The 114,528-nt window shown below is 53.6% G+C and carries 113 protein-coding genes, 2 tRNA genes, 1 other RNA gene and 2 pseudogenes (2 of these 118 only partly in view); 51 read left to right on the forward strand and 67 right to left on the reverse strand.

Annotation, left to right across the window (positions count from 1 at the left end; all coding sequences use genetic code 11):
* On the reverse strand, window positions 1-604 hold the 5' portion of the coding sequence (locus OGX75_RS11890) for an acetyl-CoA C-acetyltransferase (RefSeq protein ID WP_104868233.1). 575 nt of this gene lie to the left of the window's left edge; the window shows 604 of its 1,179 coding nt (coding positions 1-604); it begins with the start codon at window positions 602-604; its stop codon lies beyond the left edge, outside the window.
* 111 nt (window positions 605-715) lie between these two features.
* Window positions 716-1,591, reverse strand: a complete 876-nt coding sequence (locus OGX75_RS11895) for a LysR family transcriptional regulator (protein ID WP_286451141.1) — start codon at window positions 1,589-1,591, stop codon at window positions 716-718.
* Between the two features lie 104 nt (window positions 1,592-1,695).
* Here OGX75_RS11895 and OGX75_RS11900 point away from each other — a divergent pair, with 104 nt between their 5' ends.
* Window positions 1,696-2,151 carry a multidrug/biocide efflux PACE transporter gene (locus tag OGX75_RS11900; RefSeq protein WP_024130912.1) on the forward strand — a complete coding sequence of 152 codons (456 nt, stop codon included), beginning with the start codon at window positions 1,696-1,698 and terminating at the stop codon, window positions 2,149-2,151.
* Window positions 2,152-2,292: 141 nt separating this feature from the next.
* Entirely contained in the window at window positions 2,293-3,522 is a 1,230-nt protein-coding gene (locus tag OGX75_RS11905) for an amino acid permease (protein WP_047461483.1), read from the forward strand.
* 61 nt (window positions 3,523-3,583) lie between these two features.
* Here OGX75_RS11905 and OGX75_RS11910 read toward each other — a convergent pair whose 3' ends face one another.
* On the reverse strand, window positions 3,584-4,045 hold the full coding sequence (locus OGX75_RS11910; protein WP_071257892.1) for a YqeJ family protein: 462 nt from the start codon (window positions 4,043-4,045) through the stop codon (window positions 3,584-3,586).
* The gene (locus OGX75_RS11915; RefSeq protein ID WP_286451140.1) at window positions 4,032-4,733 is read right to left on the reverse strand and encodes a winged helix-turn-helix domain-containing protein; all 702 of its coding nucleotides are present in this window, start codon (window positions 4,731-4,733) and stop codon (window positions 4,032-4,034) included. Before OGX75_RS11915 ends, OGX75_RS11910 begins: the two co-directional genes overlap by 14 nt.
* 689 nt (window positions 4,734-5,422) lie before the next feature.
* On the opposite strand from OGX75_RS11915, the gene OGX75_RS11920 reads away from it, so the two are divergent.
* Complete coding sequence (locus OGX75_RS11920) at window positions 5,423-6,124, forward strand: helix-turn-helix transcriptional regulator (protein ID WP_024130913.1); 702 nt, start codon at window positions 5,423-5,425, stop codon at window positions 6,122-6,124.
* Window positions 6,125-6,156: 32 nt separating this feature from the next.
* Here the strand turns inward: OGX75_RS11920 and rcnR are convergent, their stop codons facing one another.
* Window positions 6,157-6,429: a Ni(II)/Co(II)-binding transcriptional repressor RcnR gene (gene rcnR / locus OGX75_RS11925; RefSeq protein WP_012134972.1), complete on the reverse strand. Its 273-nt coding sequence runs from the start codon at window positions 6,427-6,429 to the stop codon at window positions 6,157-6,159.
* 120 nt (window positions 6,430-6,549) lie between these two features.
* On the opposite strand from rcnR, the gene OGX75_RS11930 reads away from it, so the two are divergent.
* The 6 genes from OGX75_RS11930 (at window position 6,550) to OGX75_RS11955 (ending at window position 14,368) form a co-directional block, all read left to right on the forward strand.
* Entirely contained in the window at window positions 6,550-7,413 is an 864-nt protein-coding gene (locus OGX75_RS11930; protein ID WP_286451139.1) for a nickel/cobalt efflux protein RcnA, read from the forward strand.
* A gap of 982 nt (window positions 7,414-8,395) precedes the next feature.
* Window positions 8,396-8,929: a fimbrial protein gene (locus tag OGX75_RS11935; RefSeq protein ID WP_012134978.1), complete on the forward strand. Its 534-nt coding sequence runs from the start codon at window positions 8,396-8,398 to the stop codon at window positions 8,927-8,929.
* Between the two features lie 52 nt (window positions 8,930-8,981).
* Window positions 8,982-9,731: a fimbria/pilus periplasmic chaperone gene (locus tag OGX75_RS11940; RefSeq protein ID WP_286451138.1), complete on the forward strand. Its 750-nt coding sequence runs from the start codon at window positions 8,982-8,984 to the stop codon at window positions 9,729-9,731.
* On the forward strand, window positions 9,712-12,279 hold the full coding sequence (locus tag OGX75_RS11945; RefSeq protein WP_286451137.1) for a fimbrial outer membrane usher protein: 2,568 nt from the start codon (window positions 9,712-9,714) through the stop codon (window positions 12,277-12,279). The genes OGX75_RS11940 and OGX75_RS11945 overlap by 20 nt, the downstream gene beginning before the upstream one ends.
* 3 nt (window positions 12,280-12,282) lie before the next feature.
* Window positions 12,283-13,620 (forward strand): fimbrial usher protein StbD, encoded by a 1,338-nt coding sequence (gene stbD / locus OGX75_RS11950; RefSeq protein WP_286451136.1) that lies wholly within the window; start codon window positions 12,283-12,285, stop codon window positions 13,618-13,620.
* Complete coding sequence (locus tag OGX75_RS11955) at window positions 13,586-14,368, forward strand: fimbria/pilus periplasmic chaperone (protein ID WP_071257889.1); 783 nt, start codon at window positions 13,586-13,588, stop codon at window positions 14,366-14,368. The genes stbD and OGX75_RS11955 overlap by 35 nt, the downstream gene beginning before the upstream one ends.
* Before the next feature lie 13 nt (window positions 14,369-14,381).
* Here the strand turns inward: OGX75_RS11955 and OGX75_RS11960 are convergent, their stop codons facing one another.
* The 3 genes from OGX75_RS11960 to OGX75_RS11970 all read right to left on the reverse strand — a co-directional run bounded on the left by OGX75_RS11960 (window position 14,382) and on the right by OGX75_RS11970 (window position 16,571).
* Entirely contained in the window at window positions 14,382-14,654 is a 273-nt protein-coding gene (locus tag OGX75_RS11960; RefSeq protein WP_047463941.1) for a GNAT family N-acetyltransferase, read from the reverse strand.
* Window positions 14,655-14,665: 11 nt separating this feature from the next.
* The gene (gene yjdI, locus OGX75_RS11965; RefSeq protein ID WP_071257888.1) at window positions 14,666-14,896 is read right to left on the reverse strand and encodes a 4Fe-4S mono-cluster protein YjdI; all 231 of its coding nucleotides are present in this window, start codon (window positions 14,894-14,896) and stop codon (window positions 14,666-14,668) included.
* A 121-nt stretch (window positions 14,897-15,017) separates the two neighbouring features.
* Window positions 15,018-16,571: an L-lactate permease gene (locus OGX75_RS11970; RefSeq protein ID WP_058668056.1), complete on the reverse strand. Its 1,554-nt coding sequence runs from the start codon at window positions 16,569-16,571 to the stop codon at window positions 15,018-15,020.
* A 492-nt stretch (window positions 16,572-17,063) separates the two neighbouring features.
* On the opposite strand from OGX75_RS11970, the gene OGX75_RS11975 reads away from it, so the two are divergent.
* Genes OGX75_RS11975 through OGX75_RS11985 form a run of 3 tightly spaced genes read left to right on the forward strand, consistent with a single transcriptional unit; the run spans window position 17,064 to window position 19,909 of the window.
* Complete coding sequence (locus tag OGX75_RS11975; RefSeq protein ID WP_024130919.1) at window positions 17,064-17,783, forward strand: (Fe-S)-binding protein; 720 nt, start codon at window positions 17,064-17,066, stop codon at window positions 17,781-17,783.
* A gap of 10 nt (window positions 17,784-17,793) precedes the next feature.
* Window positions 17,794-19,221, forward strand: coding sequence for a LutB/LldF family L-lactate oxidation iron-sulfur protein (locus tag OGX75_RS11980; RefSeq protein WP_047461453.1), 1,428 nt, complete (start codon window positions 17,794-17,796; stop codon window positions 19,219-19,221).
* Window positions 19,214-19,909, forward strand: a complete 696-nt coding sequence (locus tag OGX75_RS11985; RefSeq protein ID WP_115181190.1) for a LutC/YkgG family protein — start codon at window positions 19,214-19,216, stop codon at window positions 19,907-19,909. Before OGX75_RS11980 ends, OGX75_RS11985 begins: the two co-directional genes overlap by 8 nt.
* Window positions 19,910-20,005: 96 nt before the next feature.
* Here the strand turns inward: OGX75_RS11985 and OGX75_RS11990 are convergent.
* Window positions 20,006-20,079: transfer RNA gene (locus OGX75_RS11990), tRNA-Gly, on the reverse strand.
* A gap of 79 nt (window positions 20,080-20,158) precedes the next feature.
* Window positions 20,159-20,905: an amidase activator ActS gene (actS, locus tag OGX75_RS11995; RefSeq protein WP_058668057.1), complete on the reverse strand. Its 747-nt coding sequence runs from the start codon at window positions 20,903-20,905 to the stop codon at window positions 20,159-20,161.
* Between the two features lie 200 nt (window positions 20,906-21,105).
* On the opposite strand from actS, the gene idi reads away from it, so the two are divergent.
* A complete protein-coding gene (gene idi / locus OGX75_RS12000; RefSeq protein WP_071257878.1) occupies window positions 21,106-21,651 on the forward strand; it encodes an isopentenyl-diphosphate Delta-isomerase in 546 nt (181 codons plus the stop codon).
* Window positions 21,652-21,910: 259 nt separating this feature from the next.
* Here the strand turns inward: idi and lysS are convergent, their stop codons facing one another.
* The 5 genes from lysS to xerD all read right to left on the reverse strand — a co-directional run bounded on the left by lysS (window position 21,911) and on the right by xerD (window position 27,995).
* Window positions 21,911-23,428 carry a lysine--tRNA ligase gene (gene lysS / locus OGX75_RS12005; protein ID WP_230010024.1) on the reverse strand — a complete coding sequence of 506 codons (1,518 nt, stop codon included), beginning with the start codon at window positions 23,426-23,428 and terminating at the stop codon, window positions 21,911-21,913.
* A gap of 9 nt (window positions 23,429-23,437) precedes the next feature.
* Window positions 23,438-24,536 (reverse strand): peptide chain release factor 2 gene (gene prfB / locus OGX75_RS12010; RefSeq protein ID WP_096753903.1). Its coding sequence is split into 2 segments (ribosomal slippage): window positions 23,438-24,460 and window positions 24,462-24,536, totalling 1,098 coding nucleotides; the frame shifts between segments, so codons are not numbered across the junction.
* Between the two features lie 86 nt (window positions 24,537-24,622).
* A complete protein-coding gene (gene recJ / locus OGX75_RS12015) occupies window positions 24,623-26,356 on the reverse strand; it encodes a single-stranded-DNA-specific exonuclease RecJ (RefSeq protein WP_286451135.1) in 1,734 nt (577 codons plus the stop codon).
* A 5-nt stretch (window positions 26,357-26,361) separates the two neighbouring features.
* Complete coding sequence (dsbC, locus tag OGX75_RS12020; protein ID WP_115614443.1) at window positions 26,362-27,075, reverse strand: bifunctional protein-disulfide isomerase/oxidoreductase DsbC; 714 nt, start codon at window positions 27,073-27,075, stop codon at window positions 26,362-26,364.
* 23 nt (window positions 27,076-27,098) lie between these two features.
* A complete protein-coding gene (xerD, locus tag OGX75_RS12025) occupies window positions 27,099-27,995 on the reverse strand; it encodes a site-specific tyrosine recombinase XerD (protein ID WP_012134998.1) in 897 nt (298 codons plus the stop codon).
* Between the two features lie 103 nt (window positions 27,996-28,098).
* On the opposite strand from xerD, the gene fldB reads away from it, so the two are divergent.
* A complete protein-coding gene (fldB, locus tag OGX75_RS12030; protein ID WP_012134999.1) occupies window positions 28,099-28,623 on the forward strand; it encodes a flavodoxin FldB in 525 nt (174 codons plus the stop codon).
* Between the two features lie 97 nt (window positions 28,624-28,720).
* Here the strand turns inward: fldB and OGX75_RS12035 are convergent, their stop codons facing one another.
* Both OGX75_RS12035 and sdhE read right to left on the reverse strand, forming a co-directional pair.
* Entirely contained in the window at window positions 28,721-29,128 is a 408-nt protein-coding gene (locus OGX75_RS12035; protein WP_024130921.1) for a protein YgfX, read from the reverse strand.
* A complete protein-coding gene (gene sdhE, locus OGX75_RS12040; protein ID WP_024130922.1) occupies window positions 29,109-29,375 on the reverse strand; it encodes an FAD assembly factor SdhE in 267 nt (88 codons plus the stop codon). The genes OGX75_RS12035 and sdhE overlap by 20 nt, the downstream gene beginning before the upstream one ends.
* A gap of 256 nt (window positions 29,376-29,631) precedes the next feature.
* Between sdhE and ygfZ the strand changes: the two genes are divergently transcribed.
* Window positions 29,632-30,612 (forward strand): tRNA-modifying protein YgfZ, encoded by a 981-nt coding sequence (gene ygfZ / locus OGX75_RS12045; RefSeq protein WP_104868221.1) that lies wholly within the window; start codon window positions 29,632-29,634, stop codon window positions 30,610-30,612.
* Window positions 30,613-30,766: 154 nt separating this feature from the next.
* Here ygfZ and trhA read toward each other — a convergent pair whose 3' ends face one another.
* Window positions 30,767-31,426 (reverse strand): PAQR family membrane homeostasis protein TrhA, encoded by a 660-nt coding sequence (trhA, locus tag OGX75_RS12050; protein ID WP_012135004.1) that lies wholly within the window; start codon window positions 31,424-31,426, stop codon window positions 30,767-30,769.
* A 161-nt stretch (window positions 31,427-31,587) separates the two neighbouring features.
* Window positions 31,588-31,899, reverse strand: a complete 312-nt coding sequence (gene yqfB / locus OGX75_RS12055) for a N(4)-acetylcytidine aminohydrolase (protein ID WP_047461422.1) — start codon at window positions 31,897-31,899, stop codon at window positions 31,588-31,590.
* Window positions 31,900-31,951: 52 nt separating this feature from the next.
* On the opposite strand from yqfB, the gene OGX75_RS12060 reads away from it, so the two are divergent.
* Window positions 31,952-32,680 (forward strand): MurR/RpiR family transcriptional regulator, encoded by a 729-nt coding sequence (locus tag OGX75_RS12060; RefSeq protein ID WP_286451166.1) that lies wholly within the window; start codon window positions 31,952-31,954, stop codon window positions 32,678-32,680.
* 120 nt (window positions 32,681-32,800) lie between these two features.
* A complete protein-coding gene (locus tag OGX75_RS12065; protein WP_286451134.1) occupies window positions 32,801-34,234 on the forward strand; it encodes a 6-phospho-beta-glucosidase in 1,434 nt (477 codons plus the stop codon).
* Between the two features lie 109 nt (window positions 34,235-34,343).
* Here the strand turns inward: OGX75_RS12065 and gcvP are convergent, their stop codons facing one another.
* From gcvP to ygfB, 7 genes are all read right to left on the reverse strand, one after another.
* Complete coding sequence (gcvP, locus tag OGX75_RS12070) at window positions 34,344-37,217, reverse strand: aminomethyl-transferring glycine dehydrogenase (protein ID WP_286451133.1); 2,874 nt, start codon at window positions 37,215-37,217, stop codon at window positions 34,344-34,346.
* 221 nt (window positions 37,218-37,438) lie between these two features.
* Window positions 37,439-37,828, reverse strand: a complete 390-nt coding sequence (gcvH, locus tag OGX75_RS12075) for a glycine cleavage system protein GcvH (RefSeq protein ID WP_012135010.1) — start codon at window positions 37,826-37,828, stop codon at window positions 37,439-37,441.
* Window positions 37,829-37,853: 25 nt separating this feature from the next.
* Window positions 37,854-38,948: a glycine cleavage system aminomethyltransferase GcvT gene (gene gcvT / locus OGX75_RS12080; protein ID WP_110493846.1), complete on the reverse strand. Its 1,095-nt coding sequence runs from the start codon at window positions 38,946-38,948 to the stop codon at window positions 37,854-37,856.
* A gap of 451 nt (window positions 38,949-39,399) precedes the next feature.
* Entirely contained in the window at window positions 39,400-40,602 is a 1,203-nt protein-coding gene (ubiI, locus tag OGX75_RS12085) for an FAD-dependent 2-octaprenylphenol hydroxylase (RefSeq protein ID WP_047461414.1), read from the reverse strand.
* 142 nt (window positions 40,603-40,744) lie between these two features.
* On the reverse strand, window positions 40,745-41,923 hold the full coding sequence (gene ubiH / locus OGX75_RS12090) for a 2-octaprenyl-6-methoxyphenyl hydroxylase (protein WP_286451132.1): 1,179 nt from the start codon (window positions 41,921-41,923) through the stop codon (window positions 40,745-40,747).
* Window positions 41,920-43,245: a Xaa-Pro aminopeptidase gene (gene pepP / locus OGX75_RS12095; RefSeq protein ID WP_049008277.1), complete on the reverse strand. Its 1,326-nt coding sequence runs from the start codon at window positions 43,243-43,245 to the stop codon at window positions 41,920-41,922. The genes ubiH and pepP overlap by 4 nt, the downstream gene beginning before the upstream one ends.
* A gap of 25 nt (window positions 43,246-43,270) precedes the next feature.
* A complete protein-coding gene (ygfB, locus tag OGX75_RS12100; RefSeq protein ID WP_286451131.1) occupies window positions 43,271-43,849 on the reverse strand; it encodes a UPF0149 family protein YgfB in 579 nt (192 codons plus the stop codon).
* 166 nt (window positions 43,850-44,015) lie between these two features.
* On the opposite strand from ygfB, the gene zapA reads away from it, so the two are divergent.
* The 3 genes from zapA to OGX75_RS12115 all read left to right on the forward strand — a co-directional run bounded on the left by zapA (window position 44,016) and on the right by OGX75_RS12115 (window position 45,193).
* Window positions 44,016-44,345, forward strand: coding sequence for a cell division protein ZapA (gene zapA, locus OGX75_RS12105; protein ID WP_006686880.1), 330 nt, complete (start codon window positions 44,016-44,018; stop codon window positions 44,343-44,345).
* 41 nt (window positions 44,346-44,386) lie between these two features.
* Window positions 44,387-44,570: non-coding RNA, 6S RNA (ssrS, locus tag OGX75_RS12110), on the forward strand.
* Window positions 44,571-44,590: 20 nt separating this feature from the next.
* Window positions 44,591-45,193, forward strand: coding sequence for a 5-formyltetrahydrofolate cyclo-ligase (locus OGX75_RS12115; RefSeq protein ID WP_047461402.1), 603 nt, complete (start codon window positions 44,591-44,593; stop codon window positions 45,191-45,193).
* Between the two features lie 88 nt (window positions 45,194-45,281).
* Here OGX75_RS12115 and serA read toward each other — a convergent pair whose 3' ends face one another.
* A complete protein-coding gene (gene serA, locus OGX75_RS12120; protein ID WP_115608880.1) occupies window positions 45,282-46,514 on the reverse strand; it encodes a phosphoglycerate dehydrogenase in 1,233 nt (410 codons plus the stop codon).
* 268 nt (window positions 46,515-46,782) lie between these two features.
* A complete protein-coding gene (gene rpiA / locus OGX75_RS12125; RefSeq protein WP_024130929.1) occupies window positions 46,783-47,442 on the reverse strand; it encodes a ribose-5-phosphate isomerase RpiA in 660 nt (219 codons plus the stop codon).
* Between the two features lie 158 nt (window positions 47,443-47,600).
* On the opposite strand from rpiA, the gene argP reads away from it, so the two are divergent.
* The gene (argP, locus tag OGX75_RS12130; protein WP_012135021.1) at window positions 47,601-48,494 is read left to right on the forward strand and encodes a DNA-binding transcriptional regulator ArgP; all 894 of its coding nucleotides are present in this window, start codon (window positions 47,601-47,603) and stop codon (window positions 48,492-48,494) included.
* Between the two features lie 77 nt (window positions 48,495-48,571).
* On the opposite strand, the gene OGX75_RS12135 is transcribed toward argP, so the two are convergent.
* The 8 genes from OGX75_RS12135 to OGX75_RS12170 all read right to left on the reverse strand — a co-directional run bounded on the left by OGX75_RS12135 (window position 48,572) and on the right by OGX75_RS12170 (window position 57,213).
* A complete protein-coding gene (locus tag OGX75_RS12135) occupies window positions 48,572-49,300 on the reverse strand; it encodes an oxidative stress defense protein (protein ID WP_012135022.1) in 729 nt (242 codons plus the stop codon).
* Between the two features lie 93 nt (window positions 49,301-49,393).
* Window positions 49,394-50,029 (reverse strand): arginine exporter ArgO, encoded by a 636-nt coding sequence (gene argO / locus OGX75_RS12140; RefSeq protein WP_071257872.1) that lies wholly within the window; start codon window positions 50,027-50,029, stop codon window positions 49,394-49,396.
* A gap of 202 nt (window positions 50,030-50,231) precedes the next feature.
* Window positions 50,232-51,089 carry a small-conductance mechanosensitive channel MscS gene (locus OGX75_RS12145; RefSeq protein WP_012135025.1) on the reverse strand — a complete coding sequence of 286 codons (858 nt, stop codon included), beginning with the start codon at window positions 51,087-51,089 and terminating at the stop codon, window positions 50,232-50,234.
* A gap of 129 nt (window positions 51,090-51,218) precedes the next feature.
* Window positions 51,219-52,151, reverse strand: coding sequence for an HTH-type transcriptional activator AllS (allS, locus tag OGX75_RS12150; RefSeq protein WP_047461391.1), 933 nt, complete (start codon window positions 52,149-52,151; stop codon window positions 51,219-51,221).
* Window positions 52,069-52,941 (reverse strand): oxamate carbamoyltransferase subunit AllH family protein, encoded by an 873-nt coding sequence (locus OGX75_RS12155; RefSeq protein ID WP_286451130.1) that lies wholly within the window; start codon window positions 52,939-52,941, stop codon window positions 52,069-52,071. The genes allS and OGX75_RS12155 overlap by 83 nt, the downstream gene beginning before the upstream one ends.
* 94 nt (window positions 52,942-53,035) lie before the next feature.
* A complete protein-coding gene (locus OGX75_RS12160; protein WP_071257870.1) occupies window positions 53,036-54,298 on the reverse strand; it encodes a YlbE family protein in 1,263 nt (420 codons plus the stop codon).
* 16 nt (window positions 54,299-54,314) lie between these two features.
* Complete coding sequence (locus tag OGX75_RS12165; RefSeq protein ID WP_286451129.1) at window positions 54,315-55,976, reverse strand: acyl-CoA synthetase FdrA; 1,662 nt, start codon at window positions 55,974-55,976, stop codon at window positions 54,315-54,317.
* 13 nt (window positions 55,977-55,989) lie between these two features.
* On the reverse strand, window positions 55,990-57,213 hold the full coding sequence (locus tag OGX75_RS12170; RefSeq protein ID WP_012135031.1) for an MFS transporter: 1,224 nt from the start codon (window positions 57,211-57,213) through the stop codon (window positions 55,990-55,992).
* Window positions 57,214-57,550: 337 nt separating this feature from the next.
* Here OGX75_RS12170 and OGX75_RS12175 point away from each other — a divergent pair, with 337 nt between their 5' ends.
* The gene (locus OGX75_RS12175; protein ID WP_115181176.1) at window positions 57,551-58,456 is read left to right on the forward strand and encodes a carbamate kinase; all 906 of its coding nucleotides are present in this window, start codon (window positions 57,551-57,553) and stop codon (window positions 58,454-58,456) included.
* Window positions 58,457-58,588: 132 nt separating this feature from the next.
* On the opposite strand, the gene fbaA is transcribed toward OGX75_RS12175, so the two are convergent.
* The 3 genes from fbaA to epd form a co-directional block, all read right to left on the reverse strand.
* A complete protein-coding gene (gene fbaA / locus OGX75_RS12180; protein ID WP_130028522.1) occupies window positions 58,589-59,668 on the reverse strand; it encodes a class II fructose-bisphosphate aldolase in 1,080 nt (359 codons plus the stop codon).
* Window positions 59,669-59,768: 100 nt separating this feature from the next.
* The gene (gene pgk, locus OGX75_RS12185; RefSeq protein WP_024130932.1) at window positions 59,769-60,932 is read right to left on the reverse strand and encodes a phosphoglycerate kinase; all 1,164 of its coding nucleotides are present in this window, start codon (window positions 60,930-60,932) and stop codon (window positions 59,769-59,771) included.
* A gap of 81 nt (window positions 60,933-61,013) precedes the next feature.
* Window positions 61,014-62,033 carry an erythrose-4-phosphate dehydrogenase gene (epd, locus tag OGX75_RS12190; protein WP_012135037.1) on the reverse strand — a complete coding sequence of 340 codons (1,020 nt, stop codon included), beginning with the start codon at window positions 62,031-62,033 and terminating at the stop codon, window positions 61,014-61,016.
* Window positions 62,034-62,407: 374 nt separating this feature from the next.
* Between epd and OGX75_RS12195 the strand changes: the two genes are divergently transcribed.
* Genes OGX75_RS12195 through OGX75_RS12215 form a run of 5 tightly spaced genes read left to right on the forward strand, consistent with a single transcriptional unit; the run spans window position 62,408 to window position 65,510 of the window.
* The gene (locus OGX75_RS12195) at window positions 62,408-62,833 is read left to right on the forward strand and encodes a PPC domain-containing DNA-binding protein (protein ID WP_012135038.1); all 426 of its coding nucleotides are present in this window, start codon (window positions 62,408-62,410) and stop codon (window positions 62,831-62,833) included.
* 25 nt (window positions 62,834-62,858) lie between these two features.
* Window positions 62,859-63,437 (forward strand): ECF transporter S component, encoded by a 579-nt coding sequence (locus OGX75_RS12200; protein ID WP_012135039.1) that lies wholly within the window; start codon window positions 62,859-62,861, stop codon window positions 63,435-63,437.
* Window positions 63,437-64,144 carry an energy-coupling factor transporter transmembrane component T gene (locus OGX75_RS12205; RefSeq protein ID WP_012135040.1) on the forward strand — a complete coding sequence of 236 codons (708 nt, stop codon included), beginning with the start codon at window positions 63,437-63,439 and terminating at the stop codon, window positions 64,142-64,144. Before OGX75_RS12200 ends, OGX75_RS12205 begins: the two co-directional genes overlap by 1 nt.
* Window positions 64,132-64,809, forward strand: a complete 678-nt coding sequence (locus OGX75_RS12210; protein WP_114848314.1) for an energy-coupling factor ABC transporter ATP-binding protein — start codon at window positions 64,132-64,134, stop codon at window positions 64,807-64,809. The genes OGX75_RS12205 and OGX75_RS12210 overlap by 13 nt, the downstream gene beginning before the upstream one ends.
* Window positions 64,803-65,510, forward strand: a complete 708-nt coding sequence (locus tag OGX75_RS12215; protein WP_153259023.1) for an ABC transporter ATP-binding protein — start codon at window positions 64,803-64,805, stop codon at window positions 65,508-65,510. The genes OGX75_RS12210 and OGX75_RS12215 overlap by 7 nt, the downstream gene beginning before the upstream one ends.
* Here the strand turns inward: OGX75_RS12215 and OGX75_RS12220 are convergent.
* The 7 genes from OGX75_RS12220 to tkt form a co-directional block, all read right to left on the reverse strand.
* A complete protein-coding gene (locus OGX75_RS12220; RefSeq protein ID WP_047461376.1) occupies window positions 65,443-66,177 on the reverse strand; it encodes a nucleoside/nucleotide kinase family protein in 735 nt (244 codons plus the stop codon). The two genes, OGX75_RS12215 and OGX75_RS12220, sit on opposite strands and share 68 nt — an antisense overlap.
* Window positions 66,174-66,683, reverse strand: coding sequence for an MltR family transcriptional regulator (locus tag OGX75_RS12225; RefSeq protein ID WP_047461374.1), 510 nt, complete (start codon window positions 66,681-66,683; stop codon window positions 66,174-66,176). Before OGX75_RS12225 ends, OGX75_RS12220 begins: the two co-directional genes overlap by 4 nt.
* Window positions 66,684-66,698: 15 nt before the next feature.
* The gene (gene glpX / locus OGX75_RS12230) at window positions 66,699-67,670 is read right to left on the reverse strand and encodes a class II fructose-bisphosphatase (protein WP_012135045.1); all 972 of its coding nucleotides are present in this window, start codon (window positions 67,668-67,670) and stop codon (window positions 66,699-66,701) included.
* A complete protein-coding gene (locus OGX75_RS12235; protein WP_012135046.1) occupies window positions 67,667-68,944 on the reverse strand; it encodes a zinc-binding dehydrogenase in 1,278 nt (425 codons plus the stop codon). Before OGX75_RS12235 ends, glpX begins: the two co-directional genes overlap by 4 nt.
* A 24-nt stretch (window positions 68,945-68,968) precedes the next feature.
* Window positions 68,969-70,351, reverse strand: coding sequence for a PTS mannitol transporter subunit IIBC (locus OGX75_RS12240; RefSeq protein ID WP_101744087.1), 1,383 nt, complete (start codon window positions 70,349-70,351; stop codon window positions 68,969-68,971).
* A gap of 27 nt (window positions 70,352-70,378) precedes the next feature.
* Entirely contained in the window at window positions 70,379-70,819 is a 441-nt protein-coding gene (cmtB, locus tag OGX75_RS12245; protein WP_286451128.1) for a PTS mannitol transporter subunit IIA, read from the reverse strand.
* Window positions 70,820-71,132: 313 nt separating this feature from the next.
* Window positions 71,133-73,124 (reverse strand): transketolase, encoded by a 1,992-nt coding sequence (tkt, locus tag OGX75_RS12250; protein ID WP_024130933.1) that lies wholly within the window; start codon window positions 73,122-73,124, stop codon window positions 71,133-71,135.
* Between the two features lie 277 nt (window positions 73,125-73,401).
* Between tkt and loiP the strand changes: the two genes are divergently transcribed.
* The gene (gene loiP, locus OGX75_RS12255) at window positions 73,402-74,160 is read left to right on the forward strand and encodes a metalloprotease LoiP (RefSeq protein ID WP_049010274.1); all 759 of its coding nucleotides are present in this window, start codon (window positions 73,402-73,404) and stop codon (window positions 74,158-74,160) included.
* 992 nt (window positions 74,161-75,152) lie between these two features.
* Window positions 75,153-76,421: an OprD family outer membrane porin gene (locus tag OGX75_RS12260; RefSeq protein WP_012135053.1), complete on the forward strand. Its 1,269-nt coding sequence runs from the start codon at window positions 75,153-75,155 to the stop codon at window positions 76,419-76,421.
* A gap of 39 nt (window positions 76,422-76,460) precedes the next feature.
* Here the strand turns inward: OGX75_RS12260 and speB are convergent, their stop codons facing one another.
* The 4 genes from speB to yqgG form a co-directional block, all read right to left on the reverse strand.
* Window positions 76,461-77,381 (reverse strand): agmatinase, encoded by a 921-nt coding sequence (speB, locus tag OGX75_RS12265; protein ID WP_012135054.1) that lies wholly within the window; start codon window positions 77,379-77,381, stop codon window positions 76,461-76,463.
* A 230-nt stretch (window positions 77,382-77,611) separates the two neighbouring features.
* Entirely contained in the window at window positions 77,612-79,588 is a 1,977-nt protein-coding gene (gene speA, locus OGX75_RS12270) for a biosynthetic arginine decarboxylase (RefSeq protein ID WP_024130934.1), read from the reverse strand.
* Window positions 79,589-79,596: 8 nt separating this feature from the next.
* A complete protein-coding gene (gene yqgB, locus OGX75_RS12275) occupies window positions 79,597-79,728 on the reverse strand; it encodes an acid stress response protein YqgB (protein WP_047463939.1) in 132 nt (43 codons plus the stop codon).
* 97 nt (window positions 79,729-79,825) lie between these two features.
* On the reverse strand, window positions 79,826-79,963 hold the full coding sequence (yqgG, locus tag OGX75_RS12280) for a small protein YqgG (protein WP_269475138.1): 138 nt from the start codon (window positions 79,961-79,963) through the stop codon (window positions 79,826-79,828).
* A 415-nt stretch (window positions 79,964-80,378) separates the two neighbouring features.
* Between yqgG and metK the strand changes: the two genes are divergently transcribed.
* The 8 genes from metK to ruvX all read left to right on the forward strand — a co-directional run bounded on the left by metK (window position 80,379) and on the right by ruvX (window position 87,727).
* Window positions 80,379-81,533, forward strand: a complete 1,155-nt coding sequence (metK, locus tag OGX75_RS12285; protein WP_012135057.1) for a methionine adenosyltransferase — start codon at window positions 80,379-80,381, stop codon at window positions 81,531-81,533.
* A gap of 416 nt (window positions 81,534-81,949) precedes the next feature.
* Window positions 81,950-83,344 carry a galactose/proton symporter gene (gene galP, locus OGX75_RS12290; protein ID WP_060815922.1) on the forward strand — a complete coding sequence of 465 codons (1,395 nt, stop codon included), beginning with the start codon at window positions 81,950-81,952 and terminating at the stop codon, window positions 83,342-83,344.
* A gap of 158 nt (window positions 83,345-83,502) precedes the next feature.
* A complete protein-coding gene (locus OGX75_RS12295; protein WP_024130936.1) occupies window positions 83,503-84,000 on the forward strand; it encodes a SprT family zinc-dependent metalloprotease in 498 nt (165 codons plus the stop codon).
* Window positions 84,001-84,094: 94 nt separating this feature from the next.
* Window positions 84,095-84,802, forward strand: a complete 708-nt coding sequence (gene endA / locus OGX75_RS12300; protein ID WP_286451127.1) for a deoxyribonuclease I — start codon at window positions 84,095-84,097, stop codon at window positions 84,800-84,802.
* Window positions 84,803-84,879: 77 nt separating this feature from the next.
* Window positions 84,880-85,611, forward strand: coding sequence for a 16S rRNA (uracil(1498)-N(3))-methyltransferase (gene rsmE, locus OGX75_RS12305; protein ID WP_286451126.1), 732 nt, complete (start codon window positions 84,880-84,882; stop codon window positions 85,609-85,611).
* 12 nt (window positions 85,612-85,623) lie between these two features.
* Window positions 85,624-86,571 (forward strand): glutathione synthase, encoded by a 948-nt coding sequence (gshB, locus tag OGX75_RS12310; protein WP_012135062.1) that lies wholly within the window; start codon window positions 85,624-85,626, stop codon window positions 86,569-86,571.
* 176 nt (window positions 86,572-86,747) lie between these two features.
* Window positions 86,748-87,311 carry a YqgE/AlgH family protein gene (locus tag OGX75_RS12315; protein WP_012135063.1) on the forward strand — a complete coding sequence of 188 codons (564 nt, stop codon included), beginning with the start codon at window positions 86,748-86,750 and terminating at the stop codon, window positions 87,309-87,311.
* Window positions 87,311-87,727 carry a Holliday junction resolvase RuvX gene (ruvX, locus tag OGX75_RS12320; RefSeq protein ID WP_047461351.1) on the forward strand — a complete coding sequence of 139 codons (417 nt, stop codon included), beginning with the start codon at window positions 87,311-87,313 and terminating at the stop codon, window positions 87,725-87,727. The genes OGX75_RS12315 and ruvX overlap by 1 nt, the downstream gene beginning before the upstream one ends.
* A 100-nt stretch (window positions 87,728-87,827) precedes the next feature.
* On the opposite strand, the gene OGX75_RS12325 is transcribed toward ruvX, so the two are convergent.
* Window positions 87,828-88,808 (reverse strand): type IV pilus twitching motility protein PilT, encoded by a 981-nt coding sequence (locus OGX75_RS12325; protein WP_071257863.1) that lies wholly within the window; start codon window positions 88,806-88,808, stop codon window positions 87,828-87,830.
* A gap of 17 nt (window positions 88,809-88,825) precedes the next feature.
* On the opposite strand from OGX75_RS12325, the gene OGX75_RS12330 reads away from it, so the two are divergent.
* The 5 genes from OGX75_RS12330 to hemW are packed head-to-tail and all read left to right on the forward strand — an operon-like array spanning window position 88,826 to window position 92,132.
* Complete coding sequence (locus tag OGX75_RS12330; RefSeq protein ID WP_115625896.1) at window positions 88,826-89,530, forward strand: YggS family pyridoxal phosphate-dependent enzyme; 705 nt, start codon at window positions 88,826-88,828, stop codon at window positions 89,528-89,530.
* An 18-nt stretch (window positions 89,531-89,548) separates the two neighbouring features.
* The gene (locus OGX75_RS12335) at window positions 89,549-90,115 is read left to right on the forward strand and encodes a YggT family protein (RefSeq protein ID WP_012135068.1); all 567 of its coding nucleotides are present in this window, start codon (window positions 89,549-89,551) and stop codon (window positions 90,113-90,115) included.
* Window positions 90,112-90,402, forward strand: coding sequence for a DUF167 family protein YggU (gene yggU / locus OGX75_RS12340; protein ID WP_012135069.1), 291 nt, complete (start codon window positions 90,112-90,114; stop codon window positions 90,400-90,402). The genes OGX75_RS12335 and yggU overlap by 4 nt, the downstream gene beginning before the upstream one ends.
* 7 nt (window positions 90,403-90,409) lie before the next feature.
* Window positions 90,410-91,003: an XTP/dITP diphosphatase gene (locus OGX75_RS12345; protein ID WP_012135070.1), complete on the forward strand. Its 594-nt coding sequence runs from the start codon at window positions 90,410-90,412 to the stop codon at window positions 91,001-91,003.
* Entirely contained in the window at window positions 90,996-92,132 is a 1,137-nt protein-coding gene (gene hemW, locus OGX75_RS12350; protein WP_012135071.1) for a radical SAM family heme chaperone HemW, read from the forward strand. The genes OGX75_RS12345 and hemW overlap by 8 nt, the downstream gene beginning before the upstream one ends.
* 118 nt (window positions 92,133-92,250) lie before the next feature.
* Here the strand turns inward: hemW and ansB are convergent, their stop codons facing one another.
* The 4 genes from ansB to trmB all read right to left on the reverse strand — a co-directional run bounded on the left by ansB (window position 92,251) and on the right by trmB (window position 95,297).
* Window positions 92,251-93,297, reverse strand: a complete 1,047-nt coding sequence (gene ansB, locus OGX75_RS12355) for an L-asparaginase 2 (protein WP_049010789.1) — start codon at window positions 93,295-93,297, stop codon at window positions 92,251-92,253.
* A gap of 182 nt (window positions 93,298-93,479) precedes the next feature.
* Complete coding sequence (locus tag OGX75_RS12360; RefSeq protein ID WP_047461341.1) at window positions 93,480-94,199, reverse strand: YggN family protein; 720 nt, start codon at window positions 94,197-94,199, stop codon at window positions 93,480-93,482.
* Between the two features lie 52 nt (window positions 94,200-94,251).
* Window positions 94,252-94,578 carry a YggL family protein gene (locus OGX75_RS12365; RefSeq protein WP_012135074.1) on the reverse strand — a complete coding sequence of 109 codons (327 nt, stop codon included), beginning with the start codon at window positions 94,576-94,578 and terminating at the stop codon, window positions 94,252-94,254.
* Entirely contained in the window at window positions 94,578-95,297 is a 720-nt protein-coding gene (gene trmB / locus OGX75_RS12370; RefSeq protein ID WP_024130937.1) for a tRNA (guanosine(46)-N7)-methyltransferase TrmB, read from the reverse strand. Before trmB ends, OGX75_RS12365 begins: the two co-directional genes overlap by 1 nt.
* 161 nt (window positions 95,298-95,458) lie before the next feature.
* Here trmB and mutY point away from each other — a divergent pair, with 161 nt between their 5' ends.
* From mutY to OGX75_RS12390, 4 genes are all read left to right on the forward strand, one after another.
* The gene (mutY, locus tag OGX75_RS12375) at window positions 95,459-96,511 is read left to right on the forward strand and encodes an A/G-specific adenine glycosylase (protein WP_286451125.1); all 1,053 of its coding nucleotides are present in this window, start codon (window positions 95,459-95,461) and stop codon (window positions 96,509-96,511) included.
* A gap of 28 nt (window positions 96,512-96,539) precedes the next feature.
* Window positions 96,540-96,815, forward strand: a complete 276-nt coding sequence (locus tag OGX75_RS12380; RefSeq protein WP_012135077.1) for an oxidative damage protection protein — start codon at window positions 96,540-96,542, stop codon at window positions 96,813-96,815.
* 97 nt (window positions 96,816-96,912) lie between these two features.
* A complete protein-coding gene (gene mltC, locus OGX75_RS12385; protein ID WP_024130939.1) occupies window positions 96,913-97,995 on the forward strand; it encodes a membrane-bound lytic murein transglycosylase MltC in 1,083 nt (360 codons plus the stop codon).
* A gap of 211 nt (window positions 97,996-98,206) precedes the next feature.
* The gene (locus tag OGX75_RS12390) at window positions 98,207-99,463 is read left to right on the forward strand and encodes a nucleoside permease (RefSeq protein ID WP_049010794.1); all 1,257 of its coding nucleotides are present in this window, start codon (window positions 98,207-98,209) and stop codon (window positions 99,461-99,463) included.
* Between the two features lie 72 nt (window positions 99,464-99,535).
* On the opposite strand, the gene OGX75_RS12395 is transcribed toward OGX75_RS12390, so the two are convergent.
* Window positions 99,536-101,671 carry an ornithine decarboxylase gene (locus OGX75_RS12395; RefSeq protein ID WP_286450534.1) on the reverse strand — a complete coding sequence of 712 codons (2,136 nt, stop codon included), beginning with the start codon at window positions 101,669-101,671 and terminating at the stop codon, window positions 99,536-99,538.
* Between the two features lie 427 nt (window positions 101,672-102,098).
* Between OGX75_RS12395 and OGX75_RS12400 the strand changes: the two genes are divergently transcribed.
* The 4 genes and pseudogenes from OGX75_RS12400 to OGX75_RS12415 form a co-directional block, all read left to right on the forward strand.
* Window positions 102,099-102,806 carry a DUF554 domain-containing protein gene (locus OGX75_RS12400; protein WP_012135082.1) on the forward strand — a complete coding sequence of 236 codons (708 nt, stop codon included), beginning with the start codon at window positions 102,099-102,101 and terminating at the stop codon, window positions 102,804-102,806.
* A gap of 105 nt (window positions 102,807-102,911) precedes the next feature.
* Window positions 102,912-102,987: transfer RNA gene (locus tag OGX75_RS12405), tRNA-Phe, on the forward strand.
* Between the two features lie 151 nt (window positions 102,988-103,138).
* Window positions 103,139-103,477, forward strand: a complete 339-nt coding sequence (locus OGX75_RS12410; protein WP_024130940.1) for an Arm DNA-binding domain-containing protein — start codon at window positions 103,139-103,141, stop codon at window positions 103,475-103,477.
* Between the two features lie 58 nt (window positions 103,478-103,535).
* Window positions 103,536-104,227: pseudogene (locus OGX75_RS12415) on the forward strand (transposase); the annotation flags it as partial.
* On the opposite strand, the gene OGX75_RS12420 reads toward OGX75_RS12415, so the two are convergent.
* From OGX75_RS12420 to OGX75_RS12430, 3 genes are all read right to left on the reverse strand, one after another.
* On the reverse strand, window positions 104,131-104,502 hold the full coding sequence (locus OGX75_RS12420; RefSeq protein WP_012135084.1) for a hypothetical protein: 372 nt from the start codon (window positions 104,500-104,502) through the stop codon (window positions 104,131-104,133). The pseudogene OGX75_RS12415 and the gene OGX75_RS12420 overlap by 97 nt on opposite strands.
* Window positions 104,503-104,530: 28 nt before the next feature.
* Complete coding sequence (locus tag OGX75_RS12425) at window positions 104,531-104,752, reverse strand: hypothetical protein (RefSeq protein ID WP_012135085.1); 222 nt, start codon at window positions 104,750-104,752, stop codon at window positions 104,531-104,533.
* 65 nt (window positions 104,753-104,817) lie between these two features.
* Complete coding sequence (locus OGX75_RS12430) at window positions 104,818-104,976, reverse strand: AlpA family phage regulatory protein (RefSeq protein ID WP_012135086.1); 159 nt, start codon at window positions 104,974-104,976, stop codon at window positions 104,818-104,820.
* A 156-nt stretch (window positions 104,977-105,132) separates the two neighbouring features.
* On the opposite strand from OGX75_RS12430, the gene OGX75_RS12435 reads away from it, so the two are divergent.
* A complete protein-coding gene (locus tag OGX75_RS12435) occupies window positions 105,133-105,894 on the forward strand; it encodes a lipoprotein YafT (protein WP_200053336.1) in 762 nt (253 codons plus the stop codon).
* A gap of 152 nt (window positions 105,895-106,046) precedes the next feature.
* Here the strand turns inward: OGX75_RS12435 and OGX75_RS12440 are convergent, their stop codons facing one another.
* The 8 genes and pseudogenes from OGX75_RS12440 to tssA form a co-directional block, all read right to left on the reverse strand.
* A complete protein-coding gene (locus tag OGX75_RS12440; RefSeq protein WP_200053337.1) occupies window positions 106,047-106,562 on the reverse strand; it encodes a hypothetical protein in 516 nt (171 codons plus the stop codon).
* A 115-nt stretch (window positions 106,563-106,677) separates the two neighbouring features.
* On the reverse strand, window positions 106,678-107,016 hold the full coding sequence (locus tag OGX75_RS12445) for a hypothetical protein (protein WP_134769071.1): 339 nt from the start codon (window positions 107,014-107,016) through the stop codon (window positions 106,678-106,680).
* Window positions 107,017-107,018: 2 nt separating this feature from the next.
* Window positions 107,019-107,309, reverse strand: a complete 291-nt coding sequence (locus tag OGX75_RS21225; RefSeq protein ID WP_353622030.1) for a glucosaminidase domain-containing protein — start codon at window positions 107,307-107,309, stop codon at window positions 107,019-107,021.
* Window positions 107,310-107,311: 2 nt separating this feature from the next.
* Window positions 107,312-107,782, reverse strand: coding sequence for a glucosaminidase domain-containing protein (locus tag OGX75_RS12450; RefSeq protein ID WP_233594046.1), 471 nt, complete (start codon window positions 107,780-107,782; stop codon window positions 107,312-107,314).
* Between the two features lie 140 nt (window positions 107,783-107,922).
* On the reverse strand, window positions 107,923-108,402 hold the full coding sequence (locus tag OGX75_RS12455) for an Hcp family type VI secretion system effector (protein WP_058668084.1): 480 nt from the start codon (window positions 108,400-108,402) through the stop codon (window positions 107,923-107,925).
* Window positions 108,386-109,766: pseudogene (locus OGX75_RS12460) on the reverse strand (VasL domain-containing protein); the annotation flags it as partial. The pseudogene OGX75_RS12460 and the gene OGX75_RS12455, both read right to left, overlap by 17 nt.
* Window positions 109,767-109,775: 9 nt before the next feature.
* Window positions 109,776-113,264, reverse strand: coding sequence for a type VI secretion system membrane subunit TssM (gene tssM, locus OGX75_RS12465; RefSeq protein WP_502873186.1), 3,489 nt, complete (start codon window positions 113,262-113,264; stop codon window positions 109,776-109,778).
* Window positions 113,265-113,315: 51 nt separating this feature from the next.
* Window positions 113,316-114,528: the 3' portion of a type VI secretion system protein TssA gene (gene tssA / locus OGX75_RS12470; protein ID WP_286451124.1), read on the reverse strand. 161 nt of this gene lie beyond the right edge of the window; the window shows 1,213 of its 1,374 coding nt (coding positions 162-1,374); its start codon lies beyond the right edge, outside the window; the stop codon is at window positions 113,316-113,318.

Here is a 114,528-nt window from a genome sequence, read left to right on the forward strand (position 1 = left end):
CCGGGACAATCTCAGCTTTAAAACGCCCGGCATCAATGGCCGCCCGCGCTTTTTGCTGGGAGCTGAGGGCATAGGCGTCCTGCAATTCGCGGCTGATGCCGTATTCCCGCGCCAGATTTTCAGCGGTAACGCCCATGTGGTAATCGTTAAACGCATCCCACAAGCCGTCGTGAACCAGGCTGTCCACCAGTTGGCTGTTACCGAGCTGCGCTCCTGTGCGGCTGTCGGTAAGAACGTGCGGCGCCCGGCTCATGTTCTCCTGCCCGCCGGCAATGACAATATCCGCCTCGCCGCACTGAATCGCCTGCGTAGCCAGGTGCAGCGCTTTCAGGCCGGAGCCGCAGACATCGTTGATGGTGATAGCGGAAACGGTGTTGGGCAGCCCACCTTTGATGGCTGACTGCCGCGCCGGGTTTTGTCCTGCGCCCGCCGTGAGCACCTGACCGAGGATAACTTCATCGATAGCATGTACATCAACGCCGGTACGCTCCATCAACGCTTTTACCACCATGCTGCCCAGTTCAACGGCAGAATGGCGGGACAGCGTTCCCTGGAAGCATCCGATCGGCGTACGTAAAGCCCCAACTATCACAACCTCTTTCATCACCACCTCAGCGCAAAATAACACCGCAATAGTAGAGGATTGTTAAAGATAATTATCCTGCTTGTTTAAAAATGGTGAGTTTTATCACAAAGGAAATTGCAGCTATTTTAATCAGCCCGGTATACGCCCCTGCTGTAAATGATCGCGGAGCCAGCTTCCCGCCGCACCCGGCGGCGACTTCTTGTTCCAGAGAAGATCAATCGAGATCGCCTTTGGCCAGCCGGGCACATCCAGTTGCACCAGCGGTTTTTCAGCCGCGAACTCTTCCACCAGCGCGCAAGGCAATGCGCACCAGCCAAATCCCTGCACCGCCATACTCAGTAATAACAAATAGTTAGGCGCAGACCAGGCCGGGCCGCGCGCCACGCTGGCGCCACTTTCCAGATAGGTATTCAGCCGCAGTTCACGCCAGGTATGCAGTTGATCCCATTGCAGGGTTTTCTGCACGGCCAGAGGATGTGAGGCCGCCACGTAGAGTCCCATCCAGGTTTGCATGGGCAGGCGCGTCACCCCCATCTCGGTAGGGTAATGATTGCGCGCTTCAATCAGCCCAACCTGCGCGCGTCCCTTTTGCAGGAGATCGATGACATCTTCATCTTCGCCGATCAGACATTCAAATTCCGTATGGGGAAACTGGCGGTCGAACTGCACCATTAATTCTTCCAGAACGTCTGGATGCAGGGTGTCGGATAGCACGAATGTCAGACGGGTTTCCGTTTCGCCAGACAGGGATAACGCCACCTCATCCAGACGATCGCTTGCTGACAGAATAGCCTGCACATAGCTGAGCACCCGCTTGCCCTCTTCCGTCAGCACTGGCTGTCGTGAAGAGCGATCAAACAGTGAAAACCCCAGATCGGCTTCCAGGTGGGCAATCGCCGTACTGACGGTGGACTGACTTTTCCGTAACCGGCGCGCCGCAGCGGAAAACGAGCCGCAGGAGACCGTCTCAACAAATGCGATCAATGCTTCGGGAGAGTAGCGCATGAACTATCTACTTTATCGATGGATTCTATCTTTTAGATATCATATTAAACGATAAAATGCCTGACATTCCGTTTTCCCGGAGATGAAAAAAAAGGTTTGATCCTATGCAACATGATTTAGTCCAACGCCGTTCGCTACTCGAACGCATTTTCCATGCGGTCTGCTTCGAAGGCATTGCCACCGCCATTCTGGCCCCGACTACCGCCTGGCTGATGCAGCGCTCAGTGCTGGAAATGGGAGGCTTAACCATTCTGCTGGCAACCACGGCGATGATCTGGAATATCATCTATAACGCGCTGTTTGACCGCTTCTGGCCGTCACACGTAGTGACGCGCACCGCTAAAGTTCGCGCACTGCACGCGCTGGGATTTGAAAGCGGCTTTATCGTTATTGGTGTAAGTATTGTCGCCTGGGCGCTGAACGTCAGCCTGTTGCAGGCCTTCACGCTGGAAATCGGTTTCTTCCTTTTCTTCCTGCCATACACCATGTTCTACAACTGGGCCTATGACACGTTGCGTCTTCGCGTAGTAAGACGCCGCCAGCAGCGCGTTACTGCCTGATAATGCTCTGTTTAGCCGGAACATTCCCCGTTCCGGCGCTTCCTGCCTGCCCTCGCACACCGCTTTAGTTTCCCCAGCCCCATGCCATTTATGGTAAATTGCGCTTCTTTTTGTTTATTTTATAGTTGATACGTTCAAATAATGTCGAAAATTTGGTCAAAAGAAGAAACTCTCTGGAGTTTTGCACTATATGGGACTGCGGTCGGCGCAGGCACCCTTTTCCTCCCCATTCAGTTGGGTTCCGCGGGGGCTATCGTGCTGTTTATTACCGCACTGGTTGCCTGGCCTCTGACTTACTGGCCTCATAAAGCGCTGTGCCAGTTTATCCTCTCTTCGAAAACCTCCGCTGGCGAAGGGATCACCGGTGCGGTAACGCATTATTACGGCAAGAAGATCGGCAGTCTCATCACCTCGCTATACTTTATTGCGTTTTTCGTGGTGGTCCTGATTTACGCCGTGGCGATAACCAATTCCCTGACGGAACAGCTGGCAAAGCAGATGACGGTAGACCTGCGGGTGCGTGTTCTGGTCAGCCTGGGCGTCGTATTGATTCTGAATCTGATTTTCCTGATGGGACGACATGCGACTATCCGCGTGATGGGCTTTTTAGTGTTTCCGCTTATCGCCTATTTCTTATTTCTGTCACTTTATTTGACCGGAAGCTGGCAGCCCGCGTTATTGACCAGCCAGATGTCTTTCGATCGGCACACACTTCATCAGGTATGGATATCCATTCCGGTGATGGTTTTCGCTTTTAGCCATACGCCCATTATCTCCACGTTTGCTATCGACAGACGTGAAAGATACGGCGAGCAGGCCATGGGTAAATGCAAAAAAATCATGAAGGTGGCTTATCTGATCATTTGCCTGAGCGTGCTGTTTTTCGTTTTCAGCTGTCTGCTCTCCATTCCGCCATCCTATATTGAAGCCGCGAAACATGAAGGCGTGACCATCCTGTCAGCGCTGTCTATGATGCCAGCCGCACCGGCATGGCTCTCCATTTCAGGGATTATTGTCGCCGTTGTCGCGATGTCAAAATCGTTTCTGGGCACCTATTTTGGAGTGATTGAAGGGGCAACAGAGATAGTACGAACGGCGTTACTTCAGACTGGCGTGAAGAAAAGCCGGGCATTTAATCGCGCCCTGTCTATCATGCTGGTCTCGCTGATTACCTTTGTCGTTTGCTGCATTAATCCCAACGCCATTTCGATGATTTATGCGATCAGCGGCCCGCTTATCGCCATGATTTTGTTTATCATGCCGACGCTGTCGACCTATCTGATCCCCGCGCTCAAACCATACCGCTCTCTGGGAAATCTGCTTACCCTGATTGTGGGTCTGCTTTGCGTGTCCGTGATGTTTTTTGGCTAATCTCAATACAAAACGGCTCATCCACCTGAAGAGGGGCGAGCCGTTTTACTCAGTCTTTAATCTATCGGCATAATAGTGAGGGCGACCCGACTGTCGTAAACGTCCAGCCTTCCCGCCAGGGTTGTATCAAAAACGAGAACGTCGCGTCCTTTGATAAATAAATAAGCGGCATGGCCTTGCGTTCATGACTGCCCTGCAATTCGTCAGACGGATATCGGACCAGATTATGCGTCGTAATAATATAGTTTTGCTGCAACTTCTGGTACGTAAAATAAATAATCCGGCTAATTTTATAAGAATGAGCGTCGGGCGTATTCAACACGCCGGTTAATGTCACGATCCCCTGATGATTATGCATCTGGTAGGTAATATCACCAGCAAAAAGTTCATGATCAATATCCCAGACGGCATAACCACTGCAATCAATTTTCGGGTTAATGCTGTGCGCATACCAGAATCCTCCGCCACCCACAATGAAGATCGTGATAATAATAGCCGCTGCCAGTATTTTAATTTTCATCATTTATCGAATAGTAGGTTATACACTTTACGGACGGATTTTCTCTGGCATCCTCCGGGCATATAATCGCCGTGATATTTTTTGCGCTGCTCATTCCTGAGAGAAACACATAGTTATTGTTATCGCAAATCTCGCGATGTTTGTGCATAAAGCGAATATAATTTAGCTCCAGCACATCATTCCCTTTTTGCAGGACGGTACAGGATGAAAAAGTCTCGGAGTCCAGAACCTCATAAGACGACAGCAGCGACTCTGGAGACATATAAAACAGGCTGGCGGCAATACTTATCATCACCACCAGAAGCGCCAGTCCGCAAAGCGCCGCAGGCAACGAGAGATGGCGCTTTTTTATTGGCGTGTCTCCCTTCGGCTCCATTTGGGGTGCAACAATCTGCACCGGCGCTTCGGTCGCTGATGCTTTTGTGGTTATCTCATCCGTCTGAATATTCGCTGAAATCATCATACCGCGACGGGCAATGGTTTTTATAAGATCGCGCGGTAACCCAATATCACTTAACGCATTTCTTAGAATGAGAATCGTCTGATAAAAAGTATTCGCCGAGGTAACATGATTCTTCTCTCCCCAACCCGCTGTAATCAGCTGGTTTTGAGAAACCACCGTGTTGTTATGCTGAATAAGATATAAAAGGATAAGGCTTGCAGGACTTTGTAACGTTACGGTCTTCTGCATTGCGCTATTCGATAACGCCCGATTTCCAGGGTGAAAGTCAACCAGGTTATTAATTGTGTAACATCTGGCGTGTTTTAACAAATCCGACACAGTATTCCTTCTGGCATTCACATGATGAATGCCATGCTACAAAATTCTTATATCGAGATCACTATAAATATTTGATTATGCGATTACTGTCAAACGCCAGCGGTAAAATTACTTATAAATCAAAAACCTTAAGTCAAAAAAGATCATTTGTTCTTAATTAAGACTATTTTTAAAGCATTTTCATGCTCTCCTGATATTATTACGATAAGCTTAAAAAGCACACAAATACATAATTTATTAATTATGAAAAACAATAGCGATTTTACAATTAAGATACAGCAATTAACATTAATGCAACTTTTGTCCATAAATGCCATTTAACAAAATATCTTAAACATTTTTGCAATATAACTATTCCTGGATTTTGCTATAAAAGTCCTGGATGCTAAATTGTTTCTGTCTCTGACGAGACACTGCCCCAGGAAAATAAGTAGCATGTAAATAGCCACTATTATAAATGCATCGCAAGGCTTTAAGAAAAATAGCAATAAGTGATATACATCGATTTTTTACGCACGCTAATTGCCGTCTGGCAAAGTATTGACATATTTAAAAACGGATGAAATTATGAAATTATCTACGGATAGGGAGGTTCCTGTATGGAGCTGGATGTTAAATTAAAAAACCTTACGTGCAGTAGTTGTTCTTTACATTGTAAAATAATGCCAGAAAAATCACCTCGTTTACAATATTGTGCTAACGCATGTTTTTGTATGTGGCCGGAAGAAAGTATCTACTTTAACAGAGGTGTTATTGAGGGCATTTTAAATAATAATCATAATGCACGATTAAATGGTTATATTTTTGTCGATTTCTCTATCAGCTTTTTGCGGCTGTTTCTCGACAAACAGTGGATTGATTATCTCGCCAGCACACGTATGGGTATTGTACTGGTGAGCGATCGGAACATGCAGTCGTTAGCCAACTACTGGCGTAAACATCATCCGGCGGTTTCTGTCGTCATTTATCACGATGATGGACTGGCGGTTGCGAATGAAAAAATCAGACAAGTATTTATTGGGCGACATCTGTCTTTTACAAAAGGGAATACCCTGACCCAGACGGAGTTCATCATTATGGGTAACATGGTTGCAGGGAAAAATCCGCATCAAATCGCCGAGTTACTGAGTATGGATATCCGCAGCGTCTATGCTTATAAACAGAGGATCGAGAAAAGAATGGGCGGGAAGATAAACACGCTGTTTATTCATTCGCATCCACTTTCCAATGAAAAAGCCGCATTCCCAATGATCACAAAGGAATGCAAAGGCTCGCTTATTCATCTGCAAAGACGGCGTTAACATTGAAGACAACAGTCGGGCATCGGTCCCGGCTATTTTATATAGGAATCCAGCACCTTCAGGATCACTTCCAGATCGTCTTCGCGCTTCACTTCATCGCTCTGGTGAACAATGTGTTCGGTCAGATGCCCTTTGATCACCTCACGCATTAATCCGTTCACCGCGCCGCGTATCGCCGCGATTTGCTGCAATACCGCGGCACACTCGTGAGGTTCATCCAGCATTTTTTTCAGTGCGACAACCTGCCCCTGGATTTTACTGGCGCGAGCTTTAAGTTTTTGTTTATCCCGGATCGTATGTGACATAACAACGCCTTATTAACATAAATCATTATGGATTATAGCATTGTGACGCTACTGGGGGGTAGTATTTGGTACTGGGGGGGAGTAGAATGCGGGGAAATAAGACAACTAAGAATCATTCTCATGGGCGAATTTTCAACATTACTTCAGCAAGGAAACGCCTGGTTCTTCATTCCCAGCGCCATTCTGTTGGGCGTATTACATGGGCTGGAACCCGGGCACTCCAAAACGATGATGGCGGCGTTTATCATCGCCATCAAAGGGACGATTAAGCAGGCTGTGATGCTGGGGCTGGCAGCCACGCTTTCACATACCACCGTTGTGTGGCTTATCGCCCTGGGCGGCATGTACATCAGCAGAGCGTTTACCGCAGAATCCGTGGAACCCTGGCTACAGCTGGTTTCCGCCATCATTATTCTGAGCACGGCGTTCTGGATGTTCTGGCGTACCTGGAAAGGAGAGCGGGACGGGTTGGCTAACCGGCTTCCTGCCCACACTCACCACCATCACGACCATGAGCACCACCATCACCACGACCACGACCATCACCACGACCACCAGCATGTTCATATTTCCCTGAAGGGGCTAACGGACGGATCGCACGCCTGGCAGGATGCCCATGAACGGGCACATGCGACCGATATTCAGCGCCGCTTTCACGACCGGGAAGTGACAAACGGACAGATTTTACTGTTTGGCCTGACGGGCGGCCTGATCCCTTGCCCGGCAGCCATCACCGTATTGCTGATCTGCATCCAGCTTAAAGCCTTCACGCTGGGAGCCACGATGGTACTGTGCTTCAGCATTGGTCTGGCGTTAACGCTGGTAGCCGTTGGCGTGGGCGCAGCCATCAGCGTGCAACAGGCCGCAAAACGCTGGAGCGGATTTAATACCCTGGCGAGAAAAGCCCCCTATTTCTCCAGCATACTGATCGGTCTGGTGGGGCTTTATATGGGAATGCATGGTTATCTGGGCATTATCCACTAATTGTTCCCCGCCTTTTTCCACAAACGTGCAGCGACCCGGGCGCTGCACGTCCGTTCATATCAATTTTTCGCAAGCCATGAGCAGACCGTAGACGGGCGGTAAGCCGCTCTGATGAGTGAAGCGCATTAACAAATCTTTCCAGAAAGTCGCCTGGCCGTATAATTCGATGCTATTACCCGACGCGTATTGCAGTTCCGCGCTTTTGCGACAAGCGCGCAGGCATTGCGGATTTATTGCGGAAAAATTGTTCTCTCCCACGCTCAACATCAGCATAATTCCGCGCAGAAAACACGCTTCATGCGAACAAAACGCACTATATCAACTGGCAAATTAAATACGATTGCATCAATTGTTGATCTTAATCAAATGGGGTTTATTGGAAACTAAACCTTTTAAGCTCCAAAAGATCCAACAAAATAAAATAAAATTCCTAAAGTAAAGAGTACGCACCTAATAGTCAGCAACAGAAACAGTATAGTGATGCTGATGATTATTATAAAACCGGTATCTATTTACATCACACATTCAATTAATTAACACACCGACATGGAACGACTTTACGGCTAAATCATTAATACCAATAAAGCGAATATCTAATTATCTTAATATCGACGCAACCGATCTATTTCCAGTTTTTAATAGCCACCACCTATTACAAAAGATTTATTCGGATGTTTTAAACGATTTTCATATTTAAGATTACTGTCGTTAAAATTCCGGCATAAGAAAAAAGATATATTTTCAGATGGGCTATTTGTCGCCTGGGACGCATTGTTGAATAAAAACGGAGAAGGCGCGTTCAGCAGCACATTTTTCTATTTCAACGCCTCAACACCAGGATTAATACCAATATTTTCGCCAACACTGACTTAATACAGCAACATTCCAGCACAGTGCCATTTTTATGAATGTCCCTGAGCATTGGGAACACCCTGAATTCTCAGGGTAAATCAACACGACTGAATGAAAATGGAGTTTAGTTATGAAACTGAATCGTGCCCTAATTCCGGCGCTGGTGATCTCCGCGATCTATTCTGCGGGCGCGCTGGCTTCTGATAATACCATTACATTTATGGGAGAAGTTTCTGATGAAACCTGTTCCGTATCGGTAAATGGTTCTGAGGCTTCACCTGTCGTCTTACTGCCTACCGTCACGGTAAACACCTTGAACACCAATCAGGTTGCAGGACAAACGACCTTCGACATCGGCGTCAGCGGATGCACCGGCTCAGCCTCCGGGATCAATATTTCAACCGTCTTCGTCGGAAATAACATCAGCGCCACGACCGGAAACCTGGCCAGCAATGGCTCGGCGAGCGATGTTGAAATTCAGATCCTCGACACCAGTGATACAGAGATCGATTTTCGCAACGCGTTTAATGGCGGCGGAGATTTAGCGCTGGCGGCAAATGAAACATCAGCCACGGCAACCTACAAGGCCCAATATTACTCAGGGGGCGCAGCAACCACCGGTACGGTGCAGGCCTCCATGCAATACGCGGTTTCTTACCAGTAATTTAACCCAGGCGGGAATTTCGTCCCGCCCTCTTTCGACCAGGGAGTAATAAATGAACCCCATTCGCGACGCCCTGTATTCTCTCGCGGGGTTTCTGTTTATCTTTTTTACACTCTGGAGTGAACACGTCACCGCCAGTATTACCATGACCGGGACGCGAATTATTTATAATGGTTCAGCCAACTCTGTCGATGTTCATTTAAAGAATAAAGATTCCTTCCCTTATGTGGTCTCAACCTGGTTCGATAACGGCAATATGGCAGACGGGCCGGAGAAATCAGCTCAACTTCCCTTTATCGCCACGCCGCCGGTATTTCGTATTCAACCCGGCGAAGGGCAAATTATTCGGATTGTTTTTACGGCGGCCCAGTCCCTGCCACAAGACAGGGAATCTCTGTTCTATTTTAATTTTATGCAGGTTCCGCCCGCGAATGTGGGCCAACGTAGCCCGGATCAGGGCAATCAAAACAGCCTGCTGATCATGCTACGCAACCGGGTGAAGTTATTTTATCGTCCGGCTGAATTAAACGGTAATCCACAAAAAATGCTGGCGAACCTTCAGGTCACGCGAACGGGTCAAACCGGCATCACCATTAAAAATAATCAGCCTTATTACATCACCATTGCCGGGCTACAGTTGATCAATGCCTCAGAAACCCGCGCCCAAAAAGCAGGCATGATTGCCCCTTTCAGCAGTGAGCGTTATGTCTTTACCGACGCCCGATCGGCTGCAAATCAGCGTGTTCGCATCACGTTGATTAACGATCAGGGAGCCAGAATCAGTGAAGATTTTCCTCTTTAATCGCCCGGCGGGTTTCGGCCTGATGGTATGCGTTACGGCATTTTCCGCTGCGGCCAGGGCTGATTACTATTTTGATCCCGCGCTGCTCCAGGGGTCCGCATACGGTCATGGTCTGGATCTCCAGCGCTTTAATCATACCCAAGACAGCGTGCCTGCGGGTGAATACGTGCTGGATATTTATCTTAATAACCAGTTGATTCGCCAGCAGGAAAAGATCGAACTTATCGCATCCGCCACGCCGGATAACGCCGTCGAACCCTGTCTGCCGTTTGAGGTGGTTCGCGCCAGCGCGATTCGCACGCGCTCCTCTGCGGCGTCTTCAACGCCGCACTGTCTGCGCATCAGCGAGACCGGGCAAAAAATCAGTTGGCAAGTGGATATAGCGAAGCTGCGCCTGAATATGATGATTCCTCAGGCCGGGCTTTACCACGCTCCCCGGGGGTATATTCCCGTTTCCGAATGGGACGCCGGAGAGACCGCGCTGTTTTTGCGCCACAATACCAATTTTTATCATACGGAAAATACAGACTCACACCTGCGCTACGACTACCTGTGGAGCAATATCAATGGCGGTTTCAACATCGGGCTGTGGCAATTTCGCCATCAGGGGAACCTCCGCTATGCCGATGACAACCAGACGGGTAGCCACTACAAATACAATGCGGTAGCGACTGCGATTCAGCGCCCTCTTCCTCAGTTTGAGAGCGTGATAGCGTTTGGGGACAATTACACCAACAGCAGCCTGTTCGGCAGCCTCTCATTCAACGGCATAAAACTGAACACCGATCAACGGATGTGGCCGCAGGGCAAACGCGGTTATGCGCCGGAAGTGCGCGGCGTGGCGACCACAACCGCCCGCGTGGTGGTACGCCAGCAGGGTAAAGTGATTTACGAAACCACCGTCACGCCCGGCGCTTTTGTTATTAACGATCTCTACAATACCCGTGGCCAGGGCGATCTGGCCGTCGATGTCATCGAAGCGAACGGGCAAATCTCAAGTTTTACCGTTCCCTACTCGGCGGTTCCTGATTCCGTTCGGCCGGGAAACTGGAACTATGAGCTGGCAATGGGCTACGTTCGCCACTACTACAGCGTGGAGAATAAATTTGTCGAAGGCGTTTTGCAGCGCGGGATGAGCAACACGCTAACCGCCAATTTGGGTTCACGGCTGGCCGATGATTATCAGGCGTTTCTGCTGGGCGGGGTAATGGCAACATCCGTCGGGGCATTCGGCCTCAATACCGTTTACTCAAACGCCAGAGTCGAAAACGACGATAACGAGCAGGGCTGGCGCATTGAGGCCAGCTACAGCAAAACGTTTACCACCGGCACAAATCTGGTGCTGGCGGCCTATCGTTACTCCACCAGCGGTTATCGTGATTTACAGGATGTGCTGGGCGTGCGCCGTCAGCAGAAAAACAGCGTGGCGTATTATTCGGATACGCTGCACCAGCGTAATAACTTTTCCGCTACGCTCAGCCAGCCGATGGGCGACTGGGGCATGGTTAGCTTCACCGGCAGTACGTCAGATTACTACAGCGACGCGTCGCGCATCACCCAACTCCAGTTTGGCTACAGCAACAGCTGGCGCAACATCACCTTTAATCTTAGCGCCGCCAGGCAGCGCAGCAGTTATGCCAGCCGCTACGACACCAGCGTAAACGACCGGGATTTTGACCGCGAAAACCAGCGTAAATACACCGAAAACACGCTTTCACTGGGGATCTCCATCCCCTTCGATGTTGGCGCCAGCCGCACGCAGCTAAATCTGGATATGAATCGCAGCCGCGACGTTCGCACCGCCACGGTGGGGATAAGCGGCGCCACGGGCGAGAACAGCGCCACATCCTGGGCCGTTTATAGCGGCCTGGAGCGAGATAAGCACGACGGCAGCAGCGCAACCTGGGGCGGCAACGTGGAGCAACGAACCGCCGTCGGCGCGTTTCGCGGCTTTGCCTCCCGCGGCAGCGATTACCAGCAATATGGTCTGGGGATGTCCGGCACGCTGGTTGCGCACCGCGGCGGGATCACCGCTGGCCCCTACACCAGCGATACATTTGCGCTTATCGAAGCGCCAGGCGCACGCGGCGCGGCGGTACGTAACGGGCAAGGCGCAACGGTCGATTATTTCGGCTATGCCCTGCTCCCTTCCATGACCCCCTATCGCTATAACACCGTAAGCCTGGACAGCGGAAACATGAATGCCGAAGTAGAGCTACAGAGCGGCAGCAAGCGCATCGTGCCCTACGCCGGCGCGATTTCCCGCGTGAAATTCATGACCACCAGCGGTAAAGCGGCACTCATCAACACAACGCTTCCCGATGGCGACCAGCCGCCGATGGGCGCTGACGTGACGGACGGCCACGGCGAATCCGTGGGAATGGTCGGCCAGGGCGGGCAAATTTACGCCCGACTGGCGGAACAGTCCGGCGTGCTGTTCGTACAGTGGGGGCAAAAATCCACGCAGCGATGCCAGGTCTGGTATCAACTACCGGCTAAAACGCATACGCCGCTGTACCAGCTCACACTACCTTGTCGTCAGGAATAACGTATGAAAATCAGACAGCTCTTTTACGGCCTGTTATTCAGCGGCATGGTTGCGCATCCTGCCCTGTCCGCCTGCATCAAGGTCACGTCAGCCAGCCCCCTTTCTCAGGCGGCGAAAGACGCAGGCTATGTGGGCGCCAGTTGGGGCGGCGTGGGGGATGGCGATGTAAAAGGGAAACTGGGCTTGCCCGGCGTCATTACCTTAAGCAACGGGACGGGATTTCAGAGCGAAGGCACGTTGCTGGGCAGCGCCGCTGCCAGTTTCGTCCCCAATGGACGAACGCAGGGCGTCACGGCCAATCAGATTATGTTTCGCTGTACCATTTCCGAAATCGGCCAGGTATATGAATACTATGCCACCAACGGCGACGATTACTGGGGAGGCATGGTCGACGTACCGGGAATCGACGGCGCTTACTACACCTACGTTAAAAACGTGGCGGTCAGGCTGACCAATCTAAAAACCGGAGAATATTACTCCCGTTACTGGAAAGCGCGCGCAATCCCGGAAAGTGAAATGTTCAATGACGGCACCTATATCTACATTCCTGCCAGCGCCTTTAGCGACGTATTTGTTGAACTGTTTCGGGTTGATGACAGCGCCAGAGGCGTTGATGGTTCCAACCGTTATACCTATCCCTACGCGGGACCGGCAGGCTATATCGCTTTCCACGGTGGCGGCATGAGTTCAGGGCTTTTCGAGGGCGCTGACAGCCGAACCAACTATAGCGGCTGGGGCGCGGCGCAGTGGCCCGGCGGCTGGACGTTAACCAGCCAGACCGTGTTCGTGCGCGGCGCCGCCTGCCGGGTCAACGACTACCCCGCCATTGTCAGGTTACCGCCTACCAGCGTTGGCGAACTCATCAGCGGCGGCAGCAGTCAGGCTCCTTTTAGCATTAGCGTCGAATGCGAAACCGGGGCGTTGTCCGGCACGACGGCGTCCACCAGCTTAAGAGCATATGTAGCGATGGGATTCCTGGTCAGCAATCCCACCGCAGCCAATGCGGCCTCTCAGTTGGGCCTCAAGACCGGTTCCGGCGCCTATACATGGCTACTCGACAATCATTATGGCGTAAACGGCGTTGCATCAGGCGTTGGCATTCGCCTCTACAGCGACAAGCAAAATGGCAATGCGCTGAATCTTCTGCCCAACCAAATAGCCACAGCCACGGGCAACGCGGGCGGCTGGTACGGCTATCAGGATCTGACCACGCAAACCGCCAGCGGCTCAACCAGCCTCTACAGCGGTGACTTTACCGCCTCTCTGGAAGCGATTCCGGGGGAAAACGTGACAGCAGGAACGGTCTATGCACAGCTCCAGGTGGTGGTCAGTTTTCAGTAACTGGCCCACATACACGCTTCTTATCGTCTGGACAGGATGGACGGCGACTCCCGCACGGGCCGTGGTCAATACGGAAGTGACCCGCGTTATTTTTAACGCCGGGGAGAGCCATTATTCGCTGGCGCTGGCAAATTCAGCGCAGCACCCTGCCCTGGTTCAAATCTGGACGGATGAAGGCGATCCGCTGAGTCAGCCTGCTGAGACCATCACGCCCATCGTCGCGATACCGCCCGTATTCAAAATGCAGCCAACGGAAATTCGGACGGTAAAGTTACAGCTCGCAGAGAAGCCTGGGTTAGCGCGCGAGCGGGAGTCGCTTTACTGGCTGAATATCTACCAGATCCCGCCGATGACCGATCAGGACGCGAAAACGCGGCAAAAACTCGTTCTGCCGCTGCGCATCCGCATGAAAGTGTTTATTCGTCCACAGGGCGTTGGGCCATTGAGAGAGCAGGATGGCGAACGGCTGACCTTCACATTCCAGCCGCAGGAGGCGCAGCTTTATGTTAATAACCCGACGCCGTGGTACATCACGCTGGCAGCGCTGGCGTGCGACAACACCAGCGCAACGCCGCTGATGATCGCTCCGCTGTCTTCACAACCGCTAGCGTTACCCGGGAAAGTGGGACATTGTCGTACCGTCAGGTACGAGCTTATCAACGACCACGGTAATCGCTGGGTTTATGAGAAACCGATAATAAACAGCGGGGCGCCGGAAAAGACCGTGGGCAGAAACCCACGGCGATGACCGGTAAAACGCATCAGGCGCGGATATCGTCATACTCGCGCGTTTTATCAAACTCATGTTTGGCGAAAGGACAAAGCGGAATAACCTTGCGGTTCTCCTGGCGCATCTTTTCAACCACCTTCGCGACAAGCTGTTTACCGACGCCCTGCCCCTTCAGGCTGGGATCGACATCCGTATGCTCAATAATGCTCAGATGTTCGCCCGTCGGTACAAATACGATTTCGGCGACCTGATTACCCGCAGCATCATTCACATAAAATTTGTTGTGGCCTTCGAGTATCTCCATCATTTCCTCACTTATTTCTGGCGGTATTTCAGCGCGCCGCTCGGACAGGTATCAATAACATGCACAACCGTTGCCACATCCACTTCATCCGGGATGATCCACGGCTTACGTTTCAGATTAAATAGCTTCGCGCTACCGCGCACGCAATTACCCGAGTGCTGACAAATGGCCGTATTGAAATAGACATCGATTTTCTCGCCGGTATAGGCCCGGTAACCCGCATCCAGTAGTTCCTGATCCATGACATTGCCTCTGTAATTGTTATGTTTTCGCTAGTAAGCATAGCCCCGTCAAAGTGGCGTGGCTACAGGAAAACAGAAGCATTTGCCAGTTGATGAGCAGTCGTCGTTGCGCAAAATAACGTTAAGTCATAAACCAGTAATAAAAGAGACCAACTTTTAATCCAAGGATCACAATATAGGCACAGCAGTACTTCATAGTGCCGGACATTATCTGATTCGCCTGTCCCTCCATTTTGGTTGCCGAAACCGCAATGGCGATACTTTGCGGTGAAATCATTTTCCCGCCTGTTGCGCCGGAGGTATTTGCCGCAGCCAGCCAGTTTGGATCAATATTTAATTTACTGGCGGCAATGGTTTGTAGTTTGCCAAACAGAATATTCGAGTTGGTGTCGCTGCCGGTAACAAACGTTCCCAGCGCACCAATCACCGGAGCGAGAAAAACGTACGAGCTTCCGGTCAGATCGACAATCGACTGGGCCAGCGTGGAGATAATACCGCTGAGATCCATTACCGTTGCCAGAGCGACGATCGCCATAATCGCGACAATGGAATTTTTAAGCTGGAATACGGTTTTGACAAACACTTCCAGCATACCGCGTGCCGATGCCCCCTGAATAAAACCGCCAATAATGGTCGCAAAGATAATCAACATTCCGGGCGTGGTGACCCATTCGACTTTCAGCGCCAGCGTTTTGCCATCGGCCAGCGTAAAATGCAGCACCGAAGCCAACTGAGAAGCCGCCGCTTTTATCGTTGGAAATAACGGCGAGCACAGCAGAATAAAGACAAAAATAAACAGATAGATAGAACCCACCCGGAACAGCACTTTCGCCGAGCGCGGCGTCGTTTCACGGGTGTGGCTGACTTCAATGCGCCACTCGGGATCTGTTTTCCCTTTGCGCAGGCGGCTGGCAATTGCGACGGCAAAAAGACTGACCAGGCTGCCGGCAAAGGCGGGTAATTCTGCCCCGAGATGTATGGCGACAAAATACTGCGGAACAAGCGTTGTGATACCGCAAAGCAGCGTAATAAGGAACACGCCGCGAATGGCTTTCAGGCCACCGCCAATAATGCAAATTATGACAAACGGCAGCAGGATATTAAAAAGGGCTAATTGCAGAATAATCGTTCCGCCTAAGGTGTAAACCGGCAGATTAACCTGTTCAGCCAGGATAGAGACCGGAATACCAACCGCCCCGAACGCCGTGGGGACGGTGTTGGCCACAAGTGAAGCAATTGCTGCCTTCAGTGGGTTAAATCCCAGCGCGATGAGAATACCGATAGGTATCGCGACCGCCGTACCGTACCCGGCAGCCGCTTCAAGGAATCCACCGAAACACCACGAAATCAGCAGTACCTGAATACGCTTATCTTCGCTAATACTGGCGAGAATATCGCGGAGAATATCCAGCGCTTTGGTCGCCTGCATGACGTTATAACTGAATATAGCGCCGAGGATCACAATCACGATCGGCCATAATCCTTTCAGTGCGCCATAACCCATCGAGGCTTTAAGATTTTGTACTGGCATGTCCCAGAATATTGCAGACAGCGCGGCAGTGAATGCCAGCGAAATCAAAACTGAATAATGGATGGGCATTTTCAATTTCAGAATTAAAAATACCATAAGCAGCAAAGGAGAGAGTGCCAGGGCAAACATAAAATATTCGTTCATTACTATTCCTGATTGGTTCATTAAACCTGATTTATATTTATGGTGGGGAGGCTACATTGCCGGTCAAATGAAATATGTAAACTGAATCGCTTCAGTGAATAAAGTAATTATGATTTGTAGTTTTGTAACTATTGTAATCTTTTAATTAAAATTCAATGCCAGGAAAATATACTTAAGAGCAAGGCAGATACCTATAAATAGTTATTTAACAACCTGTTTAATAATGATATTGACGAAATTAGTAATCACTTGAAACTATTTTTCGGACGTTCACATCGCTGTGGTTTTCATTATAAAAATGTGAGCGATGCCGAAATAAATAAACCCGGGTATTGCATATGGGTATTGATTGGTGGATTATTCTATTTTGTCATACAAATGAACGTAGAGTAGGATAAACCGAAAAACAATGGTCGTTTTTATTATTGATTTATGACCCGGTGGCCGGTTGTCATCGGGGCTAAATAGAAGTGAAGCAATGGAGCATTGATTGTGAATGTAAATTTCTTTGTTACCTGTATTGGTGACGCGCTGAAATCACGGATGGCACGAGACTCCGTATTGCTGCTGGAAAAACTGGGCTGCCGCGTTAATTTCCCCGAGAAGCAAGGGTGTTGCGGCCAGCCAGCCATCAACAGCGGCTACATCAAAGAAGCGATCCCTGGGATGAAAAACCTGATCGCAGCGCTGGAAGACAACGACGACCCGATTATCTCTCCTGCTGGCTCCTGTACCTACGCGGTAAAAAGCTACCCGACATATCTGGTCGATGAACCTGAATGGGCGTTACGTGCGGAAAAGGTCGCCGCGCGCATGCAGGATCTCACCTCCTTTATCGTTAATAAACTGGGTGTGGTGGATGTGGGGGCCAGCCTTCAGGGCAGAGCCGTCTATCACCCATCCTGTAGCCTGACCCGCAAGCTGGGAGTGAAGGAAGAGCCGCTCACGCTACTGAAAAATGTGCGCGGGCTGGAGCTGTTGACGTTTGCCGATCAGGATACCTGCTGCGGATTTGGCGGGACGTTCTCGGTCAAAATGGCCGAAATATCCGGCGAGATGGTGAAAGAGAAAGTCTTACACCTGATGGATGCCCGACCTGAATATTTGATTGGCGCAGACGTCAGCTGCCTGCTGAACATTGGCGGTCGACTGCAACGGGAAGGCCAGCCGGTCAAAGTGATGCATATTGCTGAAGTGCTGATGAGCCGCTGAGGGGAAAGAGATGTCGATAAAAACCAGCGATGTAGAATTTAAACTGCGCATTCGTCAGCAAATTGAAGATCCGATCATGCGCAAAGCCGTGGCCAATGCGCAGGAGCGAATCGGCGCGAATCGGCAAAAAATGGTCGATGAGTTAGGGCACTGGGACGAATGGCGTGACCGTGCCAGCCAGATCCGCGATCACGTTCTGAGTAATCTCGACGCTTACCTGTATCAACTCACCGAGAAAGTGACGGAAAACGGCGGGCACGTCTACTTCGCCAAAACCAAAGAAGAAGCCACCCGCTACATTTTACAGGTCGCCCAAAGTAAAAACGCGCGCAAGGTAGTGAAGTCCAAGTCGATGGTGACCGAAGAGATTGGCGTCAATCATGTGTTGCAGGATGCCGGAATTCAGGTGATCGAAACCGATCTGGGCGAGTATATTCTCCAGTTGGATCAGGACCCGCCTTCACACGTTGTGGTTCCGGCAATCCATAAGGATCGCTATCAGATCCGCCGCGTGCTGCATGAACGTCTGGGCTATGACGGCCCGGAAACGCCAGAAGCGATGACCTTATTCATCCGCCAGAAGATCCGCGAGGATTTCCTCAGCGCTGAAATCGGTATTACCGGCTGTAATTTCGCCGTGGCGGAAACCGGATCGGTGTGCCTGGTGACCAACGAAGGCAATGCGCGGATGTGTACCACGCTGCCGAAAACACACATTGCGGTGATGGGGATGGAGCGTATCGCCCCCACCTTTGCCGAGGTGGACGTACTGATCACCATGCTGGCGCGCAGCGCCGTTGGCGCACGTTTGACGGGTTACAACACCTGGCTGACCGGCCCACGCGAGGCAGGCCACGTTGACGGGCCGGAAGAGTTCCATCTGGTTATCGTGGATAACGGGCGTTCCCAGGTACTCGGTTCTGAATTTCGCGACGTGCTGCGCTGCATTCGCTGCGGAGCCTGTATGAACACCTGCCCGGCATACCGCCACATTGGTGGACACGGCTATGGCTCAATCTATCCCGGCCCTATCGGCGCGGTGATTTCCCCGCTGCTCGGCGGTTATAAGGATTTTAAAGATCTGCCGTATGCCTGTTCATTATGCACGGCCTGCGACAGTGTCTGCCCGGTGCGCATTCCGCTGTCAAAACTGATCCTGCGCCATCGCAGAGTGATGGCCGAAGAGGGCATTACCCCGAAAGCCGAGCGACGGGCGATCAAAATGTTCGCTTATGCCAATAGCCATCCTGGGCTGTGGAAAGTCGGGATGATGGCGGGCGCTCATGCGGCAAGCTGGTTTATTAATGGCGGTAAAACGCCGCTTAAAGTCGGCGCTATTGGTGACTGGATGGAGGCGCGAGATCTCCCTGATGCTGACGGAGAGAGTTTCCGTAGCTGGTTTAAGAAACATCAGGCAGAGGAGAAAAAGAATGGATAACCGTAGCGCGTTTTTAAACACCATCGCCCAGGCGCTGGGCCGCCCGCTGCGATTCGAACCGCAGGCAGATACGCTGCCGGTTAACAACTATGCGAACGAGCGACTGACCGAACTTAGCCAGCAGCAGCGCTGCGACGCGTTTATCCAGTTTGCGAGCGATGTCATGCTGGTACGCTGCGAACTGACCAGCGAAGCGCAGGCGCCGGAAGCGGCGTTACGCTTGTGTGAAGAACTGGGACATAAATCGGTGGTGCTCAGCGGCGATAGCCGACTGGTTGAACTGGGGATCACCGAACGCTTGCAGCAGGAATGCAACGCCGTGGTCTGGGACCCGGCCCGAGGAGCAGAGAATGTTACCCAGGCCGAGCAAGCGAAAGTCGGCGTAGTGTATGCCGAATATGGCTTAACGGAATCGGGCGGTGTGGTGCTGTTTTCCGCGCCGGAGCGCGGGCGTTCATTAAGCCTGCTGCCGGAATCCTCGATTTTCGTGCTGCGCAAGAGCACTATCCTGCCACGCGTGGCGCAACTGGCGGAAAAACTGCATCAGAAAGCGCAGGCCGGTGAACGCATGCCATCGTGTATTAACATCATCAGTGGCCCCAGCTCAACGGCAGATATCGAACTGATCAAGGTGGTCGGCGTGCATGGCCCGGTTAAGGCGGTATATCTGATTATTGAAGATTGTTGATACGACTGTTAATGACCGCACTACTGGCACGGACGCCATAATAGCGGGCAGTTAATCCTGTTGGGCGTTGAATGCGGAGTTCAGGAAACTTGAAGCTGGAGCGGGCGAAGGGAATCGAACCCTCGTATAGAGCTTGGGAAGCTCTCGTTCTACCATTGAACTACGCCCGCTTCGAGATGCGTAAGGCATTATAAACCTTACGCTCTTATTGACAAGGTACTTGCTCACTGACTGGCGATTAATTCACCGTCAGCATTTTGGTTTGCTCCCCTGCGGCGGTAAATAACGCAGAGGATCAATCGCTGTTGCGCGGTAGCGAATCTGGAAGTGCAAGCGAACGGAATCCGCATCAGTGCTCCCCATTGTGGCGATTTTCTGCCCGGCTTTCACGCTCTGCCCGTTGTTAACTAACAGCGTGTCGTTGTGGGCATAAGCGGTGATGTAATCCTCATTATGTTTAATCATGATGAGGTTCCCGTAACCGCGTAACTGGTTGCCGACATAGACCACCTTCCCTGCCCCTGCCGCATAAATCGGCGTACCGCGCGCGGCGGAAATATCAATGCCTTTGTTGCCGCCTTCCGCCGTTGAATAAGGCAAAATGACTTTGCCGCTGGCAGGCCAGCGCCAGCAACGTTGCCCTACCGGAGGCCAGGAAGATTGCGGCACAGAAGAGGACGGTCTGACTGCCGCCGTTTTCGTAGAGGATTTCGCCGTGGTCGCACGCGATGAACCGGAACGCTTTGCCCCTCCGCCCAGTTTCAGTTTTTGCCCTACCTCAATGGTGTAAGGCGGGGAAATACCGTTCAGGCGGGCAAGTTCTTTCACGCTGGTTCCCGTCGTGCGCGAAATGCGGTAGAGCGTATCTCCCCGCTTAACGGTATAGACGGAACCCGAATCAGAAGATTGATTGCTGGAGCAGCCCGCTAAAAGCAAGCCTGCACAAAGCAGCATCACAATACTCAGGCTCTTGTTGTTCAGGCGTCCTGCACTCAAAACTATTCCTCGCAACATTTCAAACGCCTTATCATAGCAGCCAAAAGCCAGATGCCCAATGTATTGCCATCGGTGTCACGATATCTCCTTCTTTCCACCGCTACTTTTGGTAATGCCTTTCCACCCTATATAGACTACGCTAGTTGCCAGAGTATATGGCTTGCAGCAGTATGCGGCTATTTTCATATTCAGGAGTTTTTATGACCGGGGAACATGTCATATTGCTGGATGAGCAGGGTAATCCTGACGGCATACTGGAGAAATATGCGGCTCATACCTCTGATACCCTTTTACATCTCGCCTTCTCATGCTGGTTGTTTAACGCGCAGGGGCAATTGCTGGTCACTCGCCGCTCGCTCAGTAAAAAAGCGTGGCCGGGAGTCTGGACCAACTCAGTATGCGGACACCCACAGCAGGGAGAAAGCACTGAAGCGGCAATTATCCGACGCAGCCGTTATGAGCTTGGCGTCGAAATTACCAACCTGACGCCCGTCTATCCAGATTTTCGCTATCGGGCAACTGACCCGAATGGCATCGTGGAAAATGAGGTCTGTCCGGTATACGCCGCGCAGGTGACCAGCGCGCTACAGGTAAACCCGGATGAAGTGATGGACTACCAGTGGAGCGGCCTGGAAACCGTACTGCAAGCATTGAGCGCGGCGCCGTGGGCGTTCAGTCCGTGGATGGTGTTGCAGGCGTCTGACGACCAAGCGCGTGAGTTGTTGCGGGAGTATAACCAGGGGTAATTTACTGGCTTTGTGCCCGGTGGCGCTACGCTTACCGGGCCTACAGAGGTGCAAAACGTAGGCCGGATAAGGCAAAGCCGCCATCCGGCTTTGTGCCCGGTGGCGCTACGCTTACCGGGCCTACAGAGGTGCAAAACATAGGCCGGATAAGGCGAAGCCGCCATCCGGCTTTGTGCCCGGTGGCGCTACGCTTACCGGGCCTACAGAGGTGCAAAACGTAGGCCGGATAAGGCGAAGCCGCCATCCGGCATCTCACGTCTTATTTTACCGGACGCATCGCCGGGAACAGAATCACGTCGCGGATGGTGTGGCTGTTGGTGAACAGCATTACCATGCGGTCGATACCAATTCCCAGACCCGCTGTCGGCGGCAGACCGTGCTCCAGAGCGGTAACGTAGTCTTCGTCGTAGAACATCGCTTCGTCGTCACCGGCTTCTTTCGCGTTAACCTGATCCTGGAAACGCTGCGCCTGATCTTCTGCATCGTTCAGCTCGCTAAAGCCGTTACCGATTTCACGGCCGCCGATGAAGAATTCAAAGCGGTCGGTGATTTCTGGGTTCACGTCGTTACGGCGCGCCAGCGGAGAAACCTCTGCCGGATATTCAGTGATGAAGGTCGGCTGAATCAGGTGCGCTTCCGCCACTTCTTCGAAGATCTCAGTTACGATGCGGCCCAGGCCCCAGCTTTTCTCAACCTTGATGCCGATAGATTCAGCGATCGCTTTGGCGGAGTCGAAGTTATCCAGATCGGCCATATCCGTTTCAGGACGGTATTTCTTGATAGCCTCGCGCATGGTCAGTTTTTCGAACGGCTTGCCGAAGTCGAACACTTCATCGCCGTAAGGCACTTCAGTTTTGCCCAGGATATCCTGCGCCAGCGTACGGAACAGCGATTCGGTCAGTTCGATCAGGTCTTTATAGTCCGCATACGCCATATAGAGTTCCATCATGGTGAACTCTGGGTTATGACGAACGGAGATCCCTTCGTTACGGAAGTTACGGTTGATTTCGAACACACGCTCGAAGCCGCCAACCACCAGACGCTTCAGGTACAGTTCCGGCGCGATACGCAGGTACATGTCCAGATCCAGCGCGTTGTGATGGGTGATAAACGGACGAGCTGCCGCACCGCCAGGAATCACCTGCATCATCGGAGTTTCCACTTCCATAAAGCCGCGGCCCACCATGAATTGACGAATACCCGCCATAATCTGTGAACGGACTTTAAAGGTGTTACGGGATTCATCGTTAGAGATGAGATCCAGGTAACGCTGGCGATAGCGCGCTTCCTGATCCTGCAAGCCGTGGAATTTATCCGGCAGCGGACGCAGCGCTTTGGTCAGCAGCCGCAGTTCGGTGCAGTGGATGGACAGCTCACCGGTTTTGGTCTTGAACAGCTTCCCTTTCGCGCCGAGGATATCGCCCAGATCCCATTTTTTGAACTGCTCGTTGTAAACGCCTTCCGGCAGATCGTCACGGGCAACGTACAGCTGAATACGGCCGCCGACATCCTGCAACGTAACGAAAGACGCTTTACCCATAATACGACGGGTCATCATACGGCCCGCAACGGACACTTCGATGTTCAGCGCTTCCAGTTCTTCATTCTCTTTCGCGTCGAAGTCAGCGTGCAGTTGGTCTGAGGTGTGATCGCGACGAAAATCATTCGGGAACGGAATACCCTGCTCGCGCAGGCTAGCCAGCTTCTCGCGGCGCGTTTTCAGTTCATTGTTAAGATCGGTTACCGCGTCAGCGCTCTGTGCGTGTTGTTCAGACATGTTGGTTCCTCATAACCCTGCTTTCAAACTTGCTTCGATAAATTGATCCAGGCTGCCATCCAGCACCGCCTGCGTGTTGCGGGTCTCAACCCCGGTACGCAAGTCTTTAATGCGGGAGTCATCAAGGACATAAGAACGAATCTGGCTGCCCCAGCCGATGTCGGATTTGTTATCTTCCATCGCCTGTTTCTCGGCATTTTTCTTCTGCATCTCCAGTTCATAAAGCTTCGCTTTCATCTGCTTCATGGCCTGGTCTTTGTTTTTGTGCTGGGAACGGTCGTTCTGGCACTGCGTCACAATCCCGGTCGGGATGTGCGTAATACGTACCGCAGATTCTGTACGGTTAACGTGCTGACCGCCCGCGCCGGATGCGCGATAAACGTCGATACGCAGGTCTGCCGGGTTGATTTCGATATCAATATCATCGTCAACTTCCGGGTAGACGAACGCGGAGCTGAACGAGGTATGACGACGACCGCCGGAATCGAACGGGCTCTTACGCACCAGGCGATGAACGCCGGTTTCGGTACGCAGCCAGCCATAGGCGTATTCGCCGGAAATCTTGATGGTGACGGATTTGATCCCCGCGACTTCACCTTCAGACTCTTCAATAATTTCGGTTTTAAAGCCGCGCGCTTCTGCCCAGCGCAGATACATACGCTCCAGCATGCTTGCCCAGTCCTGCGCTTCAGTACCGCCGGAACCTGCCTGAATATCGAGGTAGCAATCCGCGCTGTCATACTCACCGGAGAACATACGACGGAATTCCAGCTGCGCCAGCTTTTCTTCCAGCGTATCGAGTTCAGCTACGGCTTCGTTAAAGGTTTCTTCGTCGTCGGCTTCTACAGCCAGCTCCAGCAGCCCGGAAACATCTTCCAGACCCTGAGTCATTTGGTCGAGGGTGTCGACAATCGCTTCAAGGGAGGAACGCTCTTTGCCCAGCGCCTGCGCGCGTTCGGGTTCGTTCCAGACATCCGGCTGTTCCAGCTCGGCGTTTACTTCTTCCAGACGCTCTTTCTTGGCATCGTAGTCAAAGATACCCCCTAAGAACGTCAGAGCGTTCCGTGAGGTCCTGAATGCGGTTATTTACCGGGTTAATTTCAAACATGGTCTGATTTCTTTTATTGGACGAGTCAAAATGCAGTGATAAGAGCGGAATTCTACCGGATTCGCGCTCTCATTAATATACTGTTGTCAATTTGGCCAGAGGTGATCAATGATCAGCTGTAGGCTACGGTTGCCGCGAAACTCGTTGATATCCAGCTTATAGGCAAGCTGAACTTCGCGTACGCCGTTATCCGGCCAGCAGGCGGTATCAACGTTAAACGCAATGCCGTCCAGCAGCGGGCCGCCGCCAACCGGTTCGACCATCACTTTCAGGTGGCGTTCGCCGACCAACCGCTGCTGCAACAAGCGAAAACGTCCGTCAAACAGCGGTTCCGGGAACATCTGCCCCCACGGCCCTGCGTCACGCAGCAGTTGCGCCACTTCCATCGTCATCTCAGCCACGCTCAGCGGGCCATCAGAAACCACTTCGCCCTGTAGCAGCGATGGGTCGAGCCACTCGGTCACCAGCTCGCCAAAACGCAGCTGGAAATGTTCAAACTGCGCCTCTTCCAGTGACAATCCTGCCGCCATCGCATGGCCGCCGAATTTGAGCATCATCCCCGGATACAGCGTATCCAGACGCTCCAGCGCATCGCGCATATGCAGCCCCTGAATGGAACGACCGGAACCTTTCAGCGTACCGTCACCGGCGGGCGCAAAGGCAATCACCGGGCGATGGAAGCGCTCTTTAATGCGCGAAGCCAGAATGCCGACCACGCCCTGATGCCATTCTGGATGATACATCGCCAGGCCGCCAGGCAGCGTTTCACGGCTGCGTTCCAGTTTCTCGCACAGGGTCAGCGCTTCCGCCTGCATCCCCTGTTCGATTTCTTTACGCGTCTGGTTCAGCGCATCCAGTTCATTCGCCAGCACCCGCGCTTCGCCGATGTTATCGCACAGCAGCAACGCCACGCCGACGGACATATCATCCAACCGCCCTGCGGCATTCAGACGCGGCCCCAGCGCAAAGCCTAAATCGCTGGCCGCCAGCTTCTGCGGATCGCGGTTCGACACCTCAAGCAGCGCCTTAATGCCTGGGCGACATTTTCCGGCGCGGATACGGCTCAACCCCTGCCACGTCAGGATGCGGTTATTGGCGTCCAGCGGCACCACGTCCGCCACCGTGCCTAACGCGACCAGGTCGAGCAATTCCGCCAGATTCGGAGGCGTAATGCCACGCTCATCAAACCAGCCTTTATCACGCAGGAAAGTGCGCAGCGCCAGCATCAGATAGAACGCCACGCCAACGCCTGCCAGCGACTTCGACGGGAAATCGCAATCTCGCAGATTCGGGTTAATGATGGCTTCTGCGTCAGGTAGCGTATCGCCCGGCAGGTGGTGATCGGTCACTACCACCGGAATCCCCAGCGCTCTGGCATGTTCCACACCGGCATGAGAAGAGATGCCGTTATCCACCGTCACAATCAGCTGCGCGCCGCGAGCATGCGCCTGATCGACCACTTCCGGGCTTAATCCGTAGCCGTCTTCAAAACGGTTTGGCACCAGGTAGCTGATATTGTTACAGCCCAGCGAACGCATACCGAGGACGCTAAGCGCCGTACTGGTGGCGCCATCCGCGTCAAAATCGCCCACGACGACGATGCGAGCCCCCTCGCGAAACGCGTTATAGAGGATCTCAACCGCCTTTTCGACGCCGCTAAGCTGCTGCCACGGCAGCATCCCTTTTACGCTGCGCTCCAGCTCCTGCGCGCTGCGTACGCCCCGGCTGGCGTATAAACGGCGCAGCAGCGGCGGCAGGTCAGCAGGCAGCTCAGCTGTCTCGTCGGCCTCACGCCGACGAAGTTGTATCTGTTGTTTCACGCGAATTATTTACCGCTGGTCTGTTTCTGGTGCGCGTCAAGGAACGCCTTCATCTCTTTCGGCCCCTGATAGCCAGGCACCACATAGCCGTTGCTCAGCACAATCGCTGGCGTGCCGCTCACGCCGAACTGCACACCCAGCGCATAATGATTGGCGATATCGATATCGCAGGTGGCGGCTTTCACGCCTTTGCCCGCCATCGCCTCATCAAAGGCTTTGTTTCGGTCTTTCGCGCACCAGATGGACTTCATATCCTGCTCGGCCTGGCTTTCCAGCCCCTGGCGCGGGAAGGCCAGATAACGCACGGTAATCCCCAGCGCGTTATAGTCTTTCATCTCTTCATGCAGCTTGTGACAGTATCCGCAGGTGATGTCGGTAAAGATGGTGATGACGTGTTTTTCCTGCGGCGCTTTGTAAACAATCATCTCTTTTTCCAGCGCATTCAGGTGTTTCATCAGCAACTGATTGGTGACATTTACCGGCGACGCGCCGCTGACGTCATACATCGGCCCCTGAATAATATGCTTACCATCGTCGGTGACGTACAGCACGCCGCTGTTGGTCAGCACGGTTTTCATGCCTGCAACCGGCGCGGGCTGAATTTCCGTGCTCTGCACGCCCAGCTTAGTCAGCGACTGGCTAATGGCTGCATCGTCCGCATGAACCATTCCCGAAAATGCCGCCGCCAGCAGGGTGAACATCATAAAACGTTTTTTCATAACCTATCCTTTCCTGTCAGCACTCACGCTCGCGGGTGATGCTGTTGATGAAGTTGACGCAAGCGCTCCGTTGCGACATGAGTATAAATTTGTGTGGTCGAGAGATCGCTATGCCCAAGCAGCATCTGTACAACGCGTAAGTCAGCGCCATGATTCAGCAAATGGGTGGCGAAAGCGTGACGCAAAACGTGCGGCGACAGCTTTTCGCTGTCGATTCCCGCCAGCACGGCATAGTGTTTAATGCGGTGCCAGAAGGTCTGACGCGTCATTTGTTGCGCCCGCTGGCTGGGAAATAAAACGTCAATCGACACGCCGTTCAACAGCCACGGGCGCCCGTGCTCCAGATACGTCTCCAGCCAATACACCGCCTCTTCGCCCAACGGCACCAGACGTTCTTTATTGCCTTTACCGATAACCCGCACAACGCCCTGGCGCAGGCTGATATCGCTCATGGTCAGCCCGACCAGCTCAGAAACGCGCAGGCCCGTCGCATACAGCACTTCCAGCATTGCTTTGTCGCGTAATTCCAGCGGTTGGTCAACAACTGGCGACTGTAATAATCTCTCAACTTGTGCTTCGCTGAGATCTTTTGGCAAACGCTGCGGAAGTTTGGGCGACGCGAGCTGCGCGCTCGGATCGTCCTCACGAAATTTTTCACGGTACAGATGCTGAAAGAAGCGCCGCGTGGCGCTCAACAACCGTGCGGAACTGGTGGCTTTATACCCGCCATCCATACGTTCCGCCAGCAGCGTTTGTAAATCATCGCTCTGCACCGTCGCCAGCGTTTTTCCACGATGATGCAACCATTCGACCACCATCGACAAGTCGCGCCGATACGCGCTCAGCGTATTTTCCGCCAGATTACGCTCCAGCCACAGGGCATCGAGAAACTGCTCGATACGCGCCAGATCCTTATCCATCTCGGGCCCCTCTGCGTGTTAAATCAACGCCATTATGCCTGAAGCCGACGCCTTTCTGGTACACTAGCCGCATCGTCATCGCAAGAATCGAGAGCAGTACGTCATGAATATCGGCCTTTTTTATGGTTCCAGCACCTGCTATACCGAAATGGCAGCGGAAAAAATTCGCGACATTATTGGCCCGGAACTGGTCACATTACACAACCTCAAGGATGACTCTCCGACCTTAATGGAGCAGTACGATGTGCTCATTTTAGGCATTCCGACCTGGGATTTTGGTGAAATACAGGAAGACTGGGAAGCCGTCTGGAATCAACTGGACGATCTCAAGCTGGAAGGCAAAATTGTCGCGCTCTACGGCATGGGCGACCAGTTAGGCTACGGCGAGTGGTTCCTGGATGCGCTGGGTATGCTGCATGACAAACTTGTCACCAAAGGCGTTAAATTTGTCGGCTACTGGCCTACCGAAGGCTATGAGTTCACCAGCCCGAAACCGGTCATTGCCGATGGGCAACTTTTTGTCGGCCTGGCGCTGGATGAAACCAACCAGTACGATCTCAGCGATGAGCGCATCCAGGCCTGGTGCGAGCAAATTCTCGGTGAGATGGCAGAGCACTATTCCTGCTGACCGTTTTGCCGGATGGCGGCGTGAACGCCCTGTCCGGCCTGCATGGCGCACCGAACCGTAGGCCTTAAAGCTGCGCGCCATCAGGCCTTCGTTGGCGTTACCCCTGCGTCGCCTGTTGCAACATTAACCGCCGTAAATCCCGCCACTCGGCGTCATCCATGCTGTCCGCCGCCAGCCACAAGTGCTGACGCTTCCCGCTGTCGGCGCGCAAACGCAGCATCATGCCAGTTTTAAGCATCCAGGGCGGCCCCTGAATCGTCCAGTCTTGCCCTTGCCAACGTAAACGCCCATCCATCAGCAGTTTAATTTCGCCCTGCCGGGTATTAATCCGCCGCTGACTGCGCACACAGTCGAACACCACCAGCGAAAGCAATATCAGCCAGAGCGGCGTGTAGCTCAATGGCCAGGGCATCAATAAAACCAATGCGGCGACAAGCCCATGAATGAGCAAAGAGAGCCATTGTGCGCGCCAGGAGACGCGTAAATCAGATTGCCACAGGACCACGTTCCCGATTCCGTGTCTGGATGAGTTTCACCATTTGTTCCAGCTCTGCATCACCCGGTTTACCGTGGTTCATCAACCAGTTAAATAAATCAGGATCGTCGCATTCCAGCAAACGAACAAAGATGCATTTTTCTTCATCGCTTAAGTTATCGTACTCATGTTCGAAAAACGGCATGATAGAAATGTCGAGCTCACGCATACCGCGACGGCATGCCCAATGAATACGTGCTTTGTTATTAATATCCATGTTCTTCTTCCTGTCTCGCGAAAATGAAGTACCCGGCTATTGTAACGTGTTTTTCATGTTCTTTTACGGGAATCTCCATAAACGGAAGCATGATCGGCAAATAAAACCACATTAAGTCAAAGGGTTCATCGATTTTGCATCGCGCCTCGCAAAGCGGGCGATAAGGCACAAATGGGATGTTTAAACCGCTTGCAATGGGCTATAGCTCTTTTACCATTAGTCACTATTACTGCGTTAAGCAAATCAGGACATTATTATGGCTTTTACACCTTTTCCTCCTCGTCAACCGTCCGCGTCAGCCCGTTTGCCTCTGACGCTGATCACTCTCGATGACTGGGCGCTGGCCTCGATCACCGGCGCCGACAGCGAGAAGTATATGCAAGGTCAGGTCACTGCGGACGTCAACCAGCTTACCGAACAGCAACACTTACTGGTCGCCCATTGCGATGCAAAAGGGAAGATGTGGAGCAACCTGCGTCTGTTCCGCGACGGCGACGGTTTTGCCTGGATTGAACGCCGCAGTCTGCGAGAGGCCCAACTGACCGAGCTGAAAAAATACGCCGTGTTCTCTAAAGTCGCGATCGCGCCTGACGATGAGCGCGTTCTGCTCGGTATCGCTGGTTTTCAGGCTCGCGCAGCGCTGGCGAATATCTTTAGCGAGTTACCGAACAGCGAAAAACAGGTCGTGAGCGAAGGGGCGTCCACCCTGCTTTGGTTTGAACATCCGGCGGAACGTTTTCTGCTGATTACGGATGTCGCCACGGCTGAATCCCTGACTGAAAAACTGCGTGGCGAAGCGGCGCTGAACAACAGCCAGCAGTGGCTGGCGCTGGATATTGAAGCGGGCATTCCGGTCATTGACTCCGCGAACAGCGGGCAATTTATACCGCAGGCAACCAACCTACAGGCGCTGGGCGGCATCAGCTTTAAGAAAGGCTGCTACAGCGGGCAGGAGATGGTCGCCCGGGCAAAATTCCGCGGTGCGAACAAACGCGCGCTCTGGTCTCTGGCGGGTAAAGCCAGCCGCGTACCGGAAACCGGAGAAGATCTGGAGTTGCAGATGGGTGAGAACTGGCGTCGTACCGGCACCGTTCTTGCGGCAGTGCAACTGGATGACGGCCAGATTCTGGTGCAGGTGGTCATGAACAACGATATGGAAGCTGACAGCGTATTTCGCGTACGCGATGATGCGAATACTCTGCACATCGTACCGCTGCCCTATTCGCTGGAAGAGTGAAAAGAATAACGCCTGATGGCGCTGCGCTTATCAGGCCTACGGTTCAGTGCGCCATGCAGGCCGGATAAGGTATTAGCCGCCATCCGGCAGTTGGGTTTCAGGCCCCATCCCTCGTAGGCCGGATAAGGCGTAGCCGCCATCCGGCAACAGTGTGTCAGACCTGCCCTACATACAGATAGATCGCCAGAAAGTGGCACACGCTGCCGCCCAGCACAAACCCGTGCCAGATTGCATGGTTATAGGGAATGCGTTTGCAGACGTAGAAAATCACGCCTAGCGAATAGACCACGCCGCCGACCGCCAGCAGCGTCACGCCTCCCGCCGCCAGTTTGATCGCCAGTTGATAAACCACAATCAGCGACAGCCACCCCATCGTTAAATACGTTACCAGCGAGAGAACCTTAAACCGGTGGGCAATAGTCAGCTTGAATAAAATACCGAGCAGCGCCAGGCTCCAGATGACAATCATCAGCCCACGCGCCAGCGGCGAATCCAGCCCCACCAGCAAAAACGGCGTATAGGTTCCGGCAATCAGCAGATAGATAGCGCAGTGGTCGAATTTTTTCAGCCAGATCTTCGCCCGCTGATGCGGAATCGCGTGGTAGAGGGTTGAAGCAAGAAACAGCAGGATCATGCTGCCGCCGTACAGGCTGTAGCTGGTAATGGCCGTTGCACTGGCATTCGCGTCTACCGCCTGAACCAGTAACAGCACCAGACCGACAATACCAAACACCAACCCAATACCGTGGCTGATGCTATTGGCAATTTCCTCTGCCAGCGAATATCCCTGTGCGATTAATGGTTTCTGCACCATAGCTTACTCCAAAGAACGTTCACAATCGTGATAGCGTTCCTAGCGTAACTGAGAATGGTTCCAGTGAACACCTGTTAGCTAAAATAAATATCAACTTAAGATTAATCTTTGTAAATCATGATGTTGAAACTTATTTTTCAACTAACAGTTGTTCATTAAAATCAAAGGCATTTAAAATCAATCACATAAAATTGCGTCTGATCCGGGTAAATCCCGGCAATCACATGTTTAAGCTCTTCAAGCGTCATGTTTTCCTGCCGGGCATGTTTTTCCGTTAGCGTGTCCAGCGTGACGGTTGAAGTGCCAACAACCTCAATTGTGCAGAAGTAACCCTCATCTTCGAAGCGTCCAACCCGTAGAATATCCCCGGCTTTGAAGTGTGATTCGGACTCGTCACGAATGGTGATAGTTTTGCGTCCGGCCAGAATGTCATCCTGGAAACGCTGAAAAAAAGTGATGTCATTTGGCTGCATGTTATTATTCCCTGTAGATGAAGTCTGATGAGTGAGTTTTGCCATTGTGAGTATGTTCTCCCACGCTGCCATCGCCAGTCTCAACAATCTTGAGATGCTGGTCTACAACTATGTCATCAAAAACCGTGACAAAGTCATGTACATGACCATTCGCGAACTGGCTGATGCCGTGGGCGTTTCCACCACCACCGTGCTGCGCTTTTGTCGCAAACTTCACTGTGACGGCTACTCTGAATTCCGCGTGCGCTTTAAATTATATTTAGAGCAGGATGAGCCGCAACAGGCTAATTTTGGCGCCAGCGAAATTATCAGTTTCTTTAAAAGCGTCAATAACGATGAGTTTGATAAATTACTCGATCAGGCTGTCGATATCATTTTATCTTCCGAACGTATTATATTTGTCGGCGCAGGAACTTCCGGCGCGCTGGCAAAATATGGCGCACGTTTTTTCTCTAACGTCGGGAAATTCAGTAATCATATTGATGATCCTTATTTTCCGGTCACCAACGATATGGCAAAAAACGCGCTGGCGATTGTGCTTTCAGTATCGGGAGAGACTGCGGAGATCCTGCGCTTTTCCAGCCAGTTCAGCCTGCACAACTGCAAAGTGCTGTCGATTACCAGCCATGAACATTCGGCTCTGGCAAAGCTGGCCGATTTTAATCTCTCCTGGCATGTACCACAAACCCGTATTGCTGGCGTTTATGATATTACAACGCAGATCCCCGTTATCTATATTCTTGAATCATTAGGCCGTAAGCTGGCGAAAAAATTAGCGTAAAAAAACAAATTGTTTTTTGGGCGTAACAAATTACACCGGCGCTATTTTGTTATATCGTGACTTTTTGCCTTCCTTTGTTAGACTCAAAACCAGATTGTATTAATTTGAGATTGAGCAACAATGAAAAAACTCACCTTACCAAAAGATTTCTTATGGGGCGGCGCAGTTGCCGCTCATCAGGTTGAAGGCGGCTGGAACAAAGGCGGCAAAGGGCCGAGCATCTGTGATGTGCTGACCGGCGGAGCGCATGGCGTACCGCGTGAAATCACCCGACAAGTCGTAGCGGGTAAATATTATCCAAACCATGAAGCGGTCGATTTTTACGGTCACTACAAAGAAGACATTAAGCTGTTCGCCGAGATGGGTTTTAAATGCTTTCGCACCTCCATCGCCTGGACCCGCATTTTCCCGCAGGGTGACGAGACGCAACCGAACGAAGAAGGGCTGAAATTCTACGATGATATGTTCGATGAGTTGCTCAGATACAACATCGAACCGGTCATCACCCTCTCCCACTTTGAAATGCCGCTGCATCTGGTACAGCAATACGGCGGCTGGACCAACCGTAAAGTGGTGGATTTCTTCGTCCGCTTCGCGGAGGTGGTATTTGAGCGCTACAAGCACAAAGTCAAATACTGGATGACCTTCAACGAGATCAACAACCAGCGCAACTGGCGCGCGCCGCTGTTTGGCTACTGCTGTTCCGGCGTGGTGTATACCGAGCATGAAAACCCGGAAGAAACCATGTATCAGGTGCTGCACCACCAGTTCGTCGCCAGCGCGCTGGCGGTAAAGGCGGCACGCCGCATCAACCCGGAGATGAAGGTCGGCTGTATGCTGGCGATGGTCGCGCTCTATCCGTTTTCCTGTAAGCCGGAAGATGTCATGTTCGCGCAAGAATCCATGCGTGAGCGCTATGTGTTTACCGACATTCAGCTACGCGGCTACTACCCGTCTTACGTGCTGAACGAATGGGAACGTCGCGGCTTTAACATCAACATGGACGCTGGCGACGCGGAGATTCTGCGCGAAGGCACCTGTGATTATCTTGGCTTCAGCTATTACATGACTAACGCAGTAAAAGCGGAAGGCGGCAGCGGCGATGCCATTTCCGGCTTCGAGGGCAGCGTGCCGAATCCGCACGTCAAAGCTTCCGACTGGGGCTGGCAGATTGACCCGGTCGGCCTGCGTTATTCCCTGTGCGAGCTGTATGAACGCTATCAGAAGCCGCTGTTTATTGTGGAAAATGGGTTTGGCGCCTACGACAAAGTGGAAGAAGACGGCAGCATCAACGACGATTACCGCATCGACTATCTGCGTGCTCACGTAGAAGAGATGATGAAAGCGGTGACGTATGATGGCGTGGATCTGATGGGCTATACGCCGTGGGGCTGCATCGACTGCGTGTCATTCACGACCGGACAATACAGCAAACGTTACGGTTTTATTTACGTGAACAAGCATGACGACGGCAGCGGCGATATGGCGCGCTCGCGGAAGAAAAGTTTTACCTGGTATAAAGAGGTTATCTCCAGCAACGGCGAGAAGCTGTAATTTTTTGCCGGGTGGCGGCTAATACCTTATCCGGCCGACAAGTTCTGTCTCCGAATAAAAAAAGCCGGGTAGCGCTTGCGCTTACCCGGCCTACAGCATGGCAGAGAGATTACTGATATTCGCTCATCGGTACGCAGGAGCAGAACAGGTTACGGTCGCCGTAAACGTCATCAAGGCGTTTCACGGTCGGCCAGTACTTGTTCGCTACCCCCGCCGGGAACACCGCGACTTCACGGCTGTATCCGTGGTTCCACTCCGCGACCAGCTCATTCTGCGTGTGCGGCGCGTTAACCAGCGGGTTATCCTCCAGCGGCCACTCACCAGCTTTCACGCGATCGATTTCCGCACGAATCGCCAGCATCGCATTGATAAAGCGATCCAGCTCCATCTTGCTTTCAGATTCCGTCGGTTCAACCATCAACGTTCCCGCCACCGGGAACGACATGGTCGGCGCGTGGAAGCCGTAGTCGATCAAACGCTTGGCAATATCCAGCTCGCTGATGCCGGTTTCTTCTTTCAGCGGGCGGATGTCGAGAATACACTCGTGCGCCACGCGGCCATCGCGACCGGTATACAGCACCGGATACGCGTCTTTCAGGCGGCTGGCGATATAGTTGGCGTTCAGAATCGCCACCTGGCTCGCCTGCTTCAGCCCTTCCGCGCCCATCATGCGGATGTACATCCAGCTGATCGGCAGAATGGATGCGCTGCCGAACGGTGCAGCGGACACCGCGCCCTGACGGGTCAGCATCCCTTCGATCTGCACCACGCTGTGACCCGGAACAAACGGCGCCAGATGTGATTTCACGCCAATCGGCCCCATACCCGGGCCGCCGCCGCCGTGCGGAATGCAGAAGGTTTTATGCAGGTTGAGGTGTGAAACATCCGCGCCGATGAAGCCCGGAGAGGTAATGCCAACCTGCGCGTTCATGTTTGCGCCATCGAGGTATACCTGGCCGCCGAACTGATGCACGATCTCGCACACTTCACGAATGGTTTCTTCGTACACGCCGTGGGTGGATGGGTAAGTCACCATGATGCAGGAGAGATTGTCACCCGCCTGCTCGGCTTTAGCGCGCAGGTCCGCCAGATCGATGTTGCCGTTCTTATCGCATGCGACCACCACCACCTGCATACCCGCCATCTGTGCGGAAGCCGGGTTGGTGCCGTGAGCGGAGGCCGGGATCAGACAGATATCGCGATGACCGTCGTTGCGACTTTCGTGATAATGACGAATCGCCAACAGGCCCGCGTATTCGCCCTGCGCGCCGGAGTTCGGCTGCATACACACGGCATCATAGCCCGTCAGTTTCACCAGCCAGTCAGAAAGCTGGTTGATCATCTGATGATACCCTTCCGCCTGATCTGCCGGGCAGAACGGATGCAGTTCCGCAAATTCCGGCCAGGTGATGGGGATCATCTCCGCCGCCGCGTTCAGCTTCATAGTACAGGAACCCAGCGGGATCATTGCCTGATTCAGCGCCAGATCTTTACGCTCCAGCGAATGCATGTAGCGCATCATCTCCGTTTCGCTGTGGTAACGGTTGAACACCGGGTGCGTCAGGATCGCGTCATCACGCAGCATACTCTCCTGGATAGAGCGGCTATCGTGCGCCACGTCTTTATCCAGCGTATCAATGTTCAGACCGTGGTCGTCGCCCAGCAGTACAGAGAACAGTTGCAGCACGTTTTCGCGGGTTGTCGTTTCATCCAGCGTGATGCCGACAGCATTGTGGATGTCGCTGCGCAGGTTGATCTCTGCGGCTTCCGCGCGCGCCAGGACGGCGGCTTTATCGGCCACCTCTACGCACAGGGTGTCGAAGTAATGCGCATGGCGCAGTTTCAGCCCTTTTTGTTGCAGGCCCGCCGCCAGAATGTCGGTCAGGCGGTGAATGCGATTAGCAATGCGCTTCAGCCCAACCGGACCGTGATAAACGGCATACAGGCTGGCGATGTTGGCCAGCAGCACCTGCGAAGTACAAATATTGGAGTTCGCTTTCTCGCGACGGATATGCTGTTCGCGAGTCTGCATCGCCATGCGCAGTGCGGTATTGCCCGCCGCATCTTTCGATACGCCGATAATACGGCCCGGCATGGAACGTTTGAATTCATCTTTGGCGGCAAAGAACGCCGCGTGTGGGCCGCCGTAGCCCATCGGTACGCCGAAGCGTTGCGCAGAGCCGAACACAATGTCCGCGCCCTGTTTACCCGGTGCCGTCAGCAGCACCAGCGCCATAAAATCGGCAGCCACGCTGACGATAACCTTACGTGACTTCAGTTCGCTAATCAGCGCGCTGTAGTCGTGGACTTCACCGGTGGTGCCAACCTGCTGCAACAGCACGCCGAACACATCCTGGTGATCCAGCACTTTTTCCGCGTCATCGACGATCACATCAAAACCGAAGGTCTCCGCGCGGGTGCGCACGACATCCAGCGTTTGCGGGTGAACGTCAGAGGCGACAAAGAAACGGTTGGCGTTTTTCAGTTTGCTGATGCGTTTTGCCATCGCCATCGCTTCTGCGGCAGCGGTTGCTTCATCCAGCAACGAAGCGGAGGCCATATCCAGCCCGGTCAGATCCAGCGTCACCTGCTGGAAATTCAGTAGCGCCTCCAGACGCCCCTGCGAAACTTCCGGCTGATAAGGCGTATACGCGGTGTACCAGCCCGGATTTTCCAGCATATTGCGCAGGATAACCGGCGGCAGCTGCACCGCGGTATAACCCATGCCAATGTAAGACGTAAAGCGCTTGTTGCGACCGGCAATCGCTTTTAATTCGGCCAGCGCGGCGTATTCCGTCGCCGCTTCACCTACCTGCGGCGGCGTGGCAAGCTGAATGTCTTTCGGCACAATCTGGCCGATCAGCGCGTTTAACGACTCGGCGCCAACGGTATTCAGCATATCTTGCTGCTGTGCGGCGTCCGGTCCAATGTGGCGTTCAATGAAAGCGCCGCTGTTTTCAAGCTGGCTTAGCGTCTGTGTCATGGGCGATGGTTCCTGAAACGTGCAGTGAATCGTGATTGTCTCTGGCTCAATTGCCCGGTGGCGCTAACGCTTACCGGGCCTACGCGTGCGAAAACGAATACGCAAAATCATTCACGTTGCAGGACGGCGGCGACGCAGAGAACCCCCAGGAGCTTACATAAGTAAGTGACTGGGGTGAGCGAGGAAGCCAACACACCTGCTGCGTGAAGGATGAAGCGTATTTATTCGTCTTCTAACAATGCTTCGTATGCGGTTGCATCCAGCAGCGAGTCGATTTCGCTTTCGTCGCTGGCTTTGATTTTGAAGATCCAGCCACCCGCATACGGCTCGCTGTTGACCAGTTCAGGGGAGTCGCTGAGCGCGTCGTTTACCGCCACAATCTCACCGCTCACCGGCGCATAAATGTCAGAAGCGGCTTTTACCGATTCTGCTACCGCGCAGTCATCGCCCGCCGCAACGGTGGCGCCGACGTCTGGCAGATCGACAAAAACCATATCACCCAGCAATTCCTGAGCGTGCTCCGTGATGCCAACCGTGTAAGTACCGTCTGCTTCTTTGCGCAGCCATTCGTGTTCTTTGCTGTATTTCAGTTCTACAGGTACGTTGCTCATCAATAAATCTCCAAAAAAGGATGAATCACGCGACGGCTTTGCCGTTACGCACAAAAACAGGTTTAGTGACTTTTACTGGCATTTCGCGGTTGCGGATCTGCACGATCGCCGTCTCGCCAATACCCGCCGGAACGCGCGCCAGCGCAATGCTGTAGCCCAGCGTCGGAGAGAAAGTGCCGCTGGTAATAATGCCTTCCAGCTGATTCCCCTGGGCATCGGTAAAGCGTACCGGCAGTTCGTTACGCAGTACGCCTTTCTCGGTCATAACCAGACCCACCAGTTGTTCGGTGCCTTTTTCACGCTGGACTTCCAGCGCCTCGCGACCAATAAAATCGCGATCGGCCGGTTCCCAGGCGATGGTCCAGCCCATGTTCGCCGCCAGCGGAGAGACGCCTTCATCCATCTCCTGACCATACAGGTTCATACCCGCTTCCAGACGCAGCGTATCGCGCGCGCCCAGGCCACACGGCTTCACGCCGGATTCCACCAGCGCACGCCAGAAATCCGCCGCCTTTTCGTTTGGCATCGCAATTTCATAGCCTGCTTCGCCGGTATAACCGGTTGTTGCAATAAACAGATCGCCCGCCTGCACGCCAAAGAACGGTTTCATGCCTTCCACCGCCTTGCGCTGTTCTTCAGTAAACAGCGTGGCCGCTTTCGCCTGCGCATTCGGCCCCTGTACCGCAATCAGCGACAGGTCGTCACGAACGGTGATGTCGATGGCGTAAGGTTCGGCGTGTTGGGTAATCCAGGAGAGGTCTTTTTCGCGGGTGGCGGAGTTTACAACGAGGCGGAAGAAATCTTCAGTGAAGTAATAGACAATCAGGTCATCTATCACGCCGCCCGAGGCATTGAGCATACCAGAGTAGAGGGCTTTACCGGTCTTTGTGAGTTTCGCCACGTCATTCGCCAGCAGATAACGCAAAAACTCCCGGGTGCGGCTGCCGCGTAGATCGACGATGGTCATATGCGACACATCAAACATACCGGCATCAGTGCGAACTGCATGGTGCTCATCAAGTTGAGAACCATAGTGCAGCGGCATCATCCAGCCATGGAAATCCACCATGCGCGCGCCACAAAGCGTGTGTTGTTCGTATAAAGGAGTCTGTTGAGCCATCTTGTCCTCATTGAATAAGCGGGGCTTACAACCATTTCATGGTGAAATCTTCGCCACGAAACCCGGCGTCGCAGCCACTCCAGGGCTTCGACGCAAACGTTCTCTTTTACCTGAACTTACCACCGAAGCAGACGCTAAACCATAAGGCAAAATTAACCATCACATTAGCTTATGACCAAAAAACGCCAAACCCACATCAGCATAAAAAACCATGAAATAAACAAAAAACCTCCATAAACGATAATAAAATACGCAACCACCCCGCACATATCCATATTAAATGTGGAAAAATTGTCAAAAATGACGATAGTTGAAAATCGTAATATTAAAAAAACTAATGCGAAAAGAGAGGTGAAATTAGATTATTTCAAATGAGGAAAGCGTCCCGGCGCGAAGGCCGGGAGAGGAAAATGTGACGGGTTTCAAACTCTCAGAAGCAGGAGGGAAATGCTTAGCGGAGCCACTCAGGCAGATCGTTCAATCCCATCGCCTGACGAATCAGTTGCGGTTTTACGCCCGGGAGAGTATCGGCCAGTTTCAGACCAATATCGCGCAGCAATTTCTTCGCAGGGTTCTCTCCGGCAAACAGTTCGCGAAAACCCTGCATACCTGCCAGCATCATCGCGGCGCTGTGCTTACGGCTGCGCTCGTAGCGACGCAAATAGAGGTATTGACCAATGTCTTTGCCCTGACGTTGCAGACGTTTGAGTTCATCGATCAACTCTGCGGCGTCCATAAAGCCGAGGTTCACCCCCTGTCCCGCCAGCGGATGGATGGTATGTGCGGCGTCGCCCACCAGCGCCAGCCGGTGTGCGGCAAACTGACGCGCATAGCGTCCCGTCAGCGGGAACACCTGGCGTTCGCTCTCAACGCGGCATAAGCCGAGGCGGTTATCAAACGCGACGTTCAGCGCCCGGTTGAACGCATCCTCACTCGCCTGCTGCATATGCTCAGCGTCCTGCGGAGACAGCGACCAGACAATGGAACACAGATGCGGATCGCTTAATGGCAGGAATGCCAGGATGCCTTCGCCATGAAACGCCTGACGCGCAACGGCGCCGTGCGCTTCTTCGGTGCGGATGGTCGCCACCAGCGCATGATGACGGTAATCCCAGAAGGTCAGCGGAATATCCGCTTTGTTGCGCAGCCAGGAGTTCGCGCCGTCTGCGCCAATCACCAGCCTTGCCGTCAGCATCGCGCCATCTTTCAGGGTCAGGAAGGTTTCATTTTCTCCCCAGGCGACCTGCTGCAATTCAGCCGGCGCCATCAGGGTAATATCCGCTGACTGCTGCGCCTTTTGCCATAGCGCGTAGTGGATCACCGAATTTTCAATGATGTGCCCCAGGTGGCTGTATCCCATGCTTTTGTCATCAAACTCAATGCGGCCAAAGCTGTCTTTATCCCAGACTTCCATACCGTGGTAGCAGCTTGCGCGGCGAGCAAGAATGTCTGACCAGACCCCAAGACGCGTAAGCAGTTTTTCACTGGCGGCATTGATAGCCGACACGCGTAATGCCGGGGGAGCGTCGCTCGCCAGCGGCTGTGGAACGCGCTGTTCCAGAACGGCAACGCGTAAACCGCTGCCCTGCAAACCGCAGGCGACAGCCAGGCCTACCATGCCTCCGCCAACAATGGCTACATCAACACTTTGCACTGTGTACTCCTGAAAATAGGACAATCAAAAACCGTAGGCCGGATAAGGCAAAGCCACCATCCGACATTACATTACTTCCGCGGCATTGCCTGATGGCGCTGCGCTAATCAGGCCTACTTCTTTATTCCGACCTACCGGTGAATTATCGTGCGACCCAGCCCAACGTCCGTTTTGCCAACGTGTCGCGAAGGGGAGGCAATAACTCCATCGCCATTAAGCCGACGTTGCGCCCGCCAACCAGCGGCGCCCAGCGGTTAGCAAACAGATGCACCAGGCTATCCGTTATGCCAACCGTCGCCTCTCTGTCAGCCTGACGGCGCGACTGGTACTCAGAAAGCACGCCGTACTCGCCGACGTCCGCCCCAGACTCATGCGCCTGCACCAGCGTTTCGGCAAGGCTCATCACATCGCGCAGTCCCAGGTTAAACCCTTGCCCGGCGATAGGATGCAGCGTCTGCGCCGCATTGCCGACCAGCACGGTGCGATGGGTTATCGCTTTGGCCGCCGTGGTGAGCGCTAGCGGATAAGCGCTGCGCTTACCCGCATGGGTAATACGTCCCAGCCGCCAGCCAAACGCCGACTGTAGCTCATGGCAAAAACGTTCATCCGACCAGCGCATGATCTCGTCGCGCTGTTCAAGCGGATGGCACCACACCAGCGAACAGCGACCTTCGGACATCGGCAACATCGCCAGCGGGCCGTGTTGGGTAAAGCGTTCAAACGCACGTCCGTCATGCGCGATAGCGGTCGCAACGTTGGCGATCACCGCCAGTTGTTCATAAGGCTGCTGCTGCCAGTCCACGCCGCAGGCGGTCGCCAGAGCGGAGTGCGTACCGTCGGCCGCCACCACGACATGACCAGAAATCACGTCACCGTTTTCCAGAGTGACATTCACCTTTTCTTGCGTTCGCGCCACGCTGGCAACGCGATCCGGGCAATGCAGCGTCACGCCCGGCGCTTTGCGCAACAGCGCAAACAGTCGCTGACCGACATCATGCAGCTCCACAACCTGCCCCAACGCAGCGATGCTGTAATCCTGCGCGTCCAGAGTGACAAAACCGGCATGGCCGCGATCGCTGACATGTACCGTGTTGATCGCCGTTGCGCAATCAGCAATCGCCTGCCAGACGCCAATCCGCGCCAGTTGCTGACAGGTGCCTGCCGCCAGCGCGATCGCCCGGGCGTCGAACCCGGGATGCACGGCGGCTTCAGGCGCGCTCGCTTCAATCAGGTGCACGGCCAGTTTGCCGTGGCTAAGCTGAGAAAGGGCCAGCGCCAGCGTCGCGCCCACCATACCGCCGCCAACAATAATCACGCTCATAGCTGACGCGCCGCCGCCATTAAGGCTTCAATATCGTCCGCTTTTTTCACTACGCTGGCGGTCAGGTTTTCGTTGCCCGTTTCCGTAATGACAATGTCATCTTCAATACGGATGCCGATGCCGCGATACGCTTCCGGCACGTCGGCGTCCGGCGCAATGTACAGACCCGGTTCAACGGTGAGCACCATACCCGGCTCCAGCACGCGGGAGCGATCCTGCCCGTAAACGCCGACATCGTGTACGTCCAGCCCCAGCCAGTGGCTAAGACCATGCATAAAGAATGGACGATGGGCGTTTTCCGCGATCAACTGCTCCACGTCACCCTGCAAAATGCCCAGATTCACCAGCCCCGCGATCATGATGCGCACCACTTCTCCCGTGACCTCCTGGATAGACGTTCCCGGACGAAACAGGCGTAAGCTGGTTTCCAGCGACGCCAGCACGATATCGTAGATTTCGCGCTGGGCGGGCGTAAATTTGCCGTTCACCGGGAAAGTACGCGTAATGTCGCCAGCATAACCTTTGTATTCGCATCCGGCGTCGATCAACACCAGATCGCCGTCGCGCATTTCGCTTTCATTTTCGGTGTAGTGGAGGATGCAGCCGTTCTCACCGCTGCCGACAATGGTGTTATAGGACGGATAGCGCGCGCCGTGACGGTTAAATTCGTGGTGAATTTCACCTTCCAGTTGATATTCGAACATCCCCGGACGGCATTTTTTCATTGCGCGGGTATGCGCCAGCGCGCTGATCTCGCCCGCGCGACGCATAACGGCAATCTCTTCCGGCGATTTAAACAGGCGCATCTCGTGCACCATTGGCCGCCAGTCGGTCATCGTCGCCGGTGCAGTCAGGTTCTGTCGGGAACCTTTACGCAGTTTATCCAGCGCGGCGAAAACAATCTCGTCGGCATACGCATATTCGCCCTGCGCGTGGTAAACCACGTCAAGGCCATTGAGTAACTGATAAAGCTGCTGGTTGATTTCGCTGAACGCCAGCGCGCGATCTACGCCCAGTTTTTCCGGCGCGGCGTCCTGCCCCAGGCGGCGGCCAAACCAGATCTCCGCCGTCAGATCGCGAACGCGGTTAAACAAAACGCTGTGGTTATGAGTGTCATCACTTTTAATCAGCACCAGCACCGCTTCCGGTTCGTTAAAACCGGTGAAATACCAGAAATCACTGCTCTGGCGATACGGATATTCACTGTCCGCGCTGCGCGTGGCTTCCTGAGCTGCAAAAATCAACGCGGCGCTGCCCGGCTGCATTTGCGCCAGTAATGCCTGGCGGCGACGCTGATACTCCTGCTGAGATATATCGCTCATAACACTCTCCATTGCGTTTACGTTCTTAGTGCAGAGTCGGTTTCTGGACTTCCGGCGCCGTTGGCTGCTGACGCGTAAAGGTGTCGTGGCACAGCAGCGCCGCAACCCGCACATATTCGATGATCTCTTCGAGCGACATCTCCAGCTCTTCCTGATCTTCGTCTTCGTCATAACCGAGCTGGGCGATGTTGCGCAGATCGTCAATGGCTTCACCGGTTTCGCCGGTCACTTTATCCAGCTTAGGCTGCGTGACGCCAAGCCCCAGTAAAAAGTGGTTAACCCAGCCGGCCAGCGCATCAGCGCGATCGAACACGCTCACGTCGTCGCCTTCAGGCAGAAAAAGCTGAAAAAGGAAGCCGTCGTCTTCCAGCGCGTCGCTGGTTGCCGCATGCATTTTACGCAGCGCCTGCGCCAGTTCGTGACCAAAGGCCAGCCTCTCGTTCGTCAGGTCGTGCAACAGCGGCTGCCATGAGCTGTCGTTGTTGCCGCCGCAAATCATCCCACTGATCAAACCGTGCATTTCGGCCGGGGTTAACCCCGTCCCCTGTTGGTTCAAAAACTGGTTCATTTCGTTGTAACCAGGCATTTCGTTCTGTATAGACATAAGCATTCGTCATCAAAGGGAGGATATTCATGATATGCTACCACTTTGGACCCTGGTGAACCAGAAAAGGGCTTGTATCTTCACACCGGGGTAGCTATAGTGTCGCCCCTTCGCCGACCCAGGGTCTGGAGGCGAAGGCAGCGCAGTCAATCAGCAGGAAGGTGGCATGTCTGCACAACCCGTCGATATCCAAATTTTTGGCCGTTCACTCCGCGTGAATTGCCCGCCTGAACAAAGGGATGCGTTGAATCAGGCTGCGGACGATCTGAATCAGCGGTTGCAAGATCTAAAAGTTCGCACTAGAGTCACAAATACTGAGCAGCTGGTTTTCATTGCCGCATTGAACATCAGCTATGAATTAACTCAGGAAAAAGCGAAGACCCGCGACTACGCGGCGAGCATGGAACAACGAATTCGGATGCTTCAACAGACCATTGAACAGGCGTTGCTTGATCAGGGTCGCATAACCGAAAAAACGGGCCAAAACTTTGAATAACACTTTTCGGTTTACTATGGTAGAGTGACCGTGAAGACAAAATTTCTCTGAGATGTTTGCAAGCGGGCCAGTCCCCTGAGCCGATATTTCATACCACAAGAATGTGGCGCTCCATGGTTGGTGAGCATGCTCGGCTAGTCCGAGAAGCCTTAAAACCGTGACGACGCATTCACCTTGAACCAAGGGTTCAAGGGTTACAGCCTGCGGCGGCATCTCGGAGATTCCCCTTCTACCTGGCGACAGCCATGACGCAACTTCCTGAACTTCTTTTATCCCGACAAGAAATCCGCCAGATGATTCGGCAACGTCGCCGTACGCTGACGTCTCAACAGCAAACCGCGTTCGGTCAACAGGCCGCCACCAGAATGCTTGCTTATCCTCCCGTGGTTCTTGCCCACACCGTCGCGGTGTTTCTTTCATTTGATGGCGAGCTGGACACGCAACCCTTGATTGAGCAGCTCTGGCGCGCGGGAAAACGCGTGTATTTACCGGTTCTCCATCCGTTCAGCCCCGGCAATTTACTGTTTCTGCATTATCATCCGCAAAGCTCGCTGGTGATGAATCGTCTGAAAATTCAGGAACCGAAGCTGGACGTGCGTGACGTGCTGCCGCTCTCTCAGTTAGATGTGCTGGTTACACCGTTAGTCGCTTTCGACGAAGACGGCCAGCGTCTGGGAATGGGCGGCGGGTTCTACGACAGAACGTTGCAGAACTGGCGACAGCATAAGATCCAACCGGTGGGTTATGCGCACGATTGTCAGTTAGTGGAAAAGTTGCCTGTCGAAGAGTGGGATATCCCGCTGCCTGCGGTGGTGACGCCGTCAAAAGTGTGGGAGTGGCCGCAGTGAATTGCCTGATGGCGCTACGCTTACCCGGCCTACGAGCCGATCTCACAGGCCGGGTGAGGCATAGCCGCCACCCGGCACAGTATACAAATTAGTACAGCAGACGAGCGCGAATCGTACCCGGTAGCGCTTTCATCGCCAGCAGGGCTTTCTCCGCCACATCTTCATCCGCTTCGATATCAATCACCACGTAACCGACCTGGGCAGACGTTTGCAGATACTGCGCGGCGATGTTAACGCCCTGCTCGGCAAAAATCTGGTTAAGCGCGGTCAGCACGCCCGGACGATTTTCATGGATGTGCATCAGACGACGGCCGCCGTGCAGCGGCAGGGAGACTTCCGGGAAGTTCACCGCAGACAGCGTAGAGCCGTTATCAGAATACTTCGTCAGTTTGCCTGCCACTTCAAGGCCGATGTTCTCCTGCGCTTCCTGGGTAGAACCGCCGATATGCGGCGTCAGAAGCACATTGTCGAATTCACATAGCGGAGAAGTAAACGGATCGCTGTTGGTCGCAGGTTCCGTCGGGAACACGTCGATAGCTGCGCCCGCCAGGTGTTTGCTCGCCAGCGCATCGCACAGCGCCGGGATGTCCACCACCGTACCGCGAGACGCGTTGATCAGCAGCGCGCCCGGTTTCATCAGTGCGATTTCCGTCGCGCCCATCATATTTTTGGTGGAGGCGTTTTCCGGCACATGCAGGCTCACAACGTCGCTCATGTTCAGCAGATCGGAAAGATGCTGTACCTGGGTCGCGTTGCCCAGCGGCAGTTTGTTTTCAATATCGTAGAAGAAGACGTGCATGCCCAGCGATTCCGCCAGAATGCCCAACTGCGTGCCAATGTGGCCGTAACCAATGATCCCCAGCTTTTTGCCGCGCGCTTCAAACGAACCGGCCGCCAGTTTGTTCCACACGCCACGGTGCGCTTTCGCGTTCGCTTCCGGCACGCCGCGAAGCAGTAGCAGCAGCTCGCCAATCACCAGTTCCGCAACAGAACGCGTGTTGGAGAACGGCGCGTTAAACACGGGGATTCCGCGTTTTGCCGCTGCGTTCAGATCAACCTGGTTGGTGCCGATGCAGAAACATCCAATCGCCACCAGTTTCTCTGCGGCGTCAATCACATCTTCGGTCAGATGGGTTCGGGATCGCAGGCCAATGAAATGGGCATCACGGATGGACTCTTTCAACTGCTCAGTATCCAGAGCGCCTTTGTGAAATTCGATGTTGGTATAACCTGCCGCGCGAAGGTTTTCGAGTGCCTTTTGGTGCACACCTTCAACCAGCAGAAATTTAATCTTGTCTTTCTCCAGTGATACCTTTGCCATTTCCCCGACCCTGTCTTTTTATCGAAACTGATGTGTTGTATGTGGATTTGTATCCGCCTTTCAACATATCAAAAAAAACTATTGCGGCAATATGAACGTTTGCGTCGCCACTCTGAAGAAATATCATTCAGCGTGAAATGGCAGAGGAAAATGCTGGGGATAAGATTTTCTTTGGAGAGATCGGCAGGGCAACATCCAAAACGTGACACAAGTCACCAAATTTGCCCTGCCAAATTTTTTTAACGCGGGATGAATCACCCTCGCCAGATCATTTTACGATAGTTTTTACGCCGTCTGCCGTACCAATCAGCGCCACATCCGCGCCACGGTTGGCGAACAGGCCGACGGTCACGACGCCCGGAATGGCGTTAATCGCGTTTTCCATCGCGATCGGATCAAGAATTTCCATGCCGTATACGTCGAGGATCACATTGCCGTTATCAGTGACTACGCCCTGACGGTACTCAGGACGACCGCCCAGCTTCACTAACTGGCGTGCGACAGCGCTGCGCGCCATCGGGATCACTTCCACCGGAAGCGGGAATTTACCCAGAATATCGACCTCTTTGGAGGCATCCGCGATGCAGATGAATTTCTTCGCCACCGAAGCAATGATTTTCTCACGCGTCAGCGCCGCGCCGCCGCCTTTAATCATCTGCATGTGGCCGTTGATCTCATCCGCGCCATCAACATAGACGCCCAGGCTGTCCACTTCGTTCAGATCGAAAACGGTAATGCCGAGGCTCTTGAGTTTTTCAGTAGATGCATCCGAGCTGGACACCGCCCCTTCAATCTGACCTTTCATTGTGCCCAGCGCATCAATAAAGTGCGCGGCTGTTGAACCGGTACCTACGCCCACAATGGTGCCGGGCTGTACATACTGAAGTGCCGCCCATCCTACTGCTTTTTTCAGTTCATCCTGCGTCATGATCGTTTCGCCTGTGGTGTGAAAATTCAGGCGCATTATAGATCATTGTGCGAAAAAATCCCTCCGACCCCGCTCGCAAGCGGCGGATTTCGTCTGTACCTGAGTGAAATTTATGTCATAGTGCGGGATAAGAAAAATTTCAGGAGTACCTCAGAGCAATGAAACGTCCAGACTACAGAACACTACAAGCGCTGGATGCGGTGATTCGTGAACGGGGATTTGAACGCGCCGCACAGAAGTTGTGCATCACACAATCCGCTGTCTCACAACGCATAAAACAGCTTGAGAATATGTTTGGGCAACCGCTGCTGGTACGAACCGTTCCGCCGCGTCCTACCGAACAAGGGCAAAAATTGCTGGCGCTGCTGCGTCAGGTAGAGCTACTGGAAGATGAGTGGCTTGGCGATGAGCAAACCGGCTCCACGCCGCTGCTGCTGTCGCTGGCGGTCAACGCCGACAGTCTGGCGACCTGGCTGCTTCCGGCGCTGGCGCCGGTTCTGGCCGACTCGCCTATTCGCCTCAATTTGCAGGTGGAAGATGAAACCCGCACCCAGGAACGTCTGCGTCGCGGCGAAGTGGTTGGCGCGGTGAGTATTCAGCACCAGGCGCTGCCAAGCTGCCTGGTAGACAAACTTGGCGCGCTCGACTATCTGTTCGTGGGATCAAAACCCTTCGCCGAGCGCTACTTCCCCAACGGCGTCACCCGTTCCGCGCTGTTGAAAGCGCCCGCAGTGGCGTTTGACCATCTGGACGACATGCACCAGGCCTTTTTACAGCAGAACTTCGATTTACCGCCGGGCAGCGTGCCGTGCCATATCGTTAACTCTTCCGAAGCCTTCGTACAGCTCGCGCGTCAGGGCACCACCTGCTGTATGATCCCGCATTTGCAGATCGAGAAAGAGCTGGAGAGCGGTGAGCTGATCGATTTAACGCCTGGCCTGTTCCAGCGTCGGATGCTCTACTGGCACCGTTTTGCGCCGGAAAGCCGTATGATGCGCAACGTGACTGACGCGCTGCTGGAGTATGGGCATAAGGTTTTAAGGCAGGATTAACGCGCCGTGCCTGATGGCGCTACGCTTATCAGGCCTACAGGTTATTTTGTAGGCCGGATAAGACGTTTCAACAACGCTTACTGTGCTTTCGTCTCTGCTGCTGGTTCTAACTGGAATACCACATCGACCTGATCAGCAAACTGAATTGTCGGCTGCTCATAGGTTTCCTGGGCCGACACCGCAGGCGCCGCGTCCGCTTTCATCATTCGCACCACCGGGCTCGGCTGATAATTAGAAACGTGGTAACGCACGCTATAAACCGGCCCCAGCTTGCTGTTAAAGCCCGCAGCCAGTTGCTCAGCCTGGTGAACCGCATCGTCAATCGCCGCTTTACGCGCTTTATCTTTATAGGCATCCGGTTGCGCAACGCCTAATGACACCGAACGGATCTCATTCAGACCCGCTTTCAGCGCGCCATCCAGCAGAGAGTTGAGTTTGTCCAGCTGGCGCAGCGTAACTTCAACGGTTCGCACCGCGCGGTAGCCTTTCAGCACACTTTTACCATTCTGGTAGTCATAGTCCGGCTGAGTGCGCAGGTTTGCAGAGCTGATGTCTTTCTTGGCAATCTGATTTTGTTCAAGGAAAGAAAGGTATTGCGCAACACGCTCATCGGCCTGTTTCTTGGCGGAAGCGGCATCCTTTGCCGACACGTTGACTTCAATCGCCAGGGTGGCGATGTCAGGCGTCGCATCCACGCTTGCCGTCCCGGAAGTCACGATGTGCGGTCCATTCGGCAACTCATTTGCCTGTACCGGGATTGCGCTAAATCCGACTAATGCCGCAAGGGCCATCACTTTGAACTTCACTGTCGCTCCTCCATGTTACGTTAATCGCCCTGAAACTCAGGGCGCATGCAGGCAAGCTTAGCGGGTATCTGCGCGTTGTCCATCAGACAACGCTTAGTTGAACAATGCGTGAACGTGTGCAACCCCTTCTTTTGCCAGTTGAAAAGCGATAAACCACATCACCAGCCCTACCAGAGTATTGATGATACGCTGGGCTTTGGCGGTACGCAGTCGCGGTGCCAGCCAGGCGGCCAGCAGCGCCAGACCGAAGAACCACAAGAAAGAGGCGCTGACGGTTCCCAAAGCGAACCAACGCTTCGGCTCCATCTCCAGTTGCCCGCCCAGGCTACCCAGCACCACGAAGGTATCCAGATAAACGTGCGGATTCAGCCACGTCACCGCCAGCATCGTGGCGATGATTTTCCAGCGCCCCTGCTTCATCACCTCGGCGCTGGCCAGTTCCAGGTTGCTGCTCATTGCCGTTTTTAACGCGCCAAAGCCGTACCACAATAAAAACGCCACACCGCCCCAGGTCACTAACGCCATCAGCCAGGGGGACTGCATGAGCAATGCGCTGCCGCCAAAGATGCCTGCGCAGATAAGCACTAAATCGCTGATCGCGCAAAGCAGCGCAATCATGATGTGATACTGCCGACGAATCCCCTGATTCATCACAAACGCATTCTGCGGGCCGAGTGGCAGGATCATGGCTGCACCAAGCGCAAGACCTTGAAAATAATAAGATATCACGATAATTATTCCGAACTGTTTCTCTTAAGCGCAGACTATAGCGCGAGAGAATCATTAGCGGAAATTGATAATTTTAATCGCAGATTAGGGGAATTAATAAAGGGGGAAGGAAATGCCGGATGGCGGCTAACGCCTTATCCGGCCTACAAAACAACCTGTAGGCCCGGTAAGCGTAGCGCCACCGGGCGAAACGGCAAACGGCTTATTCCGCGTTCTCTTTCACTCGTTTGAAATTCACGTCCATCTGCGGATAAGGGAAGCTGATGCCTGCGGCATCGAACTCACGTTTAATGCGTTCCAGCACATCCCAGTAAACATTTTGCAGATCGCCGCTTTTACTCCATGCGCGCACCACGAAATTAATGGAGGAGGCGCCCAGCTCATTCAGGCGCACCGTCATTTCACGGTCTTTCAGAATACGCTCGTCGGACTGGATAATATCGGTCAGGATTTTTTTCACCTGGTCGATATCAGAGTCATACGCCACGCCAATGATAAATTCGTTACGACGCACCGGCTCACGGGAAAAGTTAATGATATTTCCGGCAATAATCTTGCCATTCGGGATCACCACAATTTTGCCGTCCACGGTACGCATAGTGGTCGAAAAAATTTGTACGTTCAGTACCGTACCCGCGACGCCGCCGAGATCGACATATTCTCCCGCGCGGAAAGGACGGAACATCACCAGCAGTACGCCTGCCGCGAGGTTAGACAAAGAACCTTGTAAGGCCAGACCGACCGCTAAACCGGCGGCACCCAACACAGCGATAACGGAAGCCGTTTGTACGCCAACGCGTCCCAGCGCGGCAATCAGCGTAAAGGCAATAATGCCGTAACGCACCAGCGCAGACAGGAAGTCAGCCACGGTCGCATCAATATGGCGCGCCAGCATCAGGCGATTAACGGTATTGGAAACAATACGCGCCACGATCATCCCGATGATGATGATAGCGATAGCCGCAACGATGTTAACCGCATAACTCAGCAGCAGCTCCTGGTTGCGCACCAGCCAGGTGCCCGCACCATTTATGCTGTCGACAACATTCAAATCTTCCATTCAATATTCCTTGGTCATATCAAAAAAACGCAAATGAGATCATTCTCACGAAAACGACCTTTTAAAGGTAAACAAAAACAGTCGAATATGCCATTTTTCAACATGATCCCATCAAGGAAACGCGCAGCGTTAATACTCCGCAGGTCGATCGACCATTCTGATAAATCCGCTCACTAATGCACTCTTCTGCTTAAATACGTCGGCGATTTCACTCACCACTTTTCCGCTGCCCGCATTCTTCCAGGCGATAGAAAGCGGCGAAGGCTGGCGTGGATTGACCACTGAGCGGGCAACCAGCGCCCCGGACTCGACATACGGACGGCACAATCGCTCCGGTAAAAAACCGACGCCGAGGCCGCTTAAATGGCAGGCCAGCTTGGTGCTGAGATCTGGAACCTTGATCTCCTTTTGTCCGCTCAGCAACCAGGCAACACGGCGCGTCAGCGTTCGCGAAGTATCTTCAATATTAATGGCGGGGTAACGGCGCAGCATATCGTCAGACAATACCGGCGCAGGATGGCTCGCCAAAGGATGACTCTGCGCCACCACAAACTGCCAGCTGATATCCCCCAGCGGCAGCAGAGAGATGTTATTGGAGAGCGACTCCGAGCCCGTTACGCCAATCGCTAACTGGAAGTCGTCATACAAAAGCGAATCCCACACACCCATGTAGACCTGACGGGAAATTTGAAAACGGGTAAACGGAAACTGTTGATGTAACCACGTCAGTAAGTCCGCCGTGGTCTGCGGCTGATACAGCAGGTTATTGATAACGATATTCACCTGCCGCTCAACGCCTGCGTTGATCTGCTGAAGCTCGTCCGGCATTGCATCCAGCCAGTTAAGCCACTGGCGGCAATGCTCAAGCAGGTGCTGCCCGGCAAGGGTCAGGCTGACCGATCGGGTCGTGCGTAAAAAGAGCTGCGTTCCCACCTGCTCCTCCAGCGTTTTTATGCGATAGCTGATCGCCGCTGGCGTTTTATGTAGCGAGCTGGCCGCGCGGGAAAAGCTCTCCGTCTCCGCAACCCGAATAAATGTGCGTATTGTTTCCTGATCGAGCATGCCTTCCCCTTGAGTCGACCATCTGTAACCACCGTTGCGCTATTGCTATCCCCAGTAATGTATCGGCGCCTGAAGTGTGTCCAACCGCGAGCAAACGCTGAATCGCGGGCTGTGGGTCGCGCCCTGACTGTAAACGGCGCATCACCTTCAGCACCGGTATTGAAAATTCCCCCATTCTGGCGCTGTTCAGATAACTGCAACTTACCGACGTTGTAAGTTGCGCAAGCTGATCCGCCGGAGGTAAGAAATGCCTCAGCCGTGCAGAAAACCCGGCGGCATACAGCACGGCAAGCATACCCGTCAGCATATCATCACCGCTGGGTGTCAGTCCTGGCCCGCACCCAATAAGCCAGCGCCAGTCCGGCATCATGCCATGATGCCAGCATGCAAGCTGCTTAATTATTTCAGGATAGTGCGGCATAGCTGTCAGCGGTTGATTTAACGCCCCGGAGAAGCCGCTACGTTGCGTACAGAATGAGAGATCGACAGGAGCGACAGCAGCAGAACTCAGCGACACACGAAGTATGCGACGAGGGTCAAGCATTGTGCCCTGCCCCCACAGGGTGTTCCCCTGTTTGATAAGTCGTTCAACATGGGCCACGCGGGAAAACTGCGCGGTACTCAGTAACACGCCCGTCGGCCCCATTCCTTTCCCATAGCGAAACAGCGTCAACAGCTCGCCACCGGAATGGCAAAAGTTAATCGCCTGCGAGAAGCGGCTGTGTAACGACCACTCACCATCGGGAAGTCGATAAAGTCCGGCACTGGCCAGGGGATTGATAATGCTCATCGGTACACTCCAGTATGCCGGATGGCGGCGTAAACGCCTTTACAGCATTGCCAGACCGTAGGCCCGGTAAGCGTAGCGCCACCGGGCAAAGCGATTACGCCGTGATGTGATGCAACTCCGCCAGCGCTTCCAGCGCTTTTTCAAAGCAAAGCAGCGGAGCGCGTACGGTTCCCGCCCCCACCTGCCCAATTCCCGCTTCACGATGGGCAATACCGGTATTAATCAGCGGCGTGATCCCCGTTTCAACAACGCGGCGAATATCCAGCCCCAGGCAGGCACCCCTGAAATCCCAGGACGGAATCTGGAACAGCGGATTGCTGGACAGATAGATTTCAGCCATCTCTTCCGACGTTTCCAGCGCCGCCCCCATACCGCCTGCGCCGACAAAGCGCGTTACGCCAGGCGCGGCAATCATTGCCGCGCCGCCGATCCCCAACGTTTCCGTGATGGCGCTGTCGCCAATATCCGGGTTCGCATCGGCCTGGCTGTAACCGGTAAAAAACAGCCCCTGCGGCGTATTCACCGGCGCGGTAAACCAACGGTCGCCGGTGCCGCTTACGCGAATACCAAAGTCGCGACCGTTACGCGTCATAGCCGTAACGACCGATCCGGCTTTAATTTCCGCCGCCGCATCCATCACCGCTTTACTGTAAGCCATCGCCAGGTTGAGGAAGAACTGGTCGGTGACACTGAGGAATTGCAGCACGTCAATGATTTCAGCCTTCGGACGATCCAGTCCGGCGATCACCGGCGACAACGTGCGCAGCAGCAAAGAAGAGGCGGCAATATTACGCTGGTGGAACTCATCCCCCATGGTGATCGCCTGCGCCATCAGCGCCGTCAGATCGACGCCGTTTTCCATCCGCGAGAGCGCTTCCTGCAACACCGGCGCCAGCACATCACGCATCCAGCGCAGGCGTTTCTGGACGTCATCGCCGTAAGCGCCGAAACGCATCACTTTGCCGATCCCTTCATTAAGGTTGCAGCAGGACGAGTTGCCATGCACCACGTCACGCACCACCAGCACCGGCATACTGGCGGAGGTGATACCGCCCATCGGCCCCACCGCGCCCACATGATGACAAGGAATAAACGCCACCTCACCTTGTTCCAGCATGCGTACGGCCTCTTCCTCACTGGCCGCCCAGCCTTCAAACAGCGACGCGCCGATACAGGCGCCGCGCATCGGGCCGGTCATCTCTTCCCAGGCGATCGGCGGGCCGGCGTGCAGTAATTTACGTCCAGACGCTAATTCGGCCACCGCGTCTTTCGCCGGGCGTACCGCAACCCAATGTGGGCGCGCGGCTTTGATTCGTTCAATAATGGCTTCGTTGGCCTGTGCAATAGATGAATACATATCCGTACCTCTGAACTTAATGTAACTGTTTGAGTAGACTGGCGAGACGGGCGTTGCCACCGGCAACGGGCGCCCACTGATAATGCACAACCGGCGTACCGCTGCTTTGCAGATCCAGCGCGAAGCTGCGCAACCCGGCGTTGATGACCTGCACGCCATCAAGAAGCGCGCTATGTGCTTGCGGTATACCGCGCTCCTGATGGCGTGTAAGACTGATGGCGAGCAGGACGGCTTCTTCCAGCGTTTCCACCACCGCAATCCCGGCCTCGCGAAGTTTTTCCGCCTGCCCACTTCGCCCCTGCGGGTCGGCATCAGTACCGGTCAGGGTGGCAATCACCACCATCGGCGCGGCGCGTTTGGCGCGAACTTGCTCTATCGCCTCGACGACCGCTCCCGCCGGGTCGGCACAGGCGCCATAGCCCAGCACCACATCCAGCAGCAGCACGCCCACCGTCGGCATTGCGGTCAGTTTTTCGATTTCAATACTGCGGGTTGTTGGATCAATCATCGGATGAGGTCTGCCCAGGGTGTAACTGTCATCACCGAGGTCGACAATGCGATGGCCGCCAGCCTCCAGCATCACGCCCTGGTCGTGGCTTTCGCTGACGGGGACGCCCAGCCCGGCGGAGAGCAGCATGGCGGCTTCGGCTGCCAGCGTGCCCCCGGCGTACAGGCCATAAATACCTTTCCCTGCCACTTCCGGCAGAATCCGCCGCTGTTGCGCCACGCGCATCAGCAGCACCGCCAGCTGGGCGGCATCCGACAAGGAGTTCGCCAGCCAGACGTTACCTTCACGGCGCTGTTCCGGTTGACGCCCGAGGAACAACGCGACCACCGGTTTCCCCACGTTTTGCATGGCCGCAATGATGCGGGTTCGCACCTGCGGCGACGGCGGTTTGGAGACAAAAGCAATCACCCGCGTGGCGTCATCCGCGGCCAGCATGTCAAGCGCGGTCAGTGCGCTGATGCCGCCCACTTCCGCGCTCAGGTCGCGCCCGCCCAGACCTATCGCATGGCTGATTCCCTGCTGATGTAGCGCAATCTGCGACGTCACTTCCTGAATCCCCGTCCCCGATGCGCCAATTACGCCAATCCCGCCTTCAGGCAGTACGTTGGCAAACGCCAGCGGACTTCCGGCAATCATCGCCGTGCCACAGTCAGGCCCCATCACAATCAGCCCCCGCTCGCGCGCCATTGTTTTCAGCTCGACTTCCTGTTCCAGCGGCACGTTATCGGAAAACAGCATCACGTTTTTATTCGCCAGCAGCCCCTCTCTGGCAACCGATGCGGCATATTCCCCGGCAACGGAAACTAACAGCAGATTGGCCTGGGGTAATTTTTGACATGCGCTCTCCCAGCGGCGCGCTTTAATCAACTGGTGCGAGCTGCCCGGGGCATTCGTCATCGCATTCAGTTCTTTCTCCAGTTGCTCACGAATCAAATCCAGAATGCCGGGCTGTTCGCCTTCGGTTCGCACCGCCACGCAAATATCGTTTGGCGTGGCATCGGCAAAATCGTCATGCCAGAACCCGGTTGAATCCAGCATCGACTTATTCGCTGGCGTGCCCATCATCACCGAGACCTGATCAACTTCCGGGCGTTCACTGAGTTTTCGGGAAATAATCATCAGGCTGACGGAGTCCTGAAAACTTCCCTTTTTAATAAAGGCGTAAATCATTACCGCTACCTCTTTATGTGCGTTTTTCTTTTAAAAACAACATGGCGAATAAACCGACAGCCAGCAGCGCGGCTGAAACATAGAAACTGGAAGCCAGACTTCCGGTGATATCACGCGCCGCGCCTGCAATAATGGGTGCCAGAATGGATGAACTCATGCCGATAAAATTAAATAAACCAAATGCCGTGCTGTAATTATTTTCATCGACGCTATCCGCCACCAGAGCGACCAGTACCGGGTCCAGCGCCAGTTTCCCGACAAGGCCATAAACGCACAGAGCGATAATGACGCCGGTCATATTTGGCATCCAGATAATTGACAGCATGCTGAGAATGGCAACGGGCACCAGGAACATAATTAATGGTTTACGCTTACCCAGTTTGTCAGACAAGCTGGAGAATAACAGCGCGCCAGGAATTGAAATCCACGCCACCAGCGAAGAAATAAATCCGGTTTCACTGCCCGCGATGCCACGTTCACTTTGCAGATAATAGGGAAGCCAGGTCAGAATAACGAAGAAACCAAACAGGCTACAGAACACCATAATATAGGTGATAATTAAATTACGGTTTTTCAGAAGGTCGCTGAAATTCCCTTTTTTTACCGGTTTGCCATCAGCTTCGGCCGTGCGCTTCTTCTCTTTCACAAACAACCAGATCGCAATCCCAACCAGCACGGAGGGGATCGCCATCGCGTAAAATGGCATACGCCACGAATACCCCTGGTCGTACACCAGCCAACTGGAGGTCATCAGGCCCAGCGCAATACCAAAGGCCATCCCGCTATTGATGATTGCGCTGCCCAGCGAGCGGTATTTTTTGGGGATCTGCTCGGAAGACAAGCCATACTGCGGGCCATAGTAAGTCCCTTCTCCCGCTCCCGTTACCACGCGGGCAAACAGCAGCGTATACCAGCTTTTCGCCCAACCGGTAACGGCGGTGAATACGCCAAAAAGAATAAACCCCGGCACCAGCACTTTCTTTTTGCCAATCTTATCGCCCAGAATACCTGCCGGAACCTGAAGCAAAGCATAAGAAAAATAGAAAACTGAATTAAGAATACCTAATTGCGTACCACTTAAGCCAAATTCTTTTTCCAGCTCTCCCATTACCGGATTGAGTATCGTGCGGTCAGCGTACATAAAAATCCACCCTAACCAGAACAGGAAAACGGTGACCCACCAGGCCGGTATTCCTCTTTTATTCGTGACCTCAGTCACTTCATATGATCCAGACATAAGCAATCTCCCGGTAATATTTACCGCTGAACACCTCATGCTATCTGACATGATACGTGAGGTTTGATGTTTTAACTGAGGCTACCTTATCGAGGGAAAAATCCATTTCATTTGAACAAAATCACACAAAATCCATTGTTATAAATTCCTGGGAACTGACCGCTGCATTATTAAAAAAAGTCTAATAATCATTTTTAAAACAATTTAAATAAAAGAGATAAAAACGCTAAGGATTAGCGAGATATTTTTGTGGGTAAATGAGCTGTCGGTTACATCACATTATGAAAATAACAAAAAGATATTTTTACCGCGAGATATTTCGCACAATGAGGTCATCATGAAAAAGAAAATCGTCATTGCCCTTGGCGGCAATGCGTTATTACAGCGCGGAGAAATTCTTAGCGCGGAAAATCAGCAGCGTAGCATTCAGGTATTCGCCAGAATGGCATCCGTACTGGCCCGGGATTATCAACTGGTGATTGTTCACGGCAACGGCCCGCAGGTGGGTCTGCTGGCGTTACAGAATGCGGCCTGTACAGACTCCCCCGCCTGGCCACTGGATATTCTGGTCGCCGAAAGCCAGGGAATGATCGGTTTTGCTATCGCTCAGGAACTGGCGTCATGCACCGGCGGCGCGCCTGTCACAACGCTGATGACCCGTGTGGCGGTCGATCTGCGAGATGACGCCTTTGCAACGCCCGGCAAGTATATCGGCCCGGTATATCAACCAGCGCAGCAGGCGGAGCTGGAAGCACGCTACGGCTGGCAGATGAAAGCCGATGGCAACTATATTCGTCGGGTTGTTCCCTCTCCAACGCCATTAAAAATTCTCGACAGTGACGCAATACAAACGTTGATAGATGCCGGACATACGGTAATTTGCTGCGGTGGCGGCGGCATTCCGGTTATCGCACAAGACGAGGGATACCAGGGAGTCGAAGCGGTCATTGATAAAGATTTAACGGCCTCGGTGCTGGCGCAGTCTCTCCACGCCGATCATCTGTTGATCCTGACGGATGCGGACGCTGTGTATGAGAACTGGGGAACGCCACAGGCGCGCGCGCTGCGCCATGCAACGGTAGAAGAACTGGCGCCGTTTGCCGCCCCCGATGGTGCGATGGGCCCCAAAGCCGCAGCGGTGATGCAGTTTGTTAAACAGACCGGGAACACTGCGTTTATCGGCGCGCTAAAAGATGCGCCACAGATTCTGGCGGGAGAAAAAGGCACCTGTGTGACGCGGTAAACTTTTTTTGCCGAATGGCGACGCGAAAGCATCTTATCCGGCCTACGGGAAGCACGGTTGCCAATCGTAGTCGCCATCCGGCAAAAAAAATGGCTTCCCGAAGGAAGCCATTTTTACAATCAGCAGGCTGAATTACAGAACGTCAATCGCGTTCAGTTCTTTGAAAGCCTGTTCCAGACGCGTGATCATGGAAGTCTGACCGGCACGCAGCCATACGCGCGGATCGTAGTATTTTTTGTTCGGCTGATCTTCGCCTTTCGGGTTGCCCAACTGACCCTGAAGATACGCTTCGTTATCTTTGTAATACTTCAGAACACCTTCCCAGGTCGCCCATTGGGTATCGGTATCGATGTTCATTTTGATTACGCCGTAGCTTACGGAGTCTTTGATTTCCTGAGCGGTAGAACCAGAACCACCGTGGAATACGAAGTTCAGGCTGTTGTGCGGCAGGTTGTGTTTCTTAGAAACATATTCCTGAGAGTCGCGCAGGATGGTCGGGGTCAGAACCACGTTACCCGGTTTGTAAACACCGTGTACGTTACCGAAGGAAGCCGCGATGGTGAAACGCGGGCTGATTTTGCTCAGCTCAGTGTATGCGTAATCAACGTCTTCCGGCTGGGTGTACAGTGCAGAAGCGTCCATGTGGCTGTTGTCCACGCCGTCTTCTTCACCACCGGTGCAACCCAGTTCGATTTCCAGAGTCATGCCCATTTTGGCCATGCGCGCCAGGTATTTGGAGCAGATTTCGATGTTCTCTTCCAGAGACTCTTCAGACAGGTCGATCATGTGAGAAGAGAACAGCGGCTTACCGGTCGCAGCGAAATGTTTTTCACCCGCGTCCAGCAGACCGTCGATCCACGGCAGCAGTTTCTTCGCGCAGTGGTCGGTGTGCAGAATTACCGGAACACCGTAGTGTTCAGCCATCTGGTGAACGTGATGCGCGCCAGAGATAGCGCCCAAGATTGCCGCGCCCTGAGGAACGTCGGTTTTCACGCCTTTACCCGCGATAAAGGAAGCGCCACCGTTGGAGAACTGGACGATGACCGGCGCTTTAACTTTCGCAGCGGTTTCCAGAACGGCGTTGATGGAATCGGTGCCCACGCAGTTAACTGCTGGCAGAGCAAAGTTGTTTTCTTTTGCTACCTGGAACACTTTCTGTACGTCATCACCAGTAATTACGCCTGGTTTTACGAAATCAAAAATTTTAGACATGTTTCGTTGTCCTGTATCGTCGGGCCTTAGAAAAAACACGGGCCGCCCTGAATGTCAGCACGGCAATAAATCAACGGGCAGGAATCCCTGCCCGTAACGATTACTTCTTAGCGCGCTCTTCGAGCATTGCTACTGCTGGCAGCACTTTGCCTTCCACGAATTCGAGGAATGCGCCGCCGCCAGTGGAGATGTAGGAGATTTTGTCAGCAATGCCGAACAGGTCGATTGCCGCCAGAGTGTCGCCGCCGCCTGCGATGGAGAACGCTTCGCTGTCTGCGATCGCGTTGGCAACAATTTCGGTGCCTTTACGGAAGTTCGGGAATTCGAACACGCCAACCGGGCCGTTCCACAGAATGGTTTTCGCATTCTTCAGGATGTCAGCCAGTTTCTCAGCGGAGGTATCGCCCAGGTCCAGAATCTGCTCGTCATCTTTGATGTCGTTAACAGATTTCAGGGTCGCGGTAGCGGTTTCGGAGAACTCGGTTGCTACGCGTACGTCAGTTGGAACCGGGATATCACAGGTGGTCAGCAGGCGTTTCGCTTCGTCAACCAGGTCAGCTTCGTACAGGGATTTGCCCACATTGTGGCCCTGAGCGGCAACGAAGGTGTTTGCGATGCCGCCGCCAACGATCAGCTGGTCAGCGATTTTGGACAGGGAGTCCAGAACGGTCAGTTTGGTAGACACTTTAGAACCGCCAACGATAGCCACCATCGGGCGAGCCGGTTCTTTCAGCGCTTTACCCAGCGCATCCAGTTCTGCCGCCAGCAGCGGACCTGCGCAAGCGACGTCGGCAAATTTACCGATACCGTGGGTAGAAGCCTGAGCGCGGTGCGCAGTACCGAAAGCGTCCATCACGAATACGTCGCACAGCGCAGCGTATTTCTTAGACAGGGCTTCGTCGTCTTTCTTCTCGCCTTTGTTAAAGCGAACGTTTTCCAGAACCACCAGTTCACCGGCAGCCACTTCAACGCCGTCCAGGTAATCTTTTACCAGGCGAACCGGATTGGACAGTTTGTCTTTCAGGTAGTTAACAACCGGCAGCAGAGAGAATTCTTCGTTGTACTCGCCTTCGGTAGGACGACCCAGGTGGGAAGTAACCATCACTTTCGCACCCTGTTTCAGGGCCAGTTCGATGGTCGGCAGGGAAGCGCGAATACGCGCGTCGCTGGTTACTTTCCCTTCTTTAACTGGAACGTTCAGATCCGCACGGATAAAAACACGTTTACCAGCAAGATCCAGATCGGTCATCTTAATTACAGACATGGTGAATCCTCTCATTGATTCATAAAGTTTTGCAGACGTCATGCGCTTCATCCTTTTGAAGGATTTTGCGCATGGAATGTCCTACTTGAAACCAACTGCGGCCATCGCTAACGTCGTGTCGAGCATTCGGTTAGCAAAGCCCCATTCATTATCGCACCAGACCAATGTCTTGATCAGGTGGGCGCCACTGACCCGGGTCTGGGTGCCATCAACGATGGCGCTATGCGGGTCGTGGTTGAAATCTATCGAGACCAACGGCAATTCCGTATAGTCAACTATACCATGAAATGCCCCATGTGCTGCTTTTTGCAGCAACTGGTTGACTTCATTGGCTTTTACCGGCTTTTTCACCGTCACGCTTAAGTCGATCGCCGTCACATTTATGGTCGGTACGCGTACCGCAATCGCCTCAAAACGGTCGTTGAACTGCGGGAAAATTCGCGTAATGCCCGCCGCCAGTTTGGTATCAACCGGAATAATCGACTGGCTGGCGGCGCGGGTGCGTCGCAGATCGGAATGGTACGCGTCGATCACCTGCTGATCGTGCATGGCGGAGTGGATCGTCGTGACGGTTCCCGACTCAATGCCGTATGCATCATCTAACAATTTAATGACGGGGATGATGCAATTCGTGGTACAGGACGCATTCGATACGATGCGGTGTTCCGCACGCAATTGCTCCTGGTTCACGCCAAACACGACGGTGGCGTCAAGATCGTGGCTGCCGGGATGTGAAAAGAGCACTTTTTTCGCGCCAGCGGCAAGATGCGCCTCGCCGTGCTCACGATTACCGTACACGCCCGTGCAATCCAGCACGACATCAATACTCAGTTCGCGCCAGGGGAGCGCATCCAGCGTTCGCTCGTGCAAAATGCGAATCGTGTCGTCGCCGACGATGAGCTGCTCGCGCTCCTGGCGAACATCCCATGCAAAACGTCCATGGCTGGTGTCATATTTCAACAAATGCGCCATGCCCGCAGCATCCGCAAGTTCGTTGATTGCCACCACGCTGATTTCCGCCCGGCGTCCTGATTCATACAAAGCACGAACCACGTTACGCCCGATGCGACCAAAGCCATTAATCGCTACGCGTACGGTCATAGGTCTCCTGCAAGGCTATCCCGATTCAGATGAGGCTGACAGAGTAATCCAGCAAATCGTCGAGGAAAACCTTACCTGTCGCAAACTGCGACTGATTGATTATTTGTCGAACATTTAATCGACTGAAACGCTTCAGCTAGAATAAGCGAAACGAGGAATAAAAGGAATGATTGTCCAGTCAAAGAAGCCAGTTATCTGACCTGCATCACACTTTAGCCCCCTTCAGCGCCCAATTTATTCCATATTCCAGAATGGCGAATAAGCGTAGCAATATCTTTTCGTTGCCGCGTCACAAATCCTGATTTATATCAGGAAGTACGTGAGCCAGCGTCTATATTATCAGCGCTACGTCCGAGTCTCGGAGTTCCCAAACCATGACAATGCCGCCAGTTCCCTCATCTGCCGCACGCTTTTATGCGCTGCGCCTGCTTCCCGGCCAGGAAGTTTTTTCACAACTACACGCGTTCGTCCAACAGCACCAACTGCGCGCCGCGTGGATAGCCGGGTGTACCGGCAGCCTGACTGACGTCGCGCTGCGATTCGCCGGGCAAGAGGAAACCACCCTGCTCACCGGAACGTATGAGGTCATCTCCCTGAACGGCACGCTGGAACTCACTGGCGAACACCTTCATCTCTCTGTTTCCGACCCAAAAGGCGCAATGCTGGGCGGCCATATGATGGCAGGCTGTACCGTTCGCACCACGCTTGAGCTGGTCATCGGAGAGCTTAACGCGCTGGCGTTTAGCCGCCAGCCCTGCGCTGTTTCCGGTTATGAAGAACTGGTTATCTCACCCCGTTAACGTTTCACTCAGCAAGAGGTTTTCTATGGCGCGTCGCCAGTTTTCCAGCCAGTCCCTGGCTTTGATCGTGATTGCTATCGCCATCAATATGATCGGCGGACAGCTCATCAGCATGTTGAAGTTACCGGTTTTCCTCGACTCCATCGGGACGTTGATCAGCGCCGTCCTGCTCGGCCCGATTGTCGGCATGTTAACCGGGTTGCTCACCAACGTACTCTGGGGATTATTAACCGATCCCATCGCCGCCGCCTTTGCGCCGGTCGCGATGGTGATTGGTCTGGTCGCCGGTTGGCTGGCGCGTGCCGGATGGTTTCGCACCCTGCCAAAAGTGGTGGCCAGCGGCGTGGTGATTACGCTGGCGGTCACAGTTGTCGCCGTGCCGCTGCGAACCACGCTGTTTGGCGGTGTGACCGGAAGCGGCGCCGACCTGTTTGTCGCCTGGATGCACTCTGTCGGTCAGAACCTGGTGGAGTCCGTTGCGATTACCGTCCTGGGGGCGAATCTGGTCGATAAAATCCTGACCGCGATTATCGTCTGGGTGCTGTTGCGCCAGTTGCCATTACGCACCACGCGCCATTTCCCAACGATGTCGCCCGTGCGCTAATGCACCCTTTTACCTCGTTAACGCTCTGGGCGCTGGCCGCCTGCACCACGCTGCTGCTTCCTGCCGGCATGGCGCTCACGCTGTACAGCGCGGCGACGTTTCTCTGTTTACTGGGGATAAGCGCCACGCGCCCGCGGGCGAAATATGTCGCGTGGCTGATGTTTTCTCTGGGGTTCGGCCTATGGCTGGTACACGGAGGCTGGCTGACCGAGTGGATCAGCGGCCAGCCGCGCGATCCGCAACGCTGGCAACACGCCGTCACGCTCTGGCTACGGATTCTGGCGATAGTCTCCACCTCACAGTTGTGGATGCAGTACGTGCCGGTTCGCCAGTTTATTCGCGCCCTGTTCGCCTCACGCCTGCCGCCGGGCATCGCCTACCTGTTTGCCGGCCCACTACTGGTTGTCGAACAGCTAAAACGCCAGCTGTCGATCATTCATGAAGCCCAGCGCGCCCGCGGCGTGCCGCTGGACGAACGTTGGTATCAGCGACTTCGCGCCATGCCTGCGCTTATCGTTCCGTTAACGCACAATGCGCTCAACGATCTGGCGGTTCGCGGTGCGGCATTGGATATGCGGGCGTTTCGTTTACATCGCCGTCGCACCACATTGTGGGCGCCGGAGGACAGCGCCCGGCAACGGGTCGCACGCTACAGCATGATACTGGCGATGCTGGTCGAAACCGGAGTGTGGATATGGTTACGCTAGAGCAGTTCCGTTATCACCCGACACATGCGACGCGCGCCCCGCTGTGCTTCGATTTTCATTATGACACGCCCGGTATCGTGGCGATTTTTGGCAATAACGGCAGCGGAAAAAGTACGCTGGCGCAGTTAATGGCGGGCTGGTTTCCCGATTTTCTTCCCGGCACGATCGACGGAAAAGGCGAACTGTTATGCACGCCCATAGGGCAGCGCTCCCTGGCGGAACACGCGCAAACCATCCAGCTTGTCCAGCAGTCGCCCTGGCTGCAACTTTCCGGCTGTACCTTCAGCGTGGAGGAAGAGATCGCGTTCGGCCCGGAAAACCTTGCGCTCAGAGAAGCGGAGATCCTGCGTCGCGTTGATGCCGCGCTCTCGCTGACGGAATGCCAGCCATTGCGCCATCGCCACCCGGGTACGCTTTCCGGCGGGGAAACCCAGCGCGTGGTGATTGCCAGCGCACTCGCTATGCAGCCGAAACTGTTGATTCTTGATGAAGCGTTCAGCCGTTTAACGGCTCAGGCCACGGCGCTGCTGCTGGCGCGTTTACAGGACTGGGCGCATACGCAACAGGCGTTAATCATTCTTTTTGAGCGTGACCCCGCCCCCTTTCTCGCCTATTGCGATCGCACATGGCAGTTGCACAACGAAGGATTATCTTTACGATGCTGACGCTAGAACAGGTGACTTTTCGCTGGCCGGGCGCCGCTACTCCCTGCCTTCACGATATCTCACTGACGCTGAACGCAGGGGAATGGCTGGCGCTGACCGGTGATAACGGCGCGGGGAAATCGACGCTTCTGCGCATCATGGCTGGCTTACTCACTCCGTCATCCGGCGACGTGCTGCTTCAGGGAACGCCGATTGCGCAACGCAAAAACCGCGAACGCGCGCAGATTCTCGGCGTGCTGTTTCAGGAAGCGGAAAACCAGCTTTTTCACAGTAATGTCGCCGAAGAGGTCGCTTTTGGCTTGCGGCTACAAAAGTTGCCGCCGACCGAAATTGCGCAACGCACCGCTACGGCGCTGAAATTATGCGCTCTGGAAGAGGTCGCGGATATGCATCCGTTAGATCTTCATACGGCGCAACGCCGTATGGTCGCCGTTGCCAGTCTTGACGTCATGAGACCGGCAATTCTGATGCTTGATGAACCCAGCCGGGATTTTGACGCCCACTGGCTGGCAATCTTTGAAAACTGGCTCGCGGTTTGCCGACAACGGGGAACCAGCGTGGTGGCGATCAGTCATGACGCCGCTTTTACGCAGCGCCATTTTTCCAGGGTGGTTCGTCTGCATAACGGAGCCATTACTGAGGCTCGTCAGGCAACGCCTGTGCAAGACGATACTCGCCCTTTGCCGTCATCTCTAACGTAAGACTCGCAGGTAAGCTGTTTTCCAGCACCCGACAAACGTTAGGCCCGTCGGTACGGTCAAAAAATATCTGCGCCTGCTCTTCGCTCAGTCCTCCTGCCTGTTTACGTGCGATTAAACGTCCGCGCAGCACATCGGCAGGCGCGCGGATAAACAGTGAATAATCGCAATACTGCCGTAGCTCGCGCCAGGACGGCGCGTTATACAACAGCCAGTTTCCTTCAATAATAACGACAGGCGCCGTCACCTGAATGGCATTTTCGACAGGGTCATGCAGTTGGCGATCATATTGAGGCCAGGTTGCATTCTGCTCATGGAGCTGACGTAAATTACTCGCCAGTTTTTCAACGTTAAAGGTTTCAGGCGCACCTTTAGCGGCGCGCAGTTCATGCTCATCCAGCCAGCGATTATAATGATGGAAGCCATCCATCGGCAGCGTCTGGATCGTCGGTAATTCTGGATCGTTACGCGACAGATATTCCCAGAAGGTGGTGAGCGTTGACTTTCCTGTTCCTGGCGGAGCGCTCAGAAAAATAACGGTGCGGCGCTCAGGTGTTTTCGCGTTTAATGTTGCCAGATGCCGTAACAGCGGTTTATGGACATTTTCTACTTCATCGTCATCATACCAGGCGTCGGTCATCAGCCCATTAATCTGGAGCGATATTTTCACGGTGTTAATTCCCTTAATATCGTCGTTACCGCTAAAGCCAGCCCGGTTTTGATCATGGTGACAAAACGTATTTCTGAATAGATGGCGAAATCTGCAAACTTCATTGATTTCAACGAATTGTAGAGTGTGGCATTCGTCGTTATGCTATTGACGTTACTCATAAAATCCCAGGTGATATCATCAGAAAAACGGGGGATTTCACGCTGTTCACGTAAATACTGATAAAACTGAGAAAAGTGAATCACATCGGCATACAGCCATTTATCCATTTTTCCCAACGCATAAATCAAACGTATTGCCACATCAATGTCATCAAGCGGGCCGCTTTGAGCCAGTAACGGCTTCACTGCATATTCGACGATTTCTTCATCGTTATTGACGAATAATGACGGCAGAAAATTTTTGATGGCCTGCAACAGGATGTCATTTGCGGTTGCCATAAACGAAAGTAAATTATCCTGAGCGTCCAGTTGCTCAAGTACATCATCTTCTGTCAACGTCGTCATGCGTTTCTCGATAAATCACCAGCAATGCAGAGAGTCTATTATATTACACGTTCGATCGATGCCGCCGATCAGTAATGTTTGCGTACTGACGCCATTTTCCGTTTTCTGCACGCCATGTAACAGATCGCCTCCCGTTACGCCCGTTGCTGAAAACAGAATATCCTGGCTTCCCACGAGTTCATCCAGCGTATAAACCCGGTTCACCGCGACACCCATTTGCTTACAGCGACGTAACTCATCGTTCGCGATCAATCGGTGTTCCGCCGTTTCACCTTTCGCCTGACAAAAGTCAATCAACTCAGCCTGCATATCACCATCAAGCGCCTTCACGGCACAGGCTGATATCACCCCTTCCGGCGCGCCGCCAATAGCGTACATCACATCGAACGGATGATGTTGCTGGCAGGTTAATACGCTGGCGGCGACATCGCCGTCCGGCAAAGCAAACACCTTAACGCCAAGCTGCGCGGCCTGCTGAATAACCGCCTGATGGCGCGGTTTATCCAGCGTCGCCATACGCAACGACGTGAGCGGCTTATTCAGCGCAGCGGCAATATTACGCAGGTTCTCTTCCAGTGATAACGCGAGGTTAATCGCCCCTTTCGCCTGACGGTTAACCACCAGTTTGCGCATATACATGTCAGGCGCATGCAGCAGGCTCCCCTGCGGCGCCAGCGCCATCACGGACAACGCATTATTCTGCCCCATCGCCACCATACGCGTTCCCTCAATCGGATCGACGGCGATATCCACGCTCGGCCCTGTCCCGGTTCCGACCTCTTCACCGATATACAACATCGGCGCATGGTCGATTTCGCCTTCGCCGATAACAATTTTGCCCCGCATGGCGACTTCATTTAATGACTGACGCATGGCTGTCACCGCCAGTCCATCGATTTTGTTTTTATCGCCGCATCCGGTTTGCGGCCAGGCAGCAAGCGCTGCCTGTTCCGTAATCCGAAAAAGCGGCCACGCCAGAGACATCATGCCGCCGCCTCCCCAATATCTACGCCAAACTGCGCCAGCAAATATCTCTCCGCGTTTTCATTCCAGATGCCGTGCGTCTCTTCAACCAGACGCGCCAGCGCTTTGAATAACGGGTCGGTTTTTCCTTTTTCGGCAAAATCGGCGATAGCGGTCAGCGGCATAGTCACACCGTTATAAATGAGTTTTTTCCCGCCCGGAATATTGGGCAGGTTAAGCACCGTTTCCGGGACGGCATCCAGCCCGCCAATGTGCGTTACCATAAATGAAGGCTGTAGTTGCCCTGTGGCGCTCAACGCAATGGCCTCTTTCATGTCATCGGTCGAACCGCCGGATGTTCCCACAACATGGGTACTGTTGTAATGCACGTTGTAGAAGTTAAACGGAACCTTAAAATCTTTATCCGTTGGGCCCGCGAAAAAGTTCAGACAACCGTCTTCAGCCAGCAGTGTATCGGCCATTTCCACCACCGCCGGGACGGCGGCGTAAACGAAAACGTCATCGAAACCCGCATCTTCCGTTAGCGCACGCAGTTTTGCCGTCGGGTTTTCCATGCCGCAGGTATTCACATAAACAAGCTCAATCCCCTTCGCCGCCGCCAGCTCGACCGGCAGCAGTTTTTTCGCTTGTGACAGACGGGCTTCATCAATATCGACCACCACCACTCGCGAAGGCTGGATACCACCGTTGATGGCATAATCAATGGCGCCGATCCCCATCGGCCCGGCACACGCCAGAAGCGCAATATTACCGCCAGGTTTCACCCCCATACGGTGCTCATAAACATAAGGCGTCGTGTGGTAGTTCGCATTGTATGCGCCGATAATACAGCACATGGGTTCTGCCAGTGACGCCGCCGCGAAATAAGAGCCGTGATACGGTAAAACACAGCCGAGGTTAATCGCCAGCTCAGGAATAATCATATACGTCGCATTGCCGCCAAAATATTCATAGCTATATCCCGCTGAATATCCGCTGGGCAACCCCATCGCCGGTTGCAACACAAAACGTTGTCCCTTTTTATATTTATCGGTCAGGTTTTTCCCCACTTCAACAATAATACCTGCACACTCATGACCAGTAATAACCGGGTGATTCTCTAAGTCATCAGGCACACGTTTATGCTCGCTACCTAACGTGGCGGCTTTCCATGTCGATAAACACACGCTGTCTGATATTACACTCACTAACAGTTCATTATCTGTAATTTCAGGCAATTCAAACTCGCGGATGCGAACATCCTGCTTACCATAAATAGCAGCTACTTTAGTCTTCATAGTTACTCCGAAAAATTGATGATGCTAATCCGCGATGAGTTTTTTAAATAATTCATCCAGCAGTGGGTCACCGATGTAATTTTTAATTAACACCGTGGGTTTATTACTCACACGCTTAACGCGGCCCTCAAGGCTGGCATGCGTCACGATAATATCGGCGTCATCAGGAACATTTTCGATAGCATGATGAGCCACCGCAATCACCAGACCGGCTTTCTCCAGACGCTTACGGAATGTCGTTGCCCCCATCGCGCTGGAACCCATTCCGGCATCGCAGACAAAAGCGATACGTTTAATATTCTTATAAGAAAATGCGCCTTCCTGTTTCATTGCCTTCACGGCTTTCGCAGACTCTGCGAAATTGTCTTCTTCATTCTCCGTTTCAACGCTCTTTTCCATTTTCAGGATGATCGAAGTCACGATGAAGGTCACCAGCGTTCCCGCCGTTACACCCGCGATCGTAGCCAGGAAAGATCCTTTCGGCGTCAGCGCAAGGTACGCGAAAATCGAACCCGGACTTGGGCCTGCAACCAGTCCACCGCCTAACAGATTAAACACCCAGGTTCCCGTCATCCCGCCAGCGATCATCGCAATCAGCGTTAACGGTTTCATCAGTACATACGGGAAGTACAGCTCGTGAATCCCCCCCAGGAAGTGGATGATCATCGCTCCCGGCGCGGATTTTTTGCTCATACCACGGCCAAAGAAGGTAAAGCCCAGCAGCAGCCCTAATCCCGGGCCAGGGTTAGAGGCCACCATGAAGAAAATCGATTTCCCCGTTTCCGACGCCTGTTGCATCCCTAACGGGTAATAGACGCCCTGATCAATCGCGTTATTCAGAAAGAGAATTTTCGCGGGTTCGTTAATAAGCGACAGCAGCGGCAAATAACCGGCATGCACCAGCGATTCAATACACTCTTTCACAAAATTATTCGCGATGAGCACTGCCGGGCCAATCACCTCAAACCCCAGCAGGCACAGGAGCATCCCGGCAATACCCAGAGAGAAGTTATTAATCACCATCTCAAAGCCAGCGGGAATACGCTTGTCCAGCAGTCGGTCGATATGCTTAATCACCAGCCCACCAAGTGGCCCCATGATCATTGAGCCGAGGAACATAGGAATATCCGCGCCGATAATGACGCCAATCGTACCAATTCCCCCCATCACCGCGCCTCGTTTCCCACCCACCAGATGGCCGCCAGTGGAACCGATCATAACTGGCAGCAAATAGGTGATCATAGGGCCAACTATTTTGGCGAAATGTTCATTCGGTAGCCAACCGGTTGGAATAAATAAGGCAGTAATAAACCCCCAGGCAATAAATGCGCCGATATTGGGAATGACCATTGCAGTCAAAAAGCCCCCAAAAGCCTGGACCTTTGCACGAGCAGACTTGTGTTCCATAATAATATCCTGTAGAGGAGAAATTAATTATGCGCGAGCAATAATATCCGCTAGCTGTTTTTCAGATGTTGCTGTTAACAATTCAGTAAGAATTTCATCTTCACATAATAATTCACTTAACGCCTGAATAGCGCCAATGTGAGAGTCCGCATCTGCGGCGGATAAACCGATTAATAGTTTGATCGGCTCATCTTCTGTAAACTTCACTTCTTGTCGGAGGAGTGTTAACGACATCCCCGTTTTTAAAGCACCACATTCAGGGCGCGCATGCGGCATTGCGACGCCTGGCGCCAGAATATAATAAGGTCCATTGGTTAATGTGGACTCTTTAATAGCCTGAATATACCGTGAGTTAACATAATCATGAGAAAGCAGAGAGGACATGGAAAAATCAATTGCTTCGCGCCAGTCAGTCGCTGCATTTTTTATTGCTATTGACGATTCAGGGAAATAATCAATCAGCCGCATAAATTATCCTTATTTATATAGGGTACTGCTTATCGTTAAAAACAAAATACTCGCGCGGCAAAGCGAAATCAATCGAGGGGAAAAATGCGAAGAAGGAGAAAGTGTTTTTTTAGAACTCAATAAAAACAGACAGTTAAAAACATAAAAATAAAAAGCAACTGTATTTATGCGATATTCATCACAATTACACAAAATCACTAAATATCAAATATGTGAATTAGATCATATATAGCCACTTGTCTGAACGAAATTATTTATAATCCCTTTATAAAAAACGGGCCGCCTGAGCGACCCGTTCGGTGTTGTATCGTGATTACAGCAGTTCTTTTGCTTTCGCGACAACGTTATCAACGGTAAAGCCGAACTCTTCGAACAGCAGCTCAGCAGGCGCAGACTCACCGAAGGTGGTCATGCCGACGATAGCGCCATTCAGGCCCACGTATTTGAACCAGTAGTCAGCGATACCCGCTTCCACGGCCACGCGAGCGGAAACCGCTTTCGGCAGTACGGCTTCACGGTAAGCGGCATCCTGCTTGTCGAACGCGTCGGTAGACGGCATGGAGACCACGCGCGCTTTCACGCCTTCGGCAGACAGTTTGTCCCATGCGGCAACGGCCAGCTCAACTTCAGAACCGGTTGCGATGAAGATCAGTTCCGGCTGACCGGCGCAATCTTTCAGCACATAACCACCGCGCGCGATGTTCGCCAGCTGCTCTTCGGTACGTTCCTGCTGCGCCAGGTTCTGACGGGAGAGGATCAGCGCGGTCGGGCCGTCCTGACGCTCAACGCCGTATTTCCACGCCACTGCGGATTCAACCTGGTCACACGGACGCCAGGTGCTCATGTTCGGCGTTACGCGCAGAGAAGCCACCTGCTCTACCGGCTGGTGAGTCGGGCCATCTTCGCCCAGACCGATGGAGTCGTGGGTGTAGACCATCACCTGACGCTGTTTCATCAGCGCAGCCATACGCACCGCGTTACGGGCATATTCCACGAACATCAGGAAGGTAGAGGTGTACGGCAGGAAACCACCGTGCAGGGAGATGCCGTTAGCGATGGCGGTCATACCGAACTCGCGCACGCCGTAATGGATGTAGTTACCCGCAGCATCTTCGTTAATGGCTTTAGAACCCGACCACAGGGTCAGGTTGCTTGGCGCCAGGTCAGCGGAACCGCCGAGGAATTCAGGCAGCAGCGGCCCGAACGCTTCAATCGCATTCTGAGACGCTTTACGGCTGGCAATTTTCGCCGGGTTAGCCTGCAACTTAGCGATAAATTCATTCGCTTTCGCGTCGAAGTCAGACGGCATTTCGCCTTTCATACGACGGGTAAATTCAGCGGCTTCCTGCGGGAAGGCTTTTGCATAGGCGGCGAATTTCTCATTCCAGGCCGCTTCTTTTGCCTGACCGGCTTCTTTCGCATCCCACTGCGCATAGATTTCAGACGGGATTTCGAACGGCGCGTATTTCCAGCCCAGCTGTTCGCGGGTCAGTGCGATTTCAGCATCGCCCAGCGGCGCGCCGTGAGAGTCGTGCGTACCCGCTTTGTTCGGGGAACCGAAACCGATGATGGTTTTGCACATCAGCAGGGACGGTTTGTCAGTAACGGCGCGCGCTTCTTCAACCGCGCGTTTAATCGCTTCAGCATCGTGACCGTCGATACCGCGCACAACGTGCCAGCCGTAGGCTTCGAAACGTTTAGCGGTGTCATCAGTGAACCAGCCTTCAACGTGGCCATCGATAGAGATACCGTTGTCATCGTAGAACGCGATCAGTTTGCCCAGCTTCAGCGTTCCTGCCAGAGAGCAGACTTCATGGGAGATACCTTCCATCATGCAGCCATCGCCCATGAAGGCATAGGTGAAGTGATCCACGATATCGTGGCCTGGACGGTTGAACTGCGCCGCCAGTGTTTTTTCCGCAATCGCCATACCGACCGCGTTCGCAATCCCCTGGCCCAGCGGGCCGGTGGTGGTTTCAACACCCGCGGTGTAACCCACTTCCGGGTGGCCCGGCGTTTTGGAGTGCAGCTGACGGAAGTTTTGCAGCTCAGACATCGGCAGGTCATAGCCGGTGAGGTGCAGCAGGCTGTAGATCAGCATGGAGCCGTGGCCGTTAGACAGCACGAAGCGGTCACGGTCAGCCCAGGAAGGGTTCTGCGGATTGTGGTTCAGGAAATCACGCCACAGGACTTCGGCAATGTCAGCCATACCCATAGGGGCACCCGGGTGACCGGATTTGGCTTTCTGTACTGCGTCCATGCTCAGCGCACGAATAGCATTGGCAAGCTCTTTACGTGAGGACATTTTGACTCCAGATCGGATGATGAAGGCCATGCCCTTAACGACTTGACGACAGCGCGTTTTGGGCTACGCCGGAAAAAAGTGCCAACAATGTAACCCAAGCCGCGAGCCATGTACATGGAGCATCCTTTCGCCGCTTCAGAAATCTCCGGATCGTGTTCGCATGTTGCGCAATCTGCTCACCCCCTTGTCGTTCTTTTCTTTATACTTAGCGTGGCGCTGGTTCATCGACACAAGGCGCACTTTTAGAACAATCCTGATTTCGTGCGGAAGAGAAAACATGAAAATTCGCGCTTTACTGCTTGCTATGAGCATGGCGACGGTTCTGACCGGTTGCCAGAATATGGACTCCAATGGACTGCTCGCTTCAGGTGCAGGCGCTTTTCAGGCTTACAGCCTTAGTGATGAGCAAGTAAAAGCGCTCAGCGACCAGGCATGTACGGAAATGGACAGCAAGGCGACGATCGCCCCGGCCAGCAGCGAATACGCGAAGCGACTGAGCAAAATCGCCTCTGCGCTCGGCGACAATATCAACGGCCAGCCGGTGAATTACAAAGTCTATGTGGCGAAAGACGTTAACGCGTTTGCAATGGCGAACGGCTGTATCCGCGTCTATAGCGGCCTGATGGACATCATGACCGATAACGAAGTGGAGGCGGTCATCGGCCACGAAATGGGACACGTTGCGCTCGGCCATGTGAAGAAAGGGATGCAGGTTGCGCTGGGGACTAACGCGGTTCGCGCCGCAGCCGCTTCCGCTGGCGGTATTGTCGGCAGTCTGTCGCAGTCGCAGTTGGGCGATCTTGGCGAGAAACTGGTGAACTCACAGTTCTCCCAGCGCCAGGAGTCCGAGGCGGATGATTACTCCTATGATTTGTTGCGCAAACGCGGCATCAGTCCGGCCGGGCTGGCAACCAGTTTTGAGAAACTGGCGAAGCTGGAAGCGGGACGTCAAAGCTCCATGTTTGACGATCACCCGGCCTCCGCCGAACGCGCCCAGCATATTCGCGACCGAATGGCGGCAGACGGTATTAAATAAAAACGAGAGCAACATGTAGCTCTTGTTAGCTGTTCCGTTCGCCTTATGTTCGTTACCTGTCTGAAACCATAGCATTTGCGAACGTGTTAAGGAGGCTCGTCGCCGCCTCCTTAACAATCCTGGCTCCCGGCGGGAAAATTGTTGCTTCGCAATACCCTCCGCTTATTCCTCCTGGCTACCGGGGCGGGCGCGAGGTAGCGTCCCTGCAAAACGCGCCCTGAACCCGCATCCATGCGGGTTCCTCCGGCCTTACGGAAACACGTCGGCAATTTTCAGCCGGACCCGCCCACACCTGACCATTTCCACGGTTTTTTTTTAACAGCAAAACCGGTGCGGCTGAAAATCAGAGCATTGCAGCAATGCCCCTGTTCCGGCTGAAAATCGATGAGACGTTGACGGCTGACCGGGTCCGCCCGCAAGGACGCGGGCGGAGGGGACGGCCTGCCGGGACGCAGGCTCGGCCCCGACCCGAAAGGCAGACGGAATAAGGCGAATGAACCGCGCAGCGGCGATTTTCCTTGCCGGAGAGCCTGGGTTGCAAGGGAGGCGGCGGCGAGCCTCCCTTGCACGTTCACGAGTACTGAGTTTTCAGAGTAATGTTGAACATCAGGTGAACGGAAACAATCTTCCTGGCTAAATATTCTCCCGGCAGACAGAATAGCGTTCAAATGGTAATTCCCCCCCCATTCTTATAACGCATAAATTGATAACTTAAGCGCACAGAACGTTAAATATCAGAATATAAACAGTAGCGATATATTCGACGTTTTATTCTCTGATAGAGAATTATTTTAGTATTTATATTCCCCGGCATGTTTTATCACTTCTTTTAACGCCACAGACAAAATATAAAATAGTCCAGCCCCGATATGGCCGGCACGCCAACGGCTGTAAGCCTTTGTCACAAAATGTTTGCAATCAATAATTATTCAGGTAACTATCCGTAACGCAGCAATTCAATTTGATATTATCCATAAAGAGAAGTTCCCTCAGTGAAAAAAGAAATATCGTTAATCGCATTAAGTTTATTCGCCGCATTGCCTGCCATTGCCAGCCAACAATCCGACAGCCAGGGTTTTGTTAATGACAGCCATTTAAATCTCTTTTTACGCAACGCCTGGATTAACCGCGACTATCAGGGTGGCGTACAGGACAAAGCCGAATGGGGCCAGGGCATTGTCGCCACCTTTGAATCCGGCTATACCGAAGGTCTGATCGGCTTTGGCGTTGACGGTATTGCGCAGTATGGCGTGCGTCTGGACGGCGGCCGTGGCCGCAGTGGCGCTGGCGGTATCGACTTCTTCAAACAAGACAGCGACGGCCGCGCGAAATCCGATCTGGCAAAATTTGGCGCAACCGCCAAAATGCGCATCTCCAACACCGTCCTGAGCTACGGCAACCAGCGTCCGCAGCTCCCGATCGTCTACGCCGACGATTCCCGTCTGCTGTTTGAAAGCTTCACCGGCACCATGTTGACCTCCAGAGAGATCGACGGTCTGGAGATTAATGCCGGTTATTTCACCGACGAGCAGCGCAAAAGCGACGACCGCCACAACAGCGGCCTGAAAAGCCTCTCTTTCGGCGGCGCGAGCTACCAGTTTAACGATCAGTTCAGCGGCGCCCTGTATGCCTCGCACGTCGAAGATGTGCTGAACAAACAGTATCTGGGGCTGAACTTCAAACAGCCTTTCAGCACCGGACAGCAGCTGGTGCTGGACTTCAACGGCTACAACTCACGTCTGGATTCCGGTTACGCCGATAGCCTGAATACTGGCCGCAGCAACAGCATCTGGAGCCTGGCGGCAAGTTATATCTGGGATATTCATACCTTTAAAGTGGCGTATCAGCAAAGCAGCGGCAGCACCGGTTATCACTACGGCAGCTATCGCGATCAGGGCGGCGTCGGCGATGGCGGCAACACCATCTGGCTGGCGAACTCTTACTGGTCTGATTTTAACGGTGAAGACGAACGTTCCTGGCAGGCGTCATATGGACTGGATTTTGCCGGTCTCGGTTTACCGGGGCTGAGCTGGACAACCGCTTATGTTCGCGGCGATAACATCAAAACATCGGCAACCAGCAACGGCAAAGAGCACGAGTGGTTCAACCAGGTGCAATACCAGGTTCAGGACGGCATGGCAAAAGACCTGAAACTGAAGCTGCGCTATTCCGTATTACGCGTGTCCAGCAACGCCAGCGACTATAACGTTAGCGGCAACGAGATTCGCGCTTACGTGGAATATCCGTTTAACATCTTTTAAGTTAAAACCCCTCTCCTGATGACGGAGAGGGGGAAGCACTTATTCGCCTTTTTTCGCCGCCTGAATGTAGAGCATTTCCAGCGCCAGGGTCGCCGCAGCCAGCGCGGTGATTTCGGACTGGTCATAAGCCGGAGCCACTTCCACCACATCCATCCCGACGATGTTCAGATCTTTCAGACCGCGCACCAGTTTAATGGCGCGATCGGAAGTCAGGCCGCCGATCACCGGCGTCCCTGTGCCCGGTGCGAACGCCGGGTCCAGACAGTCGATATCAAAGGTCAGGTAGACCGGCATATCGCCAACGATCTGATTAACCTGCGCGATGATGTCATCCACGCCGCGATCGTTCACCTGGCAGGCATCCAGCACGGTGAAACCGTTGTCTTTATCAAATTCAGTACGAATACCAATCTGCACGGAGTGGTTCGGGTCAATCAATCCCTCTTTCGGCGCAGTGTAGAACATGGTGCCGTGGTCAAACTCGCAGCCGTTCGCGTAGGTGTCGGTATGCGCGTCAAAATGCACCAGCGCCATTTTGCCAAAGTGCTTTGCATGAGCGCGCAGCAGCGGCAGGGTCACGAAGTGGTCGCCGCCGAAGGAGAGCATACGTTTACCGGCTGACAGCAGTTTCTCCGCATGCGCCTGCAATTTTTCACTCATCTCGCGCGCGTCGCCAAACGCATAGACCAGGTCACCGCAGTCCACAACGTTCAGGCGCTCGCGCATGTCGAAGTTCCACGGGAAGCGGTTGTGCTCCCAGGCCAGGTTAGTGGAAACCTGACGGATTGCCGCCGGGCCGTGGCGGCCGCCCGCACGACCGGAAGTCGCCATATCAAACGGTACGCCGGTGATAACCCAGTCGGCGTCGCTGTCATAAGGCTGGAAATTCAGCGGCAGACGCAGAAAGCCGAAGGCGTTGGAAACCAGGGAGTTATCGTACTGATGACCTAAAGTGCTCATGTCCTGACCTCTTTTAAAGTCGATACATTAAAAACAGATGAAAAAAAATCCCCTCCGCGTCGTTAAACCCGACGAGGAAGGGATTGATTCGTAAATCGATTATTGGGGCGAATTATCGCCGTTAATTCATACGGGTTCAAGTGAGTATAGCATTCTGCCGGATGGCGGCTTCGCCGTATCCGGCCTGCATTCGTAGGCCCGGTAAGCGCAGCGCCACCGGGCATCAGCGGCTACTCGTCTTCCAGGTAAGTGTACCCGTACAGCCCCGTCTCAAACTCTTCGAGGAACTGCTGTTGCAGCGCATCGTCCAGACCAGTCTGTTTCACCTGATCGCGGAAGTGGGTCAGCAGCGTGTTCGGATCGAGCTGTACGTATTGCAGCATATCCGCCACGGTGTCCCCTTCGTCAGACAGCTCAACTTCCACGCTGCCATCCGGGAAGACAAACACGTCAACCGCTTCGGTGTCGCCGAACAGGTTGTGCATGTTGCCAAGGATCTCCTGATAGGCGCCGACCATAAAGAAACCGAGCATCGGTGGGTTCTCTGGATCGTACTCCGGCATCGGCATAGTGGTGGCGATGCCGTCACCGTCGATGTAGTGATCGATCGCGCCATCGGAATCACAGGTGATATCCAGCAGCACCGCGCGACGCTCAGGCACCTGATCCAGCCCTTCCAGCGGCAGCACCGGGAACAGTTGATCGATACCCCACGCATCCGGCATTGACTGGAACAGCGAGAAGTTGACGTACATTTTGTCCGCCATACGCTCCTGCAACTCATCGATGATCGGACGATGCGCACGGTTCTGCGGGTCCAGCTGTTTCTGTACTTCGTGGCACATGCTCAGGTAAAGCTGTTCCGCCCAGGCGCGTTCCTGCAAGCTGAACGTCCCGGAAGAGTAGCCAATGTGAATGTCGTGCAGGTCCATCTGGCTGTCGTGCAGCCATTCACGCAGCGAGCGACGGGTGCCCGGTTCGTGCATCTCCTGCCAGGTTTCCCACATGCTCTGCAACGCGCGCGGCGCGTCGTCGGCAGGCGCGGTGGGCACCGTATATTCGTTACGCTCCACGCCGATGATGTTCGATACCAGCACGGTATGGTGCGCAGTTACCGCACGGCCAGACTCGGTGATCACCGTTGGGTGCGGCAGACCGTGTTCTTCACACGCGTCGCCAATCGCCCAGATGATGTTGTTAGCGTATTCGTTCAAACCGTAGTTCACGGAGCAATCAGACTGCGAGCGGGTTCCTTCGTAATCCACGCCCAGACCGCCGCCGACGTCGAAACACTGAATGTTGACGCCCAGCTTATGCAATTCAACGTAGAAACGGGCGGATTCGCGCACGCCGGTGGCAATGTCGCGGATATTCGCCATCTGCGAGCCGAGGTGGAAGTGCAGCAGTTGCAGGCTGTCCAGTCGCCCGGCTTCACGCAGGGTTTCAACCAGTTGCAGCACCTGCGTCGCCGCCAGGCCGAATTTTGATTTTTCGCCGCCGGAAGACTGCCATTTACCGGAACCCTGCGAGGCCAGACGCGCACGCACACCCAAGCGCGGGATCACGTTCAGACGCTCGGCTTCATCCAGCACGATCGCGATTTCTGACATCTTCTCGATGACCAGATAGACCTTGTGGCCCATCTTTTCGCCAATCAGCGCCAGACGGATGTATTCACGGTCTTTGTAGCCGTTACAGACGATCACGCTGCGGGTCATTCCGGCGTGCGCCAGAACCGCCATCAGCTCCGCCTTCGAACCGGCTTCCAGCCCCAGCGGTTCGCCGGAGTGAATCAGAGATTCAATCACCCGACGGTGCTGGTTGACCTTGATCGGATAAACGAGGAAGTAGTCGCCGTTATAACCGTAGGATTCACGCGCGCGTTTAAACGCCGCGTTAATGGAGCGCAGACGGTGTTGCAGGATCTGCGGGAAGCAGAACAACGCAGGCAGACGCTGGCCTTGCGCTTCGCGAGCTTTCACCAGTTTGGCGAGATCGACGCGCGCCTGAGGGACGTCAGGGTCCGGGCACACGCTGATGTGTCCCAGTTCGTTGACGTCGTAGTAGTTATTGCCCCACCAGGCAATATTGTAAGTACGCAGCATCTTGCTGGCTTCCTGGGAGCTCATTGCAACCTCCTGCATGGAGCGTAGTACACCCTGTTCGCCTGCTGACGAAGGCGAACCCATAGACATGTCGTCAGACATAGCGAACCTCAAATTTTATTAACAAGTGTAAAACAGTTGACTACTATCGCAATCCGTAGACGCGATAACAACCCATAAACAGACGTATTTTCCAGCAGATAGTGCTGACGCTCCGCCTGCGCGACCGGTTTCTTTTTCATATCATTGTAAAACACGTAACCGAACTTAAGTATGACGGTTCGGCGAAACCACGAGAAAACTCTTGTTTCAACAAGAGCGCCCTTGTTCAGTCTTCCGTTACCGACCGGCTCTGGAGTCCTGAGAAGCGCCGAGATGGGTATAACATCGGCAGGTATGCAAAGCAGAGATGCAGATTGCGGGGGACATGCGCACACCAGAACGGTGCGACAGATTCAGCAGAATACAACGGTTCATTATCTCGTATCACCTCCACGGCCGCCCCGTAAGACAAGCCTCTAAGCCAAAGCAACGTTTTAGCCCGGCTGGAAGTGGCGACACGAGGAATCCGTCGTGTGCTTTTTAGTATGAGCCGCGCGCCGCGTTTTATACCGACAAGAGGGGAAAAATGCAAAGCATAAATGCGCACATTGCCAGCAGTGTCCTGAAAAATTTCCAGTCGTGTTTTCAACGCAACGAGAGTTGATTCAAAAAAAACTGGAAATCGGGTGAAGAAGTGACCTAAAATAGCCATCCAGATGTTAATCCATCCATACTGATTAACACTCAGACTGCCAGTGTCATCAACCTGCAAGCCTTGGTAGAATCCTCTGCTTTGGCTATTCCACACAACAGTTTGAGCTAACCAAATTCTCCTTAGGTGAAATAAAACATGGCAAAACACCTTTTTACGTCCGAGTCCGTATCAGAAGGGCATCCTGACAAAATTGCTGACCAAATCTCTGATGCCGTGCTGGATGCGATCCTGGAACAGGATCCGAAAGCGCGCGTCGCATGCGAAACCTACGTTAAAACCGGTATGGTTTTAGTTGGCGGTGAGATCACGACCAGCGCATGGGTTGATATCGAAGAGATCACCCGTAACACGGTCCGTGAGATTGGCTATGTGCATTCCGACATGGGCTTTGACGCCAACTCTTGCGCCGTGCTGAGCGCTATCGGCAAACAGTCCCCGGATATCAACCAGGGCGTTGACCGTGCCGATCCGCTGGAACAGGGCGCGGGCGACCAGGGCCTGATGTTTGGTTACGCGACCAATGAAACTGACGTGCTGATGCCAGCGCCGATCACCTACGCGCACCGTCTGGTGCAGCGTCAGGCTGAAGTGCGTAAAAACGGCACGCTGCCGTGGCTGCGCCCGGATGCGAAAAGCCAGGTCACTTTCCAGTATGACGACGGCAAAATTGTCGGCATCGACGCGGTAGTGCTGTCTACTCAGCACGCTGAAGAAATTGACCAGAAATCGCTTCAGGAAGCGGTGATGGAAGAGATCATCAAGCCGATCCTGCCGTCAGAATGGCTGAACGCGTCGACGAAATTCTTCATCAACCCAACCGGTCGTTTTGTTATCGGCGGCCCGATGGGCGACTGCGGTCTGACCGGTCGTAAGATTATCGTGGATACCTACGGCGGTATGGCACGTCACGGCGGCGGCGCATTCTCCGGTAAGGACCCGTCTAAGGTTGACCGTTCCGCAGCCTACGCCGCGCGTTATGTTGCGAAAAACATCGTTGCCGCAGGTCTGGCTGACCGTTGTGAAATTCAGGTTTCTTACGCTATCGGCGTGGCTGAACCGACCTCTATCATGGTTGAAACCTTCGGTACTGAAAAAGTGCCTTCTGAACAGCTGACCCTGCTGGTACGCGAGTTCTTCGACCTGCGTCCGTACGGCCTGATTCAGATGCTGGATCTGCTGCACCCGATCTACAAAGAAACCGCTGCATACGGTCACTTTGGCCGCGAACATTTCCCGTGGGAAAAAACCGACAAGGCGCAGCTGCTGCGTGATGCCGCAGGTCTGAAGTAATTTACTGACGTTGTTTTTTTAAGGCCAGCCTCGTGCTGGCCTTTTGTATTTGTGCGCGCATCTTTTGCCCGGAGTCGCTTCGCTTGCACGGGCCTACGGGTTCTGTCGTTTTGGCATAGCCGTCACCCGGCGATTAATGAAACCGTTTACCCTCCATTCAATAAGCCACGCGTTGAAAATAATCCTTTTGCATGATCGTTTTTCTTCTGACGTTACATTTTTTTCAGTTAAGTCTTAAATGTGCGTATTCGCGATACAAACCGCCTCACTTACCTCTATGTTTTCAAAGTATTAATTACTTTCACCATTAAATGTTAGTGTAAGCGATTACACTAACGTGATTCGAATCACATATTTTTACGGGCTACTCACCTACCCTTAGCATCAACAAAACTGGCAACCCAACCGGAGGCATCATGCCTGACAATAAAAAACAGGGGCGTTCAAACAAGGCCATGACATTTTTTGTCTGCTTTCTTGCAGCCCTGGCAGGATTACTTTTTGGCCTGGATATCGGCGTTATCGCCGGTGCTTTACCCTTCATCACTGACGAATTCCAGATTACCGCGCACACTCAGGAGTGGGTGGTCAGTTCGATGATGTTCGGCGCCGCCGTCGGTGCCGTCGGCAGCGGCTGGCTCTCCTTCAAATTAGGTCGTAAGAAAAGCCTGATGATCGGCGCGATCCTGTTTGTGGCCGGTTCGCTGTTTTCCGCCGCCGCGCCTAACGTTGAGGTGCTGATCGTTTCCCGCGTGCTGTTAGGCCTGGCCGTTGGCGTCGCGTCCTACACCGCCCCGCTGTACCTGTCTGAGATCGCGCCGGAGAAAATTCGCGGCAGTATGATCTCCATGTACCAGTTGATGATCACCATCGGTATTCTTGGCGCCTATCTGTCTGACACCGCGTTCAGCTACAGCGGCGCATGGCGCTGGATGCTGGGCGTGATCATCATTCCGGCCATTCTGCTGCTGATCGGCGTGTTCTTCCTGCCGGACAGCCCGCGCTGGTTCGCGGCGAAACGTCGCTTTATTGATGCCGAACGCGTACTGCTGCGCCTGCGTGATACCAGCGCAGAAGCCAAACGCGAGCTGGATGAGATCCGTGAAAGTCTGCAAGTAAAACAGAGCGGCTGGGCGCTGTTTAAAGAGAACAGCAACTTCCGTCGCGCGGTGTTCCTCGGGGTGCTTTTGCAGGTGATGCAACAGTTCACCGGGATGAACGTCATCATGTACTACGCGCCGAAAATCTTTGAACTGGCAGGTTATACCAATACCACCGAGCAGATGTGGGGCACCGTTATCGTTGGCCTGACGAACGTGCTGGCCACCTTTATCGCCATCGGCCTGGTAGACCGCTGGGGGCGTAAACCAACGCTGACGCTGGGCTTCCTGGTCATGGCTATCGGCATGGGCACTCTCGGCACCATGATGCATATCGGCATTCACTCGCCGTCAGCGCAATACTTCGCCATCGCCATGCTGCTGATGTTTATCATCGGGTTCGCGATGAGCGCCGGTCCGCTGATTTGGGTACTGTGCTCTGAAATTCAGCCACTGAAAGGCCGCGATTTCGGTATTACCTGCTCTACCGCCACCAACTGGATCGCCAATATGATCGTCGGCGCAACGTTCCTGACCATGCTCAACACGCTGGGCAACGCAAACACCTTCTGGGTCTATGCCGGTCTGAACCTGTTCTTCATCATCCTGACCATCTGGCTGGTTCCTGAAACCAAACACGTCTCTCTGGAACACATTGAACGTAACCTGATGAAAGGCCGTAAGCTGCGCGAAATCGGCGCTCACAACTAACGCTGATAATTAGCGGTAAGTGCCCGATGGCGCAAGCTTATCGGGCCTACTGCCCTCAGTTGAACGCAGACCGGTTTGTCGGCCGCCATCCGGCAAAACTTAGCGGGGTGAAGCGTCCCTCTTGCAGTCTCCATCACCTCCCATTATCCTCTGTCGTTATGAAAACCTCCCGTCTCCCTATCGCTGTCCAGCAAGCCGTCATGCGTAGCCTGCGGGAAAAACTCGCCCAGGCCAATCTCAAACTGGAACGTCATTACCCGGAACCCAGGCTGGTTTATCAACAACGTGGAACTGCCGCGGGAACAGCATGGCTACAAACCTACGAAATCCGTCTCAATCCTGTGCTATTGATGGAAAACGTCGACGCGTTCGTTAATGAAGTGGTGCCCCATGAACTGGCGCATTTGCTGGTCTGGAAGCATTTTGGCCGGGTTGCGCCGCACGGCAAAGAGTGGAAATGGATGATGGAAAGCGTACTGGGCGTCCCTGCCAGACGCACGCATCAGTTTGAACTGCAATCCGTTCGCCGCAATACCTTTACCTACCGCTGTAAATGCCAGCAGCATCAGCTCACCGTGCGCCGCCATAATCGCATCGTGCGCGGTGAAGCCACCTACCGCTGCGTTCACTGCGGCGAACCACTCATTGCTGAATAATCGCCAGAATAATCAGGAACTTTTCTGATCTGCCTGATTGCATACAAGAACAACTTTCGCTACGTTGCGGGCTCGTTTTGACACGGAGTTCGTGATGTACCGTAATTTCTCTTTTGCCGCAGCGTTGTTGGCGATGATGCTCTCAGGGCAGGTGCTGGCTACAGGCATCAACAGTTTTTCTCAGGCCAAAACCGCCGGGGTCAAAGTCAATGCCGATGTTCCCGGCGATTTCTACTGCGGGTGTAAAATTAACTGGCAGGGTAAAAAAGGCGTCGAGGATCTCGCCTCCTGCGGCTATAAAGTCCGAAAAAATGAAAACCGCGCCAGCCGCATTGAATGGGAACACGTCGTACCCGCCTGGCAGTTCGGCCACCAGCGTCAGTGCTGGCAGGACGGCGGGCGAAAAAACTGTGCGAAAGATCCTGTCTACCGCAAGATGGAGAGCGACATGCACAATCTGCAACCCGCCGTCGGCGAGGTGAATGGCGATCGCGGCAACTTCATGTACAGCCAGTGGAATGGCGGCGAAGGTCAGTACGGCCAGTGCGCCATGAAGGTCAATTTCAAGGAAAAAATCGCCGAACCGCCTGCTCGCGCCCGTGGTGCGCTCGCCCGTACCTACTTTTATATGCGCGACCAGTACAATCTGACGCTCTCCCGTCAGCAAACGCAGCTTTTCAACGCCTGGAACAAGCTGTATCCGGTCACGGACTGGGAGTGCGAGCGCGACGAACGCATCGCCAGGGTACAAGGGAACCACAATCCATACGTGCAACGCGCTTGCCAGGCGCAAAAGAGCTAACCTACACTAGCGGGAATATTTTTAACCCTGCCCCACGCGATCAGATGGCGTGGGGAGATGACGCGGATTTTTCTATTATGCGCATTCCCCGCATTTATCACCCTGAACCCATCACATCCGGCAGCCAGTTCTCCCTGTGTGAAGACGCCGCCAACCATATCGGACGCGTGCTGCGTATGGGGCCAGGCCAGGCGCTCCAGCTGTTTGACGGCAGCAATCAGGTGTTTGACGCCGAAATCACCAACGCCAGCAAAAAAAGCGTCGATGTAAAAGTGCTCAGCGGCACCCTCGACGATCGTGAATCCCCGCTGCATATTCACCTCGGCCAGGTGATGTCGCGCGGCGAAAAAATGGAATTCACTATCCAGAAATCGATCGAACTGGGTGTAAGCCTCATTACGCCACTTTTTTCTGAGCGCTGCGGCGTTAAACTGGACAGCGAACGTCTGAACAAGAAGCGCCAGCAGTGGCAAAAAATCGCTATTGCCGCCTGCGAACAGTGCGGTCGTAACCGGGTGCCGGAAATTCGCCCGGCAATGGATCTGGAAGCCTGGTGCGCCGAGCAGGACGAGGGGCTGAAACTGAACCTTCACCCGCGCGCCAGCGCCAGTATCAACACCCTGCCGCTCCCCGTGGAGCACGTGCGCCTGTTGATTGGCCCGGAAGGCGGTTTGTCGGCAGATGAAATCGCCATGACCGCCCGCTACCAGTTTACTGATATCCTGTTAGGACCTCGCGTTCTGCGTACTGAGACAACTGCGCTCACCGCCATTACCGCGCTACAGGTGCGTTTTGGCGATCTGGGCTAACGGAGAAGAACAATGATCAAGCTCGGCATCGTGATGGACCCCATCGCAAGCATCAACATCAAGAAAGATTCCAGCTTCGCTATGCTGCTGGAAGCACAACGTCGTGGCTACGAACTTCATTACATGGAGATGGCCGATCTGTATTTGATCAACGGTGAGGCTCGCGCCCGCACGCGTACCCTGAGCGTAGAGCAGAACTATGACAACTGGTATACGTTCAACGACGAGCAGGATCTGCCGCTGGCCGATCTGGACGTCATCCTGATGCGTAAAGATCCGCCGTTCGATACCGAATTTATCTACGCCACTTATATTCTGGAGCGCGCGGAAGAGAAAGGCGCGCTGATCGTCAATAAGCCCCAGAGCCTGCGTGACTGCAACGAAAAACTGTTCACCGCCTGGTTCTCCGACCTGACGCCGGAAACGCTGGTCACGCGTAACAAAGCGCAGCTGAAAGCCTTCTGGCAGAAGCACAGCGACATCATTCTCAAGCCGCTGGACGGCATGGGCGGCGCGTCTATCTTCCGCGTGAAGGAAGGCGACCCCAACCTCGGCGTGATCGCCGAAACGCTGACCGAACATGGCACCCGCTATTGCATGGCGCAGAACTACCTGCCTGCCATTAAAGACGGCGACAAACGCGTGCTGGTTGTTGACGGCGAACCCGTTCCGTACTGCCTGGCGCGGATTCCGCAGGGCGGCGAGACCCGTGGCAACCTGGCGGCCGGTGGTCGCGGCGAACCGCGCCCGCTTACCGACAGCGACTGGGAAATCGCCCGCCGCATTGGCCCAACCCTGAAAGCGAAGGGGCTGATTTTTGTGGGTCTGGATATCATCGGCGATCGTCTGACGGAAATTAACGTCACCAGCCCAACCTGTATTCGTGAAATTGAAGCGGAGTTCCCGGTTTCGATTACCGGAATGCTGATGGATGCCATTGAGGCGCGTTTGCAGAAGTAAATTAGTTGCCGGATGACGACGCCTTCGCGTCTTATCCGGCCTGGAATTTCACCCCACAGGCCGGATAAGACGAAGCTGTCATCCGGCAAAGCTATTTTCAGAGGGTGACATCTTCGCGCTTTCCCCACATACTGGACGCTGTTGCTTTTTTGAACCCGGATACAGAACCTCTGACAATGAATTTACAGCATCACTTTCTTATTGCCATGCCTGCTCTCCAGGACCCAATTTTCCGCCGCTCCGTGGTGTACATTTGCGAACACAATGAAGATGGCGCAATGGGGATTATCATTAATAAGCCTCTGGAAAATCTACAGATTGAAGGGATTCTGGAAAAACTGAAGATTACGCCTGAACCGCGCGATCCGGCGATTCGTCTGGATAAAGCCGTAATGCTCGGCGGGCCGCTGGCGGAAGATCGGGGATTTATTTTACATACTCCGCCCTCCCGCTTTTCGTCCAGTATTCGTATTTCTGACAATACGGTGATCACCACGTCCCGCGACGTGCTGGAGACGTTAGGCACACCGGAGCAACCCTCTGAGGTGCTGGTGGCGCTGGGTTATTCATCATGGGATAAAGGTCAACTGGAGCAAGAGCTGATGGATAATGCCTGGCTCACGGCCCCTGCCGATCTCAATATTCTGTTCAAAACGCCGATTGCCGACCGTTGGCGAGACGCGGCCAAATTAATCGGAATTGATATTCTGACCATGCCTGGCGTGGCGGGGCATGCCTGATGAGCGGAACCTTACTCGCATTTGATTTCGGCACCAAAAGTATCGGCGTAGCGATAGGACAGCGCATCACCGGCACCGCCCGCGCGCTGCCAGCGATAAAAGCGCAGGACGGAACGCCAGACTGGAACATTATCGAGCGTTTGCTGAAAGAGTGGCAGCCGGATGAAATTATTGTCGGGCTACCGCTCAATATGGATGGCACAGAGCAGCCCCTCACCGCTCGCGCCCGCAAGTTCGCCAACCGCATTCATGGCCGTTTTGGCGTACAGGTTACGCTGCATGACGAACGCCTCAGCACCGTAGAAGCGCGCTCTGGCCTGTTTGAACAGGGCGGTTATCGCGCACTCAACAAAGGCAAAGTGGATTCCGCCTCGGCCGTCATCATCCTCGAAAGCTATTTCGAGCAGGGTTATTGATACGAATTGCCTGATGGCGCTTCGCTTATCAGGCCTACGGGCTACGGGCACGCTTGTAGGCCGGATAAGGCCATCGGCCGCCATCCGGCACAACCGTTCGCTAAAGCCTGCCCTGCGCCTGCCGCTGTTGCAGACTCTGGGCAAACGTCTGCATCCCCGCCTGTTGGCTGGTCTGAATAACGCCGGGCAACTGGTGAATCTTCCCCTCCCGAATAAGATTGCCAACCGCTGGCGTGTTGATGAGCAGTTCGAATAACGCCACGCGTCCGTCCTGCCTGTCGGTTTCCAGCTTCTGCGACAACACGGCGCGCAGGCTGCCCGCAAGTTGACTGCGTACCGGATCTTTCTCCTGCGCCGGAAAGGAGTCGACCAGCCGCTCTACCGCCTGTGCCGCGCCGCGCGTATGTAGCGTCGCCAGTACCAGATGCCCCGTTTCCGCCGCCGTCAGCGCCAGGCGAATAGTCTCGCTGTCGCGCAGTTCGCCTAATAAAATCACATCCGGGTCTTCACGCAGCGCAGCGCGTAACCCGGCGGCAAAGGAGCGGCAGTGTACGCCAACCTCCCGCTGCTGAATCAGGCAGCGCTGGCTGGTATGGCGGTACTCAATAGGATCTTCCAGCGTCAGAATATGACCATCGAGATGCTGGTTAAGGTATTCCACCATTGCCGCCAGCGTGGTGGATTTCCCGCTTCCCGTCGCCCCGGTCACCAGAATCAGTCCGTTCTCGCCACCAAGGAGCGCGGGTAGCGCGGCAGGCGTCTGGAGCGCGTCCAGTTGCGGGCACGTAGTGGGCAGCAACCGCAGCGCCAGCGATGCGCCCTGCTCGTGATGAAAAGCGCTGGCGCGTAACCGCAGTTCGCCCGGCAGCGACACCGCAAAGTCGAGCTGACCATCCGCCTGCCACGCCCGGCGCTGCGCGTCGTTAAGCCATTGTGACAGCAAAACCTCGACATTCGGGCTGCTAAACGGGGCTATTTCCACTTTTCCCCGTTTACGCCAGCGTGCAGGCCATGCGTTGCACAGGTGTAGATCCGAGACGTTATGCTTTACACTAAGGGCCACTATTTCTTCCATATCCATACGAACATCCTCGGAAAATGAACGATATCGCGCATAACCTGGCACATGTCCGGGACAAAATCTCAGCCGCCGCGACGCGTTGCGGGCGGTCTTCAGAAGAAGTTACGCTGCTTGCAGTGAGTAAAACCAAGCCTGCGAGCGCCATCGCAGAAGCCATCGCGGTCGGGCAGCGGGCGTTTGGCGAAAACTATGTTCAGGAAGGGGTAGAGAAAATTCGCCACTTCAAAGAAAGCGGCGTCGAAGGGCTGCAATGGCACTTTATTGGCCCCTTGCAGTCCAACAAAAGTCGTCTGGTGGCAGAGCATTTTGACTGGTGCCATACGATCGATCGTCTGCGTATCGCCGCCCGTCTGAGCGAACAGCGCCCGGCAGATCTGCCGCCGCTGAACGTGCTGATTCAAATTAATATCAGCGATGAGAACAGCAAGTCCGGGATTCCGCTTACGGAACTGGACGCTCTGGCGGCAAGCGTGGTTGAGCTTCCCGGTATCAGGCTGCGCGGACTGATGGCGATCCCCGCCCCTGAGTCAGATTATGTAAGGCAGTTTGAAGTTGCACGCCAAATGGCTGTAGCATTTGCCGGGCTGAAAACGCGCTATCCTGGCGTTGATACCCTTTCTCTGGGTATGTCGGATGATATGGACGCCGCAATTGCGGCAGGTAGCACGATGGTGCGCATCGGCACCGCTATTTTTGGTGCGCGTGATTACACAAAAAATTAAGGAAAACTGAGGAACGCCATGAAGACGTTGACCTTCCTGCTCTCAACGGTAATTGAACTGTATACCATGGTGCTATTGTTGCGCGTATGGATGCAGTGGGCTCGCTGTGATTTTTACAACCCTTTCTCACAGTTTGTGGTGAAAGCGACTCAACCCATTATCGGGCCGCTGCGTCGTATTATTCCGCCAATGGGGCCGATTGATAGCGCCTCCATGCTGTTGGCATTTATTCTGAGCTTTATCAAAGCGATAGTGCTTTTCATGGTCGTGACGTTCCAGCCGATTATCTGGATCGCCGCCATACTTATCGTCCTGAAAACCATCGGCCTGCTGATTTTCTGGGTACTGCTGGTGATGGCGATCATGAGCTGGGTGAGCCAGGGCCGAAGCCCGATTGAATACGTTCTGCTTCAACTGGCGGACCCTTTGCTGCGCCCGATTCGCCGTCTGCTCCCTTCGATGGGCGGCATCGACTTCTCGCCGATGATCCTGGTTCTGCTGCTGTATGTTATCAACATGGGCATCGCTGAAGTCTTACAGGCGACGGGCAATATGCTGCTGCCGGGGCTGTGGATGGCGCTATGAGTGCCGTTACCCCCTGCGCTGACGGTCTGATTTTACGGCTCTATATTCAGCCGAAAGCCAGCCGTGACAGTATTGTGGGTTTACATGGCGACGAAGTGAAAGTCGCCATTACCGCCCCGCCGGTTGATGGCCAGGCCAACAGCCATCTGGTGAAGTTTCTTGGCAAACAATTCCGCGTGGCAAAAAGCCAGGTCGTCATTGAAAAGGGCGAACTGGGCCGCCACAAACAGGTTAAAATCATTCATCCGCAACAGATCCCGCCAGAAATCGCGGCGTTAACTGATTAGGTATCCTATGCAAAAAGTTGTCCTCGCTACCGGCAATGCCGGTAAAGTGCGTGAGCTTGCCTCACTGTTGAGCGATTTTGGGCTTGATGTCATCGCGCAAACTGAACTGGGCGTTGATTCAGCCGAAGAGACCGGTCTGACGTTCATCGAAAATGCGATCCTGAAAGCGCGTCATGCCGCAAAAGCTACCGGTCTGCCCGCCATTGCCGACGACTCCGGCCTGGCCGTTGATGCGCTGGGCGGCGCACCGGGTATTTACTCCGCCCGTTATTCCGGCGAAGACGCCACCGACCAGCGTAACCTGGAAAAACTGCTGCATACCCTGCGGGAGGTGCCGGATGAGAAGCGCCAGGCGCGCTTCCACTGCGTGCTGGTCTACATGCGCCATGCAGAAGACCCGACGCCGCTGGTGTGCCACGGAAGCTGGCCTGGAATGATTACCCGCGAAGCGGCGGGCAATGGCGGTTTCGGCTATGACCCTATTTTCTTTGTTCCGTCGGAAGGGAAAACGGCAGCTGAGTTAACCCGTGAAGAAAAAAGCGCGATCTCCCACCGTGGGCAGGCGCTGAAGCTGCTGCTGGACGCCTTACGCAATGGTTAAGCTGCCGCCGCTGAGTCTTTATATTCACATCCCGTGGTGCGTGCAGAAATGCCCGTACTGCGATTTCAACTCGCATGCGCTGAAAGGCGAAGTGCCGCACGATGATTATGTTCAGCACCTGCTGAGCGATCTCGATACCAACGTGGCATATGCGCAGGGACGCGAAGTAAAGACCATTTTTATTGGCGGCGGTACGCCGAGTCTGCTCTCAGGCCCGGCAATGCAAACGCTGCTGGACGGCGTGCGGGCGCGCCTGCCGCTGGCGGCGGATGCAGAAATCACGATGGAGGCGAATCCGGGGACGGTAGAAGCCGACCGTTTCGTTGATTACCAACGCGCCGGGGTAAACCGTATCTCCATCGGCGTGCAGAGTTTTAGTGAGCCGAAGCTAAAACGCCTCGGGCGCATTCACGGCCCGGAAGAGGCGAAGCGGGCAGCGAATCTGGCAAGCGGTCTGGGGCTGCGCAGCTTCAACCTGGACCTGATGCACGGCCTGCCGGATCAAACGCTGGAAGAGGCGCTGGGCGATCTGCGCCAGGCCATCGCACTCAATCCGCCGCATCTGTCGTGGTATCAGTTGACTATCGAACCTAACACGCTGTTCGGCTCACGCCCGCCGGTATTGCCAGACGATGACGCGCTGTGGGATATCTTCGAGCAAGGCCACCAGTTGCTGACGGCGGCAGGTTATCAGCAGTACGAAACCTCCGCGTATGCCAGGCCGGGTTATCAGTGTCAGCACAATCTGAACTACTGGCGCTTTGGCGATTACCTCGGAATTGGCTGCGGCGCGCACGGTAAAGTGACCTTCCCGGACGGGCGCATCCTGCGCACCACCAAAACGCGTCACCCGCGCGGTTATATGCAGGGGCGCTATCTGGAAAGCCAGCGTGATGTCGAACAGGCCGACAAGCCGTTTGAGTTCTTTATGAACCGTTTTCGGTTACTGGAAGCGGCTCCCCGGGCAGAGTTTACGCAGTATACCGGGCTTGCCGAAGCGGTAATTCGTGAGCAGCTCGACGAGGCCATCGCCCAGGGGTATCTCACCGAATGCGAGCAGCACTGGCAGATTACCCAACACGGCAAGCTGTTTTTAAACTCCCTTCTGGAGCTGTTTCTGGCGGAGTGATGGCGGGTGAAGATGTAGGCCGGATAAGGCCTTGAGCCGCCATCCGGCAAATTGCCTGATGGCGCTGCGCTTATCAGGCCTACAGGGTTAGGGCGATAAGCGCAGCCACCTTCACCGATTAATACTGATTAAACATCGTCTGGATCTGTTGCGGATCTTTGGTTTGCGTCAGCGCCAGTTGCAACAGCACGCGCGCTTTTTGCGGGTTCAACGAACCGGAAGCGACAAACCCGTATTTCGCGTCATCGACTTCAGCATCCTGCGTGGTGGCGCCAGTCGGTACACGAGAAGAACGCACGACAACCGTGCCTTTATGCGCAGCAGTCGCCAGCGTATCGAAAACCGTTTTGTACAGGTTGCCGTTACCCACGCCCGCGCTCACAATCCCTTCGTAACCCGCATCCACCAGCGCTTTCGCCGGCAGATCGGACGCATTCGCGTAGTTATAAATAATCCCGACTTTCGGCAGCTCAGTCAGCTTAGAAACGTCAAACGGCGTGGAAGTGGTGTGCTTGCGCGCTGGCGTACGCTGATAATCGATTTTACCGTTGTGAATGTAGCCCAGCGGCCCGTAATTCACAGACTTGAAGGTGGCGACATCGGTGGTATTGGTCTTGGTGACGTCACGTCCGTCCAGCACAGTGTCGTTCATCACCACCAGTACGCCGCGATTCGCGGACGCTTTATCCGCCGCAGTGACCACGGCGTTATAGAGGTTGAACGGGCCGTCTGCGCTCATTGACGTGGACGGACGCATCGCCCCGACCAGCACTACCGGTTTATTACACTTGACGGTCAGGTCGAGGAAATAAGCCGTCTCTTCCATCGTATCGGTACCGTGGGTGATCACGAAGCCGTCGGTGTTATCGCAGTCGGTGTTGATTTTCTTCGCCAGCGTTAACCAGACTTCATCGTTCATATCCTGCGAACCGATATTGACGACCTGCTCACCTTTTACAACTGCGATATCCTTTAACTGAGGCACCGCGTCCACCAGGCTTTCGACGCCAACTTTACCCGCCGTATAATTTGATTTTGTCGCGGAGTCACCGCCACCGGCAATGGTTCCCCCGGTCGCCAGAATAGTGACATTCGGCAAAGCCAGCGCCGCGCCGCTGCAACCCATTACCAGAGCGGCGAGTACCGTTTTCCTGAAAAACTCCATGTTATTTCTCCAGTTACGTGAATTTGACGCATTATCCCAATGTCGAAGATGAATAATGTGACGTCTTCCAATTAACCAGATAAATATCTTTTTACGTTTGTGGTTTTTAGAGATGGATATCAAAACGGCGGGATATGCCAACATAAAACGGCACAGCAGGCGCTGTGCCATAGACAAGAGTTTTATTTCAGGCTGCTCACCAGCGCTTTGCGGCTGTCTTCCAGCGTCACAACGCGACTGCACACATCTTTGCCGAACTGCTGGAAGTCTTTTTCCTGATTCTTCCATTCGTTCTGAATCGACGTTTGCAGACCGCCGAGGCTACCCAGCACGCCCTGCAACGGATTACCGCCGCCTTTAAGCACCGCTTTCGCGCCCATTTCGTTAATGCTGTCCTGCAAAATGCCGCCCATCGCCTGATTCACCAGCTGCTGGCCGTCGGCGCGCACCTGATCAATCGCCTTGTAGTGGAAGGTCAGGCCGTCAGTACGATGCTCAATGATGCGGTTCATCTGCTCTTTCAGTTGCGCATCAAGTTTGGTCAATCGACCACGCATATTGCTGCTTTCGCCCACTTCCTGCGCGATGATTTTATCCAGCGCCACGCGGCCTTTCTCGACGCGGCTTCTGGCGCCCTCATCGATCCACGGCAGCGCGCTGCGCAATTCCGCCTGGTAATCTTTCGCCTGTTCGCGCTGCGCTGCGCTAAGGGTGTACTGTTTGCCGTTAAACATCAGGTTGCCGTCCGGCGCGATCACCAGGTTGCCGTTTTCGCCTTTTACCTGAACCGTTTGCGGGCTGAGAATCACATCGTCACGCGGAGTGACGCTGCATTGATAATCTGCGTGTGCGGCCATCGCCGTCAACGAAAGAACTGCCGCCAGCAGCGTTTTGCGCATCATAACTTTCCCTCAAGACAAATCGGGCCAGCAAATGCTGGCCCCGTATGCTTTATTAGTCCCACCAAACGTCGAAAAGTTCGCTGGTGCGCACGTCTTCAAGTTTGTGTTCTTCCAGCCACTTACGCACAATCGCCTGATGTTCTTCGGTGCATTTGCCGATTTCCTGCATGCAGATCAGCCCTTCCCAGGACAGATAACCGCTGCCGTCAAACGCCAGTTTATTTGGCTCAATAACGTCATTGATAAAGTCATCGACAATTTTATCAACCTGCTCTTCAGAAGTGCCTTCCGGGAAACGCCATGCAACCGAAAACCCTAATTCCTGGAATTCGTCGATATGCATTTTTTTACGCAGACGACGACTACGGTTCTTTGCCATTATTTCACCCTCTCGAACATTAAGTCCCATACGCCGTGGCCAAGACGATGACCACGTTGTTCAAATTTGGTTACCGGGCGCGATTCCGGGCGCGGTACATAATCGTTACTCTCTGACAGGTTTTTATACCCGTCGATGGAGGACATCACTTCCAGCATATGCTCCGCATAGGCTTCCCAGTCGGTCGCCATATGGAACACACCGCCCAGCTTCAGTTTGCTTTTCACCAGTTCGGCAAACGGAACCTGAACGATACGGCGTTTATTATGACGCGCTTTATGCCACGGGTCAGGGAAAAAGAGCTGAACCATCGATAAAGAATTGTCAGGAATCATTTTATGCAGCACTTCAACCGCGTCATGACACATCACACGCAGGTTCCCCACGCCTTCTTCGTGCGCAGACGCCAGACATGCGCCAACGCCAGGCGAATGCACTTCAATACCGAGGAAATTTTGTTCCGGGCGGGCTTTCGCCATCGCCACCAGCGAGGCGCCCATACCAAAACCAATCTCAAGCGTAACCGGCGCGTCGCGGCCAAACAGCGTGGCGAAATCCACCGGTTCTTCGCTGAATTCAACGCCCATCACCGGCCAGTAGTTTTCCAGCGCGTGTTCCTGCCCTTTCGTCAGTCGCCCCTGGCGACGAACAAAGCTACGAATTCGGCGCAACGGGCGGCCGTTTTCATCAAATTCCGGTGAAATGACGTCGTTCTTCATAAAAGTTAAGTCTGCTTGTGATTGAGTTCCGAAAACGGGCATTATCCAAAGTTAGTTGCCGGATGCAAGTAAAGGAAGAGAGTGATCACAGGAAAGTTCCGGTTTACACCTCGTTGCCTCTGTGCTGCAATCTTGCCCCCAGCAATTTTAAAGCGATGACCATGCAAGCGTCTCAATTTTCGGCTCAGGTTTTGGGCTGGTACGATAAATACGGGCGGAAAACCCTGCCCTGGCAAATTGACAAGACGCCCTACAAAGTATGGCTCTCGGAAGTAATGTTGCAACAGACGCAGGTTGCGACAGTTATCCCCTATTTCGAACGTTTTATGTCGCACTTTCCAACAGTGACGGATTTAGCCAACGCGCCGCTGGATGAGGTTCTGCATTTGTGGACGGGCCTCGGCTACTACGCCCGCGCGCGCAATCTGCATAAGGCGGCGCAACAGGTGGCGACGCGGCACGGCGGCCGGTTCCCGGAAACGTTCGACGAGGTCGCCGCCCTGCCTGGCGTAGGCCGCTCCACCGCCGGCGCGGTTCTCTCGCTCTCTTTGGATAAACATTTTCCGATTCTCGACGGCAACGTTAAACGCGTGCTGGCACGCTGCTATGCTGTCAGCGGCTGGCCGGGGAAAAAAGAGGTTGAGAAACGGCTGTGGGATCTGAGCGAACAGGTTACGCCTGCCAACGGCGTGGCGCGTTTTAACCAGGCGATGATGGATTTAGGCGCTATGGTGTGTACGCGCTCCAGGCCGAAATGTTCGCTGTGCCCGCTCCAGAATGGCTGCGTTGCCACCGCGAACGAGAGCTGGTCGCTGTACCCCGGTAAGAAGCCAAAACAGACGCTGCCGGAGCGTACAGGCTATTTTTTGCTGTTGCAGCATAATGACGAGGTGTTTCTGGCGCAGCGTCCGCCGAGCGGCTTATGGGGCGGATTATACTGTTTTCCTCAGTTTGAGGATGAAGATGGCTTGCGTCAGTGGCTGGCGCAACGGCATATTCAGGCCGATAATCTCAGTCAACTTAATGCTTTTCGCCACACGTTTAGCCATTTCCACTTAGATATTGTGCCTATGTGGCTTCCCGTGTCTTCATTCACCGTGTGCATGGATGAAGGCAACGCGCTCTGGTATAACTTAGCGCAACCGCCGTCGGTCGGACTGGCGGCCCCCGTGGAGCGTTTGTTACAGCAGTTACGTACCGGCGCGCCGGTTTGAGCACCCCGGTCGATAAAGAGGATTTTTTATGAGCAGAACCATTTTTTGTACTTTCCTGCAACGTGAAGCGGAAGGCCAGGATTTTCAGCTGTACCCGGGCGAACTGGGGAAACGCATCTACAACGAGATCTCTAAAGAAGCGTGGGCGCAGTGGCAGCATAAGCAAACCATGCTGATCAACGAAAAGAAACTCAACATGATGAACGTCGAGCACCGCAAACTGCTGGAGCAGGAGATGATCAACTTCCTGTTTGAAGGGAAAGACGTGCATATTGAAGGCTATACGCCGGAAGAGAAAAAATAAGCATCTCTTGCTGGCAATCTCGTAGGCCGGATAAGGTGCTTGCACCGCCATCCGGCAAAACGATACAACAACAAACACAACACGCACTCCCGGAATGATGAAAAAATTTTTCGCGCTTGCTCTTGTTGCGCCGTTGCTCATCTCCTGTTCCAGTTCGACCAAAAAAGGCGATACCTATAACGAAGCCTGGGTCAAGGATACCAACGGTTTTGATATTCTGATGGGGCAGTTTGCCCATAACATTGAGAATCTGTGGGGGTTCAAGGAAGTGTTGATCGCGGGTCCGAAGGACTACGTGAAGTACACTGACCAGTATCAGACCCGCAGCCACATCAACTTTGACGACGGTACGATCACCGTCGAAACCATTGCCGGAACAGAGCCTGCCGCGCACCTGCGTCGCGCGATCATCAAGACGCTGTTAATGGGCGACGATCCCGGTTCGGTCGATCTCTACTCGGACGTCGATGATATTCAGATCTCCAGAGAGCCGTTCCTGTATGGTCAGGTGGTCGATAATACCGGGCAACCCATTCGCTGGGAGGGACGCGCAACCAACTTCGCTGACTATCTGCTGAAAACGCGTCTTAAGAGTCGCAGTAACGGTCTGCGCATCATCTACAGCGTGACGATCAATCTGGTGCCGAACCACCTGGATAAACGTGCGCATAAATATGTTGGCATGGTTCGCCAGGCCGCACGCAAATACGGCGTCGATGAGTCGCTGATTCTGGCAATTATGCAAACCGAGTCCTCTTTCAACCCGTATGCGGTCAGCCGTTCCGACGCGCTGGGGCTGATGCAGGTAGTACAGCACACCGCCGGGAAGGACGTATTCCGTTCACAGGGGAAATCGGGCACGCCAGGCCGCAGTTTCCTGTTCGATCCTGCCAGCAACATTGATACCGGCACCGCTTATCTGGCGATGCTCAACAATGTCTATTTAGGCGGCATTGATAATCCAACATCGCGTCGTTACGCGGTGATCACCGCCTATAACGGCGGTGCAGGCAGCGTGCTGCGCGTTTTCTCTAACGATAAGGTTCAGGCGGCAAACATCATCAACAGTATGTCCCCGGGCGATGTGTACCAGACATTAACCACGCGGCATCCTTCTGCGGAATCGCGTCGCTATCTGTATAAGGTCAATGCCACCCAGAAATCCTACCGTCGGAAGTAATCTCGCCGTTCCCGCCCCCGATCGCACTGGGGCGGGAAGGCCGAAAAATGTTAACTCCATCACTCTTTTGCTTTGCAATTAGAAATTGTTTGCAAATATTTGTCACAGGTAACAAAAAATACCCTTTCCTCATTGATAGAATCACATCATATTGCAACGGCAAATGTGCCTTTTAAAACATCCATCCGCTATATGGTGTGAGGAAATTAACATGAATCTTAAGCTGCAGCTGAAAGTCCTCTCCTTTCTGCAGTTCTGCCTGTGGGGAAGCTGGCTTACCACCCTCGGCTCATATATGTTTGTCACCCTTAAATTCGACGGTGCATCCATCGGTGCTGTGTATAGCTCGTTGGGGATTGCCGCCGTCTTTATGCCCACACTGTTAGGGATTGTGGCCGACAAATGGTTGAGTGCGAAATGGGTATACGCCATTTGCCACGTCGTTGGCGCTGCAACATTGTTCATGGCTGCCGAAGTGACCACGCCAGGCGCCATGTTCTTTGTGATCTTGCTTAACTCGCTGGCCTATATGCCAACGTTAGGGTTGATCAACACCATCTCCTACTACCGCCTGCAATCCGCAGGGATGGACATCGTCACCGACTTCCCGCCTATTCGTATCTGGGGCACCATCGGCTTTATTATGGCGATGTGGGGCGTAAGCTTCTCTGGCTTTGAACTGAGCCATATGCAGCTGTACATCGGCGCGGCGCTTTCCGTCATTCTGGTACTGTTTACGCTTACGCTGCCGCACATTCCGGTTGCCAGACAGCAGAAGAACCAGAGCTGGACTTCAATGCTGGGGCTGGATGCTTTCGCGCTGTTCAAAAACAAACGCATGGCGATTTTCTTTATCTTCTCCATGATGCTGGGCGCCGAGCTGCAAATTACCAATATGTTCGGTAACACCTTCCTGCACAGCTTTGATAAAGATCCGCTGTTCGCCAGCAGCTTTATCGTGCAGCATGCCTCGGTCATGATGTCGATTTCGCAGATTTCCGAGACGCTGTTCATCCTGACCATTCCGTTCTTCTTAAGCCGTTACGGTATTAAGAACGTCATGCTGATCAGTATCGTGGCCTGGATGCTGCGCTTTGGCCTGTTCGCTTATGGCGACCCAACGCCGTTCGGTACCGTGCTGCTGGTTCTGTCGATGATTGTTTACGGCTGCGCCTTCGACTTCTTCAACATCTCCGGTTCGGTGTTTGTGGAAAAAGAGGTACGCCCTGAAATCCGCGCCAGTGCGCAGGGCATGTTCCTGATGATGACTAACGGCTTCGGTTGTATCCTTGGCGGCGTCGTGAGCGGGAAAGTGGTTGAGCATTACACGCTGAACGGGATTACCGACTGGCAGACCGTGTGGCTGATTTTCGCAGGCTACTCTCTGGTTCTGGCCTTTGCGTTCGTGGCGCTGTTTAAATACAAACACGTTCGCGTTCCGGCAGGCGCGCAGACTATCGCGCATTAATCTTTACGCCGGATGGCGCTAATGCTTATCCGGCCTACAAGGGAGTCGCCCCGTAGGCCGGATAACGCGAACTTATTTCAGCACATAGCCATACAGCCGTTTAATCCCGTCGGCATCAGTTTCGCTGTAAACTCCCTGCAACTCAGGCGAGAAGCCGGGTAGCAAATTGACGCCCTCTTCCAGCGCCAGGAAGTAGCGCTGCACCGCCCCACCCCACACTTCACCCGGCACGACGCACAGCACGCCCGGTGGATATGGCAGCGCACCTTCTGCCGCGATACGCCCTTCAGCGTCACGAATACGCACTAACTCAACATCGCCGCGAATAAAAGCGCTATTGGCATCCTGCGGATTCATCGCCACCGCAGGCAGGCTCTCTTTGCGGAACATCGCTTTTTGCAGATCTTTCACGTCAAAACTGACGTACAGATCGTGCATCTCCTGGCATAACTGGCGCAGGGTGTAGTCGCGGTAACGTACCGGATATTTGTTAAAGATGGTCGGCAGCACATCCGCCAGCGGCGTGTCGTCTTCGATATGTTGTTCGAACTGGGCCAGCATCGCCACCAGTTGCGCCATTTTGGCTTCGCTTTCGGCAGGCGTCAGCAGGAACAAAATCGAGTTGAGATCGCATTTTTCCGGCACGATGCCGTTCTCACGCAGATAGTGCGCCAGAATAGTGGCCGGGATACCAAAGTCGGTATAGCGCCCGGTTTCAGCATCAATGCCCGGCGTGGTCAGCAGCAGTTTGCACGGATCGACAAAATACTGATCCTCCGCATAGCCTGCAAAGCCATGCCATTTCGCCCCGGGTTCAAAGCTGAAGAAGCGTCGATCGCTGGCAATCAGTGCCGTTGGATGCTCCTGCCACGGCTTACCGTCCACAAGCGGCGGAATGAATGGCTGAAGCAGTTTGCAGCGGGCGAGTATCGCCTTGCGCGCCTCGATGCCCAGCGCCACACACTCTGCCCACAGGCGGCGACCGCTCTCCCCTTCATGGATTTTGGCATTGACATCCAGCGCAGCAAACAGCGGGTAGAACGGACTGGTGGAAGCATGCAGCATAAAAGCGTTATTCAGGCGCTTGTGCGGGCAAAAACGCGCCTGACCGCGAATGTGGTTGTCCTTTTTGTGAATCTGCGAGGTTTGCGAGAAACCAGCCTGCTGCTTGTGTACCGACTGCGTAACAAAAATCCCCGGATCGTTTTCGTTCAGCGCCAGCAGCAGCGGCGAACCGTCCGCCATCATCGGAATAAATTGCTCATACCCGACCCAGGCGGAGTCAAACAGGATGTAATCACACAGACTGCCGATTTTGTCGATAACCTGACGGGCGTTGTAGATCGTGCCGTCATACGTCCCCAGTTGAATGACAGCCAGACGAAACGGGCGCGGCCGATCGGCTTTCTGCGGGGCGACCTCGCGGATCTGCTCACGCAGGTATGCCTCGTCAAAACAGTGCTCATCAATGCCGCCGATAAAACCAAACGGGTTGCGCGCGGCTTCGAGATAGACCGGCGTGGCGCCCGCCTGAATCAACGCCCCGTGGTGGTTTGATTTATGGTTGTTACGATCGAACAGCACCAGATCGCCGCGCGTCAGCAGCGCGTTGGTCACAACCTTATTCGCCGCCGAGGTGCCATTCAGCACGAAATACGTTTTATCCGCATGAAAGACTTTCGCCGCAAACTTCTGCGCATGCTTGGCCGATCCCTCATGAATGAGCAGATCCCCCAGCTTTACGTCCGCGTTGCACATATCCGCCCGAAAGAGGTTTTCGCCGAAGAAGTCATAAAAATGCCGACCGGCCGGGTGTTTTCTGAAAAACTCACCGTGCTGATGGCCCGGGCAGGCAAAAGTGCTGTTACCCATATCGACATACTGGGTCAGCGTGTCATAAAACGGCGGCAGCAGATTCTCTTCATAACGGCAGGCGGCCGATTCCAGTTCCAGCCAGTCCTGCGCGTTGCCGCTTATCACCGCCTCAACACCGGCAGGCGCATCAACATGATCGTCAGAGAGAATAAACACCGGCAAATGAAAACCGGTGCGTTTAAGCAATGCCAGGATGCCGCTGCGACTGTCCGCAACGGTAATGACGACTGCCGCAACATCAGTAAAGTCAGTGCCGTCCAGCGCCACCACATGGCGGTGGGTAGACAGGCGGGAGACCAGTTCACCACTGGCGGCAATATTCATTGATTTCATAAGCGCAAAAACCCGTTTCGGGAGAATAGAAGTCCCGGGCAAGGTAACATTACCCTGCCCCACGAAATGTTGGGTCAAACTGGTCACCAGCTCCGACCGCCAGACATCAGTAAAAGCAGACAGCCTCTGATCTTACTGTTGTCCCGCAGTGAGCGTGCGCTGCCCTCACCGCATGGTGAGAGAATGAAGGGAGATCAAAGAAAGGGGCAATCGTCGCGCAGAAAGGCGAAGTTGAAGGCGATGTAAGGGTAATATGGTCATCCCAGGCTGCCCCGTACAAACAGGAGAAAATTCGCGCAATCATGGCACCTTTCCCCTGGGGGCGCAAGATCAAATCCCGGACATACGCGCCATCGACAAACGCGCATAATGCGTGATATTCGGGGCATAATAATGCAATCAGATAAAACAAATAGCAGGAGCGACTGTGGTAATCGGGCCTTTTATTAACGCCAGCGCCGTTTTAGCTGGAGGCGTGCTTGGCGCGCTTCTCAGCCAGCGTTTACCGGAACGGATTCGTGTCTCAATGACCTCTATTTTCGGGCTGGCATCGCTGGGGATCGGTATTTTACTGGTCATAAAATGCGCTAACCTTCCGGTGATGGTTCTGGCGACAATCATCGGCGCGCTTATCGGCGAGTTTTGTTACCTGGAAAAAGGCATCAACACGGCGGTGACGAAAGCGCAGCAACTGATTAAGAAACCGGGGAAGAAAGCCGTCCACGACACCTTTATTCAGAACTATGTCGCCATTATTGTTCTTTTTTGCGCCAGTGGAACCGGCATTTTCGGCGCGATGCATGAAGGCATGACCGGCGACCCTAGCATTCTCATCGCAAAATCGTTTCTCGATTTCTTCACGGCCATGATCTTCGCCTGCTCGCTGGGAGTCGCCGTCGCCGTTATTTCCGCCCCTATGTTGGTTATCCAGCTATTGCTCGCCACCTGCGCGGCCTTAATTTTACCGCTCACCACCCCGGCGATGATGGCAGATTTCAGTGCCGTAGGCGGATTACTGCTGCTGGCGACCGGTCTACGTATTTGCGGAATCAAGATGTTTGCGGTGGTCAATATGCTCCCCGCCCTGCTCCTGGCGATGCCGCTTTCCGCCGCGTGGACCGCGTTTTTTGCCTGAAAATGCGTGCAATACCAACAATCTGGTGATAGATTGTGCAGTCTGCATGGATTTGAAGAAATTTCGTTGACGAAACGAAGCGAATCGGTTTTAATGCGCCCCGTTGCCCGGATAGCTCAGTCGGTAGAGCAGGGGATTGAAAATCCCCGTGTCCTTGGTTCGATTCCGAGTCCGGGCACCACTTTCTTGCTTGTTTTGCGCGTTTCTATGAATCTCTATATGTAGCGGGTTCAATAAGTTAGCGGAAAACTCTTCCCAGCGGATATCTATTTATCTGTCTGTATCTGGGGCTTTTGGTGGTCAACCTGGTTCGATAAAGGAATGCCCCCCAAATGGCATTAACCGATAAACAAGTCCGCAGTGCAAAACCCTCTGATAAACCCTACAAGCTCGTTAACACGCTCGATTTGTATCTTCCCGGTTCCCTTATCTGGTATCTCAAATATCGTTTTGAGGGAAAAGAATCAAGAGTGCCACTCGGTTCTTATCCCGAAACCTCACCCGCCCTTGCCCGCGAAAAACGCAATGCCACTAAACGGATACTAAAATCAGGTTTAAATCCTTCACAACAGTGTCGGTCTGAAAAAATCATTGTTGATGAATCTCTGACGTTTCAGTATATCGCCACCCTGTGGCATACCGATTGCCTGAGACTTGTAGTGGCTCAGTAATTCCGGACACCTCAATAGCCTGTTAATTGTAACAACAGTAAATTGAGGTAAGCGAATAATGACCCAACGTAAACAAACCAAACGCCGTTTTTCTCCCGAATTTAAGCTCGAAGCGATTGAACAGGTTGTTAAATATCAACAGTCTGCTGTTGAGGTCGCTCATACTCTTGAACCAGACCCCAGCCAATTACGTAAATGGATACGTCAGTATTAGGCCGAAGTGAGTGACGTGACGCCGGATAATCCTGCTCTGACGTCCGAGCAACGTGAAATCCAGTCACTGAGGGCGCGAATTAAGAGACCAGAAATGGAAAAAGAAATACTAAAGCAGGCAGCCGTGTTGATGAGCGAAATACCCGTCAAATCTATGCATTAATCACACGGCTGAAAGCAAAATGGCCGGTGATTGAGTTGTGTCGTCTGCTGAAAATAACGCGTAGCGTTTACTATGCATCGCTAAAGCGGTCGGTCGATATAAGCCGACTGCATCTGAGAAGCCGTTTGCGGGAGTTACATCAACAGCGCCGGGGGTCAGCCGGAAATCGAACCCTGAGTCTGCTAATGCGTCGCTCCGGTTATAACGTGGGACGTTGGCTGGCTCGTAGGTTGATGCAAGAATGTGGTCTGGAGAGCCGCCAACCAGGGAAACATCCCTACCGAAACGTCGGGGAAGAAACATCTGCCTCCCCGAACTTGCTGAAACGGCAGTTCACACCGACGCAAGCAAATCGAGTCTGGAGTTGCGATATCAGGACGTAGATACCGAGTATTGAGGTGCGCTTTTGTGCGCGGGCATCTGTCACCAGTACAACCGTGTTATAGTCAATATTCAGCGTCTGGCTGCTCAGGTCGGTCAGTTCATCCTGAATATGCTCCTGTGAGAATCCCGTTGTCGGGCCATTAAACGATATCAGCGCCATCACGAAAATATCATCAAATAACGGCAGGTTACGTTCAACGGGCGATGGTAATTCCTGGCAGGCTTTATCCCAGAATTTTTCGGTACTGGAACGAAGAGTCAGCATTTTTACAGTTTCATTTTTCGAACACCCTTTATTGATACTCTGAAAGACGGATATTTCCACCGTTGGCGATAATATAAAACAGCTCTCCCGGACGCTGGGTGATCTGCGGTGGATGTTCCAGCCCACGATGGCGAATCGACTCTTTAATTTCATCGTAATTCGGATTACAGGTAATACGAGGATTTAAATCAAATGCCCACAGTTGATCCAGTGCAACAGGCATGAGTATGCCCTGATCAATGTTCATCATTATGATCCTGAATAAGTCAGTGAGTAACAGAAAGACGGTCAGCGACTGTTTATTTTCGCATTAATCTAATCATCAATCTCCGATTCAAGCCAGACCACACTGGCAGGCCCAATCCTGACGGATTTGAGGAAATGTCCCGTTTTCATGTAGGCGTAAACCTGAGAACGCTTGAGGCCGATTTTATCCAGAACCTGTCGCAATCGCAGGAATCGATGAGAAACCAATCAAAAATAAACAGAAAATATCAAATTAGATCATTTCATTTGATTCATGAATATAAAAACAATTCTCCTAAGATTATCAACAATAGGATATAGTCATAACAACAACCAGAGCTTTATAATTACATCCACATCTAACATCCATTTTCAGGAAAATATATGAAAATCTGTTCAATGATATGTTTATGCGCCGCAATATTTTTATTGAGTGCCTGTATCCACTCCCCAATTGATGCAAATAAAAAAGCCCTACCCAGAACGGAGAGTGGCATCAGTAAAAATACTCCCAACCAGTTAACAGATAAAGATATCTTCGGCAACGAGACCACGCTTGCCGTTTCAGAAGAGGATATCCAGGCCGCACTGGATGGTGAGAAGTTCAGCGTCCCGCTGAACTCTGCCGTCATTCTGGTCCAGTCTGGCAATCGTGCACCAGAAATGATCATGCAGCAAGAAATGAATCGCTATTACCGGATATCAACATTTTCAGGTATCCCCGACAGGCAAAAAGCTATTTCCTGTAATAAGATGAAAAACGAAGAAGGAGAAGCCGTCAACAGCGAAAATATGAATTATATGCAGGCCCTACGTTATATTGCGGCAAAAGGACAACAAAAAGCGATCATTGTTTACTGGGATACGCTACAACTGGGGAAATATAATACTGCGACAAAAACCACTGTCTGGTCGGATTTCCGAAACGAAACGTTGTCTGATTCAGTCTCGTTGCGCTACCTGGTGCGTTTCGCCCTCGTGGATGTGGCGACGGGAGAATGGGCAACCTGGTCTCCTGTTAACTACGAAGATAATATTCTCCAGCCACTCACCGGAAGAACACCGATCACAGAACAGCAGATCGCTCAGTTAAAGCAAAAAACCTTTGCCACAGTGATTAAAGACCTGGCAAACCGCTATCAGTAATTAACACCTTCACTTCGCCTGCCGCCAATAATTTGTGGCGGCAAAATTTCCTGTTCTCTGAGCCATCTCTTTTTCCAGACCAGAAGCCATGCCAGCGTCCACTCCGCAAATGGGCACGAACCTGCCGCCCACTCACAGCACTGACCGCAGCATCATCGAATGCCGCTCCGTATCCTCACCGACAGTCCAGTACCGGGGCCATTCGCCGGAAAAAGTCTGAATCCCTTTTTAGTTTTCACCAGTTTTGGGCAAGTCGGGTACGTACAAGGTTGACGCTCACTGTCAATATGCATCCCTGGGGTTCTCACATAGATACACCATTCAGGAATGGCGCAGAAAGATATCCACAGGGGTGCTTCAGACAAGGGCGTGTCGGTCAGTGTGTTTAATACTAACCGATGCAGGGTATAAATCCCTTTGCTGTAGCGCCAAGCTCCCGGTACCGAAAATTTCTGTAGTTCCTGCCAGAGTTCATGCGTGAAGGAAATATCCGGTTTGTCCATAAACAGCAGCATCCAGTATTTTATGGGTAAAAAACACCAGTGCGGCCAGTCAGGGATGTCTTTCCCCCTCAGTAATCTTACTTTTTCAATGTTTGCTGCGACATTAAGATATTTTTTGCAGAAAATATCAGAAATCATGACCGGATCATTCTTATAATAATCCACAATTATCTCCTGTGTTTACGCTACCCGTTCAGATAAACAGGAGTAATCATGATAAATGCCTTCGATCCAGTAATTGTTACCTGATTCTTGCGTCAACATTGTCAGAAGAGAGCGTTTACGTTTCTGGAAGAGGAGAAAGAGTACCATCTTCAGGATCATTAATATCCGACTTCATCTTATGTGTTTTTTTACCCACGGAGACACTGAATAATCTGGGTTGTGTTTGTGGATCGCCCGAGCAACTTCCACCGTGTTTTTCAACGACATTAACTACATCCACACCCGGTTCATTGTCTGGTATATAAAGGTAATCCGTACATTCCGGAGATACAAGAAACTTTTTCTCTTCAAGCGTCTTCTTGACCAGTTGCATAATCGGTGGTAACTCGGCTGAAAATGCATTTGCAGTTAAAGCCATATAGCTAAGCAATGTTATAAATATAGACTTTTTCATTTTCACTCCAACATACTAAAGTAATGCAGTGGATTAATATAACACATGGATACTCCCCCCCCCACACACACAGTATCATAATCTTTTATTCCGGTAGTTCTAATAATGTTAACTATGTTCTTTTCATAAGCAGGATTTGTGGCATACCCTGCTTTAGCAATCTCATGTATAAATTTCTCAGGATCATTCGGATAAGAAAATGCAGCTGCATAACGCTTGTTAACACTAAGGAATCGACCATAATCATCAGCTGATTGCTCTAAAGAATCGTAAGAGCGAAAACTGTCCTTAATCTTTACTGATTGCCATCATAATTTTCATGTGTTGTAAATGTTATTGACTTACCTTCCGGAGATTTTCCTTTCACACCAAAATATGCTCCGCCTTTCGCCTTACGTCCCCAGCCTGATTCAAATGCGCCTTGAGCAATAGTCACCTCTATCGGAACTCCCCAGTTACGTTTAACATTAATGGCCGCAGGTAATGCCCTGTTTATCCATTCAGATTTAATTGCCGGTAAGGGCAATGACGCTCGCTGTGCTAATTGTTGAAGCTGATTGCTATCCGGTACTACCACGGCCTGCTTCTGATGAGTTGAAGCACTATGATAAGCCACGGCATTCGCCTGATTTAACCTTCTGAAGATTGGACCATGCAGGTTAACGATGGCATCAGCGTGAGGCAAATGAACGAAGTTTGTCTGAAAGTAAACTAACCTAGAAAATGTCTTAGGCCCCCATAACCCGTCTTCTTTCAGCGATTCCATCTTATCGTCACGAATAGCTCTGTCAGTAGCATCTGAATTTTTTTGACGTCACCAATATTATTTGGCTGACTAACACCCACCGCCCTGCTAATTCTCAATTTCATACGATACGACCTCCTTTGCATTTTCAATTATTCACGCTAAAAAAGTCGCGCCTCCCACAGACTGTACGCACTGGTTCCGGCAATACAGTGTTCCTGGGTAATACTTTCATAGGTCAGTGATACTGACTCTTCCGGTTGCCCCTCGCTGTTGGTGATTGTGTGTGGCACATTATGTGCAATACTGGCGATGTGGGCGTTAATCAGCTTCACTTTGTAATACAGTTCATTAATGCCGAAGCGGTTGGTACGGTAATACTCAAAGTCACAGGTCAGACACTCATTTTCGCTGATGGCTTTAGTCAGTAATGGGGAGGACTTGTCCACCGGCTTCTGGATCACCAGCGTCTGATGATTGACGTTCTGTGCACGAGTCAGTCCGTGGGACAACCCCAGCACCATAATCTGATCCATATGCGTAATCTGCGCTTTGTTGCCAATAGAGGCCATAGAAGAGCAGCCAGCGGAGATCAGTCCCTGAAGATCTCCGTTCAGCGTCAGATAAACCGGATTTGCCATGATAAACTCCTTTGATTTCGTCGTTATTTTTCGGATTTGGTTTCAGTTGTCGTTTCCGGCATTCCGCCGTTTTTCAACAGCAGCCAACGGCTTAACACGCCATCCAGCCGTTCATTAATCTGTTTTTCCAACGCCTCAGTATTCTGTCCCTGTGCGCGGGCGTCCTGGTACTGCGTCAGCAGGGATTCCAGCGGTGTTTCTTGCCCCAGCCCCCGCTCTGCCTGCCAGATAACATTCTTTATATAGGAAAGGGTCATCCCCTCTTTCTCGCGCTGCATCACCAGGTCTGCAAAGGCATGTAAATTCTGGCGGGTCTGGAGCCAGCCGCGCAGTTGTGGACTGCCCTGTGCGCGGGTTCTCAGCGTTTCATTCCATTTCGCACTCGCCTGCTGTTGTTGCAGGCTCTCCGGCCAGCGGCTGTCGGCGGTACGGGCCATCTGCATACCCGTCTCCAGCAACTGCAATGGCGGGGTATCAGGAAGCTGTTGCAGCCGTTGCCCGTAACTGTCCAGGTCAGGTGATGTCAGCCAGACCGTTGCCGCGCCCTGTGCCGTATCCATGACCTGTGCCAGTTGCCGCTGCATCGGGTACACCTGCCACCACCAGAGCGCGACGGCGATAACCGCGGTCACGATGAATCCCGCCATAAAACCTTTTACCAGGCTGCCCTGACTGGCGATACCGCCATTATCCGCCAGACCACGGACTTCCACCCGCATCTCCGGCAGTTCAGGGAGTGGAGAGACAGTCTCAGTGGCCGTGGGCGCGGTACTTTCCGGGGCATAGACCAGTGTTCTGACGGCGGTCTGTGTGGCGGCACCTGCATGATTCCGGGGTTGCGGCTCCAGCCGTTTGCGCGTGTTCTGCACAAAATACAGCAGGTTCTCCACGCGCGGCTGGCGCCTCAGCTCCACCTGCTGGAGCTTGTCACAGATAAGCTGTAAGGCCCGCTCGGTGCGGTACAGCAGCGGCAGGTCGTTTTCCGCAAAGGATGTCTGCTGACGCAGGATATTTCCGGTACGGGTGTTGAGCCAGTCCAGCATCTCGGTGCGTGCAGGCCCACCCTGCGGCCAGAATATGCCCCATTCATGGGTAATCATTGCCGCCAGCAGTTCGGCTCCCTCACAAAAACCGGCCAGCCCCTGCGTGCGGGTACGCGCCAGGGTGTAGTAGGTAGCCGTGTGCAAATCCACACCGTTGGCCTTAAAAATGGTCAGCGCCAGCGATTCCACCAGCCTCCAGTTCATTTCCGGCTGCGACGGGTGGCTGGCCTTGTTGATTTCCTCGCGAACAGCAATGAACTCCGGCAGATTGCGCGGATCGCTGCCTGTCACGATAGTTTGGGTCAGTATATCGTTGCTCATCCCGCCTCCTCAGTACAGCGTATCCGACAGCCGGAACTGGCTGAACAGCCCGCCGCTGAACGGATTGTCTTCGGTATCAGCGTGTATCCGGTAGACCATCGCGCCGCCGTCCACATTAAAGCGCACGCTGAACGTTCCCTCGTCCACGCTGGTTAACTGACCAGCCCCAAACAGGCGGAACTGCGCCCACGGCCCACTGAAGCTGATACTGCGTGGAGCACCACCGCTGACACCAACCAGCGTCAGTTTGCTTTCATTGCCCTCGCGCATGTTGTTCGGCCAGACCAGGTGCGCGGTGTAGTTACGCCCCTGACTGTAATCGACTAACTGACCGTCGAGGTTCAGTACGCTGCGGCGTTTGTTCCCGGAAAGCGAAACGGTCTCCACCGCAAATGAGGTACCCAGCCCGTTCTGTTTGCTGAAGAAGATGTCGCGGATTTTTTGCGTCGTCTCAAGCTGGTTACGGATATCCTCACGAATAATCACGGCGTTATAGCCGTCTTCCAGACTCAGGTCGTTTTCCATAAACAGTTTCAGGTTCTGCTGATAAAAGGTATCCAGCACGCCATCCGGTTTAAAGAATCTTTCAAAAGCGTCCAGCGACGCATCCTGTGATGAACGCGGATTAAATGGATAATTGCCAGCCAGCTGTTCATTGAACGGTTTCACCACACTGTCGCGCCAGTCAATTTCCATATAGTGCACCGCTTCCACCATCACCACATGCCAGGCCTGATCCGCCAGCTTGCCTACCCAGCGGTTAAGCGGCGCGGGCAGGGTTTTCGCCATTTGTCGCGTGGCAAATATAGGGTCACTGCTGTTCTGGTCAAGACGGAGCTGGACGGCTTTCAGCGCCGATTTCCCCGGCACCGGCGCATTCTGGATAGCCAGCAGGTAGCGGTGCAGTTCCGTTAACTGCTGATATACCGCCTGAAAGGTATTTTCCCTGTTATTCTGTACCGCCAGCGTGCTGTTTTCCGGCGCAAACTCATGGCCGAGACGCGTCAGCAAGCGGTAATCCGGCTCTGCCTGTGCGTCTTCACGCTCTTTATCAGAAAGTTTTTCAGAGAGAACCGCAGGCTGCGTGTTATCCCGCAGCGCCGTCAGCGCCCGCTGTAACGGCTGATCGCCGCTGATAATCTGCTCCAGTGCGCCGGTCAGTTGCGCAATGGACTCATAGTCACGCACGTTAAGGTTGTCCATTCCCGCCCGCCAGGTGGCGGTGTAGTCGCTGAGATACTGTTCGGTCAACTGACGCTGGATTTCTGCCCGGTCGGCTTCGCTGTATTTCACACTGTGGGTCAGGTTCAGCACCCAGGAATCCATCGCCGTCAGCTCAATCAGCGCATCGCGCTGTTTGACAAAATAACTTTGCAGACCGTAACGGGTGAGGAACTGTGGAACCACCAGTTTGTTATCATCTGAGGAAACGAACACCTGTTCGAATGTCGGTCCAACCTGATCGCGCAGATTCAGATCAGCGGGCAGCACGCCCAGCGCCCGTGTTTTCAGGCTCTGGTATACGCGCTGGTAAACCGGCAGTTTACTCAGTTCATGCTGTGCATCGACGACCGGTTTATCATACGGCGTCCAGCGACTGATGGCGTCACCGTCGCCTGCTGCCCGCTCCGCGTGCCAGTCGGTATGCTTCAGTGCGTAGTCGAGGTGCGACATCAGTTGTGCCTGAATATCCCGCTGGCCGTGGAATTCACCGCTCCAGCGCTTCGCCATATACTGCTTCACCACCTCATCATTACGCCCGCTTTTGTCTTCCAGCATTCTCATGACACGCAGCACCGCAAGCTTTTCTTCGCTTTCCGGCGGGGCGGCATTCATCTCTTTGACCAGACCGTTAAACAGCGCAGGAAGGTAGCGTTGCTCCAGCAGTTGCAGATAAGTTTGTTCCACATACGGGCCGATACGCCTGCCCTGATACAGCCCCATATCGGCGAGGCGGCTGCGGTCATCCCAGTCGCCGTAGGCCAGTGTTGCGTCGCGCACCGGGTTAAGCAGCGGCAGTTGCAGATTACCGTAGTCATCCATCCCCTGTGGGGGAGTGATCGCCATAAACGCTTCTGCCTGTTTCAGCACCTGAACACCGGAGGCGTAGTTGTTATTGTAATAATGGTGCCAGCCGGTGATTAACAACAATGCCGCCACCCCACCCACGACGGAAAAAGCGGTCAGACGGCGACGGCTGCTTATCAGCCAGGCGCGGCTTTCTCCGGCCAGATTCGGCTCGGCCAGCAGTGCCTGTGGAAACAGATTACGGGTAAAGTAAGATGCGGTATCCACCAGCGGCCAGGCGCTCAGCGGACCGCCGTCCAGCCGGTACTGCCTGGCGGCAGACTGCGTAAAAAGATCATCCATCTGACCCCGTTGCAGCGACGAAGTCAGGTATACGCCGCGCAACATCACATCCATATTTTCACCGTCCAGCAGGCCGTCGAGCAGGGCTTTCAGGTCGTCCCGGCTCCCCTGTATCTGGCGGGAAAAACTGAACAGGGAACTGCGCATATGCGTCTGCGTGAGCATCAGATCCGGCATGGCGTGGTTCATTCGCTCACACCATGTCTGCCAGAAAGCATCCAGCTCTGCGCGCCAGTCCTCGTTTTCATGGGCGCGGCGGGTGAAGGTCACGCCCAGAATCGTATCGCGATCTTTTTTATCCAGTGACTGAAACAGGGCGGCAAAGCCGTGTAATAAATCCAGCCGCGTCAGCACCAGGTAAACCGGTAGCTGGCAGTGAAGGTGCTGGCGCACATCCTGCAACCGGCTGCGCAGCGTCTGTAACAGATGTTCGCGGCGGCGTTTGTCAGCCGTCAACAGGTCGGGTAAGTCAAGAGTGATAATGATCCCGTTCAGCGGCTGGCGGGCGCGTTTTTCCACCAGCCAGTCCAGAACGTGCTCCCATAACCGACGGTGCAGGACATCAGCATCCGGCTGTTCGCAGAGTACGCCGTCAACATCAAAAATCACCGCCTGTTTGCCAACATGCGGCGTCAGGTACACACGTTGTTCTGCACCGCGCACAGTTTCCAGCGTATAAATAACATCGGACGGAAAACCTTCCCGTAACAGTGCGGTTTTACCGCTTCCGGCAGGACCGATGACCATATACCACGGCAGTTGCCACAGGTAACGACGGTTATCGAGATGGCGTTGCAGGCGCAGCAGCCACCTGTCGAGGTAACGCTGTTGCGCATTCAGCTCAACACTTAGCGGGTCCAGCGCTTCCTCACGTTGCTGTTTTTGTTGATTCTCAAACTGTTGCAGGCGTTTCATCACCCGGACGGTAAGCCACCCCAGGGCGATAATTCCCCATGCCGCCGTCGCCAGCCAGCGGTTCGCCAGCGGTTTAAGCCACTGTTCGTCGTACAGTGACCATGTCGGGCCTTTCCACCAGATCCATACCAGCAGCACAATCCATGCCAACACCAGCAACCAAAACGCAGAGACCTTAAACCTTGGCATCGCGGGTCGCAGGACAGATCTCATGCCACTGAATATTCGGGGGGTCGGTAATCTCACAAAAACTCCTGTTATCTCTTACTGTTCTGCCGTGAACTTCTGTTCAAGCTGCTCAAGCAACGATGGCTCCCAGTCTGCCAGCGCCATCCGTAAGCCCGTCGTGAACAATATCCGGTACTGCTGCTGTGCCAGTATGATCAGTCCGGCCTCTTCCATAAGCTGTGCGCCGGAATACTGCCGATAAAACTGATCGCGGGGGGAGCCTTCGGGCAGCGTATCCAGATACCGTAATGCTGCTTCCAGCCCCTGTTCAGTAAAACAGGCTCTGGCGGTCTGCCATTCCTCACCGGATTGCTGTGCTGATGCGGGCTGGCCGGAGGAAGCGGTGGCGGTAATCCACTGTTTTGTCTGGCTGCTGATAAAGGGCGTATGGTCGTTAAACAGTAGGGTGGAAAGCTGGGGCAGACGGGTAAGAAAGCCACCAGCTTCCTCACGGATAGCCTCTGCCACGGCGATGTAGCCCAGCCGCTGCGCAGCCTGTGCTGAAAGGTAATGACCGTCAAACCAGTAGGGCGCCAGAAGTACGCTTTTCTCTACCTGTTGCCACAACACCATATCGGCATTATTCAGGCGCGCCTGATAATCATCCATCATATCGACAGGGAATGCGGCCAGCGACGTGCGTCCGTTACTTTCAGCCTGCGGCGCGGAGGTAATTGCCAGCCACAGCGCATGGCGGCGCAGACGGTAGCCCAATGGGGCATCCGGCTGGCGTTCACATAAAATGGCGGCGACTTTCAGCAACGTATCGCGCCAGGTTTTGTCGTCATGGCTGTCGATATTCACCACCGGCGCGGCAGAAGGCTGCACAGACGTGACGGCAGATTGTGCAGAAACGGGCGTCGCGGCAGGTTCGCTGTCGCGAAACGCCCGCTGGTACAGCGCGGCAATATCGTCCGTTGCCTGCGCCAGTTCGACGGCGTTATTGCTCTGCCAGAACAGCGCCAGTTTTGCCAACTCGCCCAGGAGCAGATCGCGTTGAGTGGTATTCGTCTGACGGGAAAACTCGCCAGCGCCTGCTTCAAAACGCTTTATGACCTGGGCGGCAAAACGTTTTTTGTGCGTCATACCCGGTGCCGCCACCGTCCAGTAATGCTCCACGTACAGCGCCAGTAAATGCAGCGCCAGCAACGGATCACCGGCATGTTGTAGCGTACGCAGCAGATGGGCCAGCAGGCGAAAATCCTTGCTTTCCGAGGCCAGAAGCACCAGCCCCCGGCGCTGAATTTCC

The organism is Citrobacter sp. CK199 (assembly GCF_030333285.1).
Taxonomy (GTDB): Bacteria; Pseudomonadota; Gammaproteobacteria; order Enterobacterales; family Enterobacteriaceae; genus Citrobacter_B; species Citrobacter_B koseri.

Bases quoted from the DNA above. Each gene is read 5' to 3' on its own strand.
- rpiA (WP_024130929.1), bottom strand. From the start codon at position 47,442: ATGACGCAGGATGAACTGAAAAAAGCAGTAGGATGGGCGGCACTTCAG.
- idi (WP_071257878.1), top strand. From the start codon at position 21,106: ATGACCGGGGAACATGTCATATTGCTGGATGAGCAGGGTAATCCTGAC.
- yjdI (WP_071257888.1), bottom strand. From the start codon at position 14,896: ATGGATCAGGAACTACTGGATGCGGGTTACCGGGCCTATACCGGCGAG.
- epd (WP_012135037.1), bottom strand. From the start codon at position 62,033: ATGACCGTACGCGTAGCGATTAATGGCTTTGGTCGCATCGGGCGTAAC.
- gshB (WP_012135062.1), top strand. From the start codon at position 85,624: ATGATCAAGCTCGGCATCGTGATGGACCCCATCGCAAGCATCAACATC.
- OGX75_RS12175 (WP_115181176.1), top strand. From the start codon at position 57,551: ATGAAAAAGAAAATCGTCATTGCCCTTGGCGGCAATGCGTTATTACAG.
- glpX (WP_012135045.1), bottom strand. From the start codon at position 67,670: ATGATGTCTCTGGCGTGGCCGCTTTTTCGGATTACGGAACAGGCAGCG.
- trhA (WP_012135004.1), bottom strand. From the start codon at position 31,426: ATGGTGCAGAAACCATTAATCGCACAGGGATATTCGCTGGCAGAGGAA.
- OGX75_RS12435 (WP_200053336.1), top strand. From the start codon at position 105,133: ATGAAAATCTGTTCAATGATATGTTTATGCGCCGCAATATTTTTATTG.
- OGX75_RS12295 (WP_024130936.1), top strand. From the start codon at position 83,503: ATGAAAACCTCCCGTCTCCCTATCGCTGTCCAGCAAGCCGTCATGCGT.
- OGX75_RS12205 (WP_012135040.1), top strand. From the start codon at position 63,437: ATGCACCCTTTTACCTCGTTAACGCTCTGGGCGCTGGCCGCCTGCACC.
- OGX75_RS12425 (WP_012135085.1), bottom strand. From the start codon at position 104,752: ATGATGAACATTGATCAGGGCATACTCATGCCTGTTGCACTGGATCAA.
- yqgB (WP_047463939.1), bottom strand. From the start codon at position 79,728: ATGAAAAAGAAACCGGTCGCGCAGGCGGAGCGTCAGCACTATCTGCTG.
- rcnR (WP_012134972.1), bottom strand. From the start codon at position 6,429: ATGTCACATACGATCCGGGATAAACAAAAACTTAAAGCTCGCGCCAGT.
- dsbC (WP_115614443.1), bottom strand. From the start codon at position 27,075: ATGAAAAAACGTTTTATGATGTTCACCCTGCTGGCGGCGGCATTTTCG.
- OGX75_RS11980 (WP_047461453.1), top strand. From the start codon at position 17,794: ATGTCGATAAAAACCAGCGATGTAGAATTTAAACTGCGCATTCGTCAG.
- OGX75_RS11985 (WP_115181190.1), top strand. From the start codon at position 19,214: ATGGATAACCGTAGCGCGTTTTTAAACACCATCGCCCAGGCGCTGGGC.
- fbaA (WP_130028522.1), bottom strand. From the start codon at position 59,668: ATGTCTAAAATTTTTGATTTCGTAAAACCAGGCGTAATTACTGGTGAT.
- yqfB (WP_047461422.1), bottom strand. From the start codon at position 31,899: ATGCAGCCAAATGACATCACTTTTTTTCAGCGTTTCCAGGATGACATT.
- OGX75_RS11935 (WP_012134978.1), top strand. From the start codon at position 8,396: ATGAAACTGAATCGTGCCCTAATTCCGGCGCTGGTGATCTCCGCGATC.
- OGX75_RS12365 (WP_012135074.1), bottom strand. From the start codon at position 94,578: ATGGCAAAGAACCGTAGTCGTCGTCTGCGTAAAAAAATGCATATCGAC.
- galP (WP_060815922.1), top strand. From the start codon at position 81,950: ATGCCTGACAATAAAAAACAGGGGCGTTCAAACAAGGCCATGACATTT.
- OGX75_RS12195 (WP_012135038.1), top strand. From the start codon at position 62,408: ATGACAATGCCGCCAGTTCCCTCATCTGCCGCACGCTTTTATGCGCTG.
- OGX75_RS12145 (WP_012135025.1), bottom strand. From the start codon at position 51,089: ATGGAAGATTTGAATGTTGTCGACAGCATAAATGGTGCGGGCACCTGG.
- OGX75_RS12160 (WP_071257870.1), bottom strand. From the start codon at position 54,298: ATGTATTCATCTATTGCACAGGCCAACGAAGCCATTATTGAACGAATC.
- xerD (WP_012134998.1), bottom strand. From the start codon at position 27,995: ATGGATAAGGATCTGGCGCGTATCGAGCAGTTTCTCGATGCCCTGTGG.
- tkt (WP_024130933.1), bottom strand. From the start codon at position 73,124: ATGTCCTCACGTAAAGAGCTTGCCAATGCTATTCGTGCGCTGAGCATG.
- OGX75_RS12155 (WP_286451130.1), bottom strand. From the start codon at position 52,941: ATGAGCATTATCAATCCCCTGGCCAGTGCCGGACTTTATCGACTTCCC.
- OGX75_RS12445 (WP_134769071.1), bottom strand. From the start codon at position 107,016: ATGAAAAAGTCTATATTTATAACATTGCTTAGCTATATGGCTTTAACT.
- OGX75_RS12360 (WP_047461341.1), bottom strand. From the start codon at position 94,199: ATGATGCGCAAAACGCTGCTGGCGGCAGTTCTTTCGTTGACGGCGATG.
- OGX75_RS12315 (WP_012135063.1), top strand. From the start codon at position 86,748: ATGAATTTACAGCATCACTTTCTTATTGCCATGCCTGCTCTCCAGGAC.
- pgk (WP_024130932.1), bottom strand. From the start codon at position 60,932: ATGTCTGTAATTAAGATGACCGATCTGGATCTTGCTGGTAAACGTGTT.
- ygfZ (WP_104868221.1), top strand. From the start codon at position 29,632: ATGGCTTTTACACCTTTTCCTCCTCGTCAACCGTCCGCGTCAGCCCGT.
- cmtB (WP_286451128.1), bottom strand. From the start codon at position 70,819: ATGCGGCTGATTGATTATTTCCCTGAATCGTCAATAGCAATAAAAAAT.
- OGX75_RS12240 (WP_101744087.1), bottom strand. From the start codon at position 70,351: ATGGAACACAAGTCTGCTCGTGCAAAGGTCCAGGCTTTTGGGGGCTTT.
- speA (WP_024130934.1), bottom strand. From the start codon at position 79,588: ATGTCTGACGACATGTCTATGGGTTCGCCTTCGTCAGCAGGCGAACAG.
- ygfB (WP_286451131.1), bottom strand. From the start codon at position 43,849: ATGTCTATACAGAACGAAATGCCTGGTTACAACGAAATGAACCAGTTT.
- OGX75_RS11920 (WP_024130913.1), top strand. From the start codon at position 5,423: ATGGAGCTGGATGTTAAATTAAAAAACCTTACGTGCAGTAGTTGTTCT.
- OGX75_RS12395 (WP_286450534.1), bottom strand. From the start codon at position 101,671: ATGAAATCAATGAATATTGCCGCCAGTGGTGAACTGGTCTCCCGCCTG.
- gcvT (WP_110493846.1), bottom strand. From the start codon at position 38,948: ATGGCTCAACAGACTCCTTTATACGAACAACACACGCTTTGTGGCGCG.
- OGX75_RS11905 (WP_047461483.1), top strand. From the start codon at position 2,293: ATGTCGAAAATTTGGTCAAAAGAAGAAACTCTCTGGAGTTTTGCACTA.
- OGX75_RS12060 (WP_286451166.1), top strand. From the start codon at position 31,952: ATGTTCTCCCACGCTGCCATCGCCAGTCTCAACAATCTTGAGATGCTG.
- OGX75_RS12330 (WP_115625896.1), top strand. From the start codon at position 88,826: ATGAACGATATCGCGCATAACCTGGCACATGTCCGGGACAAAATCTCA.
- stbD (WP_286451136.1), top strand. From the start codon at position 12,283: ATGAAAATCAGACAGCTCTTTTACGGCCTGTTATTCAGCGGCATGGTT.
- OGX75_RS11915 (WP_286451140.1), bottom strand. From the start codon at position 4,733: ATGCAGAAGACCGTAACGTTACAAAGTCCTGCAAGCCTTATCCTTTTA.
- OGX75_RS11960 (WP_047463941.1), bottom strand. From the start codon at position 14,654: ATGGAGATACTCGAAGGCCACAACAAATTTTATGTGAATGATGCTGCG.
- allS (WP_047461391.1), bottom strand. From the start codon at position 52,151: ATGCTCGATCAGGAAACAATACGCACATTTATTCGGGTTGCGGAGACG.
- sdhE (WP_024130922.1), bottom strand. From the start codon at position 29,375: ATGGATATTAATAACAAAGCACGTATTCATTGGGCATGCCGTCGCGGT.
- OGX75_RS12345 (WP_012135070.1), top strand. From the start codon at position 90,410: ATGCAAAAAGTTGTCCTCGCTACCGGCAATGCCGGTAAAGTGCGTGAG.
- OGX75_RS12410 (WP_024130940.1), top strand. From the start codon at position 103,139: ATGGCATTAACCGATAAACAAGTCCGCAGTGCAAAACCCTCTGATAAA.
- yggU (WP_012135069.1), top strand. From the start codon at position 90,112: ATGAGTGCCGTTACCCCCTGCGCTGACGGTCTGATTTTACGGCTCTAT.
- OGX75_RS11970 (WP_058668056.1), bottom strand. From the start codon at position 16,571: ATGAACGAATATTTTATGTTTGCCCTGGCACTCTCTCCTTTGCTGCTT.
- argP (WP_012135021.1), top strand. From the start codon at position 47,601: ATGAAACGTCCAGACTACAGAACACTACAAGCGCTGGATGCGGTGATT.
- ubiH (WP_286451132.1), bottom strand. From the start codon at position 41,923: ATGAGCGTGATTATTGTTGGCGGCGGTATGGTGGGCGCGACGCTGGCG.
- OGX75_RS11955 (WP_071257889.1), top strand. From the start codon at position 13,586: ATGCACAGCTCCAGGTGGTGGTCAGTTTTCAGTAACTGGCCCACATAC.
- OGX75_RS12420 (WP_012135084.1), bottom strand. From the start codon at position 104,502: ATGCTGACTCTTCGTTCCAGTACCGAAAAATTCTGGGATAAAGCCTGC.
- OGX75_RS12325 (WP_071257863.1), bottom strand. From the start codon at position 88,808: ATGGATATGGAAGAAATAGTGGCCCTTAGTGTAAAGCATAACGTCTCG.
- OGX75_RS11940 (WP_286451138.1), top strand. From the start codon at position 8,982: ATGAACCCCATTCGCGACGCCCTGTATTCTCTCGCGGGGTTTCTGTTT.
- zapA (WP_006686880.1), top strand. From the start codon at position 44,016: ATGTCTGCACAACCCGTCGATATCCAAATTTTTGGCCGTTCACTCCGC.
- OGX75_RS12450 (WP_233594046.1), bottom strand. From the start codon at position 107,782: ATGGAATCGCTGAAAGAAGACGGGTTATGGGGGCCTAAGACATTTTCT.
- OGX75_RS11930 (WP_286451139.1), top strand. From the start codon at position 6,550: ATGGGCGAATTTTCAACATTACTTCAGCAAGGAAACGCCTGGTTCTTC.
- metK (WP_012135057.1), top strand. From the start codon at position 80,379: ATGGCAAAACACCTTTTTACGTCCGAGTCCGTATCAGAAGGGCATCCT.
- fldB (WP_012134999.1), top strand. From the start codon at position 28,099: ATGAATATCGGCCTTTTTTATGGTTCCAGCACCTGCTATACCGAAATG.
- OGX75_RS12170 (WP_012135031.1), bottom strand. From the start codon at position 57,213: ATGTCTGGATCATATGAAGTGACTGAGGTCACGAATAAAAGAGGAATA.
- OGX75_RS12390 (WP_049010794.1), top strand. From the start codon at position 98,207: ATGAATCTTAAGCTGCAGCTGAAAGTCCTCTCCTTTCTGCAGTTCTGC.
- loiP (WP_049010274.1), top strand. From the start codon at position 73,402: ATGAAAATTCGCGCTTTACTGCTTGCTATGAGCATGGCGACGGTTCTG.
- OGX75_RS12335 (WP_012135068.1), top strand. From the start codon at position 89,549: ATGAAGACGTTGACCTTCCTGCTCTCAACGGTAATTGAACTGTATACC.
- tssM (WP_502873186.1), bottom strand. From the start codon at position 113,264: ATGAGATCTGTCCTGCGACCCGCGATGCCAAGGTTTAAGGTCTCTGCG.
- OGX75_RS12210 (WP_114848314.1), top strand. From the start codon at position 64,132: ATGGTTACGCTAGAGCAGTTCCGTTATCACCCGACACATGCGACGCGC.
- OGX75_RS11910 (WP_071257892.1), bottom strand. From the start codon at position 4,045: ATGATGAAAATTAAAATACTGGCAGCGGCTATTATTATCACGATCTTC.
- OGX75_RS11900 (WP_024130912.1), top strand. From the start codon at position 1,696: ATGCAACATGATTTAGTCCAACGCCGTTCGCTACTCGAACGCATTTTC.
- OGX75_RS12065 (WP_286451134.1), top strand. From the start codon at position 32,801: ATGAAAAAACTCACCTTACCAAAAGATTTCTTATGGGGCGGCGCAGTT.
- lysS (WP_230010024.1), bottom strand. From the start codon at position 23,428: ATGTCTGAACAACACGCACAGAGCGCTGACGCGGTAACCGATCTTAAC.
- endA (WP_286451127.1), top strand. From the start codon at position 84,095: ATGTACCGTAATTTCTCTTTTGCCGCAGCGTTGTTGGCGATGATGCTC.
- OGX75_RS12165 (WP_286451129.1), bottom strand. From the start codon at position 55,976: ATGATTTACGCCTTTATTAAAAAGGGAAGTTTTCAGGACTCCGTCAGC.
- OGX75_RS12115 (WP_047461402.1), top strand. From the start codon at position 44,591: ATGACGCAACTTCCTGAACTTCTTTTATCCCGACAAGAAATCCGCCAG.
- gcvH (WP_012135010.1), bottom strand. From the start codon at position 37,828: ATGAGCAACGTACCTGTAGAACTGAAATACAGCAAAGAACACGAATGG.
- OGX75_RS11895 (WP_286451141.1), bottom strand. From the start codon at position 1,591: ATGCGCTACTCTCCCGAAGCATTGATCGCATTTGTTGAGACGGTCTCC.
- yqgG (WP_269475138.1), bottom strand. From the start codon at position 79,963: ATGAACCGTTGTATTCTGCTGAATCTGTCGCACCGTTCTGGTGTGCGC.
- hemW (WP_012135071.1), top strand. From the start codon at position 90,996: ATGGTTAAGCTGCCGCCGCTGAGTCTTTATATTCACATCCCGTGGTGC.
- OGX75_RS12380 (WP_012135077.1), top strand. From the start codon at position 96,540: ATGAGCAGAACCATTTTTTGTACTTTCCTGCAACGTGAAGCGGAAGGC.
- ruvX (WP_047461351.1), top strand. From the start codon at position 87,311: ATGAGCGGAACCTTACTCGCATTTGATTTCGGCACCAAAAGTATCGGC.
- rsmE (WP_286451126.1), top strand. From the start codon at position 84,880: ATGCGCATTCCCCGCATTTATCACCCTGAACCCATCACATCCGGCAGC.
- trmB (WP_024130937.1), bottom strand. From the start codon at position 95,297: ATGAAGAACGACGTCATTTCACCGGAATTTGATGAAAACGGCCGCCCG.
- OGX75_RS12200 (WP_012135039.1), top strand. From the start codon at position 62,859: ATGGCGCGTCGCCAGTTTTCCAGCCAGTCCCTGGCTTTGATCGTGATT.
- gcvP (WP_286451133.1), bottom strand. From the start codon at position 37,217: ATGACACAGACGCTAAGCCAGCTTGAAAACAGCGGCGCTTTCATTGAA.
- OGX75_RS12235 (WP_012135046.1), bottom strand. From the start codon at position 68,944: ATGAAGACTAAAGTAGCTGCTATTTATGGTAAGCAGGATGTTCGCATC.
- mltC (WP_024130939.1), top strand. From the start codon at position 96,913: ATGAAAAAATTTTTCGCGCTTGCTCTTGTTGCGCCGTTGCTCATCTCC.
- speB (WP_012135054.1), bottom strand. From the start codon at position 77,381: ATGAGCACTTTAGGTCATCAGTACGATAACTCCCTGGTTTCCAACGCC.
- OGX75_RS12455 (WP_058668084.1), bottom strand. From the start codon at position 108,402: ATGGCAAATCCGGTTTATCTGACGCTGAACGGAGATCTTCAGGGACTG.
- OGX75_RS12225 (WP_047461374.1), bottom strand. From the start codon at position 66,683: ATGACGACGTTGACAGAAGATGATGTACTTGAGCAACTGGACGCTCAG.
- ansB (WP_049010789.1), bottom strand. From the start codon at position 93,297: ATGGAGTTTTTCAGGAAAACGGTACTCGCCGCTCTGGTAATGGGTTGC.
- pepP (WP_049008277.1), bottom strand. From the start codon at position 43,245: ATGAGCGATATATCTCAGCAGGAGTATCAGCGTCGCCGCCAGGCATTA.
- serA (WP_115608880.1), bottom strand. From the start codon at position 46,514: ATGGCAAAGGTATCACTGGAGAAAGACAAGATTAAATTTCTGCTGGTT.
- OGX75_RS12215 (WP_153259023.1), top strand. From the start codon at position 64,803: ATGCTGACGCTAGAACAGGTGACTTTTCGCTGGCCGGGCGCCGCTACT.
- mutY (WP_286451125.1), top strand. From the start codon at position 95,459: ATGCAAGCGTCTCAATTTTCGGCTCAGGTTTTGGGCTGGTACGATAAA.